Origin of the sequence: Aquimarina sp. U1-2 (assembly GCF_017897595.1) — a bacterium.
Classification (GTDB): Bacteria; Bacteroidota; Bacteroidia; order Flavobacteriales; family Flavobacteriaceae; genus Aquimarina.
Genome location: NZ_JAGKIK010000009.1, coordinates 115,343 through 201,557 on the forward strand (window position 1 = coordinate 115,343; position 86,215 = coordinate 201,557).

An 86,215-nucleotide genomic window follows, 5' to 3' on the forward strand; every position below is an offset into this window, starting at 1 on the left:
AGCGGTCAGTTCTTGTCCGTTCTCCGCTCCCGGCGGTGACGGGCAAGGACTGGCGCGCAGCCGCCCGCACATTCGAGTCCATACGGAGCGTAGCGGAGTATGGACTCGAACGGTTTGTGTATGAAACGTAGCGTGTAAAAAGACACTAATTTTTCGGATTAACACAGAGCCGAATTTTTATATTTTGTTTTTAATTTTTCTCTATTTAAAATCCAAATTAAAAATTTGGCGGACTTTCTAAATATACACAAACCTTTCGGTTTGGCACTTATTAGCTATGTTTTATACACCGTGTTGTAGAGCGTTTTATTTTTCCATTTCAAGGTCACTTTTTCCAATGTTGCAAACAGAACATAACGACTGTAAATTCTCAATTACTGTTTCTCCTCCTTTAGCCCAAGCTTTGATATGGTCAACGTGCAGGATAATAGTTGGATCAGTTGCAGGAGATTTTCCGCATATTCTACATTTAAAATTATCTCTACGTAAGACCATAAATCGTAATCGGATATTTATGTTTCTTTGCGTCTTTCTACCAGTTGCTTTTTTGGTTGGCTTGTTTTTAACTTCAATTTCTCCATCATTCATATAGTTGACGAAATTTTCCAAAGCCTTTCTCCAGCTTCCAAATCTATTTTCATAAGTGCCAGCACTAAACTTTGACAGAGGCTTGTACATATCATTGTACTTTGGTTGTCGTTCGAGCTTAGTCCATACTTCAACAAGGTTTTCAAATAATTCCTCATTTGGAATATTCAACTTGCTTCTTGTTTTTTCAAGCCCTGCTAATTCAAGACACTTAAACCAAGAGCCAAATCTTCTAGTTAATGTTGTGCTATGAAAATTTCCGTAATCATTGTATTCGTCAAGAGTGACCTTATTCTTTTTTAATTTTTCGGCAACAGCTTTTAAATCAGAAATCAATTCTTCATCTGGCGTATTTCTGCTATGTGATTCTAATTCAAATTTCATTCTTCTGTCAATGCTCTATAATGTGCGGGCGGCTATGGCGTGTTCTTTTGTGCAAAATAGTAATTTTGCTTCAAAAGTATGCGCTATAGCGGTCAGTTCTTGTCCGTTCTCCGCTCCCGGCGGTGACGGGCAAAGACTGGCGCGCAGCCGCCCGCACATTCGAGTCCATACGGAGCGTAGCGGAGTATGGACTCGAACGGTCTTGTGTATGGCTCGTTGCGTGCAAATTAGCGATTAATTTTCGGTTGAGCCACAAGCCAGATTTTTAAATTTTACTATTTATCTTTTTCTTGGAAATCGTCAAATTTAAAAATTTGGCGACTTTCCAAATATGCCTTAACTTCGGTTTAAGCAACTGACCAGCAATGAGCTATACACGTTGTTGTAGCACGTTTTCTATCTCGTCTAATACTGTTTCAAGTTCTTCCGTTATTCTTTTTCCGCTAAACCTTAAAGGCATAACACCAATCTTTTTTAAACTATCATCAATTTTTTTATCCTTTTTAATGTCGTGATATTCAACTCCGTCACAAAAAAGCGCAATCTTTTCTTTTGGGTAATAAAAATCCGATGCAGTTATAAGTTTATCTTGTGATATAAACTTTTCTTGTTCAGCCATTCTATAATAATTCGGAAATATCTCTCCATTTCGATAGAATCCCATTTGAATCTCTGGCACCTTGTTTCTCACATAGAGACCTTGTAATAAGAATAACTCAATAGGCGAATCACATCCCCAAATTTGTCTCGGTTTAGTATCTGTAAAGGGTTTAAAATATCTATTGATTTTATATTTTCGGTACTTTGCATTAATCGCCTTGCTGTAAGTGTGATTTTGCATTATTTCTACCTCGCGTTTATCGTATTTTGGGCAGATAAAGTACATTCCCCATTCAAATCCAATACTATCTGTTGGATTATCTGTAGTAATATTTGAAAATAATGAATAGTGCATTCCCATTCCTTTGCTCCACTTTTCAAAAGGGACAAAATCGGTAAATACATTTCCTCCTTCTTGGCACAACTCTCTTAAATCAAACTTCTTTAAGAGTTCTATGTTCCAAGTGTCAATTTTCCCATTCTTGGACATTGGTACTAATGAAACTCCATATGGAAGTCCTTTAATAACTCCTGGTTCTGTTTCCTCTACAGCGTAAAAATGAACAACCAAAGAAACAGCTTGAAATTCTGTCACACCGATACTTTCAAAGTATTCATATTCTTTATCTAATGGATTTACAAAAACTACTGTAGTTTTTTTTCCGTCAACCTCTCCGTTTTGTCCAATGTAATTGTAACGAGAAGAAGTCATAGGTAAAATTCCATTTAACGTATGAAAATCTAAATTCAGTAATGGTGGAAGATGGGAATAATCTACATCCATATTATATCCACGAGGAAAAGCAGAATAGAATTTTATGTTTTCAGTTAGATATTTTGGTCTGTTTTCCAATGTTTGTTCAAATGTGCTACAATGTGCGGGCGGCTATGGCGTGTTCTTTTGTGCAAAATAGTAATTTTGCTTCAAAAGTATGCGCTATAGCGGTCAGTTCTTGTCCGTTCTCCGCTCCCGGCGGTGACGGGCAAGGACTGGCGCGCAGCCGCCCGCACATTCGAGTCCATACGGAGCGTAGCGGAGTATGGACTCGAACGCCAAATATATGAATCGGAGCAAGGCAAGCATACCCTGAGCCAATCGATTTATCTGCGCATTTTTATTTCTTGTTTAATTTGTAAAAATCTAGCGCCATTGCAAAAAAGAAATTACCTTTCGATCCAGCACTAAGTTTTGCTCTGATTTCATATATAATGTTGTAAAACGTACTTTTAGGTAACATTATGCACTCTACCTTTTAACGTTCGTCTATTAAAATCACTTACACGAGTTTGATCTTGCTTATTGATTACGGCATATGCAAAAATTGGAACGAGCAAAAAACCTCCAATAATATAGATTACATAATGATTCCGACTCCCCGTAAAGATTGGGTTAATTCCGAAAAACATAAGTGGCGTTCCGATAAACAGTATCAATCCTGCAATCAATTGAGCAACTTTAGATTGTTTCGCGTATAGTTGATCTACGTGATATTTCGTATCCGTTCCACAATCCTTACAATTCAGAGTTTTAGTTTCTCCGTCTTGCATTGCGAATTCCACTCGCGTATTGGCATTCGTTGAATATTTATTTTCAGTTTCACAGTTTTTACATTTTCCGTAAACTTTCATTTATCTCTCAATTTTAATTTTGTATGTTTTACAATGTGCGGGCGGCTATGGCGTGTTCTTTTGTGCAAAATAGTAATTTTGCTTCAAAAGTATGCGTTATAGCAGCCAGTTCTTGTCCGTTCTCCGCTCCCGGCGGTGACGGGCAAGGACTGGCGCGCAGCCGCCCGCACATTCGAGTCCATACGGAGCGTAGCGGAGTATGGACTCGAACGCCAAATATATGAATCGGAGCAAGGCAAGTATACCTAAACCAATCGATCTATCTGCGCATTTTTATTTCTTGTTAATTTATAAAAATCTAGCGCCATAGCAAAAAGTAAATGATCTTCCGATCTAGCACTAAACTTTGCTCTGATTTTATATATAATGTTACCTGCTGGCTTTTATTTCACATTATATTTTCAGCCACCATTTAATTGTTTTTAATTTGTCCGATTCCAATTGAGTCAGATCTAGGGTTTCCAATTCAGTCAGTTTTATTTTGAGTAAATCAATTCCATAATTTTCTTTTAACCACAACGGGAATTCTTCAACACTTTTATTCCAATTTGCGAGAGTTGATTTTAGAATTAAGTTTAAATCAATTTCGGTTCTCGGTTTTAGTTCAGTCAATATTTTTCCTGCATATTTTTGGTCAGTATATTGCGATTCTTGTCTGTTCGTATTTTCAAATATTTTGATTATTCCCATCACAATAATTTCATCCGAAACCTTGTTCAGCTTTTCAGTCAGCTGTCGAATCCTTAGATCTCCTATTTTATCAATTAAATCAATTGAGGAATAGAATTCATTTTTAAGGTCATCTGATGTTTTTGGAATATTCATTTTTCTGCTTGCAGGTAATGTGCGGGCGGCTATGGCGTGTTCTTTTGTGCAAAATAGTAATTTTGCTTCAAAAGTATGCGCTATAGCGGTCAGTTCTTGTCCGTTCTCCGCTCCTGGCGGTGACGGGCGAGGACTGGCAGGCGTAGCCGCCCGCACATTCGAGTCCATACGGAGCGTAGCGGAGTATGGACTCGAACGTTTAATATAAGAAACGTAGGGCAGGAGATAAGCACTTTCGTTTCGGTTTATTACTTAGCTAAATATAAATATTTTGCTTTTATCTTTTCGTTATAAACGCCAAATTTTATATTTGGCGACTTTGCAAATAAACACAGACCTTTCGATTAGTCCCTAAAGCCCTATGTTTTCTTATACCTTGTTGCCAGTAGTTTTTTTTCGAAATATCATTTTCAAATCAGTAACTAAATAAAACCCAACAAACCCAAAGCTACTTAAGGCTAAAATAAATTGCCCTTCTGGTATAAGTAGAAATAGATTAATACAAATTAAAAATAGACAAAAGGGATAGGTAAATAATCTGATCAATATGTTTTTTAATGACCATTCTTTTTCAGGTTGCTCCTTCTCAATTTCGATATCTAATATTTCATATATTTCTTCAAGTTGATTTTTTTTCTCGAATAGATAGAGTTTACGAAAAACTGTTATTAAAATCAGCAAGAAAACCGACCCGATTAGAATTGGTAACCAATTTTCTAGAAAATCGAAATCAGTTGAAAAATTGGTCAAAATAAAGTATAGAATTCCGATTAAAAATAGTCCAATTAACATTTTCCCAATAGGATTCAATTTATTTGTTATATCTGTCAGATGATTATTTGCGTTGAGTTCGAATTTAAAAATCGGATAAAAGGCACTATTCCAAAAATTCTGTTTCCAAACCTTTATTTCATTCCGACTAATTTCTCCTTTTGATCTAAAATCACGAGAAAAGACATTCCATAAATGATTGATAAAAGTATCTTCTTTTCTCAATTCAATTAGTTTTTCTATGTCCTTTTTTGTGATTTCCAATCTTATTTCAAATTACTGGCAATGTGCGGGCGGCTATGGCGTGTTCTTTTGTGCAAAATAGTAATTTTGCTTCAAAAGTATGCGCTATAGCGGTCAGTTCTTGTCCGTTCTCCGCTCCCGGCGGTGACGGGCAAGGACTGGCGCGCAGCCGCCCGCACATTCGAGTCCATACGGAGCGTAGCGGAGTATGGACTCGAACGGTCTAGTGTATGAAACGTAGCGTGTAAAAAGACACTAGTTTTTCGGATAAACACAGAGCCGAATTTTTATGTTTTGTTTTTAATTTTTCTATTATAAGAGCCAAATTTAAAAATTTGGCGGTCTTTGTAAATAAGCACAGACCCTTCGATTTAGCACTTATTAGCTATGTTTTATACACGGTGTTGCCCACAGTATTTTATTCAATTTGCCAATTCCATTCACTTTCTAAATCGGCAATTTCACTTTCCGTATAATTTAATTGTTCAACAATTCCGTTATAAATTTCATTCGGGTATTTTTTCAAAGCCAACCAAATAAATTCAGAATGATATTGTTTTGTGTAACCACTAGATTCGTTAATTGTTTTTTCTAATAATTCTCTAGAACTCTCATTCTTAAAATTGACGATACTTTGATAAAGTTCTCGCAACATTGGGTAATTGAAACTTGTTGGTTTCTTAATTTCGACAAAATGAATTTTCTTTACTTGTTCAAACGATTTCTCATTCGGGAAATTTTTTACAGCTTTTAATCCATAATATTGAATGTCCGTATCTACATTTTTGAGTAGGATATTTATTAATTCAATGTCACTTTCTCTTTGGTATTTTGAAATTGCAATTATTGCTGAATTGTTTTTCTTTAAAGCTAATTCTCTAATTCTGTCGTAATATTTTTCATTTGGCTCAATTCTTTCTAACAATCTGTTTTTGTTGTCGCTTACCAGGTCTGGTGTAAATAGTATTAAACTATCTAAAGTGTTTTTGTCAGATTCTGTTAGGTATTCATTGTCAGGATTAGGTCTTGAAATTGACTCAATAAAATAGTCGTTAACTCTTGTCATACTTCCAATGCAGCCATATTGCGTTGAAACAGAAGTCGTGTCTTTTAAATTCTTTTTTAAAACATTAAAGCTGTTTTTATTTCTCTTATTAACAAGTAAGTCAAATGCATAACATTTAACTACAGGATTTGGATGTTCAGTCAAGAGTAACAACTCTTTTTCGCTAGCATTTCTCTTTAATTTTGTGAAGTTATCCCATTGTTTTGGTTTCTTTCCAGAATATCCAACAGCTCTTCCAGTTATCTCTCCATATTCAATTAATTCACTTACAATATTTTTAGTCTTTTCACTCAATTCACTCTTATGAGTAAATTCAGTTTGCTTCTTTTCTTGAGAGCAAGAACATAGAATTAGAAAGATGGTTGATATTAGAACTGAAGTTTTTCTCATATTGTGGGCAATGTGCGGGCGGCTATGGCGTGTTTTTGCTGTAGCAAGATATGAAATATCTTAGCGGAGGCAAAAAATTCGCTATAGCAGCCAGTTCTTGTCCGTTCTTCCGCTTTTCGCGGGGAGCGGACGTGGACTGGCGCGCAGCCGCCCGCACATTCGAGTCCGTACGGAGCGTAGCGGAGTATGGACTCGAACGTCTCGTATAAGAAACGTAGGGCAGGTGATAAGCGATACGTTTCGGATTGGTACTAAGCCAAATATAAATATTTTGCTTTTATCATTTTTCGTAAGTGCCAAATTTTATATTTGACGGTTTTGCAAGAAGTCACAGACCTTTCGGTTAATCTCAAAAGCCCTATGTTTTCTTATACATTGTTGGCAACCGTACTTTTTAATTCAACGTATTTATATTCTACAAGACAATAGTCTCGATTGTAATTCTTACTATACTTTATATCAGACGTTGGAATTAAAGTTTCAAATATTAGCTTGTCTTTTGTGTTTAAATAACCCCAGCTATTGAGATTCCCTGAGTATGCCATTCCTCCATTTGGCAATCCAAGACAATGTGTTTTTTTATCAATTAAGCTTTGATATTTACTTAATTCAATATTGTACTTTTCGAATGGTAATTCCATTGAAATTAATCTTATTCCCTTTGTCTGTAGGTTAAGTTCTTCTACCTTTCCATTAGCTAGAAATCTCCATATTATATTATTGTTGATGAAAAAAGCATCATTTAGATATTCTTTTTCAGAATTAGAATGATATATTTCTTTCATTTCAATTAAATCAATTACTTTAAATTCAGTTGAGCCATTGATTATCATTTTGGAAGAATCACTATTATAAATATTACCACTAAACCAACTTACAGAACTTTCGATTTTCTTTTCAGAGTCAAGATTGATTAATTCAGAACCACCTTTAATTGGAATATAAATGAATTTGTTATTTGGAGAAATAGGATTATAGTACTTATCAGGTAGTTGCATTTCTCCTGATATCAATAATTTATTTTCTTTGAAGAACTTTACGTCAAAATAAATATAATTTGACATTCCAATTTCTGCTAAATTAGCCAGTCGTAATTTATATTTGAAGTTATTATATTCAAATTCAGTTTCTTCATTATTGCAATTATATATTTTAAAATCTTCTTTGTTTATTTTTTCTAATTGCATTTTATAAATATTTCTCTGTATGGTTGCCAACGTATTTGTGTATGATTTTTTGCGGGAAAAGGACGCGAGTCGTTTTCCGATGTTTCGGAAAGATAATTAATAAGATTGAATTTCCGGTGAGGAAATTCAGCCGCAATTAATTATACACCTTGTTGTGCAGCGTATTATTTTATTCGATAAGTTTAATCAATTCGTATGTTTTAGATTTTCTAAATTCAGTTATCCATAAATTATTTCTTTCAGTTCTATCCTCTATAAACATGTAGTTCAGATAATCTCCATATATTTTGAACTTCAAATGTTTTTCATTCCCTGCTAATGGAATATAACCAAAACAGTCATAGTCATTACATTCTACATATGAATTAGGAATTGATTTGTCAATAATGTTCCTTATAAACTCATCTCCATACTCTTTTTGATAAGTTAAAACTTTAAGTGAGTCCAAATCTTCTCTTTTACCAAAAGAAAACAAAGAATCTAAACTTTTTCGAGCTAATTCAAATTTATTTAGTTTAAAATATGCAACAAATCTAAGAGAGTCAATTTCATAATCCGCTGTTAATTTAGCATTTCCGCAAAAACCATAATCCATATTTTCTGCTTTATTGAGCAGTTTTAATGCTTTTTCATAGTTTTTTTCTACTATTTTATGTTCAGCCTTTTCAATTACTTTATATCCTTTTTGCGCAGAGATATTCTGAGTAATCAGTATTAAAAATAGAAATATGGAAGTAGGTCTTGTCATATGTTGCACAATGTGCGGGCGGCTATGGCGTGTTCTTTTGTGCAAAATAGTGATTTTGCTCAAAAGTATGCGCTATAGCAGCCAGTTCTTGTCCGTTCTCCGCTCCTGGCGGTGACGGGCGAGGACTGGCAGGCGTAGCCGCCCGCACATTCGAGTCCATACGGAGCGTAGCGGAGTATGGACTCGAACGCCAAATATATGAATCGGAGAAAGGCAAGTAAGCCTAAACCAATCGATCTATCTGCGCATTTTTATTTCTTAGTTAATTTATAAAAATTTGGCGCCACTGCAAAAAGGAAATGACCTTTCGATTGGAACCAAACTTTGCTCTGATTTCATATATAATGTTACCATACGTTTTTTAATCAACTAGCTTAAATATTAAATCTTTTTTTTCCGTATCAAAAATCGAAACATATATATTATTCGCTTTTTTCTTTTTAATTACATATGGTTGATTACCATCTGTAAAAAGGATATCGAATCCGTTATAATTTATTCTTTCCCATCTCAAATCAGAATTACCCATTTTGAAACTACTACTTACATAAATAGAATCATTAATGAATTTAATTGTGTCCTTTATTCCCAAATGATCTCTGAGAATTTTTTTGCCTATTAACTCTATTTTTCTTGTTTCGTTTTTTAGAGAGTCCGCTAGTTTTTTGTAAACCCGATTTCGAACCTTGCCTTTATCAACAAAAACTATACTGTCTTTTTCAAAAGGATTGATCTCTTCAAAATGGTTGTTATCTTCCGAAAGAAACAATTTATTTCCTTTTACTCTAATTGGTTTTTCTTGCTCATCATTGTACCAATAATATTTAAAACCTTTCATTTTATATATTCCATTTTTAAATGAAATTATATGATGAAATGGATTTTCCTTATTTATTGAAGATAGACGACTTTCTGGATTATAGGTGTAGGCATATATCCAAGTTCCATTCAACTTCTTTTCATTTTGGCAAGAAGTTGAAAATACTATTAAAATTAATATGAAATTTATTCTTTTCAAATGTATGGTAATGTGCGGGCGGCTATGGCGTGTTCTTTTGTGCAAAATAGTAATTTTGCTTCAAAAGTATGCGTTATAGCAGCCAGTTCTTGTCCGTTCTCCCGCTTTTCGCGGGGAGCGGGCGTGGACTGGCGCGGAGCCGCCCGCACATTCGAGTCCATACGGAGCGTAGCGGAGTATGGACTCGAACGTCTCGGCTATGATTAGTGCGGGAGTAAGAGAGCGTTCACTAACGAACCAGCACTTAGCCAAAACTTTTTATTTTGTTTTAATTTTTCATTTTTAAAGCCAAATCAAAAGATTTGGCGGACATTATAAAAATACACTAAACTTTTGATCAAACATTTAACCCCGTATTAATTATAGCCCTTGTTGTGTGTAGTACTTTATTCTCGGTATAATTTTTTAAACTGTTCATAAGCTCTATCCTTATTTTCTTCTATAAAATCAAAATATTGACGGTCGGTCAAAATTTCTTTTTCTCCTACAATTTGAAAGTTGTCATCAAGTATTGGTAAATTAATTGGGTATTTTCTTTTGAATCCGTCCAGCATTTGGTCTCGAGGGCCTAGTCTACAAATAGGTGAGTAAGCTCTACGAATTAGTTGATTTGTGTCGAAATCAATAGTACCACCATCATTAGGTGTTTTTCCAGGATAGTCCCAATACGGAAAAAGTCTGTCAGCATAAGGCATATATTTAGCTGTCATTCCTTGTTTCCATTTATTATAATATTCGGTTTCTAATTCTTTTAATGTAACAAGTTTAATATTAGTTTTTTCAGCTGCCTGATAACTTCCTCTTTGAAATCCATTTTTAGATACAATGAATCCAATATTTGCTCCAAAATCAGATATTACTGTTCTGAATGAATGTATAGTTTCTTGACTGACTGGTTTATTCCAAAATTTGCATTCGACAAGAATAATTGGTTTATACTCACTTTTAATATCTTGAGTGTAAACATCAATTTCTTTTTTTCCGCGAACTAATTCGACAATTTTCGATATTTCGGTTTCAAATCCGCATTCCTCAAACATTTGTCCAACATAATTCTGTAATTCAGTCCAATTTTGAGGTTCGGTATCAAATATCATTTAGTTAATAATGTTTTTTGCGTATTACACACAATGTGCGGGCGGCTATGGCGTGTTCTTTTGTGCAAAATAGTAATTTTGCTTCAAAAGAACACGCCATAGCCGCCCGCACATTCTTGTCCGTTCTCCCGCTTTTCGCGGGGAGCGGGCGTGGACTGGCGCGGAGCCGCCCGCACATTCGAGTCCGTACGGAGCGTAGCGGAGTATGGACTCGAACGTCTAGTATAAGCGCAGTAGCGGATTTCACATACTAACTTTTCGGCTTATAACTGACCTTAAACCTATACAGTTTGTTTCATTTTATAACTTTCACCGCTATTGCGTTTATACCGTGTTGTCAATAGTGCTATCACACTATTTTGATTTTATTTTGGCTAACAAATTTTTAGCCTCTACATTGTTTTCGTCCATTTCTATGGCTTTTTCGAGATTGGTTGTTGCCTTTTTTAAATTACCATTTTTGTAATGGGCTTTACCGATTAGATAATTTAGGTATGTTGTTGTTATATCCTTTTTAGCCAAATCATTACATAATTCGATTGCCTCAGTATTTCTACCGACTGAAATAAGCATCGCAATAGCATTTTCCCAATCTTTTGGTGTAAATGTTTCAGGTTTTATCAAGTTGTTCAATTCCTGATTCTCTTTCATAAAATAGAAAGCTGGAAGATTGACTTTCCAATTCGAGTTTTCGTCAATTCCCTTTTTTATCCAATCAATCGCTTTGTCCTTTTTTCCAATTAGAATGTTGGTCATTGCAATTTTTGAGTAAATACCTGTCCAGCCATCTAACATTGATTCGGCTTCTACTAATTTTTGTATCGCTATTTCAGAATTTCCTCCTTCAAAAGCATATCGTGCTTGATTTAATCTAATTCTGCCATAATGGTAATTCATTAATGTTTGTAGTTCTTCAAACGGTCGTTTTGAATTATCTACTCTCAAATCTATCTGATTGTACCATTCATTGTCCGTTCCCTTGACTACTAATGCTCCAGATTGTTTTCCTGTTATCTGTCCACCAGCTTCTTGCCCAGCTACAATACTTTTTAGAAGACGTTGAGCCAATGTACCTTTAGAATTTTCAAAGGTTATAGCCATCTTATCCAAAACTTTGTCATCAAGTTGATTTCCCATCACAACGTAGTGTTTGCCAATCTTATGAGAAGCGTTCCCATTCCAATATTTAAGAGACTCGCCCGTAAAGGCAAAAACGTTTCCGTTTGAGTCAATTCCTGAAACCTGTCTGTAGTTAGATTCAGGGTCATTTTGTTTAACTTGATTAATAGATTCCTCTATCGTTTTACCCTCACGTAGATATTTAAATCCTTCTAGCGCGTAGTTAGGCTCTGTTTCTGCAATAACCGAAAATGCGCCAATGTTGGGTTCTATGTAAATCGTAGAATTGCCAACGTAAATATTGTCAGTTGCAACTGCAATTCCCCACTCTTTGGCATTTTCGTCATATGCAATTATTGAGAATGTTGAGTTTATATTTTTATCCGTTAATAAACTTGGCAAATTTTGTGCAGACGCCAATATTGGCAACCATAACAAAGCAAATAAGGTTACCTTTTTATATATTTTCATTCTTTTCTCGAGGTTTGTTTTGCATTATTGACAATGTGCGGGCGGCTATGGCGTGTTTTTGCTGTAGCAAGATATGAAATATCTTAGCGGAGGCAAAAATTCGCTATAGCCGCGAGTCCTTGTCTGTGCGCCGCTTTCAGGCGGTGCCAGACAGGGGCTCGTGGCGAAGCCGCCCGCACATCCGAGTCAATGTGACGCGTAGCGGCGCATTGACTCGGACATTAGTATATACGAACCTATAACAAATCTTTGTTTTATCCAAAGGAAAGTGTGTAGTTATCGCAACTTTTTTTAGATTATCTTCGTAACTTTTAAAATGTAAGTTATGAACACCTTTTCTGGATTTAAGCAATTACTTGAAATTAAAAGATATAGCCCAAATACCATAAATACCTACATAGGATTATTGTTAGCCTTTCAAAAATTTATAGGGTTTAATAGTACTATTGAGTCTTTAACGAGAAATAACTTATTTAATGCTATTGTTCGTATTGTTAAAGCAAATGGGTACAGTTACTCATCCCACAAACAATTAATCGGAGCAATAAAACTGTATCTTTCGGAAATTCATCACCAAAAATTGGATTTCAGTCCTGTATATCCTACGCAAAAGCCTCAACCTCTTCCAGATATCATTTCTGCTGAAGAAGTAAAGAGAATTTTTGAAGCCGTGAATAATATAAAGCATAAGACGATGCTCACTACAGTATATGCACTAGGTTTACGTAGCGGAGAATTAATAAATCTAAAAATAGCTGATATTGACGGAAACAGAAAAACGGTTCACATTCGAGGAGGGAAAGGAAATAAAGACAGAATCCTTCACTTGCCAGAGAAATTACATAGTTTATTAAGAACCTACTTCAGAAAATACAAACCAGAAATTTATCTATTTAACGGACAGCATATAGAAACATATAGTGCGGCTAGTCTGAGAAAAGTTTTCACAAATGCGGCTGCTAGAGCAAATATTTCTAAAAAAGTAACCCTACATAGCCTCCGGCATGCTTATGCCACACATCTTCTTGAATCTGGTACCGATATTCGAATCATTCAGAAACTATTAGGTCATAATTCTATTAAAACTACGACTATATACACACACGTAGCTAAAAATCGATTAATTAATGTACCTAGCCCTCTGGATTTTTTATAACCTGCGATAGGGATAGCAGCGGCATCCCCCGAGAGGTACGATTCGGGGATATAGCGGATAGCCCGGCCCCGAGCGTAGCCTTCGGGGATCGCCCAAAACAAAAACCGCTTCTATATTTCTATAAAAACGGTTTTTGAAATTTTAATTATAAAAAGGATATTGTAAATTCCCAGCATCCAGCATCCAGCATCTAAATATTTAGTCTCACTACTCACTACTAAAATCTCAATACTAATTAAAAATACCTCCTAACTCTCAAGGAGGGAATTAACAGATTTTAGAATTTACAAATAACTATTAAAAATAATTTTGGCTATTAGTCTTGACTCCTGTTTCTAACAGCGCCAGCGATCTCAATACTCAGTACTCAATACTAACATCTTAATACTATCCCAAGAAATACCCATCCTCCTCAGCGATTTTATCAGCAATTTTGCTACGCAAAGCTACTACATTGGGCTGATTTGCATATTTCGTAAATCGCTTTAATCCCATCAACATCATGCGTTGCTCATCACCTTCGGCAAAAGATACGATAGCTTCTTTTCCTTTTCTAATTACAATATCTACTGCATTATAAAGATAAAGCTGAGACATCGCTATTTGAATTTCTTGTGAAGCTTCACCAAAACGCTTTGCATTTTTCTCGGTACGTAAAATTGTAGACTCTGCCATGTATATTTCGATTAATATATCAGACGCTGCCAATAATAATTGTTGGTGCTCTTCCAGTTTTGGTCCGAATTTTTGAACGGCCGATCCAGCTACCATTAAGAACACTTTTTTCAATTTGGCGATGATCTCTTTTTCTTCAGAAAATAAAACAGAATAATCTGGAGTGTCAAAAGAGGGGATACCTGTTAACTCGTCGGCTACCTTCATTGCAGGACCTAACAGGTCAACATGTCCTTTCATCGCTTTTTTAACCAACATACCTACAGCTAACATGCGATTAATCTCGTTGGTACCTTCATAAATACGAGAAATTCGAGCATCACGCCAGGCAGATTCCATAGGCGTATCTGCCGAGAATCCCATACCTCCAAAAATCTGGATCCCTTCATCAGTTGTATTTTGTACATCTTCAGAAACGGCAACTTTTAATATAGAACATTCGATAGCATACTCCTCAACTCCCTTAAGTTCTGCTTCTTGGTGCGAGTTTCCTTCCGCTTGACGGATAGCAATTCGATCTTCTATATTTTTGGCAGCTCTGTACGAGGCAGCTTCATCGGCATAGGTATTGGTTGCCATTTCTGCAATTTTGGATTTAATAGCTCCAAAATTCATGATTGGCGTTTTAAACTGAATACGTTCATTTGCATATTTAGTAGCCTCTCCGATCACTCTTCTTTGTGCATCCAGACAAGCTGCTGCTAATTTGATACGCCCTACGTTTAAGGCGTTCATTGCTATTTTGAATCCGTTGCCACGCTCTGATAGCATGTTTTCTACCGGTACTTTTGTATCACTAAAGAATACTTGTCGGGTAGAGGAGGAGTGGATACCCAATTTCTTTTCTTCATCTCCTAATTCAATACCGTTCGAAGGATCATTTTCAACAATAAAACCGGTAATATTCTTATCATCTTCGATTCTGGCAAATACGATAAATAGATTACAAAACCCAGCGTTTGAGATCCACATTTTTTGACCAGAAATTAGATAATGCTTACCATCATCTGACAGTACTGCTTTGGTTTTACCCGAGTTTGCATCTGATCCAGCACCAGGCTCGGTTAAGCAATAGGCACCAAACCACTCACCCGTAGCTAATTTGGGTACATATTTTTTCTTTTGCTCTTCGTTTCCGTATAATGTGATTGGCATGGTTCCGATCCCGGTATGGGCACCAAAAGCGGTGCTAAATGAACCTGTAGCTCCAGAAATGTAATCGCAAACCAGCATTGTCGATACAAATCCCATTCCTAAACCATCATATTCTTCGGGCACGGCTACACCTAAAAGACCAAGTTCACCTGCTTTTTTCATACATTCTTCGGTAAATGCATAATCTTTGGATTCAAATCGCTCCCAATGCGCCCATAATTCGCGATCTACAAATTCTTTGGTGCTATCGCGCATCATTTTTTGCTCCTCAGAAAAATCTTCAGGAGTAAATACATCTTCGCAGTTCGTTTCTTTGACAAGGAACTGTCCTCCTCTAAGAATTTCTTTGTTTATTGTTTCTGTTTTCATATCTGTAATTATTTTTGAAAAGAGAAAATAGAGAATAGAAAAGAGATGAATTAAGTAATCTTATTTTGAAAACTCATTGTCATTTTTTGAAATTCTTCTACCTTATCTTCAAATTGTTCTAATTGTTTTTTGTTAATATATTTTCTATGATATGCTATTAGCAATTGAGTTCCTAATTCAAAAGAAGAACCTAACGAAACATCTAAATAATGTTTGAAAGATTTATCTGTTCTCGCGGAACCTTCAGCTATATTACTAGGAATAGAGATTGAGCATCTACTAAGTTGAGAAGATAGATCATAACGTTCATGTTTGGGAAAAGTTTCCAGCAGATCAGAAATATCATTAGTAATTTCCAAACCTAACTTCCATATCTTCAGGTTTTTATAATTATGCCGTTTCAATAATATATTTATTATTTTTTTTCTTCTCTCTTCTCTCTTCTCTCTTCTCTCTTGTCTCTTCTCCTTAATACTAATTTAAAAATTCATATATCCCAGCTGCCCCTTGACCTGTACCTACACACATCGTAACCATACCGTATTTTCCTTTCATGTCGCGTTTGCGCATCTCGTCAAATAGTTGCACTGATAGTTTTCCTCCTGTACACCCTAACGGATGACCTAGAGCTATGGCTCCACCATTCACATTGATGATGTCAGGATTTAAATCAAGTTCTCTGATCACAGCCAGGGATTGAGAGGCAAATGCTTCGTTAAGTTCAATAAGTTCGATATCGCTTTGTTTCAGTCCTGCTTGCTTCAGGGCTTTAGGAATTGCCTTAACTGGTCCTATTCCCATAATTCTGGGTTCAACACCGGCAGCGGCATAATTCACTAAACGAGCAATAGGTTCTAGGTTTAATTCTTTAACCATTTCTTCGCTCATTACCATAACAAAAGCAGCTCCGTCACTCATTTGAGAAGAGTTACCGGCAGTCACACTACCACCTGCAGCAAAAACCGGTCTTAATTTACCCAGTACTTCTTTGCTGGTTCCTTTTCGCGGGCCTTCATCTTTCGTAACGGTATAGGACTTGGTAGCCCTTTTTCCGTTTTCATCAACATATACCTGCTCTACGTTAATAGGCACAATTTGATCCTGAAAACGATCTTCAGCCTGAGCTTTGAGTGCTTTCATATGTGAATTATAGGCAAACTCATCTTGATCTTCTCTAGATACATTAAATTGATTGGCAACAGCTTCTGCAGTATTTCCCATGCCCCAGTAATAATCTTCATGTCCAGATTTGGCGAGATCATAGTTCAATTCGGTTTTGTAACCTGTCATGGGTACGGCACTCATACTTTCTGCCCCCCCGGCAATGATACAATCTGCCATTCCTGCTTGTATTTTCGCGGTGGCCATACCAATAGTTTCAATTCCTGAAGAACAAAATCTATTCACAGTTACCCCTGGTACGTCTATAGCGTCTAATCCCATTAAAGAGATTAAACGAGCCATATTAAGCCCCTGCGCCCCTTCTGGCATTGCATTTCCTACAATAACATCGTCAATACGGGCTTTGTCTAATTGCGGAAGCTCTTTCATCATATGCTGAATGGTTTCAGCAGCTAGTTCGTCTGTTCTTTTAAATCTGAACACCCCGCGAGGTGCTTTCCCTACGGCAGTTCTGTATGCTTTTACTATATATGCGGTCTTACTCATAGTATTAATTTATTTTTTGAAAATAGAGACTCTGGAATCTAGAGACTAGAACCTAGATTTCTAGTTGTTTACATTATCCATAAAAGAACCTATCATTTTCTGTATTTGTAAAATTTTATTTTCTAATTCTTCAAACTTTGTTTTTTCTAAATAGCTTTCGTTGTAAGAAACAATAAGTTGTGTTTCTCATTCGAATGCTGATCCTAGACTGTTTTCTAAAAATTTTCTAAAATGTTTATTAGTACTTTTACTAAATCCTTCTGCTATATTTGAGGGAATAGAAATTGCACATCGATTCATTTGACTAACTACGTTAAATTTTTTGTAGTCGGGAAATGTTTTAGTAAGTTGATAACTCATACTCACCGATTTTATACTTTCCTGCCAAATCTTTAATTTTTTAGAATTATGTCTAGCCATTAGTCTATTCTCTTAAAGTCTAGTTTCTAGATTCTAATCTTAGTTACGTAACGGTTTCCCTTTCTTTAACATGTGCTCGATACGTTCTAGTGTTTTGCGTTCACTACAAAGTGATAAAAACGCTTCTCTTTCTAAATCCAGAAGGTACTGTTCTGTAACCAGAGTGGGTTCTGATAAATCACCACCTGCCATTACGTATCCAAGTTTGTTTGCTATTTTCTGGTCATGTTCAGAAATATAATTACTGGCTTCCATAGAGTCTGTACCTACTAAGAACATTCCGAGCGCTTGCTTACCAAGTACTTTTATGTCTTTACGGCGAGGAGGTTGCGTATACCCTTGTTCTGCCAGTAATTTCGCATATGATTTTGCTGTAGCGATTTGGCGATCTTTGTTAACAACAACGATATCTTTGCCTTTTTGAAGAAGATTCGTGTCATAAGCTTCATACGCCGATGTTGAAACTTTGGCCATACCGATAGTCAAAAAGTGATCCTGAAGAATATTCAATTCAACATCGTCTTTTTTGAAAAGGTCTGAAGCTCTCAACGCCATTTCTTTAGAGCCACCTCCACCAGGAATGACACCTACACCAAACTCTACCAGTCCCATATACGTTTCTGCCGCAGCAACTACTTTGTCTGCATGTAATGAAATCTCACAACCACCACCTAAAGTCATACCATGCGGAGCAACGATTGTAGGAATTGAAGAATAGCGCATACGCATCATCGAATCTTGAAAATATTTTATAGCCATATTGAGCTCATCATATTCTTGTTCTACAGCCATCATAAAAATCATACCGATATTAGCACCTACTGAAAAGTTTGCGGCCTGATTCCCGACCACTAATCCCTGAAAGTCTTTTTCGGCCATATCAATGGCTTTATTTAATCCTGCAAGAACATCGCCTCCAATAGTATTCATTTTACTCTGAAATTCTACATTTAGAATTCCGTCGCCCAAATCTTCAACAACTACACCGCTATTTTTAAATACTTCAGAAGATTTTCTAATGTTATCAAGAATAATAAAAGCATCTTGCCCCGGTACTTTTGTTTGTGCTTTCTTCGGAATATCGTAATAATACGTCGCCCCTTCCTTCACTGTATAAAAAGATGTGCTTCCTGAAGCTATCATATCATGTATCCATGCGGCAGGCTCATGACCTTCGGCTTTCATAATTTCAATTCCTTTTTCGACACCAATAGCATCCCAAATCTGGAAAGGACCATGTTCCCATCCAAAACCTGCTTTCATTGCGTCATCTATTTTATAGAGATCATCGGTAATTTCGGGAATGCGGTGAGACACATAGGCAAACAATGCTGCAAAATTCTTGCGATAAAATTCACCAGCTTTGTCTTTACCGGAAACTAAAATTTTAAAACGATCAATAACCTTATCTACAGATTTGGTCATTTCTAACGTTGCAAAAGATGCTTTTTTATTGCTTCGATATTCTAGCGTATCCAAATCCAGAGAAAGAATTTCTTTCTTTCCATCTGAAGTAACATTCTTTTTATAAAATCCCTGTCCGGTTTTACTTCCTAACCATTTATTTTCCATCATCGTATTGATGAAATCAGGAAGCTTAAATAGCTCATGGCGTTCGTCATCAGGGCAATTCTCTGCAATACCATTGGCAACATGAACCAGCGTATCAAGACCTACTACATCGACTGTACGAAAAGTGGCAGATTTAGGTCGTCCAATTACCGGTCCAGTTAATTTATCTACCTCTTCGATAGTTAATCCCATATCTTTTACCATATGGAACAAACTCATGATACTAAAAATCCCTATTCTATTACCGATAAAAGCAGGAGTATCTTTGGCAACCACTGAGGTTTTACCTAGAAATTGTTCTCCGTAACCATTAAGAAAATCCAGTACTTCTTGTGAAGTGTTTGGTCCGGGGATGATTTCAAATAGTTTAAGATATCTTGCCGGATTAAAGAAGTGTGTCCCGCAGAAATGTTTCTGAAAATCATCACTTCGCCCCTCACTCATGAATTGGATAGGAATTCCAGATGTGTTTGAGGTTATCAACGTACCCGGAGTTCTATGTTTTTCAAGGTTTTCGAATACCACCTTTTTAATATCCAGTCTTTCTACCACTACTTCGATGATCCAATCTACATCGGCAACTTTTGAAATATCGTCTTCAAGATTACCAGTAGTGATACGATTAGCGAATTTTGGGTGATAAATAGGAGACGGTTTTGATTTTAAGGCCGCAGCCAGAGCGTCATTTACAAGTCGGTTGCGTACCACATCATCTTCGAGAGTAAGCCCTTTTGCTTTTTCTTTGTCGTTTAGTTCTCTGGGAACTATATCTAATAATAGCACTTCGACACCAATGTTTGCGAAATGACAAGCAATCCCGGATCCCATAATTCCTGATCCGACGACAGCAATTTTTTTAATGGTTCTTTTCATTGTTAACTTTAAATTGTTAAGGTGTTATAGTTTCTTGTTTTGTGTACACTTTTTTTGAGGCAATAAGATCATTGATCATTTGGAATACTTCCAAAAAAACGTCTAGTTTCTCTTTCGGAATGTGTTTTTTCACCGCATTATCGAAGGCAAAAACAACTTCTTTTGAAAAGTCTCTCATTTCTACACCAAAAGGGGTTAAATAGATCAATACGCCACGGCCGTCCTGAGGATTTTTTTTCCTAAAAATCAATCCTTTTTCTTCCATAGTTTTCAAAGTACGAGAAAGACTAGTGGCTTCCATCCCCATTTTGGGACCTAATGAGGTTGATGGGGTGCCATTTTCTGGGTCAATACTTAATAGCGCAAAACCGGTAGCCATAGTACTCCCTTTTTTGCTCGCCTCTTCATTATACATCTTCGCAACGGCCATCCAGGTGGCTCTAAGTGCATAATCAATTGTTTTTTCCCTCATTCAAATTATATTATGAAGGTAAAGGTAAGAAAATTTATTATGCACGCATAATAAATAATGTAAATATTTGTGATTATTTCAAGTAATTTACGTTTTTCTAATGAATTAATAAAAAAACTCCTCATAAAATGAGGAGTTTACTGATTTATAGTTAAGCTTGTACGCATATGCTATTGTAATCAGTGCATTGAATTAGCCATAAATTTTTGAGTATAATACTGCGTATTTTTCTTTAATTATTTTTCTTCTTAATTTCATAGTAGGGGTAAGATGACCTGCATCGATACTCCACTCATCTGCTGTGAGTTCGAATTTTTTTACGCGTTCCCATTTTCCAAATTTTTCGTTGTGTTTATCTATTTCTTCTTGGTAACGATCAATCACTTTCGAGTTAGTGATGACTGCTTCAAAAGAGGTGTCTACTTTTATTCCTTTTCGTTCTGCCCATTCCTTCAAAAATTCGAAATTAGGTTGTATAAAAGCGGCAGGCATTTTCTCACCTTCACCAATAACCATAATTTGTTCGATAAAACGTGACTGTTTCATTGCATTTTCAATAAGTTGCGGTGCCACGTATTTACCTCCCGAAGTTTTGAACATTTCTTTTTTGCGATCTGTGATACGTAAAAAACCTTCGCTATCAATTTCACCGATATCACCGGTATGAAAATATCCATCTTTGAGAGCTTCATTGGTTTTTTCTTCGTCTTTGTAATAGCCTTGCATCACTTGGGGGCCTTTTACTAAAATTTCTCCGTCTTCAGCAATTTTTACTTCGGTGTTCGGAAGCATTTTACCTACGGTTCCTATTTTAAATCCTTTATTTCTTACATCATTAACAGAAATTACCGGAGAAGTTTCTGTTAAACCATAGCCTTCCATGACAGGAAGTCCTGCAGCATTAAAAACTCGCGCCAATCTAGGTTGCAGTGCTGCACTTCCTGAGGCAATTACTTGCATATTATTTCCTAAAGCTTCCTGCCATTTGCTAAAAATCAATTTTCTGGCAATACCAAGCTTCTTTTCATAAAACCAACCATTAGCTCCGTAGGGCTCATACTTCAATCCAAGTTCTACTGCCCAGAAGAAAAGTTTCTTTTTGATTCCGGTAAGATCGGTACCTTTGGCGATAATTTTGTCATACACCTTTTCTAATAGTCGAGGTACCGCTGTCATTACATTCGGTTTGACTTCTTTTAGGTTATCACTAATAGTTTCTAAAGATTCTGCAAAATAAATAGATACCCCACAGTATTGATAAAAATACATAGTCATTCTTTCGTAGATATGGCAAACAGGTAAAAAACTTAATGCTTTGCTGTTTCCACTTTCTAATGGAAATCGGGTCGAACTTGCTATAGCGTTGCTTACAATATTTTTATGACTTAGCATAACTCCCTTCGGCCTTCCTGTAGTACCCGATGTATATATTAAGGTAGCAAGATCTTCTTCTTTGATTGAAGCCATAATTTCTTCGACCTGACTTTGATTACTACTATCTTTACCTAGTTCTAAAACTTCATTCCAGTTTTTACATCCTGAAATGTCGTTGAATGAATATACTTCTTTTAAAGACGGTACATTCGCCTGTATATTCTTAACTTTTTGATAAACTTCATCATCTGAAACAAAACAATAAACAGACTCAGAGTGATTTAAAACATATTCATAATCTTCTTGAGAAATAGTAGGATAAATAGGTACGTCTTGAGCGCCAATTTGAAGAATGCCAATATCGGTAATATTCCATTCTGTTCTATTGGTAGATGATATAATAGCTATCTTATCATTAGGCTGTACTCCTAATCGTAATAAACCACGACTAATTTGGTTGGCTTTCTCTACATATTCTGATGAAGATGTAGCAACCCATTCACCATTATATTTGGTTACCAAAGCCTTATCTAAGTTATATTTTTCTAATTGGTAATGTGGAAAATCAAACAGTCTAGTAATTGTCGTCATATAGTGTTTTACATTTTTTAAGCAGTATTTATAACCCTAAAAAACTGCTATGCGTGCATAGTTTTGCAAATTATAAAAAATCTTAGAATACACAACTCTAAGATATAAAAAAAGCACCGGTATTTTGATAACTTCATAACATTTTATTGTTTTTATTAACGATTCTGAACTTGAGAATGTACAATTTTCTTTGTTTCATATTCTAATGTCATAAACTGATTTTACTTTTAAGAGTTAATGAGCTACCGTTGTAAACGGGTTACTTTTAATTTTAAGATTGTGTTTTCGGTGAACTATTACATACTTATGTGCTCAATACATTTTGTAGTGAATATAATATGGAAACTAGGGTCAAATTTTTTAAATAATTTTTAAGATTAAAAATCAAATAATTCTCTTAAACAAGCTTTTTCGCGCTACTTTGATTACAAAACAGTTAAAAGGATATTAAATTACGGAATGCATTAACAAAACACACCGTATGGGTATAATTTTAAAATACTAAAAAGAAAGAATTACCTCGAACCTTGTATTGAGGTAATGTACTATTAATTTTAAATTTTAATGTGATGAAAAAGAAACACGTATTAAGTTTAGCAGGACTAGCTGTTGCCGTTGTATTATTTGCTTGTGGTCCTACCGTACAAACCGTAAAAATGTCTGATGAGGATTTAAGTAAGTATAGCACGTTTGCTTATTTACCGAATAGTAATTTTGATGATGCTAACATCGGTTATAATGATAAAACGATAGGTTCGAAAGTGATCCAAAGAGTAAATTCTAATTTAAAGCAAGCCGGCTATACTATGGATAGAGAGAATCCTGACTTACTGGTGCTTATAAGAACCAAAACAGATACTGAAACCGAAACATATACCGATCCAGTGTATGCTACCTATCCCTATGCAGATATTACGCCGGCGGTGAGCCCTTACTACGACCCTTATTATTATACCAATTTTACGAACTACAATCAAATAGTAGGGTATGATACCGATGTTTATAAATATAAAGAAGGAACGCTTATTGTTGATCTTGTCGATAGAAAGACCAAAAAAGTAGTGTGGAGAGGAACAGCTTCAGATCAAATTTATAAAGAGAACAGTTCTAAAGCTATTTCGACATATGTAGATGATATTTTTAATCAGTTTCCTGATGTTGCAGGCTATTAATTGGAACCAGTCTATACAAAATGGATAATCAGACTGTTTTAAATAGTCTGATTATCTTCTATCCACTTTCTTGCATTCACAAATGCTTCGATCCAAGGAGATACCTCGTCATGTCTCCCTTTTGGATAATGTGCCCAATTCCATTGAAAAATTGACCGTTCGATATGAGGCATCATTACCAAATGACGACCTGTGGCATCACTCATCATTGCCGTATTATAATCAGATCCATTTGGATTTGCGGGATATGTATCGTAACCATATTTTGCTACAATATGATATTGATCTTCATCTAACGGAAGATTAAACTTACCTTCACCATGTGAAATCCATACCCCTAAAGTACTTCCTGCTAGAGAAGAAAGCATCACAGAATGATTTTTTTGAATTTTTACAGAAGTAAAACCACTTTCATGTTTATGAGAGTCATTATACGTCATTTTACCGTGATCTTTATGTTCTGGATGGATTAGTTCTAGCTCCATAAACAATTGGCAACCATTACAAATACCAACAGAAAGTGTGTCTTCTCGTTCAAAAAATTTCTTAAGTGCTGTATTTGCTTTGTCATTATATAAAAAGGCTCCGGCCCACCCTTTGGCAGATCCCAGAACATCACTATTTGAAAAACCACCTACGGCACCAATAAATTGGATGTCTTCTAAAGTTTCTCTGCCAGAGATTAGGTCAGTCATATGTACATCCTTAACATCAAAACCGGCCAGGTACATAGCATTAGCCATTTCACGTTCAGAGTTGCTTCCTTTTTCTCGAATAATAGCTGCTTTAGGCCTTGGTCGGGTAGTATCAATAAGTGGTTTTCTTCCCATAAAATGAATAGGAAATTTAAACTGCAAGGGCTGTTTAGCAAAATTTTTATAGCGATCTTTTGCTAAATCATTTGAAGTTTGCTTTTGATCCAATAAAAATGATGTTTTGAACCAGGTATTTCTGAGTTCTTCGATATCCAGATGGAACGAATCGCTGCCGTTCTCTAGGGTTACTTGGTTGTTTTCGGTAACTTTTCCAATAGTATAATATTCAATGTTATTTTCAGCAAGAATTGTATCAACATTAGCATTAAGCGCACTCTGAAATACAATTCCGCCATTTTCTGAAAATAATAATTTTATAGAGTCTGACTCATCTATTGGAGTTAGATCTATTGCCGCGCCTAGATCTACATCTGCAAAACATAACTCTAATAATGTAGTTATCAACCCCCCTGATGCAACATCGTGACCTGCGACTATTTGATCATTTTTAATCAAATCCTGCATTACGTTAAAAACAGTTTTAAATTGACCTGCACTTTGAATACTTGGAGCCTCTGATCCTATGCTATTCATTACTTGAGCAAAAGAAGAGCCGCCCAATTTGTGTTGATCGCCAGATACATTAATATAATAAATAGGACCTGCATTTTTTTGAAATACGGGTTCTATCACTTTAGTAATATCATCACAATGAGCAGCCGCCGAAATAATTACCGTTCCCGGAGCAATAACTTCATCATTAGGATATTTTTGTTTCATTGAAAGAGAATCTTTTCCTGTGGGAACATTAATTCCTAAATCAATAGTAAAGTCTGATACTGCTTGTACTGCCTTGTATAGTCTAGCATCTTCTCCTTTATTTTTACATGGCCACATCCAATTCGCAGATAATGACACAGATTTTAATCCTTCCTTTAGAGGAGCCCAGATGATGTTGGTTAGTGCTTCTGCAATAGAATTTTTACTTCCTGCAATAGGGTCGATTAAACCCGAAATAGGGGAGTGGCCTATACTGGTGGCTATACCTTGGTTGCTTTTAAAGTCCAAAGCCATGACTCCGCAATTATTTAGCGGTAATTGTAAAGGTCCCGTACATTGTTGCTTAGCTACGCGTCCACCTACACAACGATCAACTTTATTAGTTAACCAGTCTTTGCAGGCTACTGCTTCAAGTTGTAGGACATTCGTTATATATTTTTGAAAATCATCGACGGTATACTCTAGCTCGTTATAATCGTATGTTATTGTCTGATCGATCATAATGGTTTGTGGAGAGCTGCCAAACATGTCTGTTAAAGCAAGATCCATAGGCTTATCACCATTAGTTTTAGACTCGAATGTAAAGCGATGATCTCCTGTAACTTCTCCAACCTTGTATAAAGGAGAACGTTCGCGCATAGCAATACGTTCTAAAGTGCTCACATCCTTTTGACCTATAACCAGTCCCATACGCTCCTGGGATTCGTTACCGATAATTTCTTTTGCCGATAATGTAGGATCACCTACCGGTAATTGATCCAGGTCAATTTTTCCACCAGTTTCTTCTACCAGTTCAGAGAGACAGTTTAAGTGTCCGCCAGCTCCATGATCATGAATTGAAACGATCGTATTTTTATCGCTTTCTATCATTCCTCGTATTGCGTTAGCAGCTCGTTTTTGCATTTCGGGATTTGATCGCTGGATAGCATTTAATTCTATGCCACTGCTAAATTCTCCGGTGTCGGCAGATGATACCGCGGCACCACCCATTCCGATACGGTAATTTTCACCTCCTAAAATGATAATGTTGTCACCAGTCTCAGGAGTATCTTTTAAAGCTTGATTCGCTTTACCGTAACCAATACCTCCTGCTTGCATGATCACTTTGTCAAACCCTAATTTTCTAGCATTCTCCTCATGTTCAAAAGTAAGTACAGAACCTGCAATTAGCGGTTGGCCAAATTTATTCCCAAAATCAGAAGCTCCATTAGAGGCTTTTATTAAAATATCCATGGGGGTTTGGTATAGCCAATCTCTTTCGGTCATGGCTTGCTCCCAAGTACGATTTTCTTCTAGTCTCGAATATGAAGTCATGTATACTGCAGTCCCGGCAAGCGGTAAAGAACCTTTTCCACCGGCTAAACGATCTCTTATCTCACCTCCAGAACCCGTGGCTGCACCATTAAAAGGTTCGACCGTTGTAGGAAAATTATGTGTTTCTGCTTTTAGAGATAGTACACTATCAAACTCGATTTCATTATAAAAATCGGGTTTATCTGCCGTTTTCGGAGCAAATTGTGTGGTTTTCGGACCTTTTATAAAAGCAACATTATCTTTATAAGCAGAAACAATATCATTGGGATTTGCTTCTGATGTCTTCTTGATTAATTTGAATAAAGAACTAGGTTGTTCTTCTCCATCAATAATGAAGGTGCCATTAAATATTTTATGCCGGCAGTGTTCTGAATTGACTTGGGAAAAACCAAAAACTTCAGAATCTGTAAGTTTTCTTCCTATGTTTTCACTTACGTTTTCAAGATAAGCTATTTCTTCATCACTTAGCGCCAGACCTTCACTTTTATTATACGAAGCAATATCGTCAATAGCGATAATGGGTTCGGGTTCAATATTAATGGTATATATATCTTGATGTAAACCGTTGTACTTCTGAAAAAGCATAGCATCGAAGTCTGTAAAATCTTTGGATACTGCCTTAAACTCTTCAATCCTTATTATATCAGGAATATCCATATTTTGGGTTATTTCTACAGCATTGGTACTCCATGGTGTAATCATAGCAGCTCTGGGGCCAACAAAAAAAGCGTCTATAGACGCCGTAGATAATTTTGGTTGGTTGCCAAAAAGCCAGATGAGTTTTTTTTCATTGGCTGTAGTTATATTTTTACTAGTTTGAACCGCATAAACAGTACCAAGTTGGTTTCCGAAGAAATGAATCATGTGATGAGCAAATTGTCTATTGTTAAATACGTTGCAAATTTACTATTTTAAACGTAAAGAATGCTATAAAATCATCATTCGATGCCCAATACCTATTCCACTTTAAAATTACGCATCAAAAATTGCTCTTTTCCGTTTATACTTCGACATAAAAAGCAACCATAGCTACGGCTATGATTGAGTTTTCTTTTTTGTCTGAACAAAAAATAACTACTTTTTATTTGAGCAATTTTAAAGTAGAACTGATATAAATTATTCAACATATTTTAACCACGTTGATATATTAGAATATCGTTATGAGGTTTGAAAATACGGACAACAAAGCATTGCTTTGGGTGAGATGTAGCGTTGGAAGTGTTTTCTAATGCATAAAACGGGTTTACACCATATGTACTATTGTTTTTTTTCTAGCAGCGACAGGTAAAAACCGTCAAATCCAGATTGATGGGATACTATTTTTTGATCTTTAATAAATTTGAAATCAGCACCTGCATCTTTCGAAAGAAACTTGGCTACCTGATCTTGATTTTCTGAAGGTAATATGGAACAAGTAGCATACACTAATTTGCCACCGGGTTTAACAATTTTTGAATACTGTTCTAAAATATCGCTTTGTGTTTGTTTAATTTCTTCTATAAACTCAGGATTAAGCTTCCATTTTGCATCTGGGTTGCGTCGTAAAACACCTAAACCACTGCAAGGAGCATCAATTAAAACACGATCTGCTTTATGATGTAGTTTTTTTATGTCTTTTGTACTTTCAATAGTTCTGGGTTCGATATTATGCGCACCAGCTCTTCGAGCTCTTCTTTTTAATTCTTTTAATTTATTAGCATAAATATCCATAGCAATGATTTGACCTTTGTTTTGCATCAAAGCTGCCATATGTAGAGTTTTGCCACCAGCACCGGCGCAGGTATCAACAACTCGTTGTCCCGGTTGCACGTCTAAAAAAGCTGCGACCAGTTGTGAAGAAGCGTCTTGCACCTCAAAATAACCTTTCTTAAACGCTTCAGTAGTAAAAACATTGGTTCTTTCTACGAGTTGCAACGCATCAGGATAGCCTTTGATAAACGTCGTATCTATATCCTCATCTTCTAGAGCACTTCGTAATTGATCTCTTGATATTTTTAATGTATTAGCGCGTAATACTACTGGAGCTTGTTTGTTTAAGGCTTGTATTTCTTTGTCCCAGAGTCCTTTTAATTCAGTTTTTCCCATTTCATCTAGCCAATCTGGTATAGATTCTCTAAATTTCCTAATCTTACTTAGTTCATCAAAACGACCTTTTATTCGTCTCGTAGGAGTAGGAGCAATTTGTTTCCAATCAGGTAGCGAAATTCCTCTTAATGTTGCCCATACCGCAAATATTCTCCACAATTTCTCTCTAGAATATGGTGCTTTTACTTCTGCAATTTCGGCGTATAATCGTTTCCAACGTACTATTTCATATAACGTTTCAGCAACAAAACTTCGATCTCGAGATCCCCATCGTTTGTCCCGTTTTAGTAATTTTTGTACTACTTTATCGGCATATTCATTTTCATTAAAAATTGAATGTAAACCATCAATAACGGCAAAAACAAGATTTCTATGTAAGCGCATGATATTTTTTTAGGTTTGCAAAGGTAGATCTTTGTGGCAAAATACGCTTATTTTATACGTAATTATTGTTGTCGAGATACGTTTTCAATTTAAATCAGGTCAGTAGTAAATTGAATATATGTTCAATACTAGGCTAATTGTCTTTTGCGTATCCTTTTTTGTTGCGAAAGTGCTTTATGCGATCTAATAGTTTTCTATTAAAATCGTTTTCCGCTTTAATTAATCTCACAACTTTTTGATTAGATAAAACACCTTGTAAATTTTGAATTAGCGAGGTTCTGGTTGTTGATTTTTGAGTCACCAGTTCTGTATATATTTCTAAGTGTTTTTTTGCATTTTGTTCACTAAGTTCGAGTGATTGATCTTGAGTATCTCTAAAGGATTTTATAAGATTACGTTCTTGTTTTTTTAACTTACGCATATTGTTCTCGTATACATTATAAATTGGCCAGAACTGCTCTGCCTCTTGACTGCTTAACTCTAATTGTTCTGTGATATATGCAATTTTTAATGCTTTGATCTTTTCTCCTTTAGAATTTTGGCCAAAAGCACTAAACGATAATAAAATTATACTAATAATAAATACGATCTTGTTCATCTGTTTTCTTCTTATTTTAATTATCAAATAGGATACGCTATCGAATATCTTTGATAAATAGTTGCTAAATAGTAAGGCCGCTCCTTGAAGTAGCGTAGCCAATTCTGTATTATTAAATTTGAGAACTGCATATTCAATGTCTGTAATGGTTATTTAGTTACTATATATAATAGTGTCAATCACATCGTTATCAGAGATGTAATCTAACAGTTCTTCTTTAGTAAGGGTGCTTTCTTCAAATACGTAGGTATCATTGATTTCTTCAAGACTAAAAATTATATCCTCTTTTGATAACATACTATTTTCTAAAATGTAGTTCTGAATAGTGGCCAAATCCATGGTTTCAATTCTTTTTAGTGGATCTTTATTAGAGCGAAAAACTGAAATTGAAATAAGAATCACTAATATGGCGGCTATCCCAATTATAGGCGTAACGTTTTTACTAAAAAATAAAGGAACAACCTGAGCATTCCTTTTAGATTTAGTAGTGCTATTCGTTATTTTGATTTCAAAAGTATTAAAATAGTCATTTGGAACAGTAAAGCCTGTGTTTTTTATAATATCTATGGATTGATCCAGATGGGTGTCCAAACTTTTTGAAACTCGTTTGTCAAAAGAATCAAAGTATCCTTTGGGTGTTGTAAACCCAGAGTTTTTCTTATATGTATTGTTTTTTTTCACTATGATTACAATCTTTACACAACAAAAAGTTTACTTGTGTTTTATAAATTCTTCAATTTTTTTTGTAGCCAAATGATACGAAGCTTTTAAAGCTCCTTCGCTAGTTTCTAGAATCTCAGACATCTCTTTATATTTTAATTCCTGAAAATATCTCATATTAAATACCTGTTGTTGCTTTGTAGGCAACGTAGCGATGGCCATTTGCAACTTCAACTGAATTTCGTCACCTTCAAAAAATACATCTGCTTCAAGATTTTCAACAATTCGTAAACTCAATTCTGAATCAGAAATATTATACTTTCTAGCTTTTTTATTCAAAAAAGTAATAGATTCATTAGTAGCAATACGATATAGCCAGGAATACAGTTTACTTTCTCCTTTAAATTTTTTAATATTTCGATATACCTTAATAAATACGTTTTGTAATACATCATCTGTGTCTTTATGATTTTTTACCATATTCCTAACATGCCAGTATAAGGGTCGCTTATACAATGATACTAATTTACTAAATGCGGCATTGACATCTTTATCAGATTGTAAAGAGGCAAGTAACCGTTTTTCTTCATCGTGATGTATACTCAAATGATTTTTATTTAGTAGTACTTTAGTAAATAGTTACAATATGAACTTATCTTGACTTTTTCGCTTTACTCAAAATATTCAGCATCAGTTCTTCATATTAAGAATAAGACTAAAATAATTAATAAAGGTTTAATCAACAGAACTTTTGAGTTTCAATCTGGCAAAGAGTATAGATCTAAAACTATTAGAATTTAGACAAATGACAAAAGTTTTTCTGTTTCTTTGAGTTTGGTAGTTTTGTTTCTGATAGATAGAGTATCCATGCTTAATAAAATTAGCTTACACATTTGAAAGTATAAGATTACATCAATTTGTAAGAATTTGTAAGTTTAAATGTTAAATTTAGTGATGAAATACGAATATAATAAGATAAAGTGTATTTTTGTTTGGTAGAATAAAAAAACTGTGTATCTTTACATCATAATAAAGAATAATTGTTTTCATTCTCCCCAAGGTGAAAATTTTTAATAAAAGTGAGTTTTAATTTTAGAGTAAGCCCCTAAATTAAGATGATTTGTGTGAAGAGAAAAGAGTGCGTTGAGCACTCTTTTTTTGTTTACTCATTTTGTATGGATTTTAATCAGATTTTCAAAATGTAGGAAAAATACTATTTTTTGAGTGTAAAAACTAAGTTTAGTATGATTAAAAGCATAATTTTATTGACAAAATACATTTTTTATTTGCTAGATTGAAAAAAGATTGTATCTTTACATCGTAATAAAGAATAATTATTTTCATTCTCCCCAAGATGAAAATTTTCAATAAGAGTGAGTTTTAATTTTAGAGTAAGCCCCTAAATTAAGATGATTTGTGTGAAGAGAAAAGAGTGCGTTGAGCACTCTTTTTTTTATTTAAGTATTTAATGAAATTTTTATTAAAACTCCAGAATGTAGGAAAAATACTATTTTTTTAATACAGAAATGAAGTTTAGTATGATTAAAAGTGTATTTTTTTTGACAAAATACACTTTTTATTTGGTAGAATAAAAAAAGATTGTATCTTTACATCGTAATAAAGAATAATTATTTTCATTCTCCCCAAGATGAAAATTCTTAATAAAAGTGAGTTTTAATTTTAGAGTAAGCCCCTAAATTAAGATGATTTGTGTGAAGAGAAAAGAGTGCGTTGAGCACTCTTTTTTTGTTTACTCATTTTGTATGGATTTTAATCAGATTTTCAAAATGTAGGAAAAATACTATTTTTTGAGTGTAAAAACTAAGTTTAGTATGATTAAAAGCATAATTTTATTGACAAAATACATTTTTTATTTGCTAGATTGAAAAAAGATTGTATCTTTACATCGTAATAAAGAATAATTATTTTCATTCTCCCCAAGATGAAAATTTTCAATAAGAGTGAGTTTTAATTTTAGAGTAAGCCCCTAAATTAAGATGATTTGTGTGAAGAAAAAGAGTGCATCTTGCGCTCTTTTTTGTTTTACGGTTAAATTATATGCATTACCCCCGTCGTATATATTAACCCAAGTTTGACTGTTGATCTATAGATTTTTACCAGCTCTATTCTGTTTTAATCGTTACATGCTGGGTCGAAAGGTAATTTTTAGGTTTATTAAATAGGTCTCGACAGAGCCTGTCCTGAGCTCTGACGAAGGGATCAACCAGACAGGCGAAAGTAAATGAATACTATTTAACAAAATAATGATCGAACACAGGTTATTAGAAAATCATTACGCCTTTCAACTGCTTCAAAAATGCTTTCTTCGCTATGTTTTTTACTATAACCGCTGCCCATCGACTACGCTAAGGGTAAACCGCTAGGTTAAGGGTATAATCGGAGGTTATAGTGAATTTTACTGTATGTTCGATGTTCACTAAAAGGCTCTGTTTTTATTGAAGTGATTTGATTTTTCAAGAATATCTACGTTCTGCAATACTAACACTTGGTTGTTGTTTACACTCGTATTATTGGTCGAATGATTGTAAGGTAACCAATTTTTGATAGGCGCCATTTCGTGCCATTAATTCGTCGTGACGTCCTTTCTCTACAATTTGTCCTTTTTGCATAACGACAATTACATCTGAATTTTGTATGGTGGATAATCGATGTGCTATGACGATACTGGTACGATTCTTCATCATATTTTCTAAGGCCGATTGTACCAATCGCTCGCTTTCTGTATCTAGTGCTGAAGTTGCTTCGTCTAAAATCATTATAGGCGGATTTTTCAAAACTGCTCTGGCAATCGATAAACGCTGTTTTTGTCCGCCACTCAATTTGTTACCGCTATCGCCTATATTAGTTTCTATACCGTTGGGTAAATCTTTTACAAATTCCCAGGCGTTGGCCACTTTTAAGGCCTCGATAATCTCTTCGTCACTGGCATTTTCATTACCGATCAACAAATTATTTTTAATGCTATCGTTAAAAAGAATAGAATCCTGAGTGACTAGCCCCATTAAACCACGTAATGATGTTTTGGTTACATCTCGAATGTCAATATCATCGATTTTAATACTTCCTTGATTAACATCATAAAATCGTGTTACTAAATTGGCAATTGTAGATTTACCACTTCCTGATTGTCCTACCAAAGCTACAGTACTCCCTTTGGGAACGGTTATTGAAAAGTTATTGAGAACGTATTCATCTTCATATTTAAATGAAACGTTTTCTAGAGTAATTTGAGAATTAAAATCTTTTTTTGCTTCTGCATTTGGTCTATCCTGCAAAGGGGAGGTAGTGTTTAAAATTTCAAGTACTCGTTCTGCAGCTGCATTTCCTCTTTTTACTCCATAACTGGCTTTAGAAATTGCTTTGGCCGGAGTAAGAATGTTGTATGCTAGTCCCATGTAAACAATAAAAAGTCCTGGGTCTAAGGATTTTTCAACAAGAACCATTTGTCCACCATACCATAGTAGAATGGCTATTACTGTGATTCCTAAAAACTCGCTAGTAGGAGAAGCTAAATTTTGTCTATTCAGCAATGTGTTTGAGTAGGTGTAAAAACGAGATGTAGAGTTATTAAATTTACGATTAAAAATCTTTTCAGCATTAAAGCCTTTAATTACTTTAAGTCCACCTAAAGTTTCTTCAACAACAGATAAGAAAAAACCTTGTTCTTTTTGCACTTTATCTGAATGTTTCTTTAATTTCTTACCTACTAATGAAATTAAAAACCCTGAAACAGGTATAAATATAAAAACGAATATTGTTAATTTAACGCTAATAAGTACCATAGCGCAAATAGTAAATAAAATCATCAAAGGCTCTCTTACAATAAGTTCTAGTATTGACAGAAAAGAATGTTGTATTTCAAGAACATCTGTAGAAATCCTGGCAATCGTGTCTCCCTTACGTTTTTCAGAAAAAAAGGATAGCGGTAAATCTATGGTTTTTTTATATAATTCATTACGAATATCTTTTAATACACCATTTCTAAGAAAGGTAATAAAGTACATGGCCAAATAGCTGAAGATATTCTTTAAAAAAAACATACCAATTACTAATGCGACCATAAAAATAAGCACATCATCATTTCCTTGAGCTGCTTTTTGGGTCACATAATAATTCAAATATGCCTCGCTATATTCTCGCACTTCTAGTAATCCGTTCCATTTTGGTGCTATCTTTACTTTTTCTGTTTGGCCAAATAATACATTTAGCATTGGGAATAGAGAAACCATGGCTAATGTGCCAAATAACGCGTAAAAAATATTGGAAGTTATGTTTAAAATAGCATAAATCCTATAAGGCTTTGCAAAGCGAAGAATTTGTTTGAAATAATTCATTAAGTATGTAGATCAGCGATATCGCTGTTTAAGTTAATTTTAGATCTTTCATTATGGCTTCAATTTTATCATCTAACTGCTGCTGTACTTCTTCAAATTGAGTTATAGATGGTAGGGGTTTATGCACACTTATATAAAATTTAATTTTTGGCTCGGTGCCGCTGGGTCTGGCAGCAATTTTACTTCCGTTTTCGGTATAAAATATTAAAACATTGGATTTGGGAATGTGTATGGTATGTTCAGAATAATCCTGAAGGTTCTTCGCAGTACTGGTTTGATAATCTTCTATACGTACTACTTTTTCATCGTTGATATATTTTGGAGGATTATTTCTTGAGTCTACCATGATTTGTTTGATCTCTGCGGCTCCGTCGATTCCTTTTTTGACTAATGAAATCAAATTTTCTCTATAAAAACCGTGATTTACATATAAATCTAATAGTGTTTGATAGAATGAGCTGCCATTTTCTTTTGTAAAAGCCACAATTTCGCAGGCGAGTAGGGTAGACGTAACCGCATCTTTATCTCTTACAAAATCACCAACCATATATCCAAAACTCTCTTCTCCGCCACCAATAAAATGTTTTTCGGGATGGTCTTTAATTAATTTTGCTATCCATTTAAATCCGGTAAGTACTTCTTTGTATTCGACCCCATAGGCTTGAGATAGGTTTTTTAACATTGGGGTTGATACAATGGTTGAGGCAACAAACTCATTCCCTTTCAAGCCTTTGACGTTTTTATAATGTTCTAATAAAAACCAGGTCATGACAATCATAGTTTGATTGCCATTTAGTAATTGTAAATCTCCATGGTTATTGCGAACCGCGATCCCCAATCGATCACAATCTGGATCTGTACCAATAACAATGTCGGCGTTTACCTTTTTAGCAAGATTCATTGCCATGGTTAGTGCTTCTGGCTCTTCTGGGTTTGGTGATTTTACCGTTGGAAAATTTCCGTTAGGCTCTGCTTGTTCTTGTACAATATGCACGTTGTTGTAGCCTGCTTTTTTAAGTGTTTCTGGTATGGCAGTGATCGATGTCCCGTGTAGCGGGGTAAAAACAATGGTGGTGTTATTTTTTGCTTTTTGGCTTGCTGCAAAACTTCCATAGGCTGCGCTTTGATTTATAAAAGGAGTATCGATAACCTTATCGATAGTTTGAATTAAAGCAGAGTTGGCTTTAAATTTTATGCCTGCGTAGTGTACCTTATTTATTTCTTCGATTATTTCTTTATCCTGCGGCGGAACCAGTTGTCCACCGTCCTGCCAGTAGACTTTATATCCATTATACTCTGGGGGATTATGACTTGCAGTTAACACGATGCCGCAATGACATCCTAATTCTTTTACCGCAAAAGACAACTCTGGTGTAGGGCGTAGTTCTGAAAATAGGAATACTTCAATTCCGTTAGCCGAAAAAACATTGGCTACCACCTGTGCCAGCGTATCGCTATTGTTTCTACAGTCGTAGGCAATTACGGCTTTAGGTTGCTCTTCGGGGAACTGAGATAGCAAATAATTACTTAATCCCTGGGTGCTTTTGCCTAAAGTGTATTTGTTAATTCGATTCGTGCCTACGCCCATCACACCGCGCATGCCTCCTGTACCAAACTCTAAATCTCTATAAAAACTTTCTTTAAGTTGGCCAGGATTATTTTGCTGTAATTCTTGAATCTCGCTTCTTGTATCTTGATCAAAAGTGGGAGTTAGCCATTCTTTAACTCTTCTATCAATTTCAGCATTTGTAATTTGCATGTGTGTGTTTTTGGTTTTTAATTACAAAAATACTATTTACCACGAATAATAAATACAGGTTTAGAATTAAAAAAGTTGAAATCAGTTCATTCAAAAGCTTATACACTAGCCAAGAGTATCATTTTGTATGAAAGAATGTTTATAAATTTACTTTTTCAGAAATATTGTAACGTTCTTTATTTCTTTTGCTTGTTAATATAATTTCTCCTAAAAATCCGGCAAGAAAGAATTGAGTCCCTAAAATCATTGCAGTAAGGGCAACATAAAATTCAGGACGTTGTGCAATCAATCTTCCTTCTATTTCTAGAAAAAGTTTATCAACTCCTAGGTAAACAGCAAAACAAAAACCAACCAGAAATAAAAGGGTGCCAATTAAGCCAAAAAAATGCATAGGTCTTTTGCCAAATCTCGACATGAACCATATGGTTACCAGATCCAGAAAACCGTTAATAAAACGGCTCATCCCGAACTTCGTTTTTCCATATTTTCTAGCTTGATGAAGTACAACTTTTTCACCGATTTTAGTAAATCCTGCATTTTTTGACAGTACAGGAATATATCGATGCATTTCACCATGAACATCAATATTTTTTACAACGATATTTTTGTAAGCTTTAAGTCCGCAATTAAAATCGTGTAACTTTACTCCAGATGTTTTTCTTGCAGCTGCATTAAATAATTTGGAAGGAAGGTTTTTGGCAATTACTGAATCATATCGTTTTTTCTTCCAGCCAGAGATTAAATCATACCCTTCTTGAGTGATCATGTTATACATTTCAGGGATTTCTTCGGGGCTATCCTGCAGATCGGCATCCATGGTAATTACCACATTGCCTTTGGCTTCTTTAAATCCGGCGTGCAAGGCTTGAGACTTGCCAAAATTTTTTAAAAAACGAATTCCCTTAACGTTTTTGTTTTTTGACGACAGGTGTGTAATTGTTTTCCATGAATCGTCTGTACTTCCATCATCAATAAAAATAATTTCATACGAAAAAGAATTGGATTGCATAACTTTTGCAATCCAACTGTACAACTCATTAAGTGATTCCTGCTCATTGAGCAACGGTATGACCACAGATATATTCATAGAGTATTTAAAAGTCTTATTTTTTTTGCATTACTAACCCGGCACAAAGCGAAATTATGAGTCCAAGAAACAGATTCCAAATTAGTGCAAAAGCACCAATCATGTATGGAGAAGAAAATTTTTTCGCCATTTCGAGGCTTTGATTAAGCTGTTCTTCAGACATATCAGGATAATTTTCGATCATTTGCCTGCGTTGTACTTCTGTTATTTGATTCATGATCTCGGGATCAATGACCGTCATTAGTAAAATGGTCCAGATTACTCCAATAATACCACCTACAAGAGCGATACCCACACCAGTTTTCAATGCTTCTGAAAGTGTAAGAAATCCGTTATTGGTAGTCTTGAATGCTTTAATCCCAAAGATAATTACACCTGCTATAATTGCTACGCCAACAATATTATTTATCCAATTTTGTTTGGCATAGCCATCGGTTATATAAATAACAACTCCTAAAATTACTGAAAGTATACCAAGGATTATTCCGTAATTAATAGTGATTTTTTTGGTAGAAGTTGCATCATTTTCCATGTGTGAATGATATTAGATATGTATACTATAATTATTATCTTAATAGTGTTCAAAGATAGTAAAATGTTACAAGTTCGAATTAAAATTAATTAAAATGACATCTAGACGTTTTGAACTAACTTCTCTGTGATTTTCTTAAATTAGGTAAAGTAGATCACTTTTGTCTGCTCGTCCTGAGGTCTGCAGGTTGCAACTAATTATAAAGAGTCAAAACGAGTTCAATAATAGGCCTTTATTAAAAAAACTAAAACGGATTTCGATTTTTTTGCATGATAGCACCTCCTAGTAATGAAATGATTGTACCTAATATTATATTTCCGATGAAAATACCAATAGATATGTTTAAGAGAAACTTATTTTCTTTATTTAAATTGCTTAGTTGATCTGTAGTTTCTTTTATTGTAGATGGTTTAGAAACATTAATTAGTGAATGGATAGCTTCGGGTGCTATTAACTTCAATAATATAATATCCCAAAGTACTTTAATTATAGTGCCAACCAAAATAATACTAATTCCTATTTTTAAAGCTTCCCATAATTTTAGAAATTTTTCGTTGTCCTGTTTATATTTATAAATACCGTAGGTAACGATAAATACTTGCATGACTAATTCGAATAGCGCAAGTCCTCGGTTTGAAGTAGTCATATAGTTTACTTGATAACGCACAAAACCATAAACAACCCAAATAGCGCCAAGAATTATTCCAAATTTCACGATATATTTTTTGGTAGAAATTGTAGTTTCTTTCATACAAAAAAAGGTGTTAGGTTGACAAAAACCATTGGTTTGTAAATAAAATAAAGTTGTTAAATACTGAAAAAAATAGCGTTTAATCGGCGTAATTTACATTTTTATCGTACATTTACCAAATAATTTACGGTTTTTACGTAATCAAAATAAGGTTACAATTTTTGTGAAATACTGCGTTATAAAGTGAGGACTTTAATAAATTAATGGTTCGAATTTTTAGGTATTAAAGTTTGAAAAGTATTGTAAAAGCATAAATTAGAATTTTATAAAACGAGCACCCCCCAATTTTAAAATTGAATACGAATTATTAACAAATTTAGAGGTTATGAAAAAATTGTCATTTTTAGCGCTTGTCATTTCTTTGCTAGTGTTAACTTCTTGTACGCAAGATGAAGATAACCAAGAGATTTTTAAAGAAAGTAAAGAATCTTTGGTTGAGCAAATGATTATTGAATTTACAAAAAGTGCTGTTAAAACCGGTAGATTACAAGAATTTAGAAATTCTATATCTCAAAAGTCAGTTACTGATAACTTGAGTGAGTCAGAACAGAGAGCTTTAATTATTGATTTTATGGAAGATCAGACTCCGGCTTTTCTAGATTTATATCATCAACTGAAAGCTATGAAAGTTACTGCTAAAGAATTTTATAGCATTGCTCATCAATTTGAAGATTTAAGATTGAATATTCTCAATAATGTAGGTAAAAGTAGTAAATGGAATGGTTGTGGAGTGAATTCTGAGCTGCTAGATGCTATATACGATTGGATTTGGGGCTGTGATGAGTAATTCGAAATAAAAAGTTTTCGATCTTAATACATCTAGTACCTTTAGAAATTTCAGTATTATTTTTTTATTTGGTGAATAAATTATAAATTTGCACCTCGAAAATAAAAAAGACAAAAAAATGAGAAAAGATATCCATCCAGAAAATTATAGATTAGTAGCCTTTAAGGATATGTCTAATGACGAGGTTTTCTTAACCAAATCTACAGCTAATACTAAGGAAACTTTAGAAGTAGACGGTGTGGAATATCCATTAGTGAAATTAGAAATTTCAAGAGCCTCTCATCCGTTCTATACAGGAAAATCAAAATTGATCGATACTGCAGGACGTATTGATAAATTCAAAAACAAATATGCTAAATTCAAAAAGTAATTTAGTTGTATAAAATAAGCCATGAAGCCTTTTCTATTTGAAAAGGCTTTTTTTATTCGTAATCTTCGATTTACGAACATCGTATACCGTAATACCAGCGCTACTTTAAAATTACCTATCAAAACCTGCCTACCCGGCGTATGACAGGCAGGATTGCCCTTTTCCGTTTTAACAAAAAGTGATTGCTTTTTATTTGAGCAATTTTAAAGTAAAACTGGTATAAAAAATAAAATTCAAAATAAAATAGCTAAACAGCAACATTTTTCATATCAACGTTTTTATTTTTGTACAGATTCGAACAACTAACTTTTTGAGATCAACGCATGAATTATATACTTTTTGATGGAGCGTCGCGCGATGCCTTATTGCCATTTACATATACTCGCCCTGTTGCAGAAATTCGAATAGGTATTTTTACTATTCGTGAAAAATGGGAGAAATATCTGGGATCTACTACTTCTACCGTTACTGAAGCATATCTAAGTGAAAAATTCCCAATGGTAGAATTATCAGATAATATTATGATTAACAGTGCTTTTCTTCCTTCAGAAGATTTGGTAACTGCCATAAAAAACCTTCAAGTCAACCAAGCAATTTTTGATCAGGATGAGCCCATTGCTTTTTATGTAAAAGAAAATGAGTCTGTTGATTTTGATACCTATGAGATTTTTCAGAATAAACAAGAAGTATTGACAGTCAAGAACACCTGGGATATATTTTCGAAAAATGAAGAGGCAATTAACCAAGATTTTGCGTTATTGACCCAAGGGAGAAAGAGTCAAGCCATCCCTGAAAGTAATACTATAATCGCTCCAGAAAATATATTTATAGAAGAAGGAGCTCAACTTGAATGCGCAACGCTTAATGCAAGCAACGGACCTATTTATATTGGGAAAAACACAGAAGTTATGGAGGGTAGTCTAATAAGAGGGCCATTTGCGCTTTGCGATCATGCCACCATAAAAATGGGTGCTAAAATCTATGGTGGGACTACTGTAGGACCGCACTCTAAAGTAGGTGGAGAGGTGACAAATTCTGTAATACTTGGATATTCGAACAAGGGGCATGATGGATACTTGGGTAATTCAGTATTGGGCGAGTGGTGTAATCTGGGGGCGGATACCAATACCTCGAACCTTAAAAATAATTATGCTCCGGTACGTTTATGGAGCTACGAAACCGAAGGTTTTGCCAAAACAGGATTGCAATTTTGCGGATTGATAATGGGTGATCACTCAAAATGTGGGATTAATACCATGTTTAATACCGGAACTGTAGTAGGTGTTAATGCTAATATTTTTGGTGGCGGTTTTCCGCGTAATTTTATCCCCAGTTATAGCTGGGGTGGTAGTGCAGGTTTTTCTACCTACTTAACTAAAAAAGCTTTTGAGGTCGCCAAGGTGGTTATGGCGCGTAGAAATATGGAATTTACAGAAGAAGAAGAAAAAATCTTGGAACATGTCTATGGAGTGACTAAAAAATGGAGAAAAAGTTAGAATAAATATCGTTTAAAAAAAATAAATGCCGGCATTAAACCGGCATTTATTATTAAAGTTATGATATACTATCTTGTAAAGAAATACTGATAAGTTTCGTTAATACCGTCTTCATTATAACTTTCTGTTAGTGTAAACTCAGATCCTGTTAAAGTTATTCCACCATCAAATACAAGCTCACCTTCTAAGCTTGAGTTTTCAGATACTTCTCCGTTGCCGTCTACTTCTCTGTATTCAAATTCAACCAAAGTAAGTCTTTTTTCTTCTTCATCATATGCCCATCTTCCTTTTGACGTATAGGTTTCTTCTTGTCTTGGCCCAAATACCGGAGAACAAGCTTCAGCTGTTGCTTGATTATCAATACTTACATTAGAATCTTTTGAAATATATTCGTAAGTTCCATCTTCACTAAAAGTGATAGCAAAAGATTCAATAATGTAACAATAATCTCTATCGATAGTAAGTGATTCTTGATTGGAACATGAGATTGTATACTCATAATCATCACAAGATTCTTCTCCAATAGGAATAGTTATGCCATCTTCAACTTCTTTAACAAAATTCCATGTTCCAGCAAAATTATTGTTTCCACCCCAAGCTTCTACTTCTACACAGACTTCTATTGGATCACTTATATTACCAGCATCGTCATATATACAAATAAAGTAACAGAATTTACCAGGACTTACTTTTTCGTCAAATGCAAAATCGATAAATATATTTCTGTCATCCATCTTTGCTTGTTTTCCAAAAAGTCTATTTTTTGTATTTTTTTGTTTGGCATTTCTGGCACGAAGTGCTTGAACACCAGTATCAAAGTAGCCTGGAGCGATAGTGCCATCTTCAGATGCAATCTGGATATAGGCACCTCTATAATTAGAAGGAGCGTCGAAGTTTAATTCAAATCCAGTTTGTAAAAAAGCAGACTGTTCTGCTACGGGCAATGTAAAAGAAATGTTTCCTGTTGGTGCCGGAGCATCACCATCAATTTTTGCAAGTCCATTAATGGTTATATTTTCAGAAACAGTTGTAGCGTCTAATGCCGTTTCTTCAACGGGATTAGGGTCGATCTGTGTAAGATCTCCAGATGAAGAATCATCGTCGCTACTACAGGAAATTACTCCTAGCAGAAAGGCTGAAAGCAAAAATAAATTAAGTTTTTTCATAAGATTTGGGTTAATTGAAAATGTTAAAATTTAATTAATGAGCAGCGAATATATAAAAAAATAATCGACAAAAGGTAAATAAAACAGGTGTATCTGTCTTTATTCGGCTGATTTCTATTTATTAGAGTGCTTTTTCTTTCCAAACTCTTTTCAAAATCAAGAAATTTTGAGGATTATTTGTAAGTCCGTGAACGTTTTTTTGAGTGAATCGAACTACTTCATCATAATACAAGGGAACAATAGGGGCATGAGCTACGATGATAGAATCCATTCGCGTATAATGTTGTTCTCTCATTTTATCATCAGAGATTAAAAAACTTTCCTCATATAGGCGATCAAAGGTATCGTTTTTAAAATGTGTATAATTAGGACCGTTGGGGGTGTGATTATTACTGTAAAAAGGGGACAGAAAATTTTCGGCATCTGGATAGTCTGCAATCCAACTTGCTCTAAACACTTCGAGTTCACCACTCCATTTCTTATGTCTAATGGTAGATGGAGGCATCACATCTACTATAATGGTAAGTCCTATTTTTTCTAATTCTCGTTGTATAAATTCACAAATACTTTGATAATTTGAATCGGTAGCAATCCTTATAGATGGGGTTGAGTTTCCAGTTTTTTGAATGTATTGTTTAATAAATGCCGTCGCTTTTTTAGTATTGAATTCATAACCGGGGATATTGGCAAACCCAGGAATTCCTTTAGGGATAAATCCATGAATGGCAGGGGTGCCGATCCCGTTTTTTAAGTAAGTAATCATTTTTTTTCTGTCAAAGCCATGATTTACAGCTTTTCTAAGTAAGTGGGATTGTATTTCCTCTTTTTCTGAATCCAAATAAAAGCCTAGATATTCAGAGTTAAGATAAGGACCTTTGTTAATAGTAATATCACCTTTATATTTGGCTCGAAGTTTACCGGTAGGCGTAAGAAGCTCATCTTTATAGGATGCATCTAAACTGTTGAGAAGATCCAAATTTCCCTGAGCAAACTGTAAAAACTCACTTTGTTTATCTGGTAGAAATGTAATAGCCACTGCTTCAAGATAGGGGAGTTGTTTTCCGTTTTCATCCTTTTCAAAATAGAGTTCATTTTTTCTAAACACCAGCTTTACATTTTCTTCCCAAAGCTTGAATTTGAAAGGACCTGTACCTATAGGGTTGGATCTAAATTGATTGCCATAGTGCGCTACCACTTCTTTAGGAACTACAGAACAATAGCGCATGCTCAATAATCCTAAAAATGCTGGAAATGGTTTTTTAAGTTTAATTTTAAAAACAGTATCGTTGAGGGCAGTATATTTTTCTACATTTTTGAGCACCCAATTACCGGGTGAAGCTACCTTGGGATCAATCAAACGATTGAAACTATACTCAAAATCTTTGGCTATGACATGACGAGTACTGTCTTTTGAATGAAACCTAAAGTGTTTATGAAATTTGACATCATTTCGCAAAACAAAGGTGTAGTGTAAACCGTCTTCAGAAATCTTCCAGCGTTTAGCAATATCTGGTTGTATATGAAGCGAATCGTCTAGTTGTACAAGTCCATTAAACAATTGATTAGTAGCCCATATATTAGGGACATCTCTTGCAAATGCAGGATCCAAAGAACTAATATTTTCAAACTGGTTGTAACGAAATACTTCGTGATCTCTGTGATTTTTATCTGATCTTCCGCAGGAAACAAATAAAAAAAGGTAGTAAACTATTGTTAGATAACGAATTATGATCACAGAATGTTTGATGTTCAATTTTAGTAAATGGATTATTGTTGGTATATTTGCATATTCAATTTTGAGTATGTCCTGAGCTTATTTCGGGACTTTTTTTGTTTTGTAAATTACAGATTATCTTATGAATCACAATAAAGAATTTTTAAAATAATCTGAGGTTAAATTTAAAAGGATACTGAAACAAATTCAGTAAAGATGAGAAAAAAAGTTGCTTTTTATACATTGGGATGCAAATTAAATTTTTCTGAAACATCAACCATAGCAAGAAGTTTTGTTAACGAAGGTTTTGATAGGGTTGATTTTTCTGAAAATGCCGATATTTATGTGATCAATACCTGTTCTGTCACAGAGAACGCAGATAAAAGATTTAAAAGTATTGTAAAACAAGCACAAAAGACGAATCCCGATGCTTTTGTTGCGGCGGTAGGCTGTTATGCTCAATTAAAACCCCAGGAGCTAGCAGAGGTAGGCGGGGTAGATCTAGTCTTGGGGGCTACAGAAAAATTTAAGATTACAGATTACATTAATGACCTCTCTAAAAACGATTTTGGCGAGGTTCATTCTTGCGAAATAGAGGAGGCAGATTTTTATGTTGGGAGTTATTCTATAGGCGACCGCACCCGAGCGTTTTTAAAAGTACAAGATGGCTGTGATTACAAATGTACCTATTGTACTATACCCTTGGCTAGAGGGATTTCTAGAAGCGATACGTTGAGTAATGTATTACAAAATGCGAAAGAAATTTCTGAAAAAGGAATCAAAGAAATAGTGCTCACCGGAGTAAATATCGGGGATTATGGCAAAGGTGAATTTGGTAATAAAAAGCATGAGCATACTTTTTTTGAATTGGTGCAGGCTCTCGATCAAGTAAAAGGCATAGACCGATTGCGAATTTCATCGATAGAACCTAATTTGCTAAAAAATGAAACCATAGATTTTGTAGCTAATTCTAGAACATTTGTGCCTCATTTTCATATCCCACTACAGTCTGGTAATGATGAAATACTTAAGTTAATGCGACGCAGGTATCTTAGTGAGTTGTATATCAATAGGATTAATAAAATTAAAGAAGTAATGCCGCATGCTTGTATAGGGGTTGATGTAATTGTAGGGTTTCCTGGTGAAACCGATGATCATTTTTTAGATACGTATAACTTTTTGTCTACTCTCGATATTTCTTATTTACATGTGTTTACCTATTCAGAAAGAGACAATACTGTAGCAGCAAAATTAGATGGAGTTGTACCAGTCGATATTCGTAAAAAGAGAAGTAAAATGTTACGCGGCTTATCGGTTAAAAAGCGAAGAGCATTTTATGAAAGCCAGTTGGGAACAGAGAGAACTGTACTATTTGAATCTGAAAATAAAGAAGGATATATTCATGGATTTACTGAAAACTACGTAAAAGTAAAAATGCCATGGAATCCCAGTTATGTAAACACTTTGCACAACGTAAAGCTTCAAGATATTGATACCGATGGCATCGTAAGATTCGACTTTATTTCACAGATGATCGAAAAGTTTTAGTAGAGAACTCATCTTGACTTTTTATAATTAGTTGCAAAATGATCTTTTTTACCTACTTTTTATCATTTTTGAGTTTCATAGCTAAGGCTATGCAACAAAAAAATGCTTTCAATTAAGCAAAAAAACTTTTGCAATCGCGCCATCTGGCCCCTTCCTATCGGTCGGTCCTACTTTAATCAAAAAAGTCAAGATGAGTTCATAGCATCCATTTCAATGTATGTCTTTTCAAAAAAATAAAGGCAATATAAGTACATAAAAAAAATCTGCGGTAACGCAGATTTTATGTAATTTATGATATTGTTATAGTACTATATATTAATGCCTACAGGTAATAAATCTTTGTACTTTCTTCTATTTTTTCGCATAAATTTAGCAATTATTGGGCTAGTAGGAACCAATCTTATATTGCGATCTTGTATCACGTTAAATACTGCAATAATAAAATCTTCCTGATATCCCTTTTCAATATGCTCTTCACTCATAACAAGTTTAGTAAGAAAAATCTTTCTTTCTTGTTGAGCATACTCGATTTTTGCTTTTTGACCTTCAATTGTAGTTTCGAATTGTCTTAGAAATTCATTGTCAATAATTTCTAATGCAACATCACTCGTGTTCTCCATATTTTTATTAAATTATGAGATATTTATTCTATATGTGGGTAGATTCTAGATGATGAATATCCTTTAATGCTATCCTAAAAACTGAAAAGGATCTTACAATCAAAAACTACCTTATTATTTATTCTTGGTGGCTAACTAAGATTTGTTCGCCGAAAATTCCCTTTTTAAAAAATTTAACTAAGTATTTTTTTCTTAAGAAAACGAATACTCTAAATTTGATAGGCAAAGATACAAAAAATAGTATCTTAAATGCATAAACCACTGTTAAAATACCTATGAAGCAGGAAGTTAGCCATGTTTATTTTGTACCGGGACTAGCGGCTGACGTTTCTATATTCGAAAATATTAAACTACCGCAAGATCAATTCAAGATATATACCATACCCTGGAAAATACCAAAAAGAACAGAATCAATGACAGCATTCGCTAAAAGAATGTGTGCTGAAATTAAACATGACAATGTTGTATTGGTGGGAGTTTCTTTTGGCGGAATTATGGTTCAGGAAATGAGTAAATTTTTGAAAGTTAAAAAACTGATAATTGTATCTAGTGTAAAAAGCAAACATGAATTTCCTAAAAGAATAAAAATAGCCAGAAAGTCAGGGGTTTATAAAATTTTGCCTACCTCATTAGTAAGTAAAATCGATAATTGGGAAACACTGGCTTTTGGAAATTTTGCTAAGAAAAGAGCAATGATGTATCAAAAATATCTTGCTGTAAATGATAAAACGTATCTTGACTGGTCAATAGAAAAACTAGTATGTTGGGATCAAGAAGATGCGATGCCAAATATTGTTCATATCCATGGCGAAAATGATATTGTTTTTCCAATTTCGAATATTGAGAACTGTATAACTGTGCCTAACGGTACACATATTATGATTGTGAATAGAGCGCGATGGTTTAATAAACATTTACCTGAAATAATTAACGATAACTTGCATTAGTCTAACTTTTTACATTATATTGTAGTATAAAATCGAGTCCCCAACAAAACCTGCTTCGAATTATGAAAATGATCAAAAAGATTTTAGTTTTTTTAGGAATACTATTTACGTTTAGCATTTTAGTAAATGCTACTCAAAACGAGCCAGAAAAATCAAAAGCACAAGAACTTTTAGAAAGTAAACTGATTAATGATTATAATGTTTACGCCATCCCAATGCCTGATAATCTTAATTTCGCAGGAGAGCTTGTGCCTATAACCAATCCCGATATTAGAGAAAGAATGGATAGGGAATTACTCGTTAATACCTATTGGCAGTCTAATGGATTGCTCCTTTTCAAAAGAGCAAATAAGTATTTTCCTATTATAGAGCCTATTTTAAAAGAACAGGGTGTCCCCGACGATTTTAAATACCTAGCTGTCATCGAAAGCAGTCTAACGCAAGCGGTTTCTCCGGCAAGAGCCACAGGATTTTGGCAAATATTAAAAGGAACTGCAAAAGAATATGGTTTAGAAGTTAATCAAAATGTAGACGAACGCTATCATATTGAAAAGTCAACACAGGTTGCTTGCAAATATCTTAAAAAGGCTAAAGAAAAATTTGGTTCCTGGACACTAGCTGCTGCTGCTTATAATGCGGGGCGTGCCGGTATTTTAAGACAGATGGAAAGACAAGATGCATCTTCATACTACGATCTTTTATTGGGTGAAGAAACGGGTCGCTATGTTTTTAGAATAGTCGCGGTTAAAGAAATTTTGAGTAACGCTCAAAAATATGGTTTTAATTTTAAAGAAGAAGATTTATACAAGCATATTCCTACATTTAATGTTTTGGTAGACGAGCCCATCGCTGATTTTACAGCATTTGCAAAGCAATATAATATAAATTATAAAATTTTGAAGCTTCACAATCCTTGGTTAAGAGAGACTAATTTGAACAATGTTGCTGGCAAAGAATACTTAATAAAAATTCCGAGAGAAGGCTATTATAAAACCGGAATAGGGCAGTAAATGAGTCCTATGGATCGTTTTTGATTATTTATGAATGTATCTGTATTTGTTTCTTTAATTTTGATAGGTGCGTTAGCCGGTTTTTTTAGTGGAACTTTGGGTATTGGCGGCAGTGTTATCATGATCCCTCTAATGTTACTATGGTTAAATTTTACGCAACACCAGGCTCAGGGAACAAGTTTAGCTGTGTTAGCAGTACCCGTTACATTTTTCGCAGCCTATAATTATTATCAAGAAGGACACGTAAATTGGAAATATGCTGTAATTATTGCTGTCACATTTATAATTGGAGGATATTTGGGGAGTAAATTAGCAATTTCTATACATCAAGGGGTCCTTAAAAAAATCTTTGGTGGAGTTCTTTTAATTGTAGCTATCAAAATGATCTTAGGAAAATGAAAGCCAAATGGGGTAAGTTTTTAATTTTATAGTTCTTTTCCTACTTGCCGATACAATAAGTAACTTTCCTTTGTTTATGGTAGCTTCAAGAGTATGAGGTGTAAATAAGGTGTAAAGAAATAGACTGTTGATAAGTTTAACCCAATTACTACCAAATTTTATGAGTACTCTTAATGTTAAGCGTAAAGATAGTTGTTTATCATACAATATACCCGCAAGGTAAACTCGTAAAATACTTCCATCAAAAGACTACGGCATAAAGCCATCGCTTCTTCCGCTACTCATTTATTCCGTTTCCTTTTGAGCTAAGATTTTAGCTTCCATTTGGTTTCTGCTCAAATATTGTTTAATCAAAAATTGAGTATTATGACAACAAAAGCGAGTACCACAAAGAGAAGAAGTAGAACCAAAACTGCTGGAACTTCTAAAGTAAGCGGAAATCCGGTAAAGCTGGAAATTCAGAATCTACCTATCAGCAAAATCAAGGCTGACCCAGAACAGCCTCGAAAAACCTTTGACGAAAAACATTTGGAACAACTTTCCGAAAGTATCCAACAGCACGGTGTACTGCAACCCATAACGGTAAGGCAACTAAATGGACATTACATCATCGTGATGGGCGAACGCCGATATCGTGCAAGCAAGCTGGCAGGAAAAAAGACCATACCCACTATCGTGAGGACTTATGAGAACAATGATGTTTTGGAAGTTCAAATCATAGAAAATCTACAACGACAGGATGTAGAACCTACCGAGGAAGCCGAGGCGATTGCTTATCTAAGTGAGAAATATTCGCCTACAGAAATTTCGAAACGCCTGGGTAGAACGGACAACTTGATCAGACAACGTCTAAAATTGGCAGGCTTGATAGATGGTTTCAAGCACTATGTGCGTAATGGTGAAATGACAATTTCCCTGGGTGTTGGTGTCGCACTCTTTTCACCAGAAGAACAGCAAATGATGTTGGAAACGATGGGTGAAAATTTCAATGCACATCAAATCAACAGGATGATTAAAGACCAGACCTACGACTTGGAAAAGGCATCTTTTGATGTAAGCGATAAGAAGTTGGTGCCGAAAGCCGGGTCTTGTGTAGAATGTCCGTTCAATGCGGCCAATCAAGGTAATCTGTTCGGTGAGGGTAAAATGGTCTGCACAAAATCAGCTTGTTTTGAGACGAAGAAAAGTAAGTCGTTCCTGAATCTAATTGAAAAATCCAAGAAAGAGAATGTACTACTGATTCCTGAAATACGACAGTATTGGGCAGATGACGAAAGCAATCAGCTCATTATTTCACAGTTGGAAAATAATGGCTTGAAGGTATATCTACTGGATGATGTCGAAATCATCGAAAATCCAATTAAGCCAACAATCGAGGCTATCAAGAAAGAGTACCAACATTACGATTATTCTGATGATGAACTGAATGGCGAACTTAAGGAAGCGATAGAGGATTATAATAAAGAATTGGAAGCATACAATTCAGCCAAAGAAAATGGATTTGTAAATGGTAGCGTTTTTCACCCTGAAACGTACAAAAACAAGGAAGTGTTTGTCAAGATAATTGAGAAATCAAAAGATAAATCAACTGATTATTCAGCGCCATTGGAAAATAGAAAAATGGCAGATTGCACACCTGAAGAACAAATCGTGAAAATCAACGAAAGGGAAATACGTAAGAAGCATATTGAGAACAACAGGCAGTTTGAAGAAATTGTTCAGATGATTCGTGAGACCGAATACATCGATACCAAGAAAACACTATCAAAAGACGAAATGGTCACATTTTCCATTTCATTATTTGAAAACAATGTGGGACTATATGAGCCAACAGAAATACTTTTCAGGGCTTTTGGGAAACACGTCGAAGATGACAGATGTGGAAGTAGTTAAGCATTTCAAGAAGAATTTCAAAAAGGAAATCTTTCACAAGCTGATACGCTATATGCTTATCAAGCAAGTCCATTTTGGCGAGAGCAATCACGTTAATAACTTGACGAACACTTCATTCTACAATGCAATGCAGGGATATTACAAATCCAAAATAGACGGCATTCAAAAGGAATATTCCGAAAAACGAGACAAGCGTGAAGCACGTTTGAAAGAGCGTATCGCGGTTCTTGAAATGAAAATTCAGGAACTGAACGATTAGCTTTTGTTGTTTGAAGAAGGGTCAGTATTCGTGTCGGCCCTTTTTCTTTTTATGATAGAATCTAAAGAGGGACAAAGAGAAAGCAAAGATTTCGATTGAAGAAGCCTGACACACTATCAATCCAGTAAGGAAAATTACACGATTGAAAGTGCTGAAAGTCATTTGGCTTACTACAGGGAAAAGTACCCTCAACACTACTCAGTTTTACTAAGAAATGTCTCACCTAACATCTAATACTATGGAATATTATACTGCAACACAACTCGATTTTGGACTTGATTGTCCACCGTTGCTAGAAAAAACAAAGTCAAAAAAAACCAAAAGAATGAAAAAGAAAGATTTCGTTTTTGACCTCATGGATTGTATGACCAGTCCAATAATTGTTTTCGAATCTGCTTGGAAAGATAGTATTCCTGAAGCAATGCTTAAAAACACTAAATTTTCAAGGCTTATTTCTTCAATACAATGAGAAGAAATGGCTTCTTACACCGAAGCACTTGTCTCTATGATGCCAAGAACGTATGAAGCACCATTGCTTGCGGAATGGGTGAATATTTATACTTGGCTTGGTTTGCAATATGCCTTTGAGAACAAAAGTAAAGAGCAATTTAAGGCTGCTTCAGAAATTGCACCAAAAGAACTTTCGGAGTATGAAAAAGGGTTATTGGATAATTTGAGACGATGGATTTATGAACAAAGAAGAAAAGCTTTGAAAACAAGATGGAAAAGTACAGATTCAACTGAATTAAATAAGACCAGAATGGTTCAGAAAAAGCTATTTTAGTTTCCCTAGCTTTAAAATTGAGAAAGCCGATGACAAGGCCACCGGCCTAATTTTTTTAATCTTTTTTCTATTTCAAATAATTTACTACCTCACTCATCGCTGCGTTTACTGCTTCTTCCTCGAAATACAACTGCTGTTGGTTGAATTCATTCAACCATTTAATATCCTTCTCACCCTCAAGGAGTGAATAGAAGTCTTTCGCTCCTTGGGGTACGGCACCACTTTCGCTATGCACTATGAATACGGGTTGTGAAATCTCTTTTCCAGCCGAAATACCATCGAAAGTCAACCAAGGTTCCCAAGAGCTTACCGCAAAAAGATTGTCGTAATGTGCACCCGCTGCTTTGGCTGGGTCTAAGTAATAATCAAAAGCATTAGCAGGAACATACATTGCACTAAATGGGTCAAGCTCACTCGCTGCAAGGACATAGTCCATCACACCAGTTTCGGCATATTTTTCTTTGGCAGCTTGGGCAGACGCTAATAAGCCATCTGTTCCACCTGGACGCAAATCGTAAATACTTCTAGCTATTTCTGGATTGTGCAACCATGGGGCTACCAAAATCAATTTCTTGATGCGCTCATCTTGAGCGGTTGCGTGTGCCATATACCCTGAGCTTGCACATACGCCAAGTCCTGAGAGATTTTCTTTATCCACATTGGGGTGTTGGGTTAGATAATCTACCGCTGCTTTTATATCGGCAATCTTGAGATTGTAGTCCTCAACAAATCTTGGTTGTCCTTCACTTTCTCCAAATCCTGTGAAGTCGAAAGTTAAAGTGATAAATCCATCCTTGGCCATAACACTGGCATACTCATCTGGCATTTGCTCTTTAACGCTCGTCCAACTACCTGTTACAATGGCTGAAGGGTACTCTTTAGTAGCATCAAAATTGGGAGGTAAGAATAGATGTCCTTTTAGGTTAACTCCGTTGCTGTTGAAGGTTACATCTTCCATTATCACTCCAGAATCTGTGGCAGCACCTGCTTGATGAACAGAATACGTTTCAGGCTGAAGCCCTGGCCAGCTATTCAATAGAATATTTGGATTGAACATCTCAACAAAGTTGTCAATCTTTCCGTTTTCGACCGTAAAGATTCCTACATACGAATTGTTATACGGTTTACCTTCACCAGTGGTTACTGTGCCATTGTATTTTGCTAATACCACATTTGGGTTTTGTGTACCCAAATACGTTACATCATAACTTTGGGTATATTCCATAACGCCAGTATATTGCTTCTTGATGACTTCTATTCCATCCAAACTTTTCGGAAAGTTATTGGGCGACATCGGCATTTCCTGTACTGCGTTTTCAGTGAATACTGCCAGTACATTCTCAAGTTTTCGTTGCTCTAGAGCGTTAAAGAAATCTTCAACTATATTTACAGTTTCAGGGTTCGCTTTCGCGAAAGCGGTTACTTTTCCATCGTTTACCACTTCCATTGCTTTTGCAGGTAAATCTGTATTCCCATTCTGGCTGTAAAGACTAAGGTCGATACGTGCTAATTTCCAAGCACCGTCCTCTTTAATGTATTCGGTATCGTAGCCCGCGAATACAGTCCATTGGTCTCCTTCTAAATAATGTGTTGCGATACCGTCGAATGTAGCAGTGGCTCTATTTCCAGCTAGCCAGATAGCAAAGTTGTGAATCTGGTGTATTGTTCGGTCAAATCCAGGAAGTAATGTTTTCCAACCTGATACAATGGCATCTGGTTTTTGAAATCCGGATGCGCCACCTAAAGCGCTGTAATCTATATAAACGGAATCAGCCATCACTGCTTTTGCTGTATTCCAATCGCGATTGTCTACTGCGTCAAATAGTTTTTCCGCTACATTTCTAATTTCTTTTTTTGCTTCTTTTGTTCTGTCAATTACTGTTGTTTCCATTGCGGTATCTTTTAAATTGTTATTACTCTTTTCGCCTTTGTTTATACAAGCAGTAAGGCTTATTAGTACTGCTACTGTTAGAATTATCTGTTTCATTTTGTGTGTTTTTAATTTTATACACCACAAACTTACAAGCATGGTGAGCCTAATATCCTACAGATATTACAGTGAGAAATACAGATATTACACAGGCGTATTAAAAAAGTGTAAAAAGGTTATTTTGAGCTTGCCTTTCTGAACTGAGAAGGGGTTTGTCCGGTGTGCTTTTTGAAGAAATTGGTAAAATGATTTGGGTAAGAATAATAAAGTTGAAAAGCAATCTCTTTTACCGAGTCATTTGTATTGCGAAGCGTAGATTTGGCTATATTCAATAGGTGTTGCTGTATGTGTTCTGAAGCCGATTTATCCGTAATACGCTTAACGATGGCATTAAAATGGTTGGGATGCAGGTTTAGTTTATCTGCATAATACTGTACTTGATGTGGATGCAAATCTTCATAGGAATGACCAGGTTGGAAACCAAGTTCCATAAACGTTTTAAACCTACTTACGATTTCTAAATCCTGTTTTCGCTGATCTTGGGAAACGGTGACTTTTGAAACATTTCTGGAATATAGCCTTGAAATTTTGTGCAATAGTATATGAAGGTAATGGGCTATGACTTCCTTGCTTGAAGATTGCCCCAACTGGAACTCGAATTGAATATCAGCAAAAAGTTTGGAAAATAGTTCTGCTTCCTGTTCCGTAACTTCCATTGGAACGGTATTATCGTTGAGCAAAAAAGAGAAGGTTTCGGTAATTCGCTTTCGTGGATTGGAACGCCTAAAAAAGTCCTCATTAAAAATAATGTAGTAGCCTTTCCAGTCGGGTGCTATGTCCCAAGATATGATTTGATAAGGACTATTGAAGAAAACTGTAGTTCTTAAATCCTTTGTAGTGTAATTTCCAGTAGTTGCGAAACCGCCGCCATCTATTTTTATGGCTATTGCATAGAACTCATGTTTGAACGGTGGCATCTGATGATGCACACTTTTCATATTGTCCTCAAAGCTGCGTAGGTCGAAGTCGTCCCATTTAGGTGGTGCGATGTTGATACCGTTGCAATATTCTTTTAAGGTTGAAAAGTGTTTCAAATATCCGTTAGGTTTTTTTACAAATTTACGGAAATACTGCATCTATTCTGTTCGGCACTTTTCCTACTTACCGCTTGGGCTTAAAAAGATGCTACGTTAGTTAGCCAAAATTGTGAATAGAGTCCGTCTTCAATTTTGAAATAGTTAAAGTTATCCGGATAAAGAATAGGGATAACATTATATTTGGTACAGATATAACTATTTGGCGTTAATTAAAACAAACACTTGAAATGAAATACACTTTTAGAATTTTAATAGTCCTAATCTGCATTTCTACAATAGGTTGTAAGAACAATAATTCAAATAAAAAAACTCAAGACAGAGAGTTGGCTGACAACTATTCAAAAAGAATTGACAGTTTAATACAAGTAAAGGAACCTCACTTTTTCAATGGCGTTATCCTGATAACTAAAGATGATAAAACAGTTTATAAGAAAGAGCATGGCTATTCAGATTTAGACAAAAAAGAACTTATTTCTTTAGATGACAAATTCAGAATATGGTCTAATAGTAAGCAGATTACAGCAGTACTCATTCTGAAAGAGGTTGAAAAAGGCACTATTGATTTACATAAACCAATTAAGGAGTACCTGCCGAATTTCAATCAGCCTTGGGCGGACTCTGTAACTGTTCATCACTTATTGAATATGTCATCTGGAGTAACGGATATTCAGAAACCTTTAGCATTTGAATTGGGTACGGACTTCCATTACAGTAATCCTTCTTATGGGTTATTGAGCAGAATTTTAGAGAACATAACTGGTAAAAAATTTGCAGAGTTGGCTAATTCACTCTTTGCAGAATTAGGAATGGAAAACAGTTATGCTTATAAATATGGTCAAAATGATACTGATTTAATTGACGGACATTGGATTTTTGAAGACGATTTTAGAACAGCCACATTCGAAGAATATGAATTTACCAAAAAATCCTGGGAAGAAATGCTTCCAGGAGGAGGAATGGTTTCAAACGCCTACGATTTAAATCTTTGGGACAAGAAACTACACAACGGAGGTCTGCTAAAAAATGAAACCTATGCCCTTATGACCACTTCAGACGTAATTGATAATTCAGACGTTGACAAAGGACTAAAGTATGGTTATGGAGTTAATATCGATGAAAGCTATCCCTTAAAATATATTGGACATCGCGGAAGAGGAATGGGTTATGTGAGCTTCAAATTTTATGTACCAGAGAAAAATTTAGATGTGATTATATTGGAAAATGTCTATCACGATCACGAAGACCCAAATGTAGTCTATCATTTTGAAACTCAGATACGAAATATTGTTATGAATAGTAACTTAGTGAAACAATAACTACCGCCAACATTGTAAAAAATAATAGCGGTTTAATCGCTAGAATGAAAATGAAATATATAAATCAAACGTCGGTAACAAACGGAAAATTAAGTGCATAAAATCCGCTACTATTCTTATACGTTACCGTTGACCACATGCCGAAAAAATCGAAATCAATAATGATATTTAGAAAAGCAACAAAAAATGATGTTTCAAAAATTGTGGAAATGATTGCGGATGATGAGCTTGGCAAAACAAGAGAAAATTTCCAAACACCATTGCCGACTGAATATCATAACGCTTTTGAAAATATAAATGCTGACCAAAATCAAGAGCTGATTGTTATCGAAAATGAAAACTCTGAAATTATTGGAACTTTACAATTATCATTTATCCAATATCTGACTTATCGCGGTGGTATTAGAGCTCAAATAGAAGCTGTAAGAATCAGAAAAAACAGAAGAGGACTCGGAATTGGAAAAATAATGTTTGAGTGGGCTATTAATAGAGCTAAAGAACGGAATGCACATTTGTTACAACTAACGACGGACAAAAAAAGACCTAAGGCAATTAAATTCTATGAAGACTTGGGATTTAAAGCTACTCACGAAGGAATGAAAATGCACCTTGAATGAAAAAAGCCAGTTGCCAACAAAATGCATAATTAATTGCTTCCGATTTTCCTTTCGGAAAATCCTCACAAGCGAAAAACCTAATTAATTTCAACTAAATTTTGGCAAAATTAAGCGCAACTTACTATACACAGAGGCGTTACTAGCTACTCTTGTATCAATTCACCCCATTCCACCTGCATTTCGCGAAAAGCTACATTCTGGGAGGCAGCGCTTCACTACAAATACCTTGGACACAATCCCCAATTTCAGCTTTCCTTTCCGTTAACCCTCTCCGTCCCGATAGCTATCGAGAATGGTAAGGAACACTTTATATCTAGCAAAAAGTGTGAAGCGCGTTTTCTTTTTTAAAAGGAAAGCTAATTATCACAATTATTTTAATTTATCCAACAGTTCCTTTGAAACCTCGCTATAGACACCATAGGAATCCACTAACAAACCTTTAACTCCTGACTTCGTGGAAATCGCATAAAGAACCGAATTATCATCCACACTACTCATCCCTTCAAAACGGTGTTTTTCCATCACCTTAAATTCCTTAGGTCTGTAATACATCTTTAGTACGGGACAATAAATTTTATCTTGCTGTAAGTTAAAGTCCTGAGTAAACCCCTTCGACTTTAAGTCGTTTATAGCTTCTACTAAATTATCGTAAGCATTCATAATTTTCTTTAGTTTAAAGTTTAAAGTGCAGTCTCACCGCCATCCACGGGAATCAAGATGCCCGTTAAATAATCAGACAATCCAGAAGCGGCAAAGGCAACCGTTTTTGCAATATCATCTGGATTTGCCATGCGTTGCAAAGGTAAACGGCTTTCAAAATCTTTAAGCCCTTTATCTACATCTGGGTTTTCACGCAATTTTTGAGTGCCAGGTGTATCCACCAATGTCGGTGCCACAGTAATCGCTTTGATACCATACTGACCCAACTCGACCGCTTGAGATTTAGTTAGCCCTGCGATGGCATGTTTTGAAGCGACGTAGTGCGCTGAATTTCCCGCCGTTTTTAATGCAGCCGTTGAGGCAATGTTAATGATTTTCCCAGGCGTTTTTGAGGTAATCATATGCTCTGAAACAAACTGGGAAAGCATAAAAACACCTTTCAAATTAATCGACATCAGGAAATCAAAGTCTTTTTCCTTGATATCGCGAAGAGACATCATTGGGTAAACACCAGCGTTGTTGACCAAAATATCAATAGTACCAAAATCGTCGCCAATAGCTTTGACCAAGGCTTCAAGTTTTCTAACATTAGAAATGTCAACGGCGTAACCTTTTGCTGTTACCGCATACTTTTTAGCAAGTTCAGAAGCTGTTTGCTTTGCTTTTTCCTCATTAAGGTCAGCAATAGCAACATTGGCACCCATTTCAGCCAGTCTGTTTGCAATTTGTAATCCGATACCTTGAGCGGCACCTGTAATAACGGCCAATTTTCCTTTAAGTGAGATAAGCTCAATGATTGTTTTAGTCTCCATTATTTCTAATTTTTAAAGATTAATTTTTATTTAAACACCACTATACATTCCGTTACGGCTATAGGGTTTGTTTTCATCCAGTTCAAAAAGAACTACATCGGTGGTTTTATTGGGATTTAACTCTACATCTTCATTTTTGAATATCAGGGAATCGCCAGCTTCCAGTTTTGATGCACCCGCTGAGATACTTCCACTGAATACGTAGAGGACATAGGTTTTATTCGCTTTCGCGAAAGCGGTAATCGGTTCATCCAAACGAGCGTCGTAGACTGTAACTTCAGAGTTTATTTCAATGATATCATTCTGCTTATCAAACCCTGCTATTTTTCGTAATTGGTTATGGCTGTAGGCTTCAGATAGCTTGCTGAATTGCACCCTTGGCTTGAGGTCATCTTCGGCAGGGCGCATAAAAATCTGTAGCATATTTACGTCCTCACCATCTTCTGGGATGGATTCCTGATGGTAGATACCACTACCGGCATTCATCATCATCAATGTGGTGTTGCTTAATATTTTGGTGTCACCCTCAGTATCCTCGTGAACCAAATTTCCGGTACGGATGTAGGACAATATTTCGTCATTTTTGTGCGGATGCATCCCTACGAAAACACCAGGTTTAAGATGCCCATGGTCAAACCTCCCCAATTGAGCGAGCCCACGTTTTTCGGTGTGATTTTCCAGGACAAGACCAGGAAAGTGAATGTCTATGTTAAAATCACCTTTATGGATTTGATGCGCTTGTTCTTTTCTTAAAATTGTTTTCATCTTGATTTCTGTCTCGATTACCTTACAAATCTCTGAAAATGAAACAGGTGAAAAAAGGTCAGAACATCGGCTTAACTGGTCAAAATTTCGTTTTGGTAGGTTGAAGGTGAAATACCCGCGTATTTTTTGAAATATTTGCCAAAACTGGATGGATTCGGGAAATTGAGCTGATAAGCTACCTCACTGGATGTAAGATTAGGGTCCTGCAACAAAATCTTTGCCTCTAAAATCATTAAGTTATGCAGTACTTGACTTGCCGTACGACCCATTTCTCTTTTTACCACTTCTGAAAGATGTTTGGGTGTGGTGTTGAGTTCATCGGCATAAAACTGGACATTTCTGTACATCTTGATATGTTTTCCTGCTAGTGCTTTGAATTGATAACTCAGACTGAAAGCATCAGAACGGCTTGTTTTATCTCGAAACTCATCGATTAAATAACAAAGGATGGCTACTTGGTGGCGCACCAGAGCCTCTTTGTTGGGATGACGGTCGTCTAAAAACAATGTAAGCTGTTCAAAAGCTTTTTCAAATTTTAGCCTGAACCGTTCGTTCAAGTGAAGTGCAGACATATCAGATTCCTCAAAAAAAGCGAACTGATTGAGCATTTGGCTATTGGAAAACAATGACGAAAAAAAGTCACGGGTAAAAAACATGGTCTCAACTAGGGCAGATTTATAGGTGTTGGTCCACTTGCGAATCACATTGGGTCCCATAGTGAGCAGTGCCGGTGCTTTTATATCGAAATCTGTAAGGCCAGAGGTTAGAAACAGTTGCCCTTTCTTAACAAAACCGATTCCGTAAGTTTCGGTTCGGTACGGTTCTTCTGGGTAGGTAGAATCGCCGTCAAACCGCTTAAGGAAATAGCGATTTTCGTGTCCCTCGATGGCGAAGGCTTTTTTAAAAGAGGCGACGTTATGGCGTTTGATTATGCTCATAATTGTAAGCAATAAAATATAAAAAATTTTGCAAAAATCCACTCAGCACATTCCCCTACATTTCGCGAAAAGCTACATTCCGGGAAAAGAGCTTCAATACAAAGTCTTGGACACACCTGTTGTTTTGCTTCCTACATTCCGTTAACCCGAACCGCCACGACGGCACGGGAAACTTCATTACGTCTCAAAAAACAGGTAAGTCCGCTTTACAACTTAATAAAAAGTTATGTTTAGCCCTGTCTGAAAACAAGATAAGACTATATTTGTTACAGATATAACGAACTGTGATTAATCTGACAAAATCCTATGAAAAAGAAGATTTTATGGACATTCCCTATATTGATTGGAGCGGTTTTGCTTTTTGTAGCTTTTCTTTTCATAGAAGATTCAACCTATAAAAAATTTGAAATGGATAACCACCCGAAAGAAAATAGAAAGGCTTTGATAGTTACTTGGAAAACAGATGACCAAACTAATTTCTGGGAAACTTATAGCAATGAAATACAACCTACAATCAAAGACCTTTATCAGAAAGAACTTGTGGGCGAAGTCTTTCCACTCGAACATAAACCATTAAATTTTAAAGATAGTGGGTTGGATTGGACAAATTGTATAATCATTATGCTTTCCGAAAATCAATTTGACTCAGAAATAGACTCTATGCTAATATCAGCAATTGAACAATCTACAATCAAAAATCATTTTCGTGCGTTGGATTTAGCCAGAGTTCAAAAGAATTTGGACATGTTCTACCCAAAGAATAATGGTATCGAAAGAGAGCCAAAAATGAAACAGACCATTGAGTATTTGTTTTCAAAGCCAGACGCACGAAAAAAGTACTATGAAGACCAATACAAGTTCTCTGGACCTGCAATGAAAGACTTGTATAATAGAGACAAAGCAGGTAGATTTATTGGGTTTGAAATTGAGAAACGGATTACCGCTAAAAAAGATGTACCCGAATGGGATTTGATACATCTTATTGGATTTACCACTTGGCAAGAAATAAAAGCCATACCATTTTTTCACGGAACTTGGAACAAACACGCTGAAAGAGCATTTGGTGATGGTATGACTTTTAAGAAAAAAGTTGCTGAATGGAATGAAATACGAACGAACGTTAAAAGCAGTACCAAACAGAATTTTGAACTGACATTGAGAAAAAACTAAGCTCAATACCGTATAACCACAATAGCGGTCGAAGGGATAAAACGAAACCTAATTCATAAATTTGAGGTCAGTTGTAAGCAGAAAGATTTGTGCTCTAAAACCACTACTGTTCTTATACCAAACCGTTCTCGAAACCACTCAGCACATTCCCCTGCATTTCGCGAAAAGCTACATTCCGCGAAAAGAGCTTCACTAAAATAGTCTTAGAGATAATCCCCAATTTTAACTTGATATTCCTTCAGGCATTTCCTTGAAACTCGGAATGAAAACTATAACCCCTGGCATAAATCATACATATCTAACGAATTTAAACGTGTTATACATATTATTATACTCGTCTAGGGTTTCTATTTAGAATCAAGATTTCGGCTTTTGTTACCTTATAAAAAAGTCTTTTCTTTTTAATAAATACTTTTACCTACTCTATGCTATGTTTACGCTTAATTCCTAATTTGCGCATTTTACTCTCCAAGGTAGAACGGTTCATATTCAATATGGCGGCAGCACCGCCCTCCCCACTAATTCTTCCGTTGGTAAATTTTAGGGTGTTCATAATTAAATCAATTTCAGCCTGGCGATATGTCTTTAAGGGTTGCAGGCCATCATCAGTTTTGGTTATTACCGCAGGACTTTTTCCAATAACCACCTCCAAGGTATTGGACTTGGATACAATCATAGCGCGCTCAATGATGTGTTCCAACTCACGGATATTACCAGGCCAGGAATAGTTGAGAAGTGCTTTTAAGGACTTGTCGCTTGCCCTCTTTATGTTCTTGCCCACACGTTTCCCATGCTTCTTCAAAAAATGCTGTACCAGTTCAGGGATATCCTCCTTTCGCTCTCGAAGTGGTGGCACGTGAATCGGGAACACATTGAGACGATAGAACAAATCGCTTCTAAAAGTATTGTTGGCTACTTCTACTTCAAGGTTGCGGTTGGTGGCGGCAATGACACGCACGTCGGGCTGAATCACCTCATTGCCGCCAAGCCGCTCAAATTCCCTTTCTTGAAGCACACGAAGCAGCTTTGCCTGTAATTCTATAGGCATTTCGCCAATTTCATCTAAAAAAATAGTGCCTCTGTGAGCCAGTTCAAACTTTCCGATGCGCCGCTTATCCGCTCCGGTAAAGGCTCCTTTTTCATGCCCGAATAATTCAGATTCCAATAATTCTGCTGGTAACGTGGCACAGTTAAGCTTTATAAAATTGTATTTGGCGCGGTTGCCACCACGATGCAGCGACCTTGCAATCAACTCTTTTCCTGTTCCGGTTTCACCAGTAATTAGTACATTGCTATTAATGTTGGCCACCTGCCTTACCTGGTCAAAAACCAGTTTCATAGCTTCACTTTGCCCAATGATTTCGCCAAAATTGTATTGTAACTGTACCTCCTTTTCAAGATAGGCTTTCTCTTGAGATATCTGCTCGTTCAACCTGAGTACCTCTTGGTAATGCAACTGCTTTTCCAGGCCAAGAGTAAAGGAATCGGATATGGTGTTAAATAGGGCAATATGTTCTTGGGCAAAGGTCTTATCATTTCTGCTGGAAAATGAGATATAGAGCTTTCGGTTATCGGTCACGGTGATTGGAAAAACCATAATGCTTTTTGTATTAAAGGCATGTACCATGCCCTTTAAAAAAGAGTTGTTTTTTGCCTTGTTGTACAATGACTTGCCGCTGATGATAGTGGTTTTTGACAAATCATCACTATTCAATGCCTGTTGATAGGTTTTTTGTTCCAACTCCGTCAATTTGAGAAACGTGGTACTGCTTAAGGTGCGGTATTCATTGGCGCCTATTTCTTCAAAAGTTAGAGCAGGTATCGTGGCTGTAACGCTTGGCATGTTAAAAGATAGCGTGCTAAAAGGAAAATAGGGCCGCAGCAACTTAGCAATGGTAAGCAGTTTTATGTCCCAATTTGTTTCCTCATTAAGGGCATTGACCAAGGCGACCTGCAACGCTTTTTCCTTTTCACGCTGTTGGATGTCTTCATTGGCAATGATGTTGCTAAGCGCCACGCTCATCTGGTCAGTGATACTCTTGAACAAGGGCAACTGCCCGTCAAAAGCATTTTCCTCTTTGCTCCAGAAATAGAGCAGGCCGATGGTGTTTTTTCCTTTTTTGAGTGCAGCGGCAATGACGCTCTTAAAAATGCGTACATCAGGCTGCTCGAAGTGGGGATGTTCGAGTTCATCGTAAATCTCGGTGCCCATCATAACCAACTGTTTTATGATGATATGCTTTGTAGCTCCGGTGATAGGTAGCCAGCCTTTAAGCCCGTGTTCTTTCAACGTGAAGTTGATACCGATTTCATAACTGTAGTCGACTATCAGGTCACGTTCTCGTTCGTTTTCAAAATCCAGATGAAATAGTCCCGCATCATCAAACAGAAACACTTTTTGCAGCTTGTCAAAAATGGCTCTGACCAGTTCTGGCCCGGTGGTGATGTTGGCAATACTTTCGGTAACGGCCAGCAGGTCTTCGGTTTTTTTCTTTTCGGCAAGCAGTTGCTCATTGGCCAGTACATTGCTTACCGCCACGGCCAGCTGGTCGGCTATGGCCTGGAAGAGCGGGAAATCTTGTTCAGAATAGAAATTATCTTGTTTGCTATTAAAGGCCAACATCCCTATTTTTTTACCCTGATACATCAAGGGACCACCGAAGATTTGTTTGAGGCCGACTCCTCTCATAAACGGGTAAAAGGGATGTCCGGGAAAACGTTCCATCAATTCGTTAAGCGAAAGAACAAGCGGACCTTTCTGAACAAACACATCTACCGATGCATGGTTGGGCAGGTATTCTTCAATGCCCGCTTCACTTGCCCGATTAGTCTCCGAACTATGCCCATCGGTTACGGCCAAGTCCCGATGATAATTACCCGATTCATCAAAATGAAACAGGCCAAAATCATCAAATTTTACCAAGGGCTGAATCCGTTCAAAAATAACCTTGAACAACTTCTTTCTGTCTTGAATCTGTGCCACCGCCTCACTTATACCCAGCAAGGTGTCTTTGAACTGCTTTTCCTCCAAAAGTTGCTCAATGGCCAGTACATTGCTGACTGCCACGGCCAGTTGGTCACAAATCGCTTGAAACAACGCAAAGTGCTCTGATGTAAAATGCCCTTTTATGGTCGCGTTGAAATTGAGCAGGCCTAGTGTTTTTCCGCCTACCTGCAACAGCCCGCTGAGTCCTTCAGGGATGCTATGGGAAAGCAAGGTCTCAAAATACGGCCATTCAGGAAATTTTATCTGCAGCTCTTGATAGTCGAAAACAACAGGCCTATCTGCTCTTTCCAGTTGGTCAATCGCCCATTCCAAGACACTGCCAAGATACCTCATCACATCATCACCTCTGGCTTTAAATATTTTACTAACTTCAGAAGGACTGATATTTTGATAGGTCACCGCCCAGTCTTTGACGGTCGTCTTGTCTTCACTTACAATAAACAGACCGATATCATTAAAACCAAAAAACGGCTTCCATAGAGCAATGATGTTTTCCAAAAGTTGTTGTGGGTTTTTGGTATGCGCAATCACTTGCCCAGCCTGAAAGAGTCGCTCGTAATCTTGTTTGCGCATACAGCCTTGTAATTAATGGTTAAATTTCATCACATTAAAAATAGCAAAAGATGATATATCAACATAATCATTCATATTAATTTTGGATGAACACTTTGTGTAAATTTATTTAATTACTGATAATCAGAGCTTTAATAAATTATTTTTTCAAATCAATAATGCTGGTATATCCTTTGGCATAATGAAACAAGAATTATTATGAATTGTTATGCAATTATTACAAGAATTACTCAATAAACCAGAGTTTAGGATAGCACATGAAACAGAGCATTGGCATTTTGCCAGAATAGAAAAGGTGTACCTTAGAAAACAGCTCAACCACAAACTCAAGCCCAACTGCATCATGCTGTTCATCTGTTTTGACAAGAAAACTACGGCGCACTTGCTTCATACTTCCACTGGCCATCATAAATGGGATATGTTTGAAGACCAACACCTGCATTTTGAGTTTACCGATATCAGCAAGAACGTCGTTAACGGGCAACCCTATATCTTTGGCGCCAAAGAGGGCAGTATCGTTGAGCTGATGCCCAATGGACGATATCCCAAAACACAGGAACGCCCTATATTGTTGGACGGATTGAGCCGCCAGTTATTGGCACGGCTTATGTCAGAGCTTAAAATAAAGGACGAGCCAACTGATATACAATATCTGAATGCTTTGGTGCACTCGTTGGTGGCACATCTGTTATGCTTAAGGTATCGGCACGATGTAGATATCCTTGGTATGGGGCTTACACCAGTACAGGTAGGGAAGGTCACAACGTACATGAACAAACACCTGGCCGCGTCGATTACCCTTAAGGATTTGGCAAATTCCCTAAACCTGAGTCAGGGTTACTTAAGCTCTAGATTTAAGCAAAGTACCGGACTTAGCCCTTTCAATTACCTCAAAAAATTACGTATGGAAAAGGCGCTAGAACTTTTACAGCATACCGATATGCTTATCATACAAATTGGCATGGAAGTGGGCATTAACAACCATTCCCAGTTCTGCAGAACTTTTAAAAAATTCTTCGGCCATCCACCAAGCCATATTAGAAAAGCAACTTCTTCAGCATCATTACCAAAAAATCGAAACCACAAAAATGGCAATGGTATCCAATAAAAGCAAAGCATTGATTTATCCTATTTTTTAATTGATGGTGAAAGTAATTTCCTAAAAACATGATTGTCAGTAAACATTTTCGCCTAGGCGATATCCTGAAATATACTTGAAAATGGTTGTTGTTATATTTGCTGTTGTCTTCCTTATCGGTCTATGGCTATAAAGAACTTCATTTTGTTTTTATGCAACTGCCATTAATATCCATTATCCTCATGGGAACGGCACTTTCCGTTTTATTGGGTTTTAGGATGAATGCAGCTTACGAGCGTTGGTGGGAAGCACGAAAGGTTTGGGGCAGTATTATCAACGATTCCAGAAGTTTTGCACGTCAGGTTATCGGGTATTTTTCACCCTTTTAAAAATGAAGATGAAGACTACGAAATGATAAAGGCTGTGGTGTACCGTCAAATCGCCTTTGTCAATGCACTCAAGCTACATTTAAGAAAACAAGAACAATGGCATATCCTACGAGACTTTCTGGCCAAAGAAGAGTTTGAAGACATTGAACTAGAGCACAACAAACCGCTTGCGCTGTTGCTTGCCCAAAGGCAACAACTTTCCAAGGCTCGAAAATATGAGAAAATCGACGTGTATATGATGATTCAGATGGACACGACCCTTAATAGATTATGCGACCAATTGGGTATTTCCGAACGTATCAAGAATACAGTATTCCCCAAACCCTACAGTTACATATCCTATATTTTTGTACATATATTCTCTTGCCTGCTTCCTTTTGCACTGTTATCGCAAACAGGCTACTTTACCATTCCCTTGACCTTGCTCATTGTGTTCATTTTTAATTCCATTGAGCAGATTGCTTTTGATATCGAAAACCCTTTTGAGGACAGGGACAATGATATTCCGATGTCTGCCTTATGCAGGATGATAGAGATTGATTTAAAGAATATGCTTCAGGAGGAAATCACACTTAATTATATAATGTCCAAAAAGGGCATTTTGATGTAATTGAAACTAAAGTTTAAGAGGTGTTCTTATCAATTATACCAATTAAGTTTTGAAATATCGTATAAAAAATTTGAATTATTTTTTGTACAGATGAACTAAAAAATTGAAGCATAGCTAAAGTTACGGTTCTATTTTTTAGTGAAATATGAGCAAAAAAGAAACCAATTTTATGCGGCATTTCTGAGCTTAGTTGGTATTACTTCAATTTATATCAAAAAATGTCAAATGGTATCAAAAGTGCAAAGAAGAGCTGGTGATGATTTTTCAATTTTACAGTGAATGTTAAAACCGTTGTTTAATTAAAAAATAATATCATGTCAGAAGTATTAGAATTACCAAAGCAAGATTTGGGGCCTGCATCAGGATTCCTGTCAAAAACCGTTCAACTTTTCATAGATGGCGAATTTGTGGATGCCGCCTCGGGAGAGATCTTTGAAACCACCAATCCAGCCACAGGGGAAAAATTAGCAGACATTGCTCTTGGCGATGCCGCAGATATCAATAAGGCCGTTGATGCTGCAAGACAAGCGTTCGATAAAGGTCCTTGGTCCAAGATGACACCATCTGAGCGTCAAAAAATTCTTTATAAGATAGGTGACCTCATTCTGGAAAATGCAGACGAACTAGCTTATCTCGAAAGTCTGGACAACGGTAAACCTTTCTCTGTCGCTAGAGCAGCAGACATTCCTTTAACGGCAGATTTATTTCATTATATGGCGGCGCATGCCCGAACCATGGAAGGCGCCATCATACCAGTTTCCGATATTGCCGTGCCCGGTGCTGAGTTTCATGCCTACACTTTGCGTGAAGCGATTGGCGTTATTGGCCTTATCACACCGTGGAACTATCCTTTATTGATTGCAGCGGGATGGCAAATGGCAGGTGCCTTGGCCGCCGGTAATACGATTGTCCTAAAACCCTCGGAAGTGACACCACTGTCTATAATGCGATTTGCCGAGCTGGCCAAAGAAGCTGGCGTTCCCGATGGTGTCATCAACATCGTGCCAGGAAACGGATTGGGTGCGGGTACCACCTTGACCGAGCACGACCTTGTGGACAAAATAGGCTTTACAGGTTCGGTACGCACTGGAAGAAGCATCCTGCATACCGTGGCTGATGGTAACCTTAAAAAAGTAACCTTAGAACTCGGTGGAAAATCCCCAGACATTATCATGGACGATGCCGATTTGGAAAAAGCCATTCCAGGGGTAGCCATGGGTATTTTCTTTAACCAAGGGGAGTGTTGTTGTGCTGGTTCCCGCTTATTGGTGCACAAATTGGTGTACAACGAAGTGTTGGAGGGCTTGAAAAAAGAAGCCGAGAAAATCAAGTTGGGTTCAGGCCAGAGCGACACCACAGATATGGGACCTGTAGTGAGCCAAAAACAGGAGGATACCATTATGAGCTATATCAATTCTGGTATTGAAGAAGGTGCTACCCTGGTAACAGGTGGCAAAAAAGTTGGGGAGCAGGGCCACTTTATTGAGCCTACCATTTTTGCAGATGTTAACCGCGATATGAAAATTGTGAAAGAGGAAATCTTTGGCCCGGTACTCGTAGTACAATCCTTTGAAACGCTGGAGGAAGCCATAGAGATGGCCAATGACACCGAATTTGGATTGGGTGCTGGTATTTGGACAGAGAGCCTGGCCAATACCCATCAGTTGGCCAAAGCCATAAAAGCAGGAACGGTGTTCGTTAATTGCTATAATGTGTTTGATGCGGCAACACCATTTGGTGGTTACAAAATGTCCGGTTGGGGAAGAAACCGTGGTAAGGAAGCTTTTGAAGCCTTTACGGAAACTAAGGCGGTGTACGCAAAACTCAATTAATCCATTGAAAAAGGCAGAAAGTAATGGCTACCATCTGCCTTTTTCACTTTAAATTCCAAAAAGATGTATACATATGATGTTCAAGAAAAATCAGTAGCGCAATTAATTTCACTTGAGGGAAAAATTGCCGTTGTAACCGGTGCTGCCCAAGGCATTGGTTATGCCATTGCCAAACGATTGGCAGAGAGTGGAGCCGAAGTGGTCATTGCCGACTTAAACGTGGACAAAGCAGAACAAAGTGCGGAGCAAATCCGACAAGATGTGGGTGGTAAGGCACATGGGTATGGGCTTGACGTATCCAATGTCGATTCCATCAAAACCTTGGTAGAACATACCTTGAAAGTATTGGGAAGCGTGGATATTTGGGTAAACAATGCCGGAATCTATAACTTCCTTGGGGTACTGGGTATTGAAGATGACGACTGGGACAAATTAATGAACCTAAATTTACGCGGAAGTTTCATTGCCTGTAGGGAAGCTGCTAAACGCATGGTAGATACCGTAAATGGAGGGGTTATCATCAACATTCTCTCTACGGCGGCCTTTAAGACATCCGGTAATGCAGCACACTATGTCGCTTCCAAGCACGGTTTGGCAGGGCTTACCAAAGCTTTGGCCGTTGAGTTGGGAGAAAGAGGAGTGCGCGCATTGGCAGTAGCACCAACTTTGGTGGATACACCAGGCGTAGAAGAATTGAAAGCGAACGACCCAAAGGTGAAGGCACAACTGGATGCCTTTGAACAGCAGTTACCATTGCGCAGAATGGCAAATCCAGATGATATCGCAAGGACCGTATTGTTCTGTGCCTCAGAATTATCAGCGTTTTTAACGGGTGTCGTAATTCCTGTGGATGGCGGAGAAACGGCACTATAATTAGTATAAAGAGACTCGAAATGAAGGCAATTCAAATACGTTCTTGGGGAAAAGCGGAAGTCATGCAGTTTGTAGAGCTTCCGACACCTCAGATAAATGAAAACGAGATATTGGTAAAGGTACAGGTATGCGGCGTCAATCCGCTTGACCTAAAGATACGGTTGGGTTACCTTTCAAACTTTTATCCATTACCGCTTGTCCCTGGTGCGGAATTCATGGGAACAGCGGTTTACGTAGGAACTAAAGCAGAATCCGTTGAAGTAGGTGACAACGTCTTCGGGTTTACCTCGCGGCTCACGGGTTGTTACGCGGAGTATGTCATTGTAAAGTCACACGAAGTGGCCACCGTTCCTAATGGTATTGAAGATATGGTTTTGGCCACTGTACCATTGGTGGCCTTTACAGCTAAGAAAGTATTGGAACAGATCGGGTTGCAAAAAAATGAACGTATCCTCATTCATGGCGCTGCGGGCAGTGTTGGGCATTATGCTATTCAATTTGCTAAAGAAATGGACGCGACCATCTTTGCGGCTTGTAGGGATGACCAACAAGAACAGCTCGAAAATCTACCGGTAGATGAACTGCTGTTTTACGAAGATAATTTTCTTAGATGCATTCGAGAACTCGATGTTGTATTGGATTTGGTTGGAGGCGAAATACAGGAACAATCATTTGCAGTCTTGAAAAAAGGAGGAAGACTGATATCTACTGTAATGCCGCCTGACCCTGTGTTAGGTGAAAACCACAACGTAAAAGCATCGATGTTTCAGGTACAGCCTGATGCATCCACTTTGGGTACTATTAAAACGATGTTAGAAAGACAAGAACTCAAACTCTTGCCAGTGACTTCATTTCCATTTAACGAAGCAGTAACCGTACATCAGAAGATTGAAGCCAAAGAACTCAGCGGTAAAGTGGCACTAAAAATAGACTAAATAAAGTCGATAAGCATTAGTGAGCAAATATGAAAAAAATTTGAATTGGTATTATATAACGTTTCATAAATTAGGACCAGACCAACCAAACTCATTGTATTGACGAAAATTTGTACCATAAAATATATTTTAAGATGAAACGAACATTCTCAATTTTTTAATTATTTCGTTTTCAAACAATTAAAAACATTTAAACGTATGAAAGCAATACTTAAAAGCGCCCAAGCACATAAAATCCATAAAGGCGATTTTAATATCGATATCAATTTTCCGGGAATGGCCTTGAAGAATCATTCAGAAAAACGAGGTTTGGCACAACTGGGACGAATAGACCGCGGTCATTTAAAACCGGGGGTTTTTGTAGGAATGCATCCGCATAAGAACGATGAAATCCTTTCTTACGTTCGTTCAGGTAATTTGGTACATGAAGATAGTGAAGGGGATTCTAAAATAGTAAGCAATACTCGCTTGATGATGATGAATGCTGGCAGTGGTATCTACCACCAAGAATCCATCCCGGAGGATGGTGACGATGTCCATATGCTACAAATCTTTCTAAGACCAGCAGAAGACGATGTCACGCCCAGCGTACAATTTCATGATTTTGAGGCAGCTTACAATGTTAATTCTTGGCGGCAAGTCGCTGGCTCTTTTGACACAGATGTACCTCTTAAAATTAATGCAGATGCAGCCGTATTCGATGCCAGAATAGATAAAATCATCCAAGGGCAACATGCTGAAGACAAAACCTATTACCTCTATGTCTTTGATGGTACTATCGACATTGACGGGCAGATGCTTTTAAAAGGTGACAGTCTGGTATACGAAAATGAATCTATAAGAATCGTTCCTGCGGGCATTGCAGATTTGGTTCTTTTTGAACTCGATAAAAATAAGCCCTACAGCCGTAACGGGATGTATAGTGGCGTGTAAACAAGATAAAATTAAAACTATTATGAAAACAAAAACACCAGCAGTACTTAAAGCAAATCAAGGCGAAGCCGTTTCAGTTGTGGGCGACCGTTACACCTTTTTGACCACTAAACAGCAGACCAATGGCGCTTTTGCCACGATGGAATTTTATATTCCGCCCGGTGGAGGTTCGCCACCACATACCCATCATAATGAAGATGAATTTTTCTATATGGTGGAAGGCGAACTTGAATTCCATATCGATGGAAGCCGAGTTATCGCCAAGAAAGGAGACTTTTTATTTGGCCCAAAGGGGGTTTCGCATAATTTTAAGAATGTAACTGAGGCACCTGTGATAATGCTGTGTACGGTAATGCCAGCAGGTTTGGAAGATTTTTTCAGGGAAGTTGGTAGCACCTTGCCCACCCGTGATAGCGAGCCCATACCACCGACTGAAGCTGATAAGGAAAAAATGATGTCCTTAGCATCAAAATATGGATTGGAAATTAATTTTTAAACTTAAAACACAACACATTATGAAACCACATTTTACTATTAAAGACACGGCAATAGTGCTTATAGACCACCAACAAGGTACTGTAAAACTGGCCAAAAATATGGATGAGGAAGTCATTAAACAAAACACTAAGGCATTAGCAAGAACTGCCATTGAAACAGGAATGCCTCTGGTACTTACCACCAGTAACGAAACGCAGTTTCAAGGCCCTTTGTTCGAATTTTTAGAAGATATTGCGTCAAAAGCTCACGAGAATCGCATCAAACGCCCAGGTATGGTAAATGCTTGGGAGTACATACCCTTTAAAGAAGCCGTAGCGAGTACTGGAAAAAAGAACATTATTATGGCCGGATTAACCAATGATGTTTGTACGGTCTACCCAGCAATTAATGCGGTGGCAGATGGCTATAGCGTTCAAGTGGTTGTAGATGCGGGCGGTTCGCCGACCCAGCTTGCAGACGATATCGCGCAACGTCGTATGGAAAATGAAGGCGTCGTATTGACCTCTACCAATCAGGTAATGGCAGAACTGGGCAAGGATTGGAGTACTGAAAATGGTGGTAAAATCTTGAACATTATGTATGAAGAAATCCTTGGAACTTTGATGAACTCATAGAGTTATGTAGAAAATAAATATAGGTATCGGGCTAGAAAAGAATTTTTCATTCCAAGCCACGATAAGCCTTAAAAAATGAGCGGAGACCATTACCTGGGCAGGTTTATTAGAAGACCAGTCTATGACCGGAAAATTTTTTAGGGACAAAAGTGAGATAAGTTGGTAACAATAGTTAAATTGTGAAAACAAGTTTAGTATGAAAATAAACTACGATAACAGAGTTTTTAAACCTGTAAGCAATTCTGAAAACGAAGAAACCTCAAGTGAAACGCAATTTTATTACAAACAGAAAGGCAATTTGCTTACTTCAGAATATGCTGGAGGTCAAATAAAAAGGGACACCTGATAGGCTTAGTAGATGAAGAAGGTAATATCAATATGAGATATTATCAGGTAAATGATAAAAACGAGTTGATGACCGGCATTTGTGAATCAACACCTGAAATGTTGGAAAACGGAAAAATTAGACTCTATGAGACTTGGAGATGGACATCTGGAGATAAATCTCAAGGCAAATCTGTTTTAGAGGAGGTTTAATTTCAAGAATAATTTGTAACTACGTCGAAGGGCTACATTTCGTCACAAAAAACAGTTAAGTCCACTTTTCAACTTACGAATAAAGTTAATTTAATGGCTTAAGAAACTCTGAATAAAAAGTTATATTTATTACGTATATAGTAAGTTACCAATCATTTGAGAAACGTTCTGAAAATAAAATATTCACAAAATAGGAATTCTGATATGGAAACTCATTTTGAATTTTCTGACTTCGACTTTGAAAAAGTGTTCAATAATTGCGAATTGAATCCTTCTGACTTTACTCACGAAGCACACTTGAGGTTGGCTTGGATTAATATCAACAAATACGGAATTGAACGAGCTGAAAAAACGATTCAGTGTGAACTGCGAAACTATGTGGAGTTCGTGGGAGCTAAACACAAATACAACACGACTTTGACCTTGGCCGCTATAAAAGCAGTTTATCATTTTATGCTCAAATCAAAATCTGATAACTTTAAAGAATTTATAATAGAATTTCCACGATTAAAATACAATTTCAAGGATTTAATGGCTTGTCATTACGGCTTTGATATTTATAATTCGGATAGGGCTAAAATGGAATTTTTGGAACCTGACTTGATACCTTTTGACTATTAAACTAGGAAATGAAAATTACTGGCAATAATGCTATAAACAATCGCTATTAAAAGCTTATTCTGAAAATCCCGAAGGAATTTTCAGCTTGTCTAGTACTTACAAAATCGTGCTAACCAAGCAACTGTTAATAGCCTAAACCGTTTAAAAACATACTCAGCACATTCCCCTACATTCCGCGAAAAGCTACATTCCGGGAAAAGAGCTTCACTACAAGTCTTGGACACCGTACCCTATTTCTACTTTTCATTTCACTAACCCTGCCCGCTGCGCCTAGAAGGGACGCTGCATTCTCATTCCAAAATAGGGCACGAAGTCCGCTTTCTCATCGGAAAGCCATCACCTCGGTTTTCTTAACGGTATTTTCGGCGCGGTCTTCTTGAGCCCTTACTCGAAAATCACTAAAAACCAAACCGCTGTCTTACACATTTTAAGGGGTTTATAATGTATAAAGCCTTTCTTGTTTTTCGGGACAACGAAAAACAGGCAGGACATAACCAATTCTAGAGTAAACCCAGCCACTCATTTCGCTTAACTGTCGGTACGCTCAAATCGTAACCGGCTTTAAAAGAATTGCTAATGCCCTTATGGAACTTGTCAAGACTGTACGAGTTTTAGCGAAAAATAAGGTTTCTACTTCCTCGAATCCCGCAAAAAAACGGGATTACTACGTCGCAGACACTCCTGATTTATTCCCTAAAAGTCTTGACAAAACCCACTTTATCCATTGTGCGGTGCACGAAAGAAAAGAACAAACACCCCTTAAAATTTAATCTGTTTTAAATCAATAGGGGAAGTATAAATCACTTAAATATTTTATTATGAGTACTATTAAAAATCACGTACAGTTAATTGGAAATGTTGGTCAAGAACCAACAATTACAAACCTTGAAAGCGGAAAGAAAGTAGCCCGTTTTTCATTAGCGACAAATGTAAACTACAAAGACAGCAAAGGCGAAAAGCAGACCGACACCGATTGGCATACCATTGTTGCATGGAGTAAGACTGCCGAAATCGTAGAAAACTATGTTGGCAAAGGCAAAGAAATTGGAATTGTAGGTAAACTGAAAACAAGAACCTACACCACCGACGACGGAAACCAACGCTATGTTATCGAAGTGGTAGCCGATGAAATCCTTTTAATGGGAAGCAAAGGCGATAAGTAAAAGTTTAAAATGAAAGAGGGCGTAACCGTCGAAAGATGCGCCCTCTTTTTTCATTATTCACAGTTAAAAAAAGTAAACAATGAAGATACAAGTTAACGAAATAAAAGCGCGATTGCAACAATTTACAGGAACAGAAATGTTCTATCAAATCCCGTTAATACGCATTCGATTTACAGACGGATTGAAATATCTATCAGAAGTCGCAGAATGTTTTTGGCTTATTACAGACACTTCCGTAATTGCAAAAAGCCTGATGAACCGAAGCGAATTTATAACTATAGATTTTAAAAGATTGCCCGAGGAAAAACAAGATTTTTCAGGTTATGAAGCCGAGATAATTTACAGCGATGGCAATGACAATATTTTGGAAAAGCAAGGCTATCGTGCCGCCGATTTTCCGCTCGATGAACTGCGGTTATTTTTTGTAAATGATACGTTGATGTTACCTAGTGAATATTAATTATTGAAGCTATAGTATAGTTAAATGTTACGAGTTCAAACATAGAAGCACCTCTGAATGTTCAGGGGTGTTTTCGGTTACACTGGCAACAAAACCAAATATTATCTACAATCTAGTATTCAGATACGAAAGGGTTTGTGATAATTTTTTTTAATATTCAAGGCAAAAAATATTTTAACCAAAAGAGCAAAAGTCAAAACTGTTTTATATATTTGTAGAGTGATTAGTCAATCAAATAATGATGGATAAGGAACAACAACTTCTAGATAGTGCATTGAATCTCTTTACTGAGTTCGGTTTTCACGCTACACCTACGAGCAAGATTGCAAAGGATGCAGGCGTGTCAAATGGTACCCTTTTCCATTATTTTCCGACTAAAGAGGTATTAATACTGAAACTTTATGAAGAAATAAAAAAGCAACTGAATGTCCATCTAGAAAAATCCATTCCGGTTGATGCCCCGTTAAAGCAGACTTTTAAAGTCTATTTTAAAAAATCCATCATATGGGCTTTGGAAAACCAGAAGGAATTCGATTATATACAGCAGTTCATTAATTCACCATTCATCACAATGGTGGATATCTCTGATACAGCGGTTACCGGTAATCACCACAAGCTTATTGAACAAGGCCAAGAAAAAGGCGAACTGGTGAACTTACCCAGTCAGCTAATTTTAGCCTTAATTAGTAATACGGTCATTGCCGTGTATAGTTTCCTTAAGGGAAATAATCAAAACCAAAAAGAAATCCTTCAGAAGAGCTTTAAGCAATTCTGGAAACTGATAACGTAAAAAAATTTATATCGATTGTTGACTGACTAGTCAATTTATATTAAACTTTAATTATAAGTAAAATGAGTGAAATCAAAATGACAATTCTGCTACTGGTGCTATCCGCAACTAGTGCCATATCCCAATCCAACCCTGATGATATCCTGGGTACCTGGGAAACCGAAAAAAAGGACGCACGAATGGAGGTTTTTAAAGAAGGTAAAACCTACCAGGGAAGATTACTGTGGGGTGATAAAATCGTGGAAGCTGATGGCACATCTAAGAAAGATGTCAAAAACCCAGACGAAGCGCTGCAATCACGTGAAATTGTTGGCATTATTAATCTTACCAATCTCAGCTATGAGGACGGCGAGTATGTAGATGGAAGAATCTATGACCCACCCAGTGGCAGGACTTATGACTGCAAAGCCAAACTGAAAGATGGTAAGCTGCATTTGAGAGGGTTCATTGGGTTCTCACTTTTAGGAAGAACAGCTATATGGAATAAAATTTAAAAGGCATTAATAACAACAAGTACAATGAAAAATACAATTTTTATCACAGGAACAAACAGCGGTATAGGAAAAGTAACCGTGGAACTATTTACAGAAAAGGGCTGGAATGTAGCCGCTACAGTAAGAGACACAGCAAAGCACCCTAGTCTTTTTAAAGAGTTCCCCAATGTGAAACTCTACAATCTGGAAATGACAGATTTTCAACAGATTTCACAAGTAGCTGCCCAAGTTATCAAAGACTTTAATAAGATAGATGTTGTGGTCAACAATGCAGCCTATTGCTTGATAGGCCCATTAGAAACCACAACCATGGAGCAGTTAAAGAATCAGTATGAAACGAATGTTTTTGGGGTATATGCTACCATTAAGGCATTTTTACCTCACTTGAGAGCCAATCCTGGCAGCACCATTATAAACATTGCTTCTTCCAGTGCACAATTCAATTATCCTTTTATTTCAGGTTACGGAAGTACAAAATGGGCATTGCGTGGCATCACCGAAAGTCTGGGCATAGAGCTCGCCCCATTCGACATTCAGGTAAAGGCCATTTATCCCGGCACGCACGCTACCGGTATTTTCACAAAGCTCGACCAAGGCGCAGATACGCATAACCCAGTATACAAAGCCTACAAACCATATTACAGCAATTTCTTTTCTGCCCAGCGCGTGTATGATAAAGCCACCGTTCCCGAAAATGTTTCTCGAATTATTCTCAAAGCAGTTGAAAAGGGCGTTAAGGGCAAACTGCATTTTCTCGCAGGAGGAGATGCAAAATTTATGGCGTTTATGAAAAAGATTCTGCCCCAGCGCAGCTTTCAAAAAACGCAAACAGGCGTCATTGACAAGCCAGCAAGTGATAGTCAAAAAGGTTTTGTCAAATGGATGTTTGGCAAAAACGTGACTAGAGTTAAAACTGAAGTACCAAAGGCATTGCTCGATTAACTCAACAGAAAATGAAAATACCTATGGACGTATTCACCCATACACTTAATTGGATTAAAGGCGAAATTTTTGAATCTTACATATTTGGTAGTTTTGGACTTGTATTGGTTTCGGTAGCGTTTAGTTTTAAATATTTTGGCACCACACCAAATGCCAAGAACCTGTTCATTCCATTGGTTTTAGTTAGCGTCATTTTTATTTGTTTGAGTTCATACCAAATCTATAGTAACACAAAGAGAAAAAAAGTATTTGAGCTTGAATACAAAACAGATAAAAATAGCTTTCTAGAAAAGGAAAAACAAAGAGTCTCAGGATTTAGTGATATATTCAAGTTTACCATAGCCATTGGAACGATTTCAATAGGTTTGGGTGTTCTGTTGTTTGTGCTTTATCAAAAGTCAAATGTACAAGCTTGGTCAATTGCTTTAATACTTTTTGGATTGACTGGACTTACGATTGACTTCTTTGCCAAAGAAAGAGCCGATGAATATGAGAAACAGTTAATAACCGATCATTCTATTACCAATTCCTCTGATAAGCAATTTAAGTTTGAAAATGAATAAAGTTAAAACGCTTAGAAAATTGAATGAGGTCACCCCTGAAAATTCAGGGGTGTTTTAATTTTAGCGTATTCCTAATCACGAAAAAACCGTATCTTTAAATCGTTGAACAATAACAACAAAATTATATAGCTATCTCATATTTTGACTTTCGCTGATAGCTGTATCCATCCATATTTTAGGTTTGGGAATTGTTGAAATTCCCAAAAAATGCAATCAGCTTTTGAGCTGAATTGTATGGAATTTTTGTCCCGCAAGCGGGACGAAAAGGAATAGCAAGAGGGTAACACGCTGCGCGATGTTAAGTATTCCTTTTCTATCGTAAATCATTGATTTTTAATTATATAAAAATCAATCGAATTTTAAAATTTTCTGAGATTTACGTCAAATGCCCTCAAAACGCCTGAAAATAGGGATGGATTTACGTCAAATCTTCAAAAAAGCGAAAGAAAATGGACTCATTTATCACCATCCGGTTCAAGCGGAAAACCGCCAAACGGTTTCAGGAATTTTCCAAGAGGCACTTCAAAACCCACACCGAAGCGATGGAAGCCATCCTCGATTTTTTCTTCTATAACGAGATTTCACCAAAGGAAAATTTAGGACCAACTGGACGCACCATAGAAGCTAAATTATTAAAGCGTATCAATGCCGTCATTGCAATTATGCGCGATGTGGAAAAGACCCAAACGAAACCCACAGTCGCAATGTTGCAATCGCTGTTTGAAATGGATGAGCCAAAGAAAAAACCGTTGATTGTGGAAAAAAAGTTTGCAGAGGAAAATAAAGAAGTTAAGTTTCAAGAGAAACGAAACAATCAAAATCAACTTTAAAATTCCTTGATATGTACATCAACATCACCGCACAAAAATTAGGGAAAAATTACTCACAGAGCTCAGCAGATTTTGTGGAGTATCTGGAAAAGGAAAACGAGGGTCTTGAAAAAGAGGAAATGGAACATTTCTTCAACCAGTATGGCGATGAGATTTCAGCTAAGGAAGTGGTCAAAGAGATTGATGGAAATACAGCAAAACTCAAAAAGAAAGAACCAAAATTCTATTCCATCACAGTCAGTCCGTCCAAATATGAACTACGCAAACTTGAAAACAATAGCGAAGATTTAAAACGTTATACCCGAGAGCTAATGAAAGACTATGCGACCAGTTTTAACCGAGACAGCAATGGGCGACCGGTTAATGTGAACGACATTAAATACTTCGCCAAAATCGAGCACCAACGGACTTTTAAAGGAACGGATTTTCAGGTAAAGGAAAATCAACCTTTCGCCACTAAGATTCTTGAATTGAAACAGGAAGTGCGTAAAATCCAAAAAGGCAATGCAAAAGGAAACATCGACAGGTTAAAACTCAAAATCTCCAAATTAGAACGTGAAGCACCACATCAACAAAACGGGAAACGTATTGTTCAGGGAATGAAAAAGGCAGGTAACCAAAGCCACATCCATATCATTGTGAGTAGAAAGGATGCTTCCAATTCGGTAAGTCTTTCCCCAGGTAGCAAGCACAAAGCTTCAGAAGTTGAGATGCACGGTAAAAAGGTAAAACGTGGGTTTGACCGTGATGCCTTTTTCGCGAAAGCGGAAACCACTTTTGATAAGACGTTTCGATACGAACGAAATTATGCAGAGACCTACAAGGCCAAAAAGGACTTTGTAAAAAATCCCAACCACTACTTTGCTGCTTTAATGCAGTTGCCTGCCAATGAGAAAGCATTGGCGTTTAAAATAATGGGTAAGTCTGGCGTGCCGATGCTTCCAAATATTCCAATCAGTAAAGCGCAGGTGGCACTACGTGTATTTAAGCGGTTGAGAAAAGGTGCTGAAATCGCTGTAAAATCGAGTTCAATTGGGATATGAGTTGGTCATTGCTAGAAATAGTAATTTATGTCTTAGTGCCAGTGCTATCAGTGGCCGTACTCATTTATGCTTTTTCTGATAATGAACCAAAGAAGAAAACCGATAAAAAGTACCAGGTCAAATTTTTAACCAAGAATGGAAGATTTAAAATTGACAACATCAAACGTGGTGCTTCGGTCATAGGCTCTGCGGGAAGTGGTAAAACGGAAAGTGTGGTGTATGGATTTTTAAAACACTTTAGTGAAAACGGTTTCTGCGGAATTATACACGATTATAAGGATTTTGAGTTGACCGAAATGGCCTATCCGCTTTTTAAGGATAGCGATATTCCGATGAAGATTATTTCTTTTGACAGGATTATCCATCGGGTGAATCCCATTGCACCAAGATATCTTGAGAATGAAGAAAGTGTCAATGAAGTGTCCCGAGTACTCATTGAAAACCTGTTGGAACAACGCGAATCTGGAAGTACGGGAACGACAAAATTCTTTAACGATGCAGCTGAGGGATTGATTGGTGGTTTGATTTGGAAATTGAAAACTGACTATCCTAAGTATTGTACGCTACCTCATTTAATAGCCATTTATCAATTGTTGGACACCGATAGTCTTATACAGTTTTTGGAAACCAATACCACTTCACGAGCTATGGCAGATGCTTTTATCAGTGGTAAGGATTCGGATAGGCAGACCGCGGGTGTAAAAAGCACCCTGGCCAATGCTCTAAAACGTATTAGCACCCAACGCATTTTTATGGCATTATCTGCGGATGAAGTACCCTTGAATATCAATAACGAAGAAAATCCAGCGGTCATTTCGGTAGTAAACAATCCCAAATATGAAACATCCTATTCACCTGTCATCGCAACCATAATTCACACCATCGTGAAGCAGATGAGCGTGCGTTATTCCCAACCTTCATTCTTATTAATGGAAGAAGCACCCACCATTCGGCTTTTAAATATGCACCGTATTCCTGCAACATTGCGAAGCTACGATATCGCTACCATCTATGTAATGCAGGATAAAATCCAGAACGATATGATGTATGGTGATAAGGCCAGCCGAGCGATTTTGAGCAATCTATCTTACCAATTTTTTGGCAAGGTCAATGACCCGGATACCGCTAAGTACTATGAACGCTTTTTTGAAATCATCAAAGACCCAACAAAAAGTATTAGCCGTGGTCATAACCTCGATTTTGATACACGCATTACTACGGGTGAAAAGGAAATCCCTAAGATTCGTGCTGATGTTTTCTTCAGGTTGAAACAGGGCGAATTTATTACCTACGCTGATGGAAAGGATAAGAAAGTGCAGTTTAAATTAGCTAATATTCAACGAGAATTACCAGAAGTATCGAAGCAATTTTCGCAGGTTGATTTGGCAGAAAACTTTGAGCGAATTTATGACGAGGCGAAGTCGATATTTAATTGAATGAAAACATTTAAGACAATGTATATTATCAATATTTTTATAAATTTGATGTAACTGTGCAATATTATGAATTCTAAAAAGGCAATTCTGCTACCTAAATATCAAAAAAATGTTTGAACAGCTAGATGATAATATTAAGCTTGCACAGAAGAGAAAGGAACTCATCATTGTACAGGTTTCTGAACGTGCGGTATCACAGCAAAAGGCCCTACAGAATTGGAAAATGGGGCTTTAGCGGTATCTACATGTTCTTATTTCAATGTGTTGAAGATTTTTGACCTGCACAACGATTTTTCAAGTTGGCCGGAGATGATGAATTCGGTAAAAATTACAGGACTTAAAATTTACTGTAAGGCGGTTTTGATGAATTGCCAAACGGTATAGTGATATGAAATTTAAAAAATTCAATTTTAATAATTTGATACTATGAAAAACATCCTGATCTTTATTATAATAACAGTATTCTTCTCTTGTGCAGAAGAAAACAAACCTATCAAAGAACCTGAAAATTCACCTCAAGCTGAGTCAGAAACTATTTCAAACAAAATTCAGGTCTTAAATTTTGCTACCTTTCATATGGGAAAGACATCTGATGCAAATTCTACTGAATTTGATGAAAACAACAAGAAAAATCAACAAGATGCAAAAAGGATTGCTGAGATGATAAGCAAATTTAAACCAACAATCATCTGCGTTGAATACCCAACAGAGAAAGACTCCATACTTCAAAAAGAGTATAAGAAATACCTAAAAGATCCTTCGGAATCGGTATCCTGGTATGGTGAGATTGGCTTAGTAGCATTTCCCCTAGCTCAAATGAACGGCTTGAAAAAAATCTACGGTATTGACCACAAAATGAGTTACAACTACAGGATAGCAAGAGAAATTGAAAATGAAATTGATTCGATCACAGTAAACAATTATTATGAAAATCCTTTTAAAAATCACCCAGAGATCGGTGTAGATAGGGATTCCCTTAATCTCTTAGAAAAACTGAAATTGATGAATCATCCGAGATTCTTAGATTTTCTAATCGTAGTCAATGCAGATATACTGGCTTACGCAGGTACAGATGGTAATTTTGAAGGTGCAGATGAAGCCGCTAAATATTACCAAAGAAACTTACGCATTTATTCCAACCTGAACAGAATTGAGATGACAAAAGAAGATAGAGTGTTTATTCTGTCTGGCGGAAGTCATACAGCATTTCTAAGAGAGTTTATCGAGAGAAGCCCGAAGTATGAAATGGTCGACACGTTTCAATATCTGGATTAATGTTAGAAAATTTTAAAAAAATACGTTTCTCTAATTTTAAAAGGTTTCTTTCAGAATCGCTCTTAATCGTGTTTAGTGTACTATTTGCGCTTTTCATTAACCAATGTCAAAATGAGGCGCAGGAAGAAAAACGAACGGTTAGTATTCTAAAAAACATCAAAAGTGAACTTGAAAATAACCGGAAATCCGCGCAACGGTTGGTCGATTACCATACTAAGGTTGTAAAAAAGCTGGAGACCATAAATAGCGATTCTCTGGAAAGCATATTTTTTAGAGGACCAAGATTTGTGATTTGGGACAATGACATCATCCCAAGGGGAATTTCTCAAGAAATCTTTAAAAATATCGCTTGGCAAACTGCGGAACAAGAGGATATTGCCAGTAGAATTAATTTTAACAAAGCTCAGGTTCTATTTGAGGCCTATAGCCAACAAAATACAGTAAGCGCAACCATAGATGCACTTAGCAAAATGATGACACAGCGTGAAACCCATAGACGAGAACTTATAAAAGAAACAGTTGCCGTTATACAGCAAACCTTTGCAGAGTTAAGGGCTCAAGAAAAGGCTTTGGTCTATCGCCTTGATGATGCATTGCAGCTGTTTAAATAAAATGTAAATAGATGAGAAAAACTGTTTTTACATTACTGATAGTATTACTGTCGAATCTAGTATCTGGTCAAGAAATAGACCATTACGAAGGTGAAGTCACTATAAATATGAAGGAAGGCATTTATAAAGCAAATTTAGATATCAGCTTTGAGTCATACGGCAATGTAGACTCTCTAAAACTTTACATACAAGGGGGTGCCAAAATTATTTCAGTCACATCCCAGAAAAAACCAATATCTTTTCATATTACCGAAGAAGAACTGGTATATGAAAGCAGGAAAAACAACTGTTGATACCTGTTGAAAACATCAAGGGAAATGAAATCAACATTGTGTATTCTAACAATTTTGATGAAATTAAAAACGAACGCTTTCAATACCAACGCGATTGGGCGGAATTTAATATTTATACCGATTACTTCCCATGGAATTTTGAGTACGGACTTTTTGAATACACCCTAAAAATCAATACAGATGACGTTGTGATTGCTCCTAACGTATCAAAAGAAAATGTTCTTAAAAGTACTAAGCCGACGTTTGACATGCCCTTTTTGATATCTTCTCAGGCAACCAAGAGAACGGCTGAAAATGGAAAAATACATATTTATTCTCACCAGGTGTCCGATAGTATTATTACTGATGTTCAGAAGAAATCTCAGAAATACTATAATTACTTTGAAAAAACATACGGCACAACAGATACAGACGAATTGGTAATTGTAGTAAGCGATTCCAAGCGATCTGTAAGTTATGCCCGTCCTAATTTTATATCACTTAATTTTGATCAAAAATTTAAAAAAACACATATAAAAGTATTAGCTCATGAAATAGCGCATTTATGGTGGCTCAAAGCAGAGTTATCAACCTGGGAAGATTGGCTTAATGAGTCTTTTGCAGAATATAGTTCGCTAGTGATGTATCGCAGAGATTATGGCAAAGAAGCTATGGACGCCTATAATAAAAGATTTGGTGATTGGATACAAAAAATGGAAGCCCCGCCGGTTTGGGGCATCAAGAAAAACCATGAAAGAAGTAATGCTGTAGTGACCTACAAAGGTTCATTTCATTTACTAGATTTGGAAGAAAAAATAGGAGAACCACAGACGGAAAAATTATTGAATCAGATGCACAACCGACAAATAAAAACAACCGCAGTATTTCTTGATTTACTTTCAGAACTAAATGGTCAAGAAATCAGTAATTGGTTTGAATTAAAACTTAAACAGTAATAAGACTAAACTGGTTGTGGGTAGATAAAAAGCTAAAAAAACGATGTATGGAACAAACAATACAAATCTTTATATACGTACACACCTTTCTCGGTGGTTTGGGACTTGTATCAGGTGCACTAAGCATTTCAGTGAAAAAAGGAAGTAAAATCCACCGCCGTTCAGGTAAAATTTTCTCAATTACCATGATAAGTAGTGCCGCGTTGTCGTTGTTTATTGCAGCAATGCCCGGACACAAGAATCTATTTCTTTTTTTAATAGGAGTATTTACAATTTACCTGGTGCTGGCAGGAAATAGGGCGCTTCACATAAGAGGTCGTTTTAGAGGTAATGCAAAGAGTGTTGATAAAATCATTTCAGGTACGATGTTATTAGGTTCGGTGGCAATGTTGTTTATAGGATTTTACGGAATGTTTACCGGAATTGCAAATAGTATGCTCTTTGTGTTCTTTGGCGTTTTTGGAATTATATTAACTTTAAAAGACTTCCAGAATTTTAAGAAAACAAGGCGAAAGAAAACCAACTGGCTCAAGATTCATATTGGTAGAATGGTGGGTGCGATGATTGCATCGGTAACTGCATTCATTGTCGCAGGTTTAAACTTTGATAACCTTTTTGCCTGGATGTTTCCTACTATTATAGGTACAGTTTATATCATTTTTTGGTCTCGTAAGGTTGAGAATTCAAAGGCTGTTGGTTAGTGTTCAAAAATACCTTTTATCTCTTGGCTTATTATGATCCACCTTCCATTTGCAATCTTTCTGAACCAATTTAGAGATATCAGGTTTGCTATCGTAAAATGTGCTGTCTTTATCCATGTTGCTTCACCTTCTACTTTTTCATTTAAAATTCCAAAGGTGCCTTGAATTTTAATTTGGCCAAAAGCGTAGGGCAATATTTTCGCCTGAGTGAAAGAGAAATGGAAACTATTTTGAATGGAGTATTGTCTGTTGTTAAGAACTGGAAAGATATTGTAAAAAAGATAGGAATTAAAAAAGCTAAAATTGAATTGATGGCTGGGGCATTTTAATATTAACATAGATTATAAAGAGGAACAATCTGACAGGTTTGACGAAAACCTTTTAAAAGATTTGAGAAAAAGTATTTTTATATGGAAATAAGGAGAATTTATAATCTATGCAGATGCGAAAGATAAAGTTAAGATAAGAAGGTGCATTATAAATGAGGGCTTCCTGATGAAACTAAATTATTTTCTGAGGATAGTGTAAAGGTAAATTTGAATGAATTTATAAGGTAGCTAAGTTAATGTTTAAATGATTATTAGAAGTATTAAAGTTGATTCTGTGACATTTAATGATCCCTAAAGTCACAAATTTTTTTATTATTTTTATTTAGAATAAATACAAATAAGAGTTTATATTTGTCAAAATTTTGATGAATATGAATCGATTATTATATCTATTTGGATTTTTACTTGTGCTATATTCCTGCTCTGATTATGACGAGCAAGAATTTACGGTGCTACTACCTAATGCTGGAATTGATCAAGTGGTATTTACTGAAGATTCTGGAACAACCATCCAATTGGATGGAAGTTCTTCTTCAGACGTAAATAACATAGGTTTTGATTATGAATGGACAATACTTAGTGCTCCCGATGGAGCAAATGGAACCTTAAATGAAGCAAATAGTGCTACTCCCACGCTTCTAGTCTCAAATGATGCCTCTGGTCGCTACGAGTTATCTCTTCGTATTTTTAGAGGTAACCAAACCGCACAGGATTTTGTAAATATTGATGTAAACCCTGCTATTGCACAGGTATTATTTGTAAATGCCATAGACAGTGATATCACAGCCTCTTTAGCGATACCTTCTATAAATATCATAGGGAACACTGTGCAGCCCAGGTCGGTAGACGACACGTATTA

82 protein-coding genes are annotated in these 86,215 nt (G+C 36.3%); 43 read left to right on the forward strand and 39 right to left on the reverse strand.

The window, feature by feature from the left end; translation table 11 throughout:
* Window positions 1–306: 306 nt before the first annotated feature.
* From J8281_RS12710 to J8281_RS12765, 12 genes are all read right to left on the reverse strand, one after another.
* Window positions 307–972: a homing endonuclease associated repeat-containing protein gene (locus J8281_RS12710; RefSeq protein WP_210198013.1), complete on the reverse strand. Its 666-nt coding sequence runs from the start codon at window positions 970–972 to the stop codon at window positions 307–309.
* 370 nt (window positions 973–1,342) lie between these two features.
* The gene (locus J8281_RS12715; RefSeq protein WP_210198014.1) at window positions 1,343–2,425 is read right to left on the reverse strand and encodes a DUF559 domain-containing protein; all 1,083 of its coding nucleotides are present in this window, start codon (window positions 2,423–2,425) and stop codon (window positions 1,343–1,345) included.
* 374 nt (window positions 2,426–2,799) lie between these two features.
* Complete coding sequence (locus tag J8281_RS12720) at window positions 2,800–3,201, reverse strand: hypothetical protein (RefSeq protein ID WP_210198015.1); 402 nt, start codon at window positions 3,199–3,201, stop codon at window positions 2,800–2,802.
* Between the two features lie 393 nt (window positions 3,202–3,594).
* Complete coding sequence (locus J8281_RS12725; protein WP_210198016.1) at window positions 3,595–4,194, reverse strand: hypothetical protein; 600 nt, start codon at window positions 4,192–4,194, stop codon at window positions 3,595–3,597.
* Between the two features lie 201 nt (window positions 4,195–4,395).
* Window positions 4,396–5,022, reverse strand: coding sequence for a hypothetical protein (locus J8281_RS12730; RefSeq protein WP_210198017.1), 627 nt, complete (start codon window positions 5,020–5,022; stop codon window positions 4,396–4,398).
* Window positions 5,023–5,458: 436 nt separating this feature from the next.
* Entirely contained in the window at window positions 5,459–6,496 is a 1,038-nt protein-coding gene (locus J8281_RS12735) for a hypothetical protein (RefSeq protein WP_210198018.1), read from the reverse strand.
* 368 nt (window positions 6,497–6,864) lie between these two features.
* A complete protein-coding gene (locus J8281_RS12740; protein ID WP_210198019.1) occupies window positions 6,865–7,683 on the reverse strand; it encodes a hypothetical protein in 819 nt (272 codons plus the stop codon).
* A 169-nt stretch (window positions 7,684–7,852) separates the two neighbouring features.
* Window positions 7,853–8,431, reverse strand: coding sequence for a hypothetical protein (locus tag J8281_RS12745; protein WP_210198020.1), 579 nt, complete (start codon window positions 8,429–8,431; stop codon window positions 7,853–7,855).
* Window positions 8,432–8,453: 22 nt separating this feature from the next.
* On the reverse strand, window positions 8,454–8,591 hold the full coding sequence (locus J8281_RS12750; protein WP_210198002.1) for a hypothetical protein: 138 nt from the start codon (window positions 8,589–8,591) through the stop codon (window positions 8,454–8,456).
* Between the two features lie 201 nt (window positions 8,592–8,792).
* Window positions 8,793–9,449, reverse strand: coding sequence for a hypothetical protein (locus J8281_RS12755; RefSeq protein WP_210198021.1), 657 nt, complete (start codon window positions 9,447–9,449; stop codon window positions 8,793–8,795).
* A gap of 386 nt (window positions 9,450–9,835) precedes the next feature.
* On the reverse strand, window positions 9,836–10,546 hold the full coding sequence (locus tag J8281_RS12760; protein ID WP_210198022.1) for a restriction endonuclease: 711 nt from the start codon (window positions 10,544–10,546) through the stop codon (window positions 9,836–9,838).
* Between the two features lie 354 nt (window positions 10,547–10,900).
* The gene (locus J8281_RS12765; RefSeq protein WP_210198023.1) at window positions 10,901–12,136 is read right to left on the reverse strand and encodes a DUF1028 domain-containing protein; all 1,236 of its coding nucleotides are present in this window, start codon (window positions 12,134–12,136) and stop codon (window positions 10,901–10,903) included.
* A 325-nt stretch (window positions 12,137–12,461) separates the two neighbouring features.
* Between J8281_RS12765 and J8281_RS12770 the strand changes: the two genes are divergently transcribed.
* Entirely contained in the window at window positions 12,462–13,292 is an 831-nt protein-coding gene (locus J8281_RS12770) for a tyrosine-type recombinase/integrase (protein ID WP_210198024.1), read from the forward strand.
* Window positions 13,293–13,679: 387 nt separating this feature from the next.
* Here the strand turns inward: J8281_RS12770 and J8281_RS12775 are convergent, their stop codons facing one another.
* The 7 genes from J8281_RS12775 to J8281_RS12805 form a co-directional block, all read right to left on the reverse strand.
* Window positions 13,680–15,491, reverse strand: a complete 1,812-nt coding sequence (locus J8281_RS12775; RefSeq protein ID WP_210198025.1) for an acyl-CoA dehydrogenase family protein — start codon at window positions 15,489–15,491, stop codon at window positions 13,680–13,682.
* Window positions 15,492–15,541: 50 nt separating this feature from the next.
* Window positions 15,542–15,895, reverse strand: coding sequence for a four helix bundle protein (locus tag J8281_RS12780; protein WP_210198026.1), 354 nt, complete (start codon window positions 15,893–15,895; stop codon window positions 15,542–15,544).
* 70 nt (window positions 15,896–15,965) lie between these two features.
* Window positions 15,966–17,159, reverse strand: a complete 1,194-nt coding sequence (locus J8281_RS12785; protein WP_210198027.1) for an acetyl-CoA C-acyltransferase — start codon at window positions 17,157–17,159, stop codon at window positions 15,966–15,968.
* 186 nt (window positions 17,160–17,345) lie between these two features.
* Window positions 17,346–17,579, reverse strand: coding sequence for a four helix bundle protein (locus J8281_RS19715; protein ID WP_256437892.1), 234 nt, complete (start codon window positions 17,577–17,579; stop codon window positions 17,346–17,348).
* Window positions 17,580–17,618: 39 nt separating this feature from the next.
* A complete protein-coding gene (locus J8281_RS12795; protein ID WP_210198028.1) occupies window positions 17,619–20,024 on the reverse strand; it encodes a 3-hydroxyacyl-CoA dehydrogenase/enoyl-CoA hydratase family protein in 2,406 nt (801 codons plus the stop codon).
* A gap of 16 nt (window positions 20,025–20,040) precedes the next feature.
* On the reverse strand, window positions 20,041–20,496 hold the full coding sequence (locus J8281_RS12800) for a MarR family winged helix-turn-helix transcriptional regulator (RefSeq protein ID WP_210198029.1): 456 nt from the start codon (window positions 20,494–20,496) through the stop codon (window positions 20,041–20,043).
* Window positions 20,497–20,688: 192 nt separating this feature from the next.
* Window positions 20,689–22,461, reverse strand: coding sequence for a long-chain fatty acid--CoA ligase (locus J8281_RS12805; protein ID WP_210198030.1), 1,773 nt, complete (start codon window positions 22,459–22,461; stop codon window positions 20,689–20,691).
* Between the two features lie 569 nt (window positions 22,462–23,030).
* Between J8281_RS12805 and J8281_RS12810 the strand changes: the two genes are divergently transcribed.
* Window positions 23,031–23,633: a DUF4136 domain-containing protein gene (locus J8281_RS12810; RefSeq protein ID WP_210198031.1), complete on the forward strand. Its 603-nt coding sequence runs from the start codon at window positions 23,031–23,033 to the stop codon at window positions 23,631–23,633.
* Between the two features lie 38 nt (window positions 23,634–23,671).
* Here the strand turns inward: J8281_RS12810 and purL are convergent, their stop codons facing one another.
* From purL to J8281_RS12860, 10 genes are all read right to left on the reverse strand, one after another.
* A complete protein-coding gene (purL, locus tag J8281_RS12815) occupies window positions 23,672–27,346 on the reverse strand; it encodes a phosphoribosylformylglycinamidine synthase (protein WP_210198032.1) in 3,675 nt (1,224 codons plus the stop codon).
* 393 nt (window positions 27,347–27,739) lie between these two features.
* Window positions 27,740–28,951: an RsmB/NOP family class I SAM-dependent RNA methyltransferase gene (locus tag J8281_RS12820; RefSeq protein ID WP_210198033.1), complete on the reverse strand. Its 1,212-nt coding sequence runs from the start codon at window positions 28,949–28,951 to the stop codon at window positions 27,740–27,742.
* Window positions 28,952–29,084: 133 nt separating this feature from the next.
* Window positions 29,085–29,549 carry a hypothetical protein gene (locus J8281_RS12825; RefSeq protein WP_210198034.1) on the reverse strand — a complete coding sequence of 155 codons (465 nt, stop codon included), beginning with the start codon at window positions 29,547–29,549 and terminating at the stop codon, window positions 29,085–29,087.
* Window positions 29,550–29,702: 153 nt separating this feature from the next.
* Window positions 29,703–30,230 (reverse strand): hypothetical protein, encoded by a 528-nt coding sequence (locus J8281_RS12830; RefSeq protein ID WP_210198035.1) that lies wholly within the window; start codon window positions 30,228–30,230, stop codon window positions 29,703–29,705.
* Between the two features lie 30 nt (window positions 30,231–30,260).
* Entirely contained in the window at window positions 30,261–30,815 is a 555-nt protein-coding gene (locus J8281_RS12835; RefSeq protein WP_246849111.1) for an RNA polymerase sigma factor, read from the reverse strand.
* Between the two features lie 1,922 nt (window positions 30,816–32,737).
* Window positions 32,738–34,564 carry an ABC transporter ATP-binding protein gene (locus J8281_RS12840; RefSeq protein WP_210198036.1) on the reverse strand — a complete coding sequence of 609 codons (1,827 nt, stop codon included), beginning with the start codon at window positions 34,562–34,564 and terminating at the stop codon, window positions 32,738–32,740.
* A gap of 28 nt (window positions 34,565–34,592) precedes the next feature.
* Complete coding sequence (locus J8281_RS12845) at window positions 34,593–36,323, reverse strand: phospho-sugar mutase (RefSeq protein WP_210198037.1); 1,731 nt, start codon at window positions 36,321–36,323, stop codon at window positions 34,593–34,595.
* A 139-nt stretch (window positions 36,324–36,462) separates the two neighbouring features.
* Window positions 36,463–37,410 (reverse strand): glycosyltransferase family 2 protein, encoded by a 948-nt coding sequence (locus J8281_RS12850; protein WP_210198038.1) that lies wholly within the window; start codon window positions 37,408–37,410, stop codon window positions 36,463–36,465.
* Window positions 37,411–37,426: 16 nt separating this feature from the next.
* Window positions 37,427–37,942, reverse strand: a complete 516-nt coding sequence (locus J8281_RS12855; protein WP_210198039.1) for a DUF4199 domain-containing protein — start codon at window positions 37,940–37,942, stop codon at window positions 37,427–37,429.
* 244 nt (window positions 37,943–38,186) lie between these two features.
* Complete coding sequence (locus J8281_RS12860) at window positions 38,187–38,693, reverse strand: DUF4199 domain-containing protein (protein WP_210198040.1); 507 nt, start codon at window positions 38,691–38,693, stop codon at window positions 38,187–38,189.
* A gap of 325 nt (window positions 38,694–39,018) precedes the next feature.
* Between J8281_RS12860 and J8281_RS12865 the strand changes: the two genes are divergently transcribed.
* The 3 genes from J8281_RS12865 to J8281_RS12875 all read left to right on the forward strand — a co-directional run bounded on the left by J8281_RS12865 (window position 39,019) and on the right by J8281_RS12875 (window position 41,346).
* Window positions 39,019–39,480 (forward strand): hypothetical protein, encoded by a 462-nt coding sequence (locus tag J8281_RS12865; RefSeq protein ID WP_210198041.1) that lies wholly within the window; start codon window positions 39,019–39,021, stop codon window positions 39,478–39,480.
* 118 nt (window positions 39,481–39,598) lie between these two features.
* Entirely contained in the window at window positions 39,599–39,850 is a 252-nt protein-coding gene (locus J8281_RS12870; RefSeq protein WP_210198042.1) for a type B 50S ribosomal protein L31, read from the forward strand.
* 323 nt (window positions 39,851–40,173) lie between these two features.
* Window positions 40,174–41,346: a GlmU family protein gene (locus J8281_RS12875; protein WP_210198043.1), complete on the forward strand. Its 1,173-nt coding sequence runs from the start codon at window positions 40,174–40,176 to the stop codon at window positions 41,344–41,346.
* Between the two features lie 68 nt (window positions 41,347–41,414).
* Here J8281_RS12875 and J8281_RS12880 read toward each other — a convergent pair whose 3' ends face one another.
* A complete protein-coding gene (locus J8281_RS12880; protein WP_210198044.1) occupies window positions 41,415–42,512 on the reverse strand; it encodes a hypothetical protein in 1,098 nt (365 codons plus the stop codon).
* A 121-nt stretch (window positions 42,513–42,633) separates the two neighbouring features.
* The gene (locus tag J8281_RS12885; RefSeq protein ID WP_371812613.1) at window positions 42,634–44,247 is read right to left on the reverse strand and encodes an ABC transporter substrate-binding protein; all 1,614 of its coding nucleotides are present in this window, start codon (window positions 44,245–44,247) and stop codon (window positions 42,634–42,636) included.
* Between the two features lie 195 nt (window positions 44,248–44,442).
* Here J8281_RS12885 and mtaB point away from each other — a divergent pair, with 195 nt between their 5' ends.
* Window positions 44,443–45,774: a tRNA (N(6)-L-threonylcarbamoyladenosine(37)-C(2))-methylthiotransferase MtaB gene (gene mtaB / locus J8281_RS12890; protein ID WP_210198045.1), complete on the forward strand. Its 1,332-nt coding sequence runs from the start codon at window positions 44,443–44,445 to the stop codon at window positions 45,772–45,774.
* Window positions 45,775–46,082: 308 nt separating this feature from the next.
* On the opposite strand, the gene J8281_RS12895 is transcribed toward mtaB, so the two are convergent.
* Entirely contained in the window at window positions 46,083–46,394 is a 312-nt protein-coding gene (locus J8281_RS12895) for an N-acetyltransferase (protein WP_210198046.1), read from the reverse strand.
* A gap of 275 nt (window positions 46,395–46,669) precedes the next feature.
* On the opposite strand from J8281_RS12895, the gene J8281_RS12900 reads away from it, so the two are divergent.
* The 7 genes from J8281_RS12900 to J8281_RS12925 all read left to right on the forward strand — a co-directional run bounded on the left by J8281_RS12900 (window position 46,670) and on the right by J8281_RS12925 (window position 51,686).
* Window positions 46,670–47,341 (forward strand): alpha/beta hydrolase, encoded by a 672-nt coding sequence (locus J8281_RS12900; RefSeq protein WP_210198047.1) that lies wholly within the window; start codon window positions 46,670–46,672, stop codon window positions 47,339–47,341.
* A gap of 62 nt (window positions 47,342–47,403) precedes the next feature.
* On the forward strand, window positions 47,404–48,351 hold the full coding sequence (locus tag J8281_RS12905; protein ID WP_210198048.1) for a lytic transglycosylase domain-containing protein: 948 nt from the start codon (window positions 47,404–47,406) through the stop codon (window positions 48,349–48,351).
* Between the two features lie 30 nt (window positions 48,352–48,381).
* Window positions 48,382–48,750: a sulfite exporter TauE/SafE family protein gene (locus J8281_RS12910; RefSeq protein WP_210198049.1), complete on the forward strand. Its 369-nt coding sequence runs from the start codon at window positions 48,382–48,384 to the stop codon at window positions 48,748–48,750.
* Between the two features lie 366 nt (window positions 48,751–49,116).
* Window positions 49,117–50,643 (forward strand): ParB/RepB/Spo0J family partition protein, encoded by a 1,527-nt coding sequence (locus J8281_RS12915; RefSeq protein WP_246849119.1) that lies wholly within the window; start codon window positions 49,117–49,119, stop codon window positions 50,641–50,643.
* The gene (locus J8281_RS19720; protein WP_246849113.1) at window positions 50,621–50,902 is read left to right on the forward strand and encodes a hypothetical protein; all 282 of its coding nucleotides are present in this window, start codon (window positions 50,621–50,623) and stop codon (window positions 50,900–50,902) included. Before J8281_RS12915 ends, J8281_RS19720 begins: the two co-directional genes overlap by 23 nt.
* 238 nt (window positions 50,903–51,140) lie before the next feature.
* Complete coding sequence (locus tag J8281_RS12920; RefSeq protein ID WP_210198050.1) at window positions 51,141–51,371, forward strand: hypothetical protein; 231 nt, start codon at window positions 51,141–51,143, stop codon at window positions 51,369–51,371.
* Between the two features lie 6 nt (window positions 51,372–51,377).
* Window positions 51,378–51,686, forward strand: a complete 309-nt coding sequence (locus J8281_RS12925) for a hypothetical protein (protein WP_210198051.1) — start codon at window positions 51,378–51,380, stop codon at window positions 51,684–51,686.
* A gap of 67 nt (window positions 51,687–51,753) precedes the next feature.
* On the opposite strand, the gene J8281_RS12930 is transcribed toward J8281_RS12925, so the two are convergent.
* Together J8281_RS12930 and J8281_RS12935 are read right to left on the reverse strand one after the other, a co-directional pair.
* A complete protein-coding gene (locus J8281_RS12930) occupies window positions 51,754–53,673 on the reverse strand; it encodes a nuclear transport factor 2 family protein (RefSeq protein WP_210198052.1) in 1,920 nt (639 codons plus the stop codon).
* A 119-nt stretch (window positions 53,674–53,792) separates the two neighbouring features.
* On the reverse strand, window positions 53,793–54,710 hold the full coding sequence (locus J8281_RS12935) for an AraC family transcriptional regulator (protein WP_210198053.1): 918 nt from the start codon (window positions 54,708–54,710) through the stop codon (window positions 53,793–53,795).
* Between the two features lie 326 nt (window positions 54,711–55,036).
* Here J8281_RS12935 and J8281_RS12940 point away from each other — a divergent pair, with 326 nt between their 5' ends.
* Both J8281_RS12940 and J8281_RS12945 read left to right on the forward strand, forming a co-directional pair.
* On the forward strand, window positions 55,037–56,029 hold the full coding sequence (locus tag J8281_RS12940) for a serine hydrolase (protein ID WP_210198054.1): 993 nt from the start codon (window positions 55,037–55,039) through the stop codon (window positions 56,027–56,029).
* Window positions 56,030–56,190: 161 nt separating this feature from the next.
* The gene (locus J8281_RS12945) at window positions 56,191–56,646 is read left to right on the forward strand and encodes a GNAT family N-acetyltransferase (RefSeq protein WP_210198055.1); all 456 of its coding nucleotides are present in this window, start codon (window positions 56,191–56,193) and stop codon (window positions 56,644–56,646) included.
* Window positions 56,647–57,015: 369 nt separating this feature from the next.
* On the opposite strand, the gene J8281_RS12950 is transcribed toward J8281_RS12945, so the two are convergent.
* The 4 genes from J8281_RS12950 to J8281_RS12965 form a co-directional block, all read right to left on the reverse strand.
* Complete coding sequence (locus J8281_RS12950) at window positions 57,016–57,306, reverse strand: phosphoribosylpyrophosphate synthetase (RefSeq protein ID WP_210198056.1); 291 nt, start codon at window positions 57,304–57,306, stop codon at window positions 57,016–57,018.
* 20 nt (window positions 57,307–57,326) lie between these two features.
* Complete coding sequence (locus tag J8281_RS12955; protein ID WP_210198057.1) at window positions 57,327–58,118, reverse strand: SDR family NAD(P)-dependent oxidoreductase; 792 nt, start codon at window positions 58,116–58,118, stop codon at window positions 57,327–57,329.
* 30 nt (window positions 58,119–58,148) lie between these two features.
* Window positions 58,149–58,883 (reverse strand): pirin family protein, encoded by a 735-nt coding sequence (locus J8281_RS12960; protein WP_210198058.1) that lies wholly within the window; start codon window positions 58,881–58,883, stop codon window positions 58,149–58,151.
* Window positions 58,884–58,954: 71 nt separating this feature from the next.
* Entirely contained in the window at window positions 58,955–59,821 is an 867-nt protein-coding gene (locus J8281_RS12965; protein ID WP_210198059.1) for an AraC family transcriptional regulator, read from the reverse strand.
* Window positions 59,822–60,127: 306 nt separating this feature from the next.
* Between J8281_RS12965 and J8281_RS12970 the strand changes: the two genes are divergently transcribed.
* On the forward strand, window positions 60,128–60,991 hold the full coding sequence (locus tag J8281_RS12970; protein ID WP_210198060.1) for a hypothetical protein: 864 nt from the start codon (window positions 60,128–60,130) through the stop codon (window positions 60,989–60,991).
* A gap of 418 nt (window positions 60,992–61,409) precedes the next feature.
* On the opposite strand, the gene J8281_RS12975 is transcribed toward J8281_RS12970, so the two are convergent.
* The gene (locus J8281_RS12975; RefSeq protein WP_210198061.1) at window positions 61,410–64,571 is read right to left on the reverse strand and encodes a sigma 54-interacting transcriptional regulator; all 3,162 of its coding nucleotides are present in this window, start codon (window positions 64,569–64,571) and stop codon (window positions 61,410–61,412) included.
* A 382-nt stretch (window positions 64,572–64,953) separates the two neighbouring features.
* Here J8281_RS12975 and J8281_RS12980 point away from each other — a divergent pair, with 382 nt between their 5' ends.
* From J8281_RS12980 to J8281_RS13105, 27 genes are all read left to right on the forward strand, one after another.
* Window positions 64,954–65,679, forward strand: coding sequence for an AraC family transcriptional regulator (locus tag J8281_RS12980; RefSeq protein ID WP_210198062.1), 726 nt, complete (start codon window positions 64,954–64,956; stop codon window positions 65,677–65,679).
* Window positions 65,680–65,813: 134 nt separating this feature from the next.
* Complete coding sequence (locus J8281_RS19840; protein ID WP_256437893.1) at window positions 65,814–66,038, forward strand: bestrophin family protein; 225 nt, start codon at window positions 65,814–65,816, stop codon at window positions 66,036–66,038.
* Complete coding sequence (locus J8281_RS12990) at window positions 66,001–66,648, forward strand: bestrophin family protein (protein ID WP_210198064.1); 648 nt, start codon at window positions 66,001–66,003, stop codon at window positions 66,646–66,648. The genes J8281_RS19840 and J8281_RS12990 overlap by 38 nt, the downstream gene beginning before the upstream one ends.
* A 314-nt stretch (window positions 66,649–66,962) precedes the next feature.
* Window positions 66,963–68,480: an aldehyde dehydrogenase family protein gene (locus tag J8281_RS12995; RefSeq protein ID WP_210198065.1), complete on the forward strand. Its 1,518-nt coding sequence runs from the start codon at window positions 66,963–66,965 to the stop codon at window positions 68,478–68,480.
* A gap of 63 nt (window positions 68,481–68,543) precedes the next feature.
* Window positions 68,544–69,353, forward strand: a complete 810-nt coding sequence (locus tag J8281_RS13000) for an SDR family NAD(P)-dependent oxidoreductase (RefSeq protein WP_210198066.1) — start codon at window positions 68,544–68,546, stop codon at window positions 69,351–69,353.
* 20 nt (window positions 69,354–69,373) lie between these two features.
* Entirely contained in the window at window positions 69,374–70,288 is a 915-nt protein-coding gene (locus J8281_RS13005; RefSeq protein WP_210198067.1) for an NADP-dependent oxidoreductase, read from the forward strand.
* A gap of 276 nt (window positions 70,289–70,564) precedes the next feature.
* Entirely contained in the window at window positions 70,565–71,221 is a 657-nt protein-coding gene (locus J8281_RS13010; protein ID WP_210198068.1) for a pirin family protein, read from the forward strand.
* Between the two features lie 22 nt (window positions 71,222–71,243).
* A complete protein-coding gene (locus J8281_RS13015; RefSeq protein WP_210198069.1) occupies window positions 71,244–71,717 on the forward strand; it encodes a cupin domain-containing protein in 474 nt (157 codons plus the stop codon).
* The gene (locus tag J8281_RS13020; RefSeq protein ID WP_246849114.1) at window positions 71,695–72,333 is read left to right on the forward strand and encodes an isochorismatase family protein; all 639 of its coding nucleotides are present in this window, start codon (window positions 71,695–71,697) and stop codon (window positions 72,331–72,333) included. Before J8281_RS13015 ends, J8281_RS13020 begins: the two co-directional genes overlap by 23 nt.
* Window positions 72,334–72,529: 196 nt before the next feature.
* Entirely contained in the window at window positions 72,530–72,679 is a 150-nt protein-coding gene (locus tag J8281_RS19725; RefSeq protein ID WP_246849115.1) for a hypothetical protein, read from the forward strand.
* 32 nt (window positions 72,680–72,711) lie between these two features.
* A complete protein-coding gene (locus tag J8281_RS19730) occupies window positions 72,712–72,870 on the forward strand; it encodes a hypothetical protein (RefSeq protein WP_246849116.1) in 159 nt (52 codons plus the stop codon).
* A 204-nt stretch (window positions 72,871–73,074) separates the two neighbouring features.
* The gene (locus tag J8281_RS13030) at window positions 73,075–73,491 is read left to right on the forward strand and encodes a hypothetical protein (RefSeq protein ID WP_210198070.1); all 417 of its coding nucleotides are present in this window, start codon (window positions 73,075–73,077) and stop codon (window positions 73,489–73,491) included.
* 818 nt (window positions 73,492–74,309) lie between these two features.
* A complete protein-coding gene (locus J8281_RS13035) occupies window positions 74,310–74,654 on the forward strand; it encodes a single-stranded DNA-binding protein (protein ID WP_210198071.1) in 345 nt (114 codons plus the stop codon).
* Between the two features lie 79 nt (window positions 74,655–74,733).
* A complete protein-coding gene (locus tag J8281_RS13040; protein ID WP_210198072.1) occupies window positions 74,734–75,114 on the forward strand; it encodes a DUF6876 family protein in 381 nt (126 codons plus the stop codon).
* A 238-nt stretch (window positions 75,115–75,352) separates the two neighbouring features.
* Complete coding sequence (locus J8281_RS13045) at window positions 75,353–75,904, forward strand: TetR/AcrR family transcriptional regulator (protein ID WP_210198073.1); 552 nt, start codon at window positions 75,353–75,355, stop codon at window positions 75,902–75,904.
* A 77-nt stretch (window positions 75,905–75,981) separates the two neighbouring features.
* Complete coding sequence (locus tag J8281_RS13050; protein ID WP_210198074.1) at window positions 75,982–76,398, forward strand: DUF2147 domain-containing protein; 417 nt, start codon at window positions 75,982–75,984, stop codon at window positions 76,396–76,398.
* 24 nt (window positions 76,399–76,422) lie between these two features.
* Window positions 76,423–77,340: an SDR family oxidoreductase gene (locus J8281_RS13055; protein WP_210198075.1), complete on the forward strand. Its 918-nt coding sequence runs from the start codon at window positions 76,423–76,425 to the stop codon at window positions 77,338–77,340.
* An 11-nt stretch (window positions 77,341–77,351) separates the two neighbouring features.
* Entirely contained in the window at window positions 77,352–77,903 is a 552-nt protein-coding gene (locus tag J8281_RS13060) for a hypothetical protein (RefSeq protein ID WP_210198076.1), read from the forward strand.
* A gap of 449 nt (window positions 77,904–78,352) precedes the next feature.
* Complete coding sequence (locus J8281_RS13065; RefSeq protein WP_210198077.1) at window positions 78,353–78,733, forward strand: BfmA/BtgA family mobilization protein; 381 nt, start codon at window positions 78,353–78,355, stop codon at window positions 78,731–78,733.
* An 11-nt stretch (window positions 78,734–78,744) separates the two neighbouring features.
* Window positions 78,745–79,776 (forward strand): MobB family relaxase, encoded by a 1,032-nt coding sequence (mobB, locus tag J8281_RS13070; protein ID WP_210198078.1) that lies wholly within the window; start codon window positions 78,745–78,747, stop codon window positions 79,774–79,776.
* On the forward strand, window positions 79,773–81,212 hold the full coding sequence (locus J8281_RS13075; RefSeq protein ID WP_210198079.1) for a type IV secretory system conjugative DNA transfer family protein: 1,440 nt from the start codon (window positions 79,773–79,775) through the stop codon (window positions 81,210–81,212). The genes mobB and J8281_RS13075 overlap by 4 nt, the downstream gene beginning before the upstream one ends.
* Before the next feature lie 426 nt (window positions 81,213–81,638).
* Window positions 81,639–82,487 carry a DUF5694 domain-containing protein gene (locus J8281_RS13080; protein WP_246849117.1) on the forward strand — a complete coding sequence of 283 codons (849 nt, stop codon included), beginning with the start codon at window positions 81,639–81,641 and terminating at the stop codon, window positions 82,485–82,487.
* Window positions 82,487–83,098 (forward strand): hypothetical protein, encoded by a 612-nt coding sequence (locus J8281_RS13085; RefSeq protein WP_210198080.1) that lies wholly within the window; start codon window positions 82,487–82,489, stop codon window positions 83,096–83,098. The genes J8281_RS13080 and J8281_RS13085 overlap by 1 nt, the downstream gene beginning before the upstream one ends.
* Window positions 83,099–83,109: 11 nt before the next feature.
* Window positions 83,110–83,391 carry a hypothetical protein gene (locus J8281_RS13090; protein WP_210198081.1) on the forward strand — a complete coding sequence of 94 codons (282 nt, stop codon included), beginning with the start codon at window positions 83,110–83,112 and terminating at the stop codon, window positions 83,389–83,391.
* On the forward strand, window positions 83,388–84,326 hold the full coding sequence (locus J8281_RS13095) for a hypothetical protein (RefSeq protein ID WP_210198082.1): 939 nt from the start codon (window positions 83,388–83,390) through the stop codon (window positions 84,324–84,326). Before J8281_RS13090 ends, J8281_RS13095 begins: the two co-directional genes overlap by 4 nt.
* A 47-nt stretch (window positions 84,327–84,373) precedes the next feature.
* Window positions 84,374–85,027 carry a hypothetical protein gene (locus tag J8281_RS13100; RefSeq protein ID WP_210198083.1) on the forward strand — a complete coding sequence of 218 codons (654 nt, stop codon included), beginning with the start codon at window positions 84,374–84,376 and terminating at the stop codon, window positions 85,025–85,027.
* A 700-nt stretch (window positions 85,028–85,727) separates the two neighbouring features.
* Window positions 85,728–86,215: hypothetical protein (locus tag J8281_RS13105; protein ID WP_210198084.1), on the forward strand; the 488-nt coding region annotated here is incomplete at its 3' end.

Excerpts from the sequence above, each read along its gene's own strand:
- J8281_RS13100 (WP_210198083.1), top strand. The coding sequence starts at position 84,374 with ATGGAACAAACAATACAAATCTTTATATACGTACACACCTTTCTCGGT.
- J8281_RS12855 (WP_210198039.1), bottom strand. The coding sequence starts at position 37,942 with ATGGAAAATGATGCAACTTCTACCAAAAAAATCACTATTAATTACGGA.
- J8281_RS13000 (WP_210198066.1), top strand. The coding sequence starts at position 68,544 with ATGTATACATATGATGTTCAAGAAAAATCAGTAGCGCAATTAATTTCA.
- J8281_RS12915 (WP_246849119.1), top strand. The coding sequence starts at position 49,117 with ATGACAACAAAAGCGAGTACCACAAAGAGAAGAAGTAGAACCAAAACT.
- J8281_RS12760 (WP_210198022.1), bottom strand. The coding sequence starts at position 10,546 with ATGATATTTGATACCGAACCTCAAAATTGGACTGAATTACAGAATTAT.
- J8281_RS13055 (WP_210198075.1), top strand. The coding sequence starts at position 76,423 with ATGAAAAATACAATTTTTATCACAGGAACAAACAGCGGTATAGGAAAA.
- J8281_RS12925 (WP_210198051.1), top strand. The coding sequence starts at position 51,378 with ATGGCTTCTTACACCGAAGCACTTGTCTCTATGATGCCAAGAACGTAT.
- J8281_RS13005 (WP_210198067.1), top strand. The coding sequence starts at position 69,374 with ATGAAGGCAATTCAAATACGTTCTTGGGGAAAAGCGGAAGTCATGCAG.
- mtaB (WP_210198045.1), top strand. The coding sequence starts at position 44,443 with ATGAGAAAAAAAGTTGCTTTTTATACATTGGGATGCAAATTAAATTTT.
- J8281_RS12895 (WP_210198046.1), bottom strand. The coding sequence starts at position 46,394 with ATGGAGAACACGAGTGATGTTGCATTAGAAATTATTGACAATGAATTT.
- J8281_RS12710 (WP_210198013.1), bottom strand. The coding sequence starts at position 972 with ATGAAATTTGAATTAGAATCACATAGCAGAAATACGCCAGATGAAGAA.
- J8281_RS12740 (WP_210198019.1), bottom strand. The coding sequence starts at position 7,683 with ATGCAATTAGAAAAAATAAACAAAGAAGATTTTAAAATATATAATTGC.
- J8281_RS12995 (WP_210198065.1), top strand. The coding sequence starts at position 66,963 with ATGTCAGAAGTATTAGAATTACCAAAGCAAGATTTGGGGCCTGCATCA.
- J8281_RS13065 (WP_210198077.1), top strand. The coding sequence starts at position 78,353 with ATGGACTCATTTATCACCATCCGGTTCAAGCGGAAAACCGCCAAACGG.
- J8281_RS13085 (WP_210198080.1), top strand. The coding sequence starts at position 82,487 with ATGTTAGAAAATTTTAAAAAAATACGTTTCTCTAATTTTAAAAGGTTT.
- mobB (WP_210198078.1), top strand. The coding sequence starts at position 78,745 with ATGTACATCAACATCACCGCACAAAAATTAGGGAAAAATTACTCACAG.
- J8281_RS12865 (WP_210198041.1), top strand. The coding sequence starts at position 39,019 with ATGAAAAAATTGTCATTTTTAGCGCTTGTCATTTCTTTGCTAGTGTTA.
- J8281_RS12775 (WP_210198025.1), bottom strand. The coding sequence starts at position 15,491 with ATGAAAACAGAAACAATAAACAAAGAAATTCTTAGAGGAGGACAGTTC.
- J8281_RS12735 (WP_210198018.1), bottom strand. The coding sequence starts at position 6,496 with ATGAGAAAAACTTCAGTTCTAATATCAACCATCTTTCTAATTCTATGT.
- J8281_RS12875 (WP_210198043.1), top strand. The coding sequence starts at position 40,174 with ATGAATTATATACTTTTTGATGGAGCGTCGCGCGATGCCTTATTGCCA.
- J8281_RS12860 (WP_210198040.1), bottom strand. The coding sequence starts at position 38,693 with ATGAAAGAAACTACAATTTCTACCAAAAAATATATCGTGAAATTTGGA.
- J8281_RS12720 (WP_210198015.1), bottom strand. The coding sequence starts at position 3,201 with ATGAAAGTTTACGGAAAATGTAAAAACTGTGAAACTGAAAATAAATAT.
- J8281_RS13050 (WP_210198074.1), top strand. The coding sequence starts at position 75,982 with ATGACAATTCTGCTACTGGTGCTATCCGCAACTAGTGCCATATCCCAA.
- J8281_RS12965 (WP_210198059.1), bottom strand. The coding sequence starts at position 59,821 with ATGAGCATAATCAAACGCCATAACGTCGCCTCTTTTAAAAAAGCCTTC.
- J8281_RS13030 (WP_210198070.1), top strand. The coding sequence starts at position 73,075 with ATGGAAACTCATTTTGAATTTTCTGACTTCGACTTTGAAAAAGTGTTC.
- J8281_RS12950 (WP_210198056.1), bottom strand. The coding sequence starts at position 57,306 with ATGAATGCTTACGATAATTTAGTAGAAGCTATAAACGACTTAAAGTCG.
- J8281_RS12810 (WP_210198031.1), top strand. The coding sequence starts at position 23,031 with ATGAAAAAGAAACACGTATTAAGTTTAGCAGGACTAGCTGTTGCCGTT.
- J8281_RS12910 (WP_210198049.1), top strand. The coding sequence starts at position 48,382 with ATGAATGTATCTGTATTTGTTTCTTTAATTTTGATAGGTGCGTTAGCC.
- J8281_RS13015 (WP_210198069.1), top strand. The coding sequence starts at position 71,244 with ATGAAAACAAAAACACCAGCAGTACTTAAAGCAAATCAAGGCGAAGCC.
- J8281_RS19720 (WP_246849113.1), top strand. The coding sequence starts at position 50,621 with ATGACAGATGTGGAAGTAGTTAAGCATTTCAAGAAGAATTTCAAAAAG.
- J8281_RS12745 (WP_210198020.1), bottom strand. The coding sequence starts at position 8,431 with ATGACAAGACCTACTTCCATATTTCTATTTTTAATACTGATTACTCAG.
- J8281_RS12960 (WP_210198058.1), bottom strand. The coding sequence starts at position 58,883 with ATGAAAACAATTTTAAGAAAAGAACAAGCGCATCAAATCCATAAAGGT.
- J8281_RS13035 (WP_210198071.1), top strand. The coding sequence starts at position 74,310 with ATGAGTACTATTAAAAATCACGTACAGTTAATTGGAAATGTTGGTCAA.
- J8281_RS19730 (WP_246849116.1), top strand. The coding sequence starts at position 72,712 with ATGAGATATTATCAGGTAAATGATAAAAACGAGTTGATGACCGGCATT.
- J8281_RS12805 (WP_210198030.1), bottom strand. The coding sequence starts at position 22,461 with ATGACGACAATTACTAGACTGTTTGATTTTCCACATTACCAATTAGAA.
- J8281_RS13045 (WP_210198073.1), top strand. The coding sequence starts at position 75,353 with ATGATGGATAAGGAACAACAACTTCTAGATAGTGCATTGAATCTCTTT.
- J8281_RS12945 (WP_210198055.1), top strand. The coding sequence starts at position 56,191 with ATGATATTTAGAAAAGCAACAAAAAATGATGTTTCAAAAATTGTGGAA.
- J8281_RS12785 (WP_210198027.1), bottom strand. The coding sequence starts at position 17,159 with ATGAGTAAGACCGCATATATAGTAAAAGCATACAGAACTGCCGTAGGG.
- J8281_RS13010 (WP_210198068.1), top strand. The coding sequence starts at position 70,565 with ATGGCCTTGAAGAATCATTCAGAAAAACGAGGTTTGGCACAACTGGGA.
- J8281_RS12770 (WP_210198024.1), top strand. The coding sequence starts at position 12,462 with ATGAACACCTTTTCTGGATTTAAGCAATTACTTGAAATTAAAAGATAT.
- J8281_RS12820 (WP_210198033.1), bottom strand. The coding sequence starts at position 28,951 with ATGCGCTTACATAGAAATCTTGTTTTTGCCGTTATTGATGGTTTACAT.
- J8281_RS19715 (WP_256437892.1), bottom strand. The coding sequence starts at position 17,579 with ATGGCTAGACATAATTCTAAAAAATTAAAGATTTGGCAGGAAAGTATA.
- J8281_RS13080 (WP_246849117.1), top strand. The coding sequence starts at position 81,639 with ATGAAAAACATCCTGATCTTTATTATAATAACAGTATTCTTCTCTTGT.
- J8281_RS13090 (WP_210198081.1), top strand. The coding sequence starts at position 83,110 with ATGAGAAAAACTGTTTTTACATTACTGATAGTATTACTGTCGAATCTA.
- purL (WP_210198032.1), bottom strand. The coding sequence starts at position 27,346 with ATGATTCATTTCTTCGGAAACCAACTTGGTACTGTTTATGCGGTTCAA.
- J8281_RS12725 (WP_210198016.1), bottom strand. The coding sequence starts at position 4,194 with ATGGACTCGAATGTGCGGGCGGCTACGCCTGCCAGTCCTCGCCCGTCA.
- J8281_RS12880 (WP_210198044.1), bottom strand. The coding sequence starts at position 42,512 with ATGAAAAAACTTAATTTATTTTTGCTTTCAGCCTTTCTGCTAGGAGTA.
- J8281_RS13060 (WP_210198076.1), top strand. The coding sequence starts at position 77,352 with ATGAAAATACCTATGGACGTATTCACCCATACACTTAATTGGATTAAA.
- J8281_RS12920 (WP_210198050.1), top strand. The coding sequence starts at position 51,141 with ATGGAATATTATACTGCAACACAACTCGATTTTGGACTTGATTGTCCA.
- J8281_RS12750 (WP_210198002.1), bottom strand. The coding sequence starts at position 8,591 with ATGGACTCGAATGTGCGGGCGGCTACGCCTGCCAGTCCTCGCCCGTCA.
- J8281_RS12900 (WP_210198047.1), top strand. The coding sequence starts at position 46,670 with ATGAAGCAGGAAGTTAGCCATGTTTATTTTGTACCGGGACTAGCGGCT.
- J8281_RS19725 (WP_246849115.1), top strand. The coding sequence starts at position 72,530 with ATGAAAATAAACTACGATAACAGAGTTTTTAAACCTGTAAGCAATTCT.
- J8281_RS12850 (WP_210198038.1), bottom strand. The coding sequence starts at position 37,410 with ATGAATATATCTGTGGTCATACCGTTGCTCAATGAGCAGGAATCACTT.
- J8281_RS12795 (WP_210198028.1), bottom strand. The coding sequence starts at position 20,024 with ATGAAAAGAACCATTAAAAAAATTGCTGTCGTCGGATCAGGAATTATG.
- J8281_RS12870 (WP_210198042.1), top strand. The coding sequence starts at position 39,599 with ATGAGAAAAGATATCCATCCAGAAAATTATAGATTAGTAGCCTTTAAG.
- J8281_RS13020 (WP_246849114.1), top strand. The coding sequence starts at position 71,695 with ATGGATTGGAAATTAATTTTTAAACTTAAAACACAACACATTATGAAA.
- J8281_RS12905 (WP_210198048.1), top strand. The coding sequence starts at position 47,404 with ATGAAAATGATCAAAAAGATTTTAGTTTTTTTAGGAATACTATTTACG.
- J8281_RS12765 (WP_210198023.1), bottom strand. The coding sequence starts at position 12,136 with ATGAAAATATATAAAAAGGTAACCTTATTTGCTTTGTTATGGTTGCCA.
- J8281_RS12930 (WP_210198052.1), bottom strand. The coding sequence starts at position 53,673 with ATGAAACAGATAATTCTAACAGTAGCAGTACTAATAAGCCTTACTGCT.
- J8281_RS13040 (WP_210198072.1), top strand. The coding sequence starts at position 74,734 with ATGAAGATACAAGTTAACGAAATAAAAGCGCGATTGCAACAATTTACA.
- J8281_RS12955 (WP_210198057.1), bottom strand. The coding sequence starts at position 58,118 with ATGGAGACTAAAACAATCATTGAGCTTATCTCACTTAAAGGAAAATTG.
- J8281_RS12845 (WP_210198037.1), bottom strand. The coding sequence starts at position 36,323 with ATGCAAATTACAAATGCTGAAATTGATAGAAGAGTTAAAGAATGGCTA.
- J8281_RS12970 (WP_210198060.1), top strand. The coding sequence starts at position 60,128 with ATGAAAAAGAAGATTTTATGGACATTCCCTATATTGATTGGAGCGGTT.
- J8281_RS12840 (WP_210198036.1), bottom strand. The coding sequence starts at position 34,564 with ATGAATTATTTCAAACAAATTCTTCGCTTTGCAAAGCCTTATAGGATT.
- J8281_RS12975 (WP_210198061.1), bottom strand. The coding sequence starts at position 64,571 with ATGCGCAAACAAGATTACGAGCGACTCTTTCAGGCTGGGCAAGTGATT.
- J8281_RS12800 (WP_210198029.1), bottom strand. The coding sequence starts at position 20,496 with ATGAGGGAAAAAACAATTGATTATGCACTTAGAGCCACCTGGATGGCC.
- J8281_RS13075 (WP_210198079.1), top strand. The coding sequence starts at position 79,773 with ATGAGTTGGTCATTGCTAGAAATAGTAATTTATGTCTTAGTGCCAGTG.
- J8281_RS12825 (WP_210198034.1), bottom strand. The coding sequence starts at position 29,549 with ATGAACAAGATCGTATTTATTATTAGTATAATTTTATTATCGTTTAGT.